The 92739-nt window shown below is 68.7% G+C and carries 82 protein-coding genes; 50 read left to right on the top strand and 32 right to left on the bottom strand.

The window, feature by feature from the left end; translation table 11 throughout:
* The 5 genes from QZ709_RS20585 to QZ709_RS20565 all read right to left on the bottom strand — a co-directional run.
* Nucleotides 1–1882: filamentous hemagglutinin N-terminal domain-containing protein (locus QZ709_RS20585; protein WP_294639409.1), on the bottom strand; the 1882-nt coding region annotated here is incomplete at its 3' end.
* 88 nt (nucleotides 1883–1970) lie between these two features.
* Nucleotides 1971–2714, bottom strand: coding sequence for a PEP-CTERM sorting domain-containing protein (locus tag QZ709_RS20580; protein WP_294639408.1), 744 nt, complete (start codon nucleotides 2712–2714; stop codon nucleotides 1971–1973).
* Between the two features lie 173 nt (nucleotides 2715–2887).
* Complete coding sequence (gene mreD, locus QZ709_RS20575) at nucleotides 2888–3403, bottom strand: rod shape-determining protein MreD (RefSeq protein ID WP_294639407.1); 516 nt, start codon at nucleotides 3401–3403, stop codon at nucleotides 2888–2890.
* Complete coding sequence (mreC, locus tag QZ709_RS20570; RefSeq protein WP_294639406.1) at nucleotides 3400–4359, bottom strand: rod shape-determining protein MreC; 960 nt, start codon at nucleotides 4357–4359, stop codon at nucleotides 3400–3402. The genes mreD and mreC overlap by 4 nt, the downstream gene beginning before the upstream one ends.
* An 81-nt stretch (nucleotides 4360–4440) precedes the next feature.
* Entirely contained in the window at nucleotides 4441–5484 is a 1044-nt protein-coding gene (locus QZ709_RS20565) for a rod shape-determining protein (protein WP_137839556.1), read from the bottom strand.
* Nucleotides 5485–5897: 413 nt separating this feature from the next.
* Here QZ709_RS20565 and gatC point away from each other — a divergent pair, with 413 nt between their 5' ends.
* The 3 genes from gatC to gatB are packed head-to-tail and all read left to right on the top strand — an operon-like array spanning nucleotide 5898 to nucleotide 9252.
* Nucleotides 5898–6197, top strand: a complete 300-nt coding sequence (gatC, locus tag QZ709_RS20560) for an Asp-tRNA(Asn)/Glu-tRNA(Gln) amidotransferase subunit GatC (RefSeq protein WP_294639416.1) — start codon at nucleotides 5898–5900, stop codon at nucleotides 6195–6197.
* Complete coding sequence (locus QZ709_RS20555) at nucleotides 6194–7747, top strand: amidase (protein WP_294639405.1); 1554 nt, start codon at nucleotides 6194–6196, stop codon at nucleotides 7745–7747. Before gatC ends, QZ709_RS20555 begins: the two co-directional genes overlap by 4 nt.
* 26 nt (nucleotides 7748–7773) lie before the next feature.
* The gene (gatB, locus tag QZ709_RS20550; RefSeq protein WP_294639404.1) at nucleotides 7774–9252 is read left to right on the top strand and encodes an Asp-tRNA(Asn)/Glu-tRNA(Gln) amidotransferase subunit GatB; all 1479 of its coding nucleotides are present in this window, start codon (nucleotides 7774–7776) and stop codon (nucleotides 9250–9252) included.
* Nucleotides 9253–9502: 250 nt separating this feature from the next.
* Here the strand turns inward: gatB and QZ709_RS20545 are convergent, their stop codons facing one another.
* Both QZ709_RS20545 and QZ709_RS20540 read right to left on the bottom strand, forming a co-directional pair.
* Nucleotides 9503–9886, bottom strand: a complete 384-nt coding sequence (locus tag QZ709_RS20545) for a PEP-CTERM sorting domain-containing protein (RefSeq protein WP_294639403.1) — start codon at nucleotides 9884–9886, stop codon at nucleotides 9503–9505.
* Nucleotides 9887–10017: 131 nt separating this feature from the next.
* Nucleotides 10018–10191, bottom strand: coding sequence for a hypothetical protein (locus QZ709_RS20540; RefSeq protein ID WP_294639402.1), 174 nt, complete (start codon nucleotides 10189–10191; stop codon nucleotides 10018–10020).
* Between the two features lie 261 nt (nucleotides 10192–10452).
* On the opposite strand from QZ709_RS20540, the gene QZ709_RS20535 reads away from it, so the two are divergent.
* On the top strand, nucleotides 10453–10938 hold the full coding sequence (locus QZ709_RS20535; RefSeq protein WP_294639401.1) for a hypothetical protein: 486 nt from the start codon (nucleotides 10453–10455) through the stop codon (nucleotides 10936–10938).
* Nucleotides 10935–12305 (top strand): GAF domain-containing protein, encoded by a 1371-nt coding sequence (locus QZ709_RS20530; protein WP_294639400.1) that lies wholly within the window; start codon nucleotides 10935–10937, stop codon nucleotides 12303–12305. Before QZ709_RS20535 ends, QZ709_RS20530 begins: the two co-directional genes overlap by 4 nt.
* A gap of 29 nt (nucleotides 12306–12334) precedes the next feature.
* On the opposite strand, the gene QZ709_RS20525 is transcribed toward QZ709_RS20530, so the two are convergent.
* The 3 genes from QZ709_RS20525 to pyrE all read right to left on the bottom strand — a co-directional run bounded on the left by QZ709_RS20525 (nucleotide 12335) and on the right by pyrE (nucleotide 14666).
* Nucleotides 12335–13066, bottom strand: coding sequence for a hypothetical protein (locus tag QZ709_RS20525; protein WP_294639399.1), 732 nt, complete (start codon nucleotides 13064–13066; stop codon nucleotides 12335–12337).
* 117 nt (nucleotides 13067–13183) lie between these two features.
* Nucleotides 13184–13939, bottom strand: a complete 756-nt coding sequence (locus tag QZ709_RS20520) for a DUF4124 domain-containing protein (RefSeq protein ID WP_294639398.1) — start codon at nucleotides 13937–13939, stop codon at nucleotides 13184–13186.
* A gap of 49 nt (nucleotides 13940–13988) precedes the next feature.
* Nucleotides 13989–14666, bottom strand: coding sequence for an orotate phosphoribosyltransferase (gene pyrE / locus QZ709_RS20515; RefSeq protein ID WP_294639397.1), 678 nt, complete (start codon nucleotides 14664–14666; stop codon nucleotides 13989–13991).
* A gap of 15 nt (nucleotides 14667–14681) precedes the next feature.
* Here pyrE and QZ709_RS20510 point away from each other — a divergent pair, with 15 nt between their 5' ends.
* Nucleotides 14682–15494: an exodeoxyribonuclease III gene (locus tag QZ709_RS20510; RefSeq protein WP_294639396.1), complete on the top strand. Its 813-nt coding sequence runs from the start codon at nucleotides 14682–14684 to the stop codon at nucleotides 15492–15494.
* Nucleotides 15495–15505: 11 nt separating this feature from the next.
* On the opposite strand, the gene QZ709_RS20505 is transcribed toward QZ709_RS20510, so the two are convergent.
* The 4 genes from QZ709_RS20505 to QZ709_RS20490 all read right to left on the bottom strand — a co-directional run bounded on the left by QZ709_RS20505 (nucleotide 15506) and on the right by QZ709_RS20490 (nucleotide 21358).
* Nucleotides 15506–17464, bottom strand: a complete 1959-nt coding sequence (locus QZ709_RS20505; protein WP_294639415.1) for a methyl-accepting chemotaxis protein — start codon at nucleotides 17462–17464, stop codon at nucleotides 15506–15508.
* A gap of 79 nt (nucleotides 17465–17543) precedes the next feature.
* Complete coding sequence (locus tag QZ709_RS20500) at nucleotides 17544–18995, bottom strand: SulP family inorganic anion transporter (RefSeq protein ID WP_294639395.1); 1452 nt, start codon at nucleotides 18993–18995, stop codon at nucleotides 17544–17546.
* A gap of 85 nt (nucleotides 18996–19080) precedes the next feature.
* Nucleotides 19081–20277 carry an alkane 1-monooxygenase gene (locus QZ709_RS20495; protein ID WP_294639394.1) on the bottom strand — a complete coding sequence of 399 codons (1197 nt, stop codon included), beginning with the start codon at nucleotides 20275–20277 and terminating at the stop codon, nucleotides 19081–19083.
* Nucleotides 20278–20314: 37 nt separating this feature from the next.
* The gene (locus tag QZ709_RS20490) at nucleotides 20315–21358 is read right to left on the bottom strand and encodes a 2Fe-2S iron-sulfur cluster binding domain-containing protein (RefSeq protein WP_294639393.1); all 1044 of its coding nucleotides are present in this window, start codon (nucleotides 21356–21358) and stop codon (nucleotides 20315–20317) included.
* A 108-nt stretch (nucleotides 21359–21466) separates the two neighbouring features.
* Here QZ709_RS20490 and QZ709_RS20485 point away from each other — a divergent pair, with 108 nt between their 5' ends.
* The 4 genes from QZ709_RS20485 (at nucleotide 21467) to QZ709_RS20470 (ending at nucleotide 24767) form a co-directional block, all read left to right on the top strand.
* The gene (locus tag QZ709_RS20485) at nucleotides 21467–22477 is read left to right on the top strand and encodes an AraC family transcriptional regulator (RefSeq protein ID WP_294639392.1); all 1011 of its coding nucleotides are present in this window, start codon (nucleotides 21467–21469) and stop codon (nucleotides 22475–22477) included.
* A gap of 133 nt (nucleotides 22478–22610) precedes the next feature.
* Entirely contained in the window at nucleotides 22611–23381 is a 771-nt protein-coding gene (locus tag QZ709_RS20480) for an EAL domain-containing protein (RefSeq protein WP_294639391.1), read from the top strand.
* A 40-nt stretch (nucleotides 23382–23421) separates the two neighbouring features.
* Nucleotides 23422–23868 (top strand): thioesterase family protein, encoded by a 447-nt coding sequence (locus QZ709_RS20475; protein WP_294639390.1) that lies wholly within the window; start codon nucleotides 23422–23424, stop codon nucleotides 23866–23868.
* Nucleotides 23869–23942: 74 nt separating this feature from the next.
* Nucleotides 23943–24767 carry an OBAP family protein gene (locus tag QZ709_RS20470; RefSeq protein WP_294639389.1) on the top strand — a complete coding sequence of 275 codons (825 nt, stop codon included), beginning with the start codon at nucleotides 23943–23945 and terminating at the stop codon, nucleotides 24765–24767.
* A 34-nt stretch (nucleotides 24768–24801) separates the two neighbouring features.
* Here the strand turns inward: QZ709_RS20470 and QZ709_RS20465 are convergent, their stop codons facing one another.
* The 4 genes from QZ709_RS20465 to selD form a co-directional block, all read right to left on the bottom strand.
* The gene (locus QZ709_RS20465; RefSeq protein WP_294639388.1) at nucleotides 24802–25893 is read right to left on the bottom strand and encodes a phospholipase A; all 1092 of its coding nucleotides are present in this window, start codon (nucleotides 25891–25893) and stop codon (nucleotides 24802–24804) included.
* Nucleotides 25894–26110: 217 nt separating this feature from the next.
* On the bottom strand, nucleotides 26111–27010 hold the full coding sequence (locus tag QZ709_RS20460; protein ID WP_294639387.1) for an NAD(P)/FAD-dependent oxidoreductase: 900 nt from the start codon (nucleotides 27008–27010) through the stop codon (nucleotides 26111–26113).
* Between the two features lie 51 nt (nucleotides 27011–27061).
* Entirely contained in the window at nucleotides 27062–27712 is a 651-nt protein-coding gene (locus tag QZ709_RS20455) for a type 1 glutamine amidotransferase family protein (RefSeq protein WP_294639386.1), read from the bottom strand.
* Between the two features lie 39 nt (nucleotides 27713–27751).
* Nucleotides 27752–28801: a selenide, water dikinase SelD gene (selD, locus tag QZ709_RS20450; RefSeq protein WP_294639385.1), complete on the bottom strand. Its 1050-nt coding sequence runs from the start codon at nucleotides 28799–28801 to the stop codon at nucleotides 27752–27754.
* Between the two features lie 48 nt (nucleotides 28802–28849).
* Between selD and mnmH the strand changes: the two genes are divergently transcribed.
* The 13 genes from mnmH (at nucleotide 28850) to QZ709_RS20385 (ending at nucleotide 43729) form a co-directional block, all read left to right on the top strand.
* The gene (mnmH, locus tag QZ709_RS20445) at nucleotides 28850–29938 is read left to right on the top strand and encodes a tRNA 2-selenouridine(34) synthase MnmH (RefSeq protein WP_294639384.1); all 1089 of its coding nucleotides are present in this window, start codon (nucleotides 28850–28852) and stop codon (nucleotides 29936–29938) included.
* Nucleotides 29928–30683, top strand: a complete 756-nt coding sequence (locus tag QZ709_RS20440; protein ID WP_294639383.1) for an ATP-binding cassette domain-containing protein — start codon at nucleotides 29928–29930, stop codon at nucleotides 30681–30683. The genes mnmH and QZ709_RS20440 overlap by 11 nt, the downstream gene beginning before the upstream one ends.
* Before the next feature lie 7 nt (nucleotides 30684–30690).
* On the top strand, nucleotides 30691–32451 hold the full coding sequence (locus tag QZ709_RS20435; RefSeq protein WP_294639382.1) for an ABC transporter permease: 1761 nt from the start codon (nucleotides 30691–30693) through the stop codon (nucleotides 32449–32451).
* The gene (locus tag QZ709_RS20430; RefSeq protein ID WP_294639381.1) at nucleotides 32448–33365 is read left to right on the top strand and encodes a putative selenate ABC transporter substrate-binding protein; all 918 of its coding nucleotides are present in this window, start codon (nucleotides 32448–32450) and stop codon (nucleotides 33363–33365) included. Before QZ709_RS20435 ends, QZ709_RS20430 begins: the two co-directional genes overlap by 4 nt.
* A gap of 259 nt (nucleotides 33366–33624) precedes the next feature.
* Nucleotides 33625–36150: a nitrite reductase large subunit NirB gene (gene nirB, locus QZ709_RS20425; protein WP_294639380.1), complete on the top strand. Its 2526-nt coding sequence runs from the start codon at nucleotides 33625–33627 to the stop codon at nucleotides 36148–36150.
* Nucleotides 36151–36178: 28 nt separating this feature from the next.
* Nucleotides 36179–36526 (top strand): nitrite reductase small subunit NirD, encoded by a 348-nt coding sequence (nirD, locus tag QZ709_RS20420; protein WP_294639379.1) that lies wholly within the window; start codon nucleotides 36179–36181, stop codon nucleotides 36524–36526.
* A 46-nt stretch (nucleotides 36527–36572) separates the two neighbouring features.
* Nucleotides 36573–36698 (top strand): hypothetical protein, encoded by a 126-nt coding sequence (locus QZ709_RS20415; protein ID WP_294639378.1) that lies wholly within the window; start codon nucleotides 36573–36575, stop codon nucleotides 36696–36698.
* Between the two features lie 75 nt (nucleotides 36699–36773).
* Nucleotides 36774–37181, top strand: a complete 408-nt coding sequence (locus QZ709_RS20410) for a GreA/GreB family elongation factor (protein WP_294639377.1) — start codon at nucleotides 36774–36776, stop codon at nucleotides 37179–37181.
* Nucleotides 37182–37256: 75 nt separating this feature from the next.
* The gene (locus QZ709_RS20405; protein WP_294639376.1) at nucleotides 37257–38570 is read left to right on the top strand and encodes a nitrate- and nitrite sensing domain-containing protein; all 1314 of its coding nucleotides are present in this window, start codon (nucleotides 37257–37259) and stop codon (nucleotides 38568–38570) included.
* A 290-nt stretch (nucleotides 38571–38860) separates the two neighbouring features.
* Complete coding sequence (locus QZ709_RS20400; protein WP_294639375.1) at nucleotides 38861–39673, top strand: formate/nitrite transporter family protein; 813 nt, start codon at nucleotides 38861–38863, stop codon at nucleotides 39671–39673.
* A 28-nt stretch (nucleotides 39674–39701) separates the two neighbouring features.
* Nucleotides 39702–41435, top strand: coding sequence for a bifunctional protein-serine/threonine kinase/phosphatase (locus QZ709_RS20395; protein ID WP_294639374.1), 1734 nt, complete (start codon nucleotides 39702–39704; stop codon nucleotides 41433–41435).
* Between the two features lie 175 nt (nucleotides 41436–41610).
* Complete coding sequence (locus tag QZ709_RS20390) at nucleotides 41611–43581, top strand: PAS domain S-box protein (protein ID WP_294639373.1); 1971 nt, start codon at nucleotides 41611–41613, stop codon at nucleotides 43579–43581.
* A gap of 7 nt (nucleotides 43582–43588) precedes the next feature.
* The gene (locus QZ709_RS20385; protein WP_294639372.1) at nucleotides 43589–43729 is read left to right on the top strand and encodes a diguanylate cyclase; all 141 of its coding nucleotides are present in this window, start codon (nucleotides 43589–43591) and stop codon (nucleotides 43727–43729) included.
* 18 nt (nucleotides 43730–43747) lie between these two features.
* Here the strand turns inward: QZ709_RS20385 and QZ709_RS20380 are convergent, their stop codons facing one another.
* A complete protein-coding gene (locus QZ709_RS20380) occupies nucleotides 43748–44590 on the bottom strand; it encodes a PEP-CTERM sorting domain-containing protein (protein ID WP_294639371.1) in 843 nt (280 codons plus the stop codon).
* 18 nt (nucleotides 44591–44608) lie between these two features.
* A complete protein-coding gene (locus QZ709_RS20375) occupies nucleotides 44609–46510 on the bottom strand; it encodes a bifunctional metallophosphatase/5'-nucleotidase (RefSeq protein ID WP_294639370.1) in 1902 nt (633 codons plus the stop codon).
* A gap of 200 nt (nucleotides 46511–46710) precedes the next feature.
* On the opposite strand from QZ709_RS20375, the gene QZ709_RS20370 reads away from it, so the two are divergent.
* The 10 genes from QZ709_RS20370 to QZ709_RS20325 all read left to right on the top strand — a co-directional run bounded on the left by QZ709_RS20370 (nucleotide 46711) and on the right by QZ709_RS20325 (nucleotide 55339).
* A complete protein-coding gene (locus tag QZ709_RS20370) occupies nucleotides 46711–47796 on the top strand; it encodes a calcium/sodium antiporter (protein ID WP_294639369.1) in 1086 nt (361 codons plus the stop codon).
* A gap of 2 nt (nucleotides 47797–47798) precedes the next feature.
* Complete coding sequence (gene mbhE / locus QZ709_RS20365) at nucleotides 47799–50117, top strand: hydrogen gas-evolving membrane-bound hydrogenase subunit E (RefSeq protein ID WP_294639368.1); 2319 nt, start codon at nucleotides 47799–47801, stop codon at nucleotides 50115–50117.
* Nucleotides 50114–50554: an MnhB domain-containing protein gene (locus tag QZ709_RS20360; RefSeq protein ID WP_294639367.1), complete on the top strand. Its 441-nt coding sequence runs from the start codon at nucleotides 50114–50116 to the stop codon at nucleotides 50552–50554. The genes mbhE and QZ709_RS20360 overlap by 4 nt, the downstream gene beginning before the upstream one ends.
* Nucleotides 50551–50949: an NADH-quinone oxidoreductase subunit K gene (locus QZ709_RS20355; RefSeq protein ID WP_294639366.1), complete on the top strand. Its 399-nt coding sequence runs from the start codon at nucleotides 50551–50553 to the stop codon at nucleotides 50947–50949. Before QZ709_RS20360 ends, QZ709_RS20355 begins: the two co-directional genes overlap by 4 nt.
* Nucleotides 50946–52412 (top strand): proton-conducting transporter membrane subunit, encoded by a 1467-nt coding sequence (locus tag QZ709_RS20350; protein ID WP_294639365.1) that lies wholly within the window; start codon nucleotides 50946–50948, stop codon nucleotides 52410–52412. Before QZ709_RS20355 ends, QZ709_RS20350 begins: the two co-directional genes overlap by 4 nt.
* Before the next feature lie 30 nt (nucleotides 52413–52442).
* Complete coding sequence (locus QZ709_RS20345) at nucleotides 52443–52790, top strand: Na+/H+ antiporter subunit E (RefSeq protein WP_294639364.1); 348 nt, start codon at nucleotides 52443–52445, stop codon at nucleotides 52788–52790.
* Nucleotides 52787–53098 carry a monovalent cation/H+ antiporter complex subunit F gene (locus QZ709_RS20340; RefSeq protein ID WP_294639363.1) on the top strand — a complete coding sequence of 104 codons (312 nt, stop codon included), beginning with the start codon at nucleotides 52787–52789 and terminating at the stop codon, nucleotides 53096–53098. The genes QZ709_RS20345 and QZ709_RS20340 overlap by 4 nt, the downstream gene beginning before the upstream one ends.
* On the top strand, nucleotides 53095–53439 hold the full coding sequence (locus tag QZ709_RS20335) for a monovalent cation/H(+) antiporter subunit G (protein ID WP_294639362.1): 345 nt from the start codon (nucleotides 53095–53097) through the stop codon (nucleotides 53437–53439). The genes QZ709_RS20340 and QZ709_RS20335 overlap by 4 nt, the downstream gene beginning before the upstream one ends.
* A gap of 33 nt (nucleotides 53440–53472) precedes the next feature.
* Entirely contained in the window at nucleotides 53473–54792 is a 1320-nt protein-coding gene (locus QZ709_RS20330) for a cation:proton antiporter (RefSeq protein WP_294639361.1), read from the top strand.
* A 184-nt stretch (nucleotides 54793–54976) separates the two neighbouring features.
* Complete coding sequence (locus QZ709_RS20325; RefSeq protein ID WP_294639360.1) at nucleotides 54977–55339, top strand: DUF1428 domain-containing protein; 363 nt, start codon at nucleotides 54977–54979, stop codon at nucleotides 55337–55339.
* Between the two features lie 7 nt (nucleotides 55340–55346).
* Here QZ709_RS20325 and QZ709_RS20320 read toward each other — a convergent pair whose 3' ends face one another.
* Complete coding sequence (locus QZ709_RS20320) at nucleotides 55347–57701, bottom strand: response regulator (protein WP_294639359.1); 2355 nt, start codon at nucleotides 57699–57701, stop codon at nucleotides 55347–55349.
* Between the two features lie 387 nt (nucleotides 57702–58088).
* Between QZ709_RS20320 and QZ709_RS20315 the strand changes: the two genes are divergently transcribed.
* The 3 genes from QZ709_RS20315 (at nucleotide 58089) to QZ709_RS20305 (ending at nucleotide 61829) form a co-directional block, all read left to right on the top strand.
* Nucleotides 58089–58931: a helix-turn-helix domain-containing protein gene (locus QZ709_RS20315; protein WP_294639358.1), complete on the top strand. Its 843-nt coding sequence runs from the start codon at nucleotides 58089–58091 to the stop codon at nucleotides 58929–58931.
* Nucleotides 58932–59071: 140 nt separating this feature from the next.
* Nucleotides 59072–60745 carry an NAD(P)/FAD-dependent oxidoreductase gene (locus QZ709_RS20310; RefSeq protein WP_294639357.1) on the top strand — a complete coding sequence of 558 codons (1674 nt, stop codon included), beginning with the start codon at nucleotides 59072–59074 and terminating at the stop codon, nucleotides 60743–60745.
* Nucleotides 60746–60770: 25 nt separating this feature from the next.
* Nucleotides 60771–61829 carry an alpha/beta fold hydrolase gene (locus QZ709_RS20305; RefSeq protein WP_294639356.1) on the top strand — a complete coding sequence of 353 codons (1059 nt, stop codon included), beginning with the start codon at nucleotides 60771–60773 and terminating at the stop codon, nucleotides 61827–61829.
* 369 nt (nucleotides 61830–62198) lie between these two features.
* Here the strand turns inward: QZ709_RS20305 and QZ709_RS20300 are convergent, their stop codons facing one another.
* The gene (locus QZ709_RS20300; RefSeq protein WP_294639355.1) at nucleotides 62199–62918 is read right to left on the bottom strand and encodes a hypothetical protein; all 720 of its coding nucleotides are present in this window, start codon (nucleotides 62916–62918) and stop codon (nucleotides 62199–62201) included.
* Nucleotides 62919–63232: 314 nt separating this feature from the next.
* On the opposite strand from QZ709_RS20300, the gene QZ709_RS20295 reads away from it, so the two are divergent.
* The 3 genes from QZ709_RS20295 (at nucleotide 63233) to QZ709_RS20285 (ending at nucleotide 65628) form a co-directional block, all read left to right on the top strand.
* A complete protein-coding gene (locus QZ709_RS20295; protein ID WP_294639354.1) occupies nucleotides 63233–63760 on the top strand; it encodes a hypothetical protein in 528 nt (175 codons plus the stop codon).
* Nucleotides 63760–64434, top strand: coding sequence for a hypothetical protein (locus QZ709_RS20290; RefSeq protein WP_294639353.1), 675 nt, complete (start codon nucleotides 63760–63762; stop codon nucleotides 64432–64434). Before QZ709_RS20295 ends, QZ709_RS20290 begins: the two co-directional genes overlap by 1 nt.
* Before the next feature lie 564 nt (nucleotides 64435–64998).
* Complete coding sequence (locus QZ709_RS20285; RefSeq protein WP_294639352.1) at nucleotides 64999–65628, top strand: MBL fold metallo-hydrolase; 630 nt, start codon at nucleotides 64999–65001, stop codon at nucleotides 65626–65628.
* Between the two features lie 18 nt (nucleotides 65629–65646).
* Here the strand turns inward: QZ709_RS20285 and QZ709_RS20280 are convergent, their stop codons facing one another.
* Nucleotides 65647–66084 carry a DUF2846 domain-containing protein gene (locus QZ709_RS20280; protein WP_109037870.1) on the bottom strand — a complete coding sequence of 146 codons (438 nt, stop codon included), beginning with the start codon at nucleotides 66082–66084 and terminating at the stop codon, nucleotides 65647–65649.
* Between the two features lie 385 nt (nucleotides 66085–66469).
* On the opposite strand from QZ709_RS20280, the gene QZ709_RS20275 reads away from it, so the two are divergent.
* Entirely contained in the window at nucleotides 66470–68014 is a 1545-nt protein-coding gene (locus QZ709_RS20275) for a methyl-accepting chemotaxis protein (RefSeq protein WP_294639351.1), read from the top strand.
* 3 nt (nucleotides 68015–68017) lie between these two features.
* Here the strand turns inward: QZ709_RS20275 and QZ709_RS20270 are convergent, their stop codons facing one another.
* Nucleotides 68018–68335 carry a DUF2917 domain-containing protein gene (locus QZ709_RS20270; protein ID WP_294639350.1) on the bottom strand — a complete coding sequence of 106 codons (318 nt, stop codon included), beginning with the start codon at nucleotides 68333–68335 and terminating at the stop codon, nucleotides 68018–68020.
* A gap of 237 nt (nucleotides 68336–68572) precedes the next feature.
* On the opposite strand from QZ709_RS20270, the gene QZ709_RS20265 reads away from it, so the two are divergent.
* Entirely contained in the window at nucleotides 68573–70015 is a 1443-nt protein-coding gene (locus tag QZ709_RS20265) for a PLP-dependent aminotransferase family protein (protein ID WP_294639349.1), read from the top strand.
* 15 nt (nucleotides 70016–70030) lie between these two features.
* Here the strand turns inward: QZ709_RS20265 and QZ709_RS20260 are convergent, their stop codons facing one another.
* Nucleotides 70031–71020, bottom strand: coding sequence for a M48 family metallopeptidase (locus QZ709_RS20260; protein WP_294639348.1), 990 nt, complete (start codon nucleotides 71018–71020; stop codon nucleotides 70031–70033).
* Between the two features lie 104 nt (nucleotides 71021–71124).
* Complete coding sequence (locus QZ709_RS20255) at nucleotides 71125–72657, bottom strand: MFS transporter (protein ID WP_294639347.1); 1533 nt, start codon at nucleotides 72655–72657, stop codon at nucleotides 71125–71127.
* A 179-nt stretch (nucleotides 72658–72836) separates the two neighbouring features.
* Between QZ709_RS20255 and QZ709_RS20250 the strand changes: the two genes are divergently transcribed.
* The 3 genes from QZ709_RS20250 (at nucleotide 72837) to QZ709_RS20240 (ending at nucleotide 76305) form a co-directional block, all read left to right on the top strand.
* The gene (locus tag QZ709_RS20250) at nucleotides 72837–74642 is read left to right on the top strand and encodes a methyl-accepting chemotaxis protein (protein WP_294639346.1); all 1806 of its coding nucleotides are present in this window, start codon (nucleotides 72837–72839) and stop codon (nucleotides 74640–74642) included.
* Between the two features lie 192 nt (nucleotides 74643–74834).
* Nucleotides 74835–75710: an alpha/beta hydrolase gene (locus tag QZ709_RS20245; RefSeq protein WP_294639345.1), complete on the top strand. Its 876-nt coding sequence runs from the start codon at nucleotides 74835–74837 to the stop codon at nucleotides 75708–75710.
* A gap of 37 nt (nucleotides 75711–75747) precedes the next feature.
* A complete protein-coding gene (locus tag QZ709_RS20240) occupies nucleotides 75748–76305 on the top strand; it encodes a YaeQ family protein (protein WP_294639344.1) in 558 nt (185 codons plus the stop codon).
* 2 nt (nucleotides 76306–76307) lie between these two features.
* Here QZ709_RS20240 and QZ709_RS20235 read toward each other — a convergent pair whose 3' ends face one another.
* Complete coding sequence (locus QZ709_RS20235) at nucleotides 76308–77993, bottom strand: long-chain-fatty-acid--CoA ligase (RefSeq protein ID WP_294639343.1); 1686 nt, start codon at nucleotides 77991–77993, stop codon at nucleotides 76308–76310.
* 330 nt (nucleotides 77994–78323) lie between these two features.
* Here QZ709_RS20235 and QZ709_RS20230 point away from each other — a divergent pair, with 330 nt between their 5' ends.
* On the top strand, nucleotides 78324–79898 hold the full coding sequence (locus QZ709_RS20230) for a methyl-accepting chemotaxis protein (protein WP_294639342.1): 1575 nt from the start codon (nucleotides 78324–78326) through the stop codon (nucleotides 79896–79898).
* 60 nt (nucleotides 79899–79958) lie between these two features.
* Here the strand turns inward: QZ709_RS20230 and QZ709_RS20225 are convergent, their stop codons facing one another.
* The 3 genes from QZ709_RS20225 to QZ709_RS20215 all read right to left on the bottom strand — a co-directional run bounded on the left by QZ709_RS20225 (nucleotide 79959) and on the right by QZ709_RS20215 (nucleotide 83239).
* Nucleotides 79959–81152 (bottom strand): amino acid aminotransferase, encoded by a 1194-nt coding sequence (locus tag QZ709_RS20225; protein WP_294639341.1) that lies wholly within the window; start codon nucleotides 81150–81152, stop codon nucleotides 79959–79961.
* An 85-nt stretch (nucleotides 81153–81237) separates the two neighbouring features.
* Nucleotides 81238–81909 carry a TrkA family potassium uptake protein gene (locus tag QZ709_RS20220; RefSeq protein ID WP_294639340.1) on the bottom strand — a complete coding sequence of 224 codons (672 nt, stop codon included), beginning with the start codon at nucleotides 81907–81909 and terminating at the stop codon, nucleotides 81238–81240.
* Nucleotides 81902–83239, bottom strand: coding sequence for a potassium transporter TrkG (locus QZ709_RS20215; protein ID WP_294639339.1), 1338 nt, complete (start codon nucleotides 83237–83239; stop codon nucleotides 81902–81904). The genes QZ709_RS20220 and QZ709_RS20215 overlap by 8 nt, the downstream gene beginning before the upstream one ends.
* A gap of 279 nt (nucleotides 83240–83518) precedes the next feature.
* Here QZ709_RS20215 and QZ709_RS20210 point away from each other — a divergent pair, with 279 nt between their 5' ends.
* From QZ709_RS20210 to QZ709_RS20190, 5 genes are all read left to right on the top strand, one after another.
* The gene (locus QZ709_RS20210) at nucleotides 83519–84637 is read left to right on the top strand and encodes an S-(hydroxymethyl)glutathione dehydrogenase/class III alcohol dehydrogenase (RefSeq protein WP_294639338.1); all 1119 of its coding nucleotides are present in this window, start codon (nucleotides 83519–83521) and stop codon (nucleotides 84635–84637) included.
* A 12-nt stretch (nucleotides 84638–84649) separates the two neighbouring features.
* Nucleotides 84650–85531: an S-formylglutathione hydrolase gene (gene fghA, locus QZ709_RS20205; RefSeq protein ID WP_294639337.1), complete on the top strand. Its 882-nt coding sequence runs from the start codon at nucleotides 84650–84652 to the stop codon at nucleotides 85529–85531.
* Nucleotides 85532–85574: 43 nt separating this feature from the next.
* Complete coding sequence (locus QZ709_RS20200; RefSeq protein ID WP_294639336.1) at nucleotides 85575–86792, top strand: PQQ-dependent sugar dehydrogenase; 1218 nt, start codon at nucleotides 85575–85577, stop codon at nucleotides 86790–86792.
* A gap of 114 nt (nucleotides 86793–86906) precedes the next feature.
* A complete protein-coding gene (locus QZ709_RS20195; RefSeq protein WP_294639335.1) occupies nucleotides 86907–89027 on the top strand; it encodes a TonB-dependent receptor in 2121 nt (706 codons plus the stop codon).
* Between the two features lie 18 nt (nucleotides 89028–89045).
* Nucleotides 89046–89669, top strand: a complete 624-nt coding sequence (locus tag QZ709_RS20190; RefSeq protein ID WP_294639334.1) for a flavin reductase family protein — start codon at nucleotides 89046–89048, stop codon at nucleotides 89667–89669.
* Nucleotides 89670–89675: 6 nt separating this feature from the next.
* On the opposite strand, the gene mgtA is transcribed toward QZ709_RS20190, so the two are convergent.
* Together mgtA and QZ709_RS20180 are read right to left on the bottom strand one after the other, a co-directional pair.
* Complete coding sequence (gene mgtA / locus QZ709_RS20185; RefSeq protein WP_294639333.1) at nucleotides 89676–92267, bottom strand: magnesium-translocating P-type ATPase; 2592 nt, start codon at nucleotides 92265–92267, stop codon at nucleotides 89676–89678.
* Nucleotides 92268–92319: 52 nt separating this feature from the next.
* On the bottom strand, nucleotides 92320–92736 hold the full coding sequence (locus QZ709_RS20180; protein WP_294639332.1) for an Hsp20/alpha crystallin family protein: 417 nt from the start codon (nucleotides 92734–92736) through the stop codon (nucleotides 92320–92322).
* Nucleotides 92737–92739: the final 3 nt, after the last annotated feature.

Genomic DNA, 92739 nt, shown 5'->3' with positions numbered 1-92739 from the left:
CCACCGTGCCGCCGAGCACGGCCGCGGTTTCGCCATTGACGAAGCCGCTGTAGCTCACGCCGTTGCCACCCTCGAAGGCCAGGCCGTTGTAGGTGCGGCTGGCGTCCTGGGCGGTCACCGTCAGCGCGGCCTTGCCGATCGTCAGCGTGCCGTCAACGTAGCTCAGGTCGTAGTTCTTCGCGGTCAGGCCGCTGGCGCTGATGCCGTAGGTGCCTGCGTCCTTGGCGCCCTGGGCGCTGCCGCCGTAGGTCAGCGTGCCGCCCAGCACAGCCGTGGTCTCGCCATTGACGAAGCCGCTGTACGTGACACCGTTGCCGCCGGTGAAGGCCAGGCCGTCATAGGTCTTGCCGGCGTTGGCGGCCGTGACGGTCAGCGTTGCGGGCGTGATCGTGCCGTAGGCCCTGCCCAGCGTGTAGTTAAGCGCAGCCAAGCCCCCAGACAGTTCTTTTGCGTAGCCCACCGCGATGCGGTCGGCGACGTTGGCATCCACGAAGCGGCCATCCGCCACGTAAACGTACAACGCACCCTTATCTGCATCGAGGATGTCGGACGCGTCGTAGCGGACCGTCGCGGTCTGCTGGCCGTCATAGGTCTTGGTGTCCACCAGGACCGAGATTTCCTTGCGCGCGATCTGGGCGGACAGGCTTAATGGCTTGGCATAGCGCCACGACGAAGAGGACTCGCCGAAGACGGCGGCGGTGATGGCCCGGGTGCCGGCGTTGGGCGAGCTGAACTGGGCGGTCTCGACCTGCCAGTAGTGATTCTGGCCCTGTTGCAGCTTGCTCAGATTGAGCGCGACGGCCGCGTTCTTGGTGCCGTCGTAGGTCTTGTCCACACCCGACAACCAGCCCGTCACGGGAGGCTCGGCATACGCGTTGTCGATCGTGCCGTCGCGGCTGAACAGGACCGCAGCCTTCAGCGTGCCGCCTTCGTTCAGTTCGGCGCGGCGCGTTCCAGCCACGCCGCTGTCGACCACCCCGTCGATCTCGATCTCGCCGCCCGCCCCACCGGCAACCAGGCGCACCGTTCCAGAGGTCGACGTTGCCACGGTCCCGGCTTCGATGATGCCCGTGGTGTTCACCACGGCGCTCATGGCCGAGCGGGCCTCGAGCACCACCTGTCCGCCGAGCGCGATCAATTCACCGGCGTTGGACACGCGGACGGGCTGCCCAGCCGACGTGACCTGGTAGCTCAGGGGGCTGCCCTCGACGCGCTTGAACTCGACGCGGTCGCCTGCCAGCAGGAAGATGCCTGCCTGCGCGCCGCCGGCCGTTTCGATGCGGCCCGTGGCTTCATTGCGGACCTCGGCGCCAACCAGCACGACCTGTCCGTTGGCACCGACCTTCAGCGTGCCGGCGTTGACCACGGCGGCCTCGCTGCCCTGGCGGCTCAGTACGACCTCACCGGTGGCCAGGTTGAACGAGTCCACCTTGAAGGTGCCTGCAACCAGCGAACCGACCGACACCTCGGAGCCCACACCGAACAGCACGCCGTTCGGGTTCAGCAGAAACACCTGGCCGTTGGCCTGGATCTGCCCGAAAACCTGCGTGGCCGAACTGCCCGTCACCAGGTTCAGCGCCACGGCCTGCGCCGAGGGCTGCACGAACTTCAGCACCTCGCCAGCGGCCACACCCAGGCTGTCCCAGTGGATGCGCACGGCGCTGGTGGTCTGGTTCACGGTGGTGGTGGCACCCGCCACGTCCACCGTGGCTCGCCCCTCAACCACCTGCGGGTTGACGCCCGCTGCGTGCGCAGAGGTGATGACCGCCGCGGCGGCACACACCAGCGACGCGCCCGCCTTGCCCCGCCCGCGGGCGAACTCGGCCACAGCCACGAAAGCGCCACAAGCGTCGCGCCACACCAACCTGTACATCTGGTTCATGAAAGCACCTGACGACGAAAAGACAAAAGGAATCCTCGCCCCCGCGGGGGCCCAGGAAACAAAAACGGAGAAGAGGGCCTTGCCGGACTCAGCTGCGCGCAGCGCGCCGACGCGAAGCCGACACGCCGGCGACGACACCCAGACCGGCCAGGGCCAGGGCCACCGAAGACGCTTCGGGCACCGGCGCTGCCAGGGTGTTGAGAACGACCTGGCCACCCGGCTGCACGCTGGCGAACCCAATGCTGGCCCCCTGCAACACAAAGGGGCCGGTTACAGAACCCTGCTCCACATACGCAACAGTGGTGAAGCCAAAGGAATCTTCGGGGAGGCCCTCAATCTCAAGGGTGAACTTGGCGGTCGTACCGCTGACCGGATCATCCTCGAATGCGAGCACAACACGCCCCGATAACACCGCCCCGGCTGGAGCGACAAACCCGGAGTAGCCCGTTCCCGGGCATGTGCCAAGCAACGTGCCCATGCTGCCGCTGCCGCATGCCGCCCCCGTGGCGGGGTTGTACGCCAGCACCACCCCGTTGAACGCCGAACCAATGGCCTGGCTGCCCGAACCGAACAGCCCGGTGCCGCCGCCATACGACATGGCGAAGATCAGCTGATCCGTGGTGGCGCCCGTCGGCTCGAACTTGAAGCTGATCTCGTACGAGCCCGAGCCAGTCAGGTCAACGTCCCACTGCGCGGGCGTCTGGCCGGGCTTGTAGGGAACGAGCGAGGTGGTCAGGCCACCGACAAAGGGAATCTGCAGGTCCGAGACAGTGGTGGCGTGGGCAGCAACACCTGCGAGTGCCAGCGCAGCGGCGATCAGCGATTTTTTCATGCTCGTTACCTCCAGTACTTTGCTCACGATACAAAGCGTAACGAAACACACCGTCTGACGCCATCCCGAAGGCAGAGGGGGCGCCCCCTAAAAGGGCCCGCAAGTGATCCCCGGAGTGCCAAATACAACACACAGAGACCGAAAAAACCAACCCAGCGCCCCCCCCCCCTCGTTCAGAGGGGTCGGTTTTTATCCCTGTCAGGTGCGCGACGCTGCGGGGCCAGCAGCAGCCACGAGGCGACCGGCCACAGCATGGACTCGAACATCGGTGCGAGCACCAGCGACCACCCCGGCAGGCCAGCCCCGGCCACGAGGCGCACCAGCAGCGACACCGCATGCGCCGCGACAAACAGCGGCCCGATCTGCACCGCCTGGGACGGCACGGTGAACCACAGCAAGCGCCGGTGCACCGTGATGGCGAAGAAGCTCAACAGCGTGTAGGCCAGGGCGTGCTGGCCCAGAAGCGCCCCCTGGTGAACGTCCATGATCAGGCCGAACACGAAGGCTGCACCAACGCCCACCCGCCGCGGCTGATGCACGTTCCAGAACACGAGCGCCACCGCCAGCAGGTCCGGTGTGCCGGCCCACCGCCCCCAGGGCAGCAGGTTGATCAGCAAGGCCACGATCAGCGAGAACCAGATGAAGACCGGGTTGACCGGCAGCAGCAACTGACTGCCGCGCGGCATCATGGCTGCACCCCCGATGGCGTGACGGTCACGGAGGAGGCCGGCTTGTGGTGGCGCCCCGCGGCCGACGCACCGGATGCCGCCGCATCGACCGGCCGGGCAGGAAGACGAGACGACACGGGCTCCAGCAGCAGCACGTGGCGGGCGCTGTCCGGACGCGCCAGCGGTGCGAGTGCAATTCGCGCGAAGGCCGAATCTGCCCGGCGATCCACCCGCAGCACCTTGGCCACAGGCAGCCCCGAGGGGTACACGCCGTCCAGCCCGGACGTCTGCAGCACGTCACCCACCTGCACGTCGGCGTTGCCCGCCATGAAGCGCAACTCCATCCCGCGGGTTTCCGGCTGGCCGTAGGCAACGCCCCGCTGCTGGGTGCGCACATTGATCACGGGCACGGCGGCCTCCTTGTCGGTCACCATGGTCACCTCGGAGGTCAGCGGGTAGACGCGGGTCACCTGGCCCAGCACGCCCGCCTCGTCGATCACCGGTGAGCCCAGCACGGCACCGTGGCGCCCCCCCTGGTCGATGACGACCTTGCGGGTGTACGGATCGGGCGCGTCGTAGAGCACCTCCGCGGCGCGGGTGCCGACTTCGATGCGGGGGCGCAGCGCCAGCAGCGCGCGCAGGTGGTCGTTCTCGCGCTCGAGCTGGCTCATGCGCGTGATCCGCTCGGACTGCTCCGCCAGGAGGCGTTCGGCACGGGCCTGGGTGCGGCGGGCTTCGTCCACTCCGGCCAGGTACTGACTCAGGTCCTCCCACCAGCGCGACGGCGCCATCACCACCTCCTGCACCGGGTGCAGCACGGTCGCGATCACGGCACGCAGGGGCTCGGTCATCTTCCAGCGCGCGTCGGCCACCATGAGAAAGACGGCCAGGGCGGCGAAAAACATCAGACGCGTGAACGCCGACGGCCCTTGCTTGAAGAAGGGCGGTGGCGTTCGGTCCAGCGTGGCCAGGGGCATGTCGGCGACTCAACCCAGACAGGGTGTCGGCGGGCAGCAAGGCAGCAGGCTGGCCGCCCTCGCCACACGCGCCGGACGGGCTTACTCCGAGGTGAAGATGCTGCCCAGGCGCTCCATGCGCTCCAGGGCCATGCCGCAGCCGCGCACCACGCAGGTCAGCGGGTCTTCGGCCACCAGCACTGGCAGGCCGGTTTCTTCGGCCAGCAGGCGGTCGAGGTCGCGCAGCAGGGCGCCACCGCCGGTCAGCATCATGCCGCGCTCGGCGATGTCGGCGCCCAGCTCGGGCGGGGTCTGCTCCAGCGCGTTCTTGACGGCCGAGACGATCTGGTTGAGCGGGTCGGTCAGGGCTTCCAGGATCTCGTTGGACGAGATGGTGAAGCTGCGCGGCACGCCTTCCGACAGGTTGCGGCCCTTGACTTCCATCTCCTTGACCTCGGAGCCCGGGAAGGCGCTGCCGATTTCCTTCTTGATGGCTTCGGCCGTGGGCTCGCCGATCAGCATGCCGTAGTTGCGGCGGATGTAGTTGATGATGCTTTCATCGAACTTGTCGCCGCCGACGCGCACGCTGCCCTTGTAGACCATGCCACCCAGCGAGATCACGCCGACCTCGGTGGTTCCACCGCCGATGTCGACCACCATCGAGCCGGAGGCTTCCGACACGGGGAGACCGGCGCCGATGGCCGCGGCCATGGGTTCTTCGATCAGGTAGACCTCGGAGGCGCCGGCGCCCAGAGCGGATTCGCGGATGGCGCGGCGCTCGACCTGGGTGGAGCCGCAGGGCACGCAGATGATGATGCGGGGCGACGGCTTCAGAACCGAGCGCGGATGCACCATCTTGATGAACTGCTTGAGCATCTGCTCGGTCACGGTGAAGTCGGCGATCACGCCGTCCTTCATCGGGCGGATGGCCTCGATGTTGCCCGGGACCTTGCCGAGCATGGCCTTGGCTTCGGAGCCGACGGCCTGGATGGTCTTCTTGCCGTTGGGGCCGCCCTCGTGGCGGATGGACACCACGGAGGGCTCGTCCAGCACGATGCCCTTGTCACGCACATAGATCAGCGTGTTGGCGGTACCCAGGTCGATGGCCAGATCGGTCGAGAAGTACTTGCGGAACATGGAATACATGAATCAAGGCTCCAGCGCGGGCGGCGCGCCCCTGTTGGCGGCACGGCGGACTCACGCGCGGCGACAGGCGGGCAGCGCTGCCCTCGGAAAACGACACGCGCAGCCCATGTCCGAGGACACCGGCTGCGCGTCATGAAAACTTCCCCCAGGCCTCGTTTCGCGTGTCTCCGGGCCCGTCCTTTTCCAGATTTTCCAGAAGTTCTTTCGAACTTCTTCCGAAGGACATTCAGCCCACTCCCCCAGCAGAAACGCGGCTTGTGGATAACCTAGGATAATACCCCAAGGCCCCGCCTCTGGCTCCCTTGAACGGGTGCGGAAACGCGTGCTTGCACCTGCACACAGGCATGAACCGCGTACAGGACAGCACGTCGGCGGCGGCAGGCAACCTTACGAGAACCCTGGACATCTACCCCATGGCCCTGACCCCGACCGACGTCAGCCGCATCGCCCAGCTCGCGCGCCTCGAACTGCGCGACGACGAGCAGGCCGCGATGCTCACGCAGCTCAATGACTTCTTCGCCATCGTCGAAAAGATGCGCGCCGTCGACACCTCCGGTGTCGAGCCACTGTACACGCCGCTGTCGGCCATCCAGGACGTCACCCTGCGGCTGCGCGAGGACGCCGTCACCGAAGGCGACGCCCGCGAGGCCAACATGGCCAACGCCCCGGCCCGTGATGGCGGCCTGTTCCTGGTTCCGAAGGTGATCGAATGACGGCCTCCACCGCACTGCACGACCTCAGCCTGACGCAGCAGGCCGACGCCCTGGCGGCGGGCCAGACCACCTCCGTGGCCCTGACCCGGCACGCCCTCGACCGCATTGCCGCGCACACCCAGTTGGGCGCCTTCCTGCATGTCGACGCCGAAGGCGCCCTGGCCGCTGCGGCCGCCGCCGATGCCCGGCGTGCCGCGGGCCAGCCGCTGAGCCGGCTGGATGGCGTGCCCATCGCCCACAAGGACATCTTCGTGACCGAAGGGCAGCCGACCACCGCCGCCTCGAAGATGCTGCAGGGCTACCAGAGCCCGTTCGACGCCACCGTGGTGGCCCGGCTCAAGGCCGCCGGCGTGGTGAACCTGGGCAAGCTCAACTGCGACGAGTTCGCGATGGGCGGCGCCAACGAGAACTCGGCCTATGGCGTGGCCCGCAACCCGTGGGACACCAGCCGCATCCCCGGCGGCTCGTCGGGCGCCTCGGCCGTGGCCGTGGCCGCGCGCCTCGTGGCGGCCACCACCGGCACCGACACCGGCGGTTCGATCCGCCAGCCCGCGGCGCTGACCGGCATCACCGGCATCAAGCCGACCTACGGCCGCTGCTCGCGCTACGGCATGATTGCCTTTGCCTCGTCGCTCGACCAGGCCGGCCCGATGGCCCGTACCGCCGAAGACTGCGCGCTGATGCTGGACGCCATGAGCGGCTTCGATCCGCGCGACGCCACCAGCGCCGAACAGGTGCGGCTGCATGACGGCAGCCTGGCGGACAACCAGCCCGGCGTGATCGGCAAGGACCTGGCCGCGCTGACCCTGGCGGCCGAACTCGCGGACAAGGCCCGCCCGCTGGCCGGCCTGCGCGTGGGCGTGCCCAAGGAATTCTTCGGCGAGGGCGTGGAAGCCGGCGTGCTGGCCGCCACGCGCGCCGCACTGGCCCAGCTCGAAGCCATGGGCGCCACGCTGGTCGACATCAGCCTGCCACGCACCGAGCTGTCGATTCCGGTGTACTACATCATTGCGCCGGCCGAGGCATCGTCCAACCTGAGCCGCTACGACGGCGTCAAGTTCGGCCACCGTGCGGCCAAGTACAGCGACCTGAACGACATGTACCGCAAGACCCGCGCCGAAGGCTTCGGTGCCGAGGTCAAGCGCCGCATCATGATCGGCACCTATGTGCTGAGCCACGGCTATTACGACGCCTACTACCTGCAGGCCCAGAAGCTGCGCCGCATGATTGCCGACGACTTCCAGGCGGCCTTCCAGCAGTGCGACGTGATCGCCGGCCCGGTGGCGCCCACGGTGGCCCGCCCGATCGCAACCACGTCTGGCTCACAGACTGATCCAGTGGCCGAGTACCTGGCCGACATCTTCACGCTGCCCGCCTCGCTGGCCGGCCTGCCGGGCATGAGCGTGCCCTGCGGCTTTGGTGAGCACGGCATGCCCGTGGGCCTGCAGCTGATCGGCAACTACTGGCAGGAGGCCCGCCTGCTGCACGCGGCCCACGCCTTCCAGCAGGTGACCCACTGGCACCAGCGCGTGCCCGCCGCCCTGGCCTGACCCGAACGCCCAGCGAGACACACACCATGAGTTCCCTTCTTGTCCGTGGCTACGAGGTCGTGATCGGCATCGAAACCCACGTCCAGCTCTCGACCCAATCGAAGATCTTCTCGGGCGCCTCGACCCGCTTCGGCGCCGAGCCCAACACCCAGGCCTGTCCGGTGGACATGGCCCTGCCCGGCACGCTGCCCGTGATGAACCACGGCGCCGTCGAGCGCGCGATCGCGTTCGGCCTGTCGGTCGGCTCGCACATCGCGCCGCGCTCGATCTTCGCGCGCAAGAACTACTTCTACCCCGACCTGCCCAAGGGGTATCAGATCAGCCAGTACGAGATCCCCGTCGTGCAGGGTGGCACGGTCAGCTTCTTCGTGGGCGACAAGCCCCACACGGTGCGCCTGGTGCGCGCCCACCTGGAAGAAGACGCGGGCAAGTCGCTGCACGAGGACTTCGCCGGCTTCAACGGCGAGAAGTCGTCGGGCATCGACCTGAACCGCGCCGGCACGCCGCTGCTGGAGATCGTGACCGAACCCGAGATGCGCAGCAGCGCCGAGGCCGCCGAGTACGCGCGCGCGCTGCACGCGCTGGTGGTGTGGCTGGGCATCTGCGACGGCAACATGCAGGAAGGCTCGTTCCGCTGCGACGTGAACGTGTCGGTGCGCAAGCCGGGCGGCCCGCTGGGCACGCGCCGCGAGATCAAGAACCTCAACAGCTTCAAGTTCCTGCAGCAGGCCACCGACTTCGAAATCAACTGGCAGATCGACCAGATCGAGGACGGCTACGCCATCCAGCAGGCCACCGTGCTGTTCAACCCGGACACGGGCGAGACGCTGGCCATGCGCACCAAGGAAGACGCGCACGACTACCGCTACTTCCCGGACCCCGACCTGCCCCCGCTGGTGATCGCCCCCGAGTGGGTGGAACGCGTGAAGGCGACGATGCCCGAGCTGCCGCGCGTGATGGCCGAGCGCTTCGTGAAGGACTACGGCCTGCCCGAGTACGACGCGACGATGATGACGCAGTCCAAGGCCTTCGGCGCCTTCTTCGAAACGGCGGCCAAGGCCTGCGGTCAGCCGAAGCTGGTGTCGAACTGGCTGATGGGCGAGGTCTCGCGCCGGCTGAATGCGGCCGAGCAGACGCTGGATGCGTCGCCCGTGTCGCCCGAACTGCTGGCCGCGATGATCGGCCGCATCAGCGACGGCACGATCTCGAACGCCGGCGCCAAGCAGGTGTTCGACGCGCTGTGGAATGGCGAAGGCGCGGGCGACGGCCTGGCCCGGGTCGATGCGTTGATCGAGGCCAAGGGCCTCAAGCAGATGAGCGACACCGGCGAGCTCGAGCGCATCCTCGACGAGGTGCTGGCGGCCAACGCCAAGTCGGTGGAGGAGTTCCGCGCCGGCAAGGAAAAGGCCTTCAACGCGCTGGTGGGCCAGGCCATGAAGGCCACCAAGGGCAAGGCCAACCCGGCGGCCGTCAACGAGCTGCTGAAGAAGAAGCTGGCGGGCTAAGCCATCGCGGCAGCCCCATGTCCCGGCGGGCGCATCCTGCCTACCGGGACTCAGACTCCACCGAGCCCATTGGGGTCCATGGGGTCACCAGGCGATCAGGCAGTACGAGCTCGTGCGTGGTGTCGCTCTGCCCTGTTCCCCGATTGAGATCCCCGCCAACGGCCGTGCCCAAGGCCTCACGCCACGGAGAGCGCGCAGCGTGGCGGACCGAAGCGCAGCCGCAGGGGCCGGCCTCGCAACATCGACGTCGTCATGCCAAAGGCTTCGTCCGGCATGCGCTGCGGCGCCTCATGAGCCCAGCCACCAAGAGCCCCGTCGTACCGAGCGCCAGGGAAGAGGGCTCGGGGACCGCCGCGGCGGTGACGCTGCTGTAGCTCAGCTCATCGAAAGCCGAAGAGTTGCTCCCCCAGAGCACCACCTTGTGGATGTGGGACGCCGAGAGGGTCAGGACCGCATTCCCCTTGTCGGCCTGTGCGTCCTCAGCCAGCAGGCGTCCGAAGATGTCGTAGGCCTGCATGCGCACGGTCTGACCGTCGCCCCAGCGATCGGTATGGATGCTGACCCGGTCCGTGACACCGGCGGCCTGCGTCAGGGGGTCGAGGAAGGTCAGGGTGATCGGGTCAGAGAACGACACGCCACCGGCCTGACCAGTGCCCGACAAGCCGCCTGCACCCGATACGGCGTGGCCTGCGCCCAGGTTCACCACACCGGCAAATCCCGCGCTCGAGCTGAAAGCGACGCCGTGGCTTCGAACCAGCTGGTTTGTCAGGCGGCCTCACCGGTCACGAGCGTACCGGGCCAGTAGTACGCGGCAGGCAGGTCGTCGAAGGACACCGTCACGGTGGCGGCCTGGGCGGCGGTGGCCGTGCAGAGATACAGCCCGGCCAGGGCTGACAGGGCCACGCAGGCAGAAGGAAGGATGCGGCGAGAGATGGACATCGCGATGACTGGGTTGAGGTTTCGAAAGAAGCCGCTCGCACGGGCGGCACGCGACCGACAGCGTAGGCAGACGGCGCTGGGCCCGCTGCTAACTCTTGGCTAAGCGATCGCTAAAAAATCACTAAGGCTGCCGGGGCCGGTCGCCTGTCGAGATGGGTGGCCCCCTGAATCTGGTGCCCATCCCTGAGCGAAGGGCCCCGACCATCGCAGTGGGGCAGGCTTTTCACGGAGAATGAGCAGTCCCCATCATCACGTTCGCCCGTGAACCGCCCCCTGCATCCAGATCTGCTGGACTACCTGCGCATCGGCCTGTCAATTCACCTCGGCGGTCGTACGGCGCAAGGCTTGCCATTGCTGAATCGGGCGCTTGCCATCCGCGTGGAGCCGGACCATCGCCTGTCGGTGCTGCTGTCCTCGCCCGCCGCGGACGCCCTGCTGGACGCCATCCGCGACGTGCCACACGTGGCCGCGGTGCTGTGCCAGCCCACCACGCACAAGGCGGTGCAGGTCAAGGGGCGCGACGCCGTGGTGGCGCCCGCCCGGACCGAAGACTGGTTGCATCGGAGCGAACACAAGATGCGCTTCGTGACGGAGATCCGCCCCTTCGGATTTGACGAGGTGTTTGCCTCGGCCCGGCTCGATGTCGACAGCCCGGACCAGCTGCATGCCGTGACCTTCACGCCTTATGGCGCCTGGAATCAGAGCCCGGGGCCGGGTGCGGGGCGCCCGATCGAGGTCCACGCATGAGCACGCCGGCGATGACCCTCAGCGGGCTGCGACGCATGTTCGAAGGCGTGATCCCGGCCACCATGTGCACGGTTTCGGCCGAGGGCGTGCCGCACCTGTGCTACCTGTCGCAGGTAGAGTACGTGGACGACGCCCACGTGGCCCTGTCCTTCCAGTTCTTCAACCGCAGCCGCGAGAACATCCTCGCCACGCGGCGTTGCGCCGTCACCGTCGACGATCCCTACACCGCGGCTGGCGTGCGTCTGCAGTTGCGTTATCTGCGCACCGAGCACAGCGGCCCGGTCTTCGAGCGAATGAAGGCCAAGCTGGCCGGCATTGCCGCGCACTGTGGCATGGAAAAGGTCTACCACCTGCAGGGGGCCGACCTGTACCACGTCGAATCCGTGGACATGGTCCCTGGCCGCAAGACGCTGCAGGCACCCGCACCGCGTTGCGACATCCGTGCCGGCACGCGCGCCGTGATCGACCGGCTGAGCGCCTGCCAGGACATGGCGGCGCTGCTGGACGAAACCCTTGCCGCTTTGCGCGACCACCTGCACATCGAGCACAGCCTGATCCTGCTGATCGACCCTCAGCAGATGAGCCTGTACACCGTGGCGAGCCAGGGCTACGCGACGTCAGGCATCGGCGCGGAAGTGCCGCTGGGTCAGGGTGTGGCCGGGATCGCGGCGCGCGAGGGCGTGCCCATCCGCATCGGCCACATGGCCATGTCCCAGACTTACGCGCGGGCCATCCGGCAACGCACCCGGGACCTGGGCCTGGATGGCGGGCTGCGTGAGGAGATCCCCCTGCCCGGGCTGACAGACCCGCGCAGCCAGCTGGCCGTGCCGCTCAAGCTCATGGGACGGGTGGTGGGGGTGCTCATGGTCGAGAGCACGCAGGACCAGCATTTCAGCCACGACGACGAAGACGCGCTCGTGTCGATCGCAGCGCCCCTGGCCCTGGCGCTGTCCCTGCTGCAGCCGCTGGAGACGCCCTCGGACGATGCCGTCCTCGCCGCCAGGCCGCCCACGCCCCCTGAGCCCCTGCCGGCCGGCCCCACGGCGCAGGTGACGGTGCACCACCACCCGCCCACCCACAGCGTGTTCATCGACCAGGATTACCTGATCAAGGGCGTGGCCGGCGCCATCCTGTGGCGCCTGTTGCGCTGCTGGCAGCAGGAAGGGCGCCAGGACTTCAGCAACCGCGAACTGCGACTGGATGCCAGCCTGGGTCTGCCCGACGTCGCCGACAACCTGGAGGCCCGCCTGATCCTGCTGCAGCGGCGCCTGGCCGAACGGGCCAGCCCGATGCAGATCGTGAAGACCGGGCGGGGGCGCTTCAGGCTGGAGGTGCGCGCCGCACTGAACCTGGTCGAGCACACCTGAGCCCCGGGCCACGGGCTCGCGGCCGCATGTCAGAGCGCTGGGGCCGGCGACATCGGCAGAGGAGGCTGGACCCCCAGGCCGTGCAGCAGCGCGGCAGCATCGTGCACAGGCAGCACCTCGTGGGCCAGCGCCAGCACGCCCTCGAACGCGCCCGGGGGCATCTTCGCGCGCATGTCACTCAGCATGCCGATTCGCTCACAGGGCGACAAGGCCGGCAGCATGTGGCGCAGTGTTTCAGCCATTTCCTGCGCACCGATGCTCTGGACCAGCGCGTCGTGGGTCTGCATCAGCTGCGCGTCGGTGTAGCTGGCCCACAGGGTTTCGTTGTGCACGGTCTCCTCCCAGTGCATGTGGGTGAGGTTCTCGGCCGTGAACAGGGCCAGCTCGCGGTACAGCGTCATCAGGGCGCCCCCGCGCATGTCGGCGCCCGCTTCCCGCACCTGCCAGACGCGATCCCGGAGCCGCGCGATCTCGCGTGCGTGATCGAGATGGGCCTGGTCGGCCTCGCGGGCCGCGTGATGCCGCGCCTGCTCCAGCAGGGGGTGCAGAAAGACCTGCTCGTGGTGGATGTGGGCTTCGCAGATGAGCAGCAGGGACTCGACCCGCGACAGCGTCTGCTGCAGGACGGCCGCGTCGACGCCATCGGTGCGGCCGACCCGGAGCACGGTGTCGAACATCCACGCGCGCAGGGCCTTGTGAATGGGGGCATACAGATCCAGGCGGGGCATTGCCTGGGGCGCAGCGTGGGACGGGTGGGACATGTCGGCTCTCCTGTGTGATGGTGGAGAGCACAGCTTAGGAAAGCCCGTCCGGGAGCGCTGCTAAGTCTCTGCTAGAGAAACCTTAAGAAAACACTAAGACGGCCGGACTCGGGGCGGTCACCGCCCGGCCGACGCCGCCATGCCGGGGGGATCGGCCTCGATGGAGCCCGGGGCCGCCCCCGCCCAGAGCTTGCGCAGGCGCGTCAGCTCGGTGTCATAGAAGGCGTTGATGCGCCCCATCTCGGCCTGCTGATTGAGGATGATGTCGCGCTGGGCCTGCTGCTGGGCCTCGTTGGCATCGAGCTGGGACTTCAGCTTGGGCGGCAGGCGCTTGCCCTTGTAGAACTCGGTCTCGGCCTGCAACCCCTTGCGTTCGTCCTGCAGTTGCGCCACCTGGCGCTCGGACGAGGCGATGGCCTTGCGCAGGTCGTCCAGCGCCGCCTCGCGGGCGCGCTGGTGCGCGGCCTCGTTCGGATAGCGCAGCATGAGGTTGCGGTCGCGCCGGATGGCGTCCTTGCGCGCGGCTTCGGCCTGGGCGCGCTGACGCTGCCGCTCTTCCTCGGCGGCACGCTCCTCGGCATTCATCCGCGGGGGCAGCACCTGCCGCTGTGAGCCATCGCGGTTGAGCACGCGCTGCTCGCGGTCCAGGCATTCCGGGATCGGGCGGTCCGAGGTATGGCGCTTGCCCGACGCATCGACACAGGAATAGATGCCCCCGCCTGGCCCGCCCGCCGCCAAGGCGGACACCATGCCCAGCCCGGCGACCAGCGCCGCCCACCACGGACGCAGCGTGGCGGCCGCCCCCGCGCGCCGATCGCAAGCGACAAGGACAGGGGAACGGGAGGCGTACTGGCTCATCTTGGATTCCATCATGGCGCGAACCGCCGCAGGCGGCCATGCCAGTCTGCCATTTTTGGCAGGGTCAGACACCGTATCGTTGACGATAGGCCTCGACGGCCGGGTGAAAGGCAGACAGGGCCGGATCGGACTGGGCAGACAGGTACTGCAGCAGGTCGCGCAACGTGGCAATGGCCACGACCGGCAGGCCGTAGTACTGCTCGACCTGCTGAACCGCGCTCTCGGCGGCGTCCTGGCCGTTGGCCGTGGCCTTTTCCTGGCGGTCCAGCGCAATGGTCACGCCGCAGGGGGTGGCGCCTGCGGCCTTGATCATCTCGATGGACTCGCGCACCGACGTGCCGGCCGAGATCACGTCATCGATGATGAGCACGCGGCCCCGCACGGGCGCGCCCACCAGGGTGCCGCCTTCGCCATGGTCCTTGGCTTCCTTGCGGTTGTAGGCAAAGGGCTTGTTGTGGCCCAGGCGGGCCAGCTCGATCGACACGGCAGCCGCCAGCGTGATGCCCTTGTAGGCCGGGCCGAAGAGCATGTCGAACTGCAGGCCGGACGCGATCAGCCGGCGTGCATAGAATTCAGCCAGACGGCCGAGCTTGGCGCCGTCGTCGAACAGGCCGGCGTTGAAGAAATAGGGTGACAGGCGCCCTGCCTTGGTCTTGAATTCCCCGAACCGCAGCACCTGCGATTGCACCGCGAAGGCCACGAAGTCCTGGGCCAGAGAGTCGTTCGAAAGGGTGGTGCTCATGATGGATGGTGTCTCGTGTTTCGTCTGGTCTCTCTGAACGTCAATGGCATCCGCTCTGCGGCCACGAAGGGCCTGGTGCCCTGGGCAGAATCGGTGTCGGCCGATTGTATGGGCGTGCAGGAACTGAAGGTGCACGCCGACGACATGCCGCCGGCACTCCGCACGATTGCGGGGATGCAGGGCCATTTCCACCACGCCGAGAAGAAAGGCTATTCGGGCGTGGGCATCTACACGCGCCATGAGCCGTCGGACGTGCTGATCGGCCTGGGCACACACGACGTGACCACGCAGTTCGACGCCGAGGGGCGCTGGGTGGAACTGCGCTTCGACAAGCCGGGGCGCAAGCTTTCGCTGATCAGCTGCTATTTCCCGAGCGGCTCGAGCGGCGACGAACGCCAGGCGGCGAAATACCGCTTTCTGGACATGATCGCGCCGCACCTGGCGCGGCTGCGCGCCGAGCGCGAGTTCATCCTGGTGGGCGACGTCAACATCGCGCACAAGGAAGCCGACCTGAAGAACTGGAAGGGCAACCTGAAGAACTCGGGTTTTCTGCCGGAAGAGCGCGCCTGGATGACGGCGCTGCTGGACCCGGCCGGGGGCGCGGGGCTGATCGACGTGTACCGCCGGCTGCACCCGGACACGACGGACGCCTGTTACACGTGGTGGAGCAACCGCGGCCAGGCCCGAGCGAAGAACGTGGGGTGGCGCATCGACTACCACCTGGCCACCCCGGCCCTGGCGGAAACCGCCCGCGCCGCCAGCATCTACAAGGACACGTGGTTCAGCGACCACGCGCCGCTGACGGTGGATTACGACTTCAGCATCTGACGCGACCTCGCTCAGATGAACGCGGCGAGGGTGCCGCTGAGTTGGCGAGCCTGCTGGCGCATGGCGGCCGCGGCCGCGGCCGACTCTTCCACCAGCGCCGCGTTCTGCTGCGTCATGGCGTCGAGCTCGGTGAGGGCGGTCTCGACGTGGGCGATGCCGGTGGACTGCTCATGGCTGGCGTGGCTGATGGTGGCGATCAGCTCGCCGGTCTCGCTGACGGCCGACACCAGTTCGGCCACCGTCCGGCCGGACTCGCGGATGCGTTCGCTGCCGAGCTCGACACGCTGCACGGACTCGTCGATCAGGCCCTTGATGTCGCGGGCCGCCAGCGCAGCGCGCTGGGCCAGGGTGCGCACCTCGCCCGCCACGACCGAGAACCCGCGCCCCTGCTCGCCGGCCCGTGCCGCTTCCACCGCGGCATTGAGCGCGAGGATGTTGGTCTGGAAGGCAATGCCGTCGATGACGGCCGTGATCTCGGCGATGCGGCGGCTGGATGCCCCCACCTCTTCCATTGCCGACACGGCCTCGTGCATGACCTGCTGGCTGCGCTGCGCCGTCTGGCTCGCGCCACGGGCGATGGCATCGGCCTGCTGGGCCGTCTGCGCGGTCTGGTGCACCCCTTGCGTCAGCTGGGTCATGGCACCGGCCATGTCCACCAACTGGCTGGTCTGCTGGTCTGTGCGCACCGACAGGTCGGCATTGCCCGCGGCGATCTCGTCGGCCGCCCCGTCGATGGCCCGTCCGGCATCCTGCACCGATTCGAACGCCGTCCGCAGCTTGGCCACGAACTGGTTGAACGAGCCGGCAATCCGCGCAAGCTCGTCATCACCCTGGACCGGCAGGGACACCCGCAAATTGCTCTGTCCGCCAGCCAGATCGGCCATCGTGTCGGCCAACGCGTGCAGCGGCGCGGTCACCCGGCGCAGCACCAGCCACAGGGCCAGCAGCCCGAGCACGGCACACACGCCGGCGGTCAGAGCGGTCAGCCACATGGTGGCGTGGGCCGGCGCCTTGGCCACGGCCACGGCGTAACGCACGCACACAGCCCAGGGCGGCACACCCGGCGCGGCCTGGACCGGCGTCAGCACACGCACGATGCCCTGCGCATCGGTGTATTCATGCGGCCGCCCCGCTGCCACTGCGGCCAGCGCCTCAGGCGAGAGGTCGTCGGCCGGCTGCGCGATGCGCTGACCATCGGGATGGCTGACATAGCGCCCTCCGGCAGACACCAGCTGCACTTGGGCGCCGGGCAAAGTGGGGATGCGGGCCAGACGGGCCTGGATGCCGTCCAGCAACAGGTCGATGCCGACAATGCCGGCGAACCGATCCCCGGGCCGGATCGGTGTGACCAGCGAGGTGATCAGCATGTCCTTGCCGCCGACCTTGTAGACGTAAGGCTCGATCAGGGCCGGCTTGCCGGTGCGCCGGGGGATGTCGTACCAGTCGTTGGCCCCGGCTTTTTCATAGTCGATCAGCGGCTCGACGGTGATGCCGCCGCCGCCACGGTTCCAGTACGACACGAAGCGGCCGGTGTCGTCGTGCTGCGGCCCCTTGCCGACGAACTCGGCGTCGTGCCCGTCCAGGGCGTTCGGCTCCCACAGCGAGTAGACCCCGAGGCGGCTGCTGTCGTGCTCCAGCATGCGCTTGAGCATGATGTCGAGCTGCGCGCGGCTCGGCGGGGCCCCCTCTGCCTTGGCAACCTCCAGCATGGCGGCCGCCGCTTCGATGGCCTTGAAGCCCCCGCTCAGATCCGCCTGCACCCCTTGGGCCGCGTAGGCGGCGGTGGAACGCACGTGCTCACGGGCCGCCGTCTCGGCGTCCTGACTGCTGCGCCACCCCACCACCGAACCGGTGACCGCCAGGCTCAGCACCGAGCACACGCCCGCTGCCACCACCAATTTACGGGTGAAGGACCACGTCGACGACCTGACGACCCGTGCCGACGCGGGCATGGCAGGGAAGGACAACACGGCGCTCAAGCTGGACTCCTCGCAGAACCGAACATCTGTTTGGTTGTCGTCCGAAGCCCATGGAACTTGAGGGGTGATTTCATGTGGCGGCAGGCGCCTCGCCGGCTCGCTTGAGCAATTGCTTGCACCGTGCCGACAGGTGCACCACGCGCAGGTGCTTGCCCGCGCGCTGGTAGCGAGCCCGCAACGTGCGCAAGGCCTCGATCGCCGAGTAATCGACAAAACTCAGGTGCGCGCAATCGAGCGTGACCACCGGCGGGTCGCCGACCGGATCGAACTGCTGCAAAAAGGGCGTGACCGACGCGAAGAACAGGGTGCCGTGCACGCGGTAGCGCTTGCTGCCGTCCGGCTCCAGGTGGCTGTCGGCGTAGAGCGCGCGGGCATGCTGCCAGGCGAAGTTCAGCGCGGCCAGCACGATACCGCACAGCACCGCCGCAGCCAGGTCCGTGAGCACGGTGATCACGGTGACCGCAACAATCATCAGCGCGTCGTTGAGCGGCACCTTGCGGATCACTCGCAGCGAGGCCCAGGCGAAGGTCTGCTGAGCCACCACGAACATCACGCCGACCAGCGCGGCCAGGGGAATGCGTTCGATCCAGGGCGACAGAACGAGCACGAACAGCAGGATCATCACACCGGCCACCGTGCCCGACAGGCGCCCGCGGCCACCCGAGCGCAGGTTGATCACGGTCTGACCGATCATCGCGCAGCCCCCCATGCCCCCGAACAGACCCGACACGATGTTGGCACCGCCCAGGGCCACGCACTCGCGATCCGGGTCGCCCCGGCTTTCGGTGAGCTCGTCGGTGAGGTTGAGCGTCAGCAGGGTTTCCAGCAGGCCGACCATGGCCATCAGCGCCGCGTACGGGGCGACGGTGCGCAGCGTGTCGAGGCTCCAGGCCACATCGGGCCATGCAAACACCGGCAGCCCCCCCGCGATGTGGGCCATGTCGCCCAGGGTGCGGGTGGGCAGGCCCAGCGCAGCCACCGCCACCCCGACGCTGACGATGCCCACCAGCGCCGGCGGCACCGCGCGGGTCAGCCGGGGCAGCAGGTAGACGATGGCCATGGTGGTCGCCACCAGCCCCGCCATGGTCCACAGCGGCAAGCCGGTGAGCCAGACGCCATCGCGCTTGAAGTGTTCGAGCTGGGCCGTGGCGATGACGATGGCCAGCCCGTTGACGAAGCCCAACATGACGGGGTGCGGCACCATGCGCACCAGCTTGCCGAGCTTCAACAGCCCGAACGCCAGCATGATGAGCCCGGACAACAGCACCGTGGCCAGCAGGTACTGCGCGCCGTGCTGCACCACGAGCGCCACGATGACCACCGCCATCGAGCCCGCAGCCCCCGACACCATCCCCGGGCGACCGCCGAACAGCGCCGTGATCGTGCACAGGATGAAGGCGCCATACAAGCCCATCAAGGGGTGCAGATGGGCCACCAGCGCGAAGGCAATGCACTCCGGAGCCAGCGCAAACGCGGTGGTGATGCCCGCGAGCACATCGGCCCGCATTCGAGAAGCGTTCATGTCGGAGACCAACAGTCGGTGCTCCGCAGCCGGCCGGCCGCGGGACCGCGATGGTACAGCCCGCGTCGGTGTGTCTGGGCCGGGCTCAGGCGGCGCGGGCCTGCGGGGCGGCTGGCGGCGAGGCCTGGGCCATCAGGGCCGGGATGCCGCTGCGGGCGTTGGCTTCGGCGGCCAGGCGGCGCTCGTCGGGCGTGGCGTAGCGGCGGTCCCACTCCAGCACCTTGGGCGTCATCAGCCGGTGCCACAGCGGCGGGATCATGGCGACCACGATGGTGGTGAGGTAGCCGCTGATCATCATGGGCGCGTCGGGGAAAGGCTTCAGATCCTGGTAGGGCACCTCGCCCTGCGCGTGGTGGTGCGAGTGGCGCGTCAGGTTGAACATCGACCACGAGCTGATGCGCTTGTTGGTGTTCCAGGAGTGGCGCGGCTGGACCGGCGTCTTCGGGTCGCGCACCATGCCGTAGTGCTCCATGTAGTTGACGATCTCGAGCAGCGCCTTGCCCCACAGCGCGCAGGCCACGAAGAAGCCGGCCGCCACCCAGCCGCCCAAAGCCCACGCGCCCGCCACCAGCAGCACGCTCATCAGGTGCCCGCGGATCACGGCGTTGTGCGGACCGAACACGGCCTGGCCGGCGCGTTGCAGGCGGCGGCGCTCGATGCGCCACGCGCTCACATTGCCCTTGATCGTGGAGGCCACCACGTGGAAGTACACGTTGCGGCCGCGCGGCGCCGTGGCCGGGTCGTCGATGGTGGACACGTAGCGATGGTGGCCGTAGACGTGCTCGATCGAGAAGATGGTGTCGAAGCTGAAGGCCAGCAGCCAGCGGCCGATCAGCATCGAGACCGGATCCCAGGTGCGGTGCGTCAGTTCGTGCGCGGTGATGGTCCCGACCATGCCAATCATCAGGCCCGTGAGCAGGATGGTCGAGAGGTGGTGTCCCCAGAACGTGGCGTCCCGTGCGGCGAGCACGTCGTAGCCCGTGAGCGCGGCCACCCACGCCCCGAACCCCAGGGGATCGCCCGGGCTGACCGACCACACGGCCGCGAACACGATCAGCGCCAGCAGCGGCAAGGCCATCCACAGCTGGAAGGTCAGGATGCCGGGGTGGCGGAAAACGGGGGTGGAGGTGTCGTCGCCGCACACCGCGTCACCCACCATGTAGATGACGAGCACGGTCAGCAGCCCGCCCGTCACCCATGCGCCGCCGGCCAGGATGAACGCGAGCGACATCAGGCCGATGGCGTGGAACAGAAAGTACTTGAGGTAGTGAAAGAGGGCCATGTCTGTCTCCTTGTTGTGATGAGGCCGTGGCGCGGCCTCAGGCGGCCAGCGGCTTGTCGTGCAGGGTCGTGAACCGGTCTGCGTGGATGTCGGCGGCGGCCAGGCCGTGGCGCTGCAGCAGCGCGCGCGCGGCGTCCACCATGGGCGGGGGGCCGCACAGGTAGGCATGCGCGTTCGGGGCGACGAGGTTGTCCATCACGTCGGTGACCAGGCCGCGCTCACCGGCCCAGGTGCTGCGCGGTGGCTCATCCGACAGCACGGGCAGGAAGCGGAAGTCGGCGGGCCAGTCCCGGGCCAGCGCTTCGATGGCCTGCATGGCGTACAGATCACGCTGCTGGCGCGCGCCGAACAACAGGGTCACGGGGCGGCTCACACCCTGGCCGCGTGCGTCGGTCAGCATCGCGAGGATGGGGGCCAACCCGCTGCCACCGGCTGCCATCAGCAGCGGTGCCGTGCCAGGTCGCAGCCAGAAGTCGCCGGCAGGCCCTTGCACCGAGATGCGCTGCCCCGCCAGCGCGTGCGTGTGCACCCACGTCGAGAACCGCCCGCCGGGCACCATGCGCACGAAGAAGCTCACCTGCGCGTCCGGCTGCACCGGTGTCGCGAAGGAATAGCTGCGCGTCACACCAGGCAGGCCCTCGAGCGTCAGATCCGCGAACTGCCCGGCCTTGTAGGCCATCGCCTCGTCAAGCTGCACGCGCAGCTGCACGATGTCGTGCGTGAGGTGCTCCTGCCCCAGGATGCGCCCGCCCACCTGCCGGCGGGCGGGTTGGGCCGACAGGTCCACCTCGATGCGCACGTCGGTCTGCGGGACGGCCTGGCAAGCCAGGATGTAGCCCTGATCGAGCTCGTCGTCGGACAGGATGTAGCCGCTCTGCGTGAGCTCACGCACCTTGCCGGACACGAGCTTGCACTTGCAGGTGGCGCAGCCTCCGACCCGGCAGCTGTGCGGAAAGGCGATGCCCTCGCGCAGCGCGGCCTGCAGCAGGGTTTCCTTCGGAGCCAGGGCCACGGGGCGGCCGTTGATGTGGGCCGTCACCGGCCCCTGGGACGCAAACAGACGGGAGACGAGGGACAGCATGGTGGGTCTCGGGCTGGCTGGGGGGATGACGGCATCGTAGAAATCCGACGGCCGGCTGCACAGGGCGCCAATTGACATCGACAGGTCATTTTTTGACAATCGCGCGCCATGGCCGATTTCGCCCTGCCCGTTCAGTACCTGCGCCTCATTGCCGATCTGCTGGCGGGCATGCGCATGGACGTGCCTGCCTGGCTGCGCCGCAACGGGCTGGATGAGGGCTGGCTGTCCCAGGCCGACGCCGGGGTGCCTTACACGGTTTTTCAGGCGCTGATGCGCGATGCGCTCGCCAGCACCCAGGAGCCGGCCCTCGGCCTGCTGGTGGGCGAGCGGTTGCGCATCAACACGCACGGCATGCTGGGCTACGCCGCGATGAACAGCAGCTCACTGCGGCAGGCACTCGTGCTGTTCGAGCGCTTCGTGCCGGTGCGCACAACGCTGGTCACCGTGCGCCACGAGGTCGACGGCGAGCACGTGCGGGTGCACTTCGAACCGGCCCGTCCGCTCGACGAGCTCGAAGACCTCGTCTGTGAAGCCGTGATGCTGACGGTGAAGAACCTGGTGGACCACATCACCATGGGCGCCTGCCCGGTGCGACAGGCCTGCTTTCGGGGGCCTGAACCGGCCTATGCGGCCCTGGCCGCGTCGATGTTCCGCTGCGACGTCGCTTACGGCGCAGGCTGGTCCGGCCTCGTGCTGCCGCTGGCCGGCATCGACCAGCCGCTGAGTACCGCCGACCCGGCCAGCGCCGAGGAAGCGGTGCGCCTGTGCCAGCGCGAGCTCGATCGGCGACACGCCGACGACGGCCTGGCCAGCCGGGTGCGGCGACTGCTGCTGGACAAGCCGACAGGCTTTCCCTCGCTGGTGGTGACGGCGCGGCTGTTCAACATGACGCCGCGCACGCTGCACCGCCGGCTGCAGGAGGAAGGCACATCGTTTGCTGCCCTGCTGGACGAGGTCCGCCATCAGCTGGCGGTGCAACACCTGAAGGCGGGGCAACTGACGCTGCAGGAAATCGCCTTTCACCTGGGCTACACCGACCCGGCGAACTTCCGACGGGCGTTCAAGCGATGGGAAGGCGTCGCACCGTCGACCTACCCGCGCGGTCCGGCCCGCCCCTGAGCCGCCATCCGGCACCCCCGGGGTTGTCTGGATCCCACGGCATGCTGGCCCCTGTGATTCTGTGACATATTGGTGTCGACTGGTCGTCGAACGCCCGTCGACCCAGCACCGATCCTGACTGCCCCCGTTCACGATGTCCCACGCCTGCCGAGCCTGCCACGACGACGAGACCACCCGGCTGCCCATCTCGATGGCCTTCCAGCCCCTGGTCGACGTGCGCGCACGGGCCGTGGTCGGTCATGAAGCCCTGGTGCGCGGCCCGGCCCAGGAGTCCGCGGCGCATGTGCTGGCCCAGGTCAACGACACCAACCGCTACGCATTCGACCAGAGCTGTCGCGTGCGCGCCATCGAGTTGGCTGCGCAGCTCGGGCTGCAGGGCATGCTGAGCATCAACTTCCTGCCCAATGCGGTCTACCGACCTGAGACCTGCATCCGCGCCACGCTGCAGGCAGCACGCACCCACGGCTTTCCGACCGAGCGGCTGATGTTCGAAGTCAACGAAAGCGAGCGCGTGGTCGATCACGCCCACCTCAAGGCCATCTTCGCGGAATACCACCGACAGGGCTTCACCACCGCCATTGACGACTTCGGCGCCGGCCATTCCGGGCTGAACCTGCTGGCCGAGTTCCAGCCCGACATCGTCAAGCTCGACATGGCGCTCACCCGCCACATCGACCGTGACCGCGTGCGCCGCAGCATCGTGCAGGCCACGATGGGGATGTGCGCCGACCTCGGCATCCGCGTGATCGCCGAAGGGATCGAGACGGCGGAAGAGTGCCTGGCCTTGCAGGACCTCGGGGTGCACCTGTTCCAGGGCTACCTCTTTGCCCGCCCGGGCTTCGAGCACCTGCCGACGGTCGCCCCCGACGCCTGGCACGCCGTCACGCGCACGACCGGGGTGTGATGGCATCATCGGGCGATGCCCGCTCGCCCTGATGCCATCCATGTCTGACGCCCCTGCCTGGGATCACCCCGAGCCGTTCACCCTGCCCGTGCGCGTCGATGCGAGCTGCATCGACCTCATGGGTCACACCAACAACGTCGTCTACCTCAAGTGGCTGGAAGACGTCGCCTGGGCGCACTCGGTCGCCCTGGGCCTGGGCCCCGCGCAATACGAAGCGCTGGGCCATGGGGTGGTCGTGCGCCAGCACGAGCTGACCTACCTGCAGGCCACACGCCTGGACGAGCCCCTGCTGCTGGCCACCTGGATCACCGCCGTCGACAAGCTCTCGCTGCACCGCGCTTTCCAGTTCGTGCGCGAGACCGACGGCGCGACCGTCTTCCGCGGGCGCACGCACTACGTGTGCGTTGACATCGCACAAGGCCGGGTGCGACGCATGCCGGAGCGCTTTCTGCAGACCTACGGCCCCGCGGCCCTGCCGTCGAGCTGATCCCTCAGGGCGGCGCCCACGCGGGCACGCGGCTTGCCGCCGGCGGGCACCGTGTTGCTGCCCGAGGCCCCCTGATGACAAGCTGCAAGCGTGCTGCCCGCCTGGCCGTGATCGCCACCGTGCTGGGCTCGTCCGGCTCCCTGCCCCTGGCGCAGATTGCGCCCGACGCCCACCCGCCCGGCGCAGACAAGAGCCGCCGCACACGCGCGCTCGAGCTGGGCGCGCGCGCCCTGCAGACCCATGCGCCCGTCGGGACGCTGAACATCTACCTGAACGGCTTTCATCCGATGAAGGACGACCCCGGCCATCAGGTCGAGGCCCATCACTTCTGCCACCAGGTCAACGAAGACTTCGCCCAGTGCGTGCTGTTCGACAGTGCCGAGCGCACCGCCAACCTGACCGGCATCGAGTACATCATCTCGGAAAAGCTGTTTCTGCGCCTGCCCGAAGGCGAGCGCCGCTACTGGCACCCGCACAACGGGGAGATCCTGTCAGGGCAGCTGATCGCCCCCGGCATCCCCCGCGCGGCCGAAAAGGCTCTGATGCGGGACAAGGTCAACAGCTACGGGAAGACCTGGCATGTCTGGCACACCGGCGCCTTCGGCGTGCCCGGGGATGCGCTGCCCCTGGGCGAGCCCCGTCTGGCGTGGTCGTTCAACCGCGACGGGGAGATCGTCCCGGGCCTGCTGCTGCAGCGGGATCAGCGGCTGCGCCTGCAGAGCACCGAGCGTCGCCGCGAACGGGCCGACCTGCAGCAGATTGCCCGCCCGCAGGAAGGCGTGGACGCCCTGCTGGGCGCCTTCCCTCGCGAGACTGGGCCCATCCCGGGCGTGGTCGATGCACGCGCCGTCGCCCCTTCGGGGCAGCCCGCGCCGGCCGCGGCCAGCGCCCCGCAGTGAGCGGCCCTCGGCGCCACGACGCGCCCCAACGGCCTCAGAACTGAAAGAGCGACAACCCCACACCCAGGCTGTCGTGGCGGTGGTTGTAGTCGAGCAGCGTCTCCCCGTGGCCCGAGAACAGCTGCACGTACCAGCGCAGCCCCGCCGGGCGGTCGCGGTGCACGGGGTAGGTCCAGTCGAGCTGCCACGCGCCCCGCCGGGGTTCGGGCAAGCGGGTGCGCCATGTCAGCGACACCGTCGACGGCCCCCCCACCCAGGCCGCGCCGAACTCGGCGTTGCCCAGGTAGTGCTGGATGTCGGGGTTGTCGTCGTTGCGGGTGCTTTCGCGCAGCCGCCGATGCAGCCGCAGCGACACCGCCAAAGGGCCGCTGTCCAGCGCCGCGTGCGCGTACACCCGGTTCCAGCTGCGCGACAGCGCGTCGCTCTGCCCGTTGGACTGGTGCTGCAGCCCGAGTTGCAGCATGCGCCAGCGCCAGCCGCCCGGCAAGGTGGGCGTGTGGCGCGCCATCGGCACGACGTAAATCATCTCGGGCTCGTGGTCGGTGTTGCGGAACGGGGCCGATTCCCGCGTGTTCCACAGCTGCCACATGGATCGCTGGGTGTAGGCGAACCACAGGTCGGCATCCCGCAGCAGCAGCCCCTCGGCCACCTTGGCACGCAAGGACACCTGCACCTTGACCTCCAGCGGCTTGTAGGTGATGCGGGACGGCGCGGGGCCCCGCGTGGGCGAGGATGGGGTCCGGTTGATCTCGGTGCTGACGTGGGCCGGCAGCACGAAGTTCGGCAGGTAGGTCTTGACCGCGAAGGTGCCCCGCTTTTCTTCGGGCGTCAGCTCCCAGGCCTTGTCGAGCAGGGTCGCCGCGGGCGGGGCCTGGGCCGGGTCCAGGGGCTGACGCTCGGGGGGCAATCCCGGCAAGGCCTCGGCACGCTCCGGTTCAGCCCCCGAGCGCGCGCCCTCAGCCGGGCCATCCGGGGCGGGAGGGACCACACCGGGCGGCAACACCGGGCCGGGTCGGAACAAGCCGTCATAGCACGCCAGACGCGCGGCATCGTCCGGCAGGCGCGCGCAGCGGCTGGCCTCACCGGGCTCCCGCGCCCAGACCGCGCAAGCCTGCAAGGCCAGCATGACCCCCCACGTGACCGGCGCCCGGTGGAACGCCCCATGCTTTGCGCGTCGACAGCGCCTGCCCGGCGCGCCCGCCGTGCCCGTGGCCGGTATCTGCATCCCTGGTCTTTCTGATGGTGAACCTGCCCTCAGTGTGAAACAAGCCCGTACCGCGCGTGTGACAGCCTGTGTCCAGCGCCCCCCCTGGGTCGCGTGGGCACCACGCACCCCAAGCGGGTCACAGGCTGTTGTGGATGGCGGTGGCTGCCACTGCGCCCTGCGCCATGGCCACGACGATCTGGTCCAAGCCACTCGTCACGTCGCCTGCGGCAAACAGCCCTGGACAGGTGGTCTGGCAATGGCCGTCGATCACGAGGTTGCCCCCGGCCTCGCAGCGGGCCTGCACCGCCCGCCCCAGGTCGGCGGCGGGCTGGCATCCCAGGGCGGCGTACAGCACGTCCACCTCCACCGGATCGCCCACCACACGGTGCACCCTCAGGACGCTGCCCCTGTGTTCGACCCCCGCCAGCCCGCCCGGTCGCCAGCCGATGCCCCGGGCCTGCAGGGCCTCATGGCCCTCGCGGCCGAGCACGTCGTCGGGCCGAACCGGCAAGAGCTGCAGGTGTTCACTGAAATGCCGCAGAAACAGCGCTTCGCGCACGGCGTGCGGGCTGCTGCCGATCACGCCGATGCGGCGCCCCCGGTGCTCGTGCCCGTCGCAGATCGGGCACTCTCGCAACAGGCCGATGGCCCGCACGGCGCGCAGGCCAGGCAGGTCGATCTCGCGGTCCCGGGCCCCGGTGGCCAGCAAGACCCGGCGCGCCGGCCAGCGCAGTCCGCCCACGTGCACCAGAAAGCCGCGCTCGTCCCGACTGAGCCCGGTGGCGCGGGCTGCCGTCACGGCGCCGCCATGGCGCAGCAGCTGCGCCCGCAGGCGCGCCAGCAACTCGGGGCCCGCAATGCCGTCGGGAAAACCGGGCACGTTGTGCGACCGCGGGATGCGCAGCGCACGGGCGTCGCCGCTGTCGAGCACGCGGATGCGGCGGTGGAACCGCGCCAGGTACAGCGCGGCCGCCAAACCGGCGGGGCCGGCGCCGACGATCACGCAGTCCATCAAGGGCGCATCGGAGGGGGTCATGGCCGATCGGGGCAAACGCCATTCCCCAAGGCCTCGCGGGGGCAGCCGGGCTCAGTCGCCCGCCGCGTTCACGTCATCCGACACGTCGGCCGCCTGCTGCATCCGCGCGAAGTGCTCCGAACGCCCCGTGCGGTAGAGGTCGTACCACGCGGCCAGCACCGGCTCGTCGTACACGTCGAGGCAGCGGAAGATCTCCCGCGCGAATTCGAGCGGCGCCATGCCACCGGCCGTGATCAGCGGGCCATCGCGCCAGGCCGGCTGGTCTTCGTAGCGGTCGCTGCCTTCGTAGGCCGCCACCCCCTTGAGGTAGGCCAGCGCGTTGCTGGTGTGGCGGCGGCCGTTGAGCAGGCCGAGCCGGGCCAGCCCGGCCGTGGCGCCGCAGATGGCCGCCACCGGCACGTTGCCCGCGAGGAAGGCCCGAGCCATCTCGGCCGCGGCGCTGTGCTGGCCCTCTTCCCAGCCCAGCCCCCCGGGAAGGATGAGCATGGCGCTCTCGGCCGGTGTGAGGGTGTCCAGCAGGCGATCGGGCAGCACCGCCACACCGCCCATGGACCGCACCGGCGCCTGGCTCAAGGCCACCGTGCACACGGTGTAGCGCCCCGGCACCCGCTGAAAGGCCGGCTGCTGGATGCCGGCAATGGCAAACGCCGCTTCCCAGTCGGCAAAGCCGTCGTAGACGAAGAGGTGGACAGGATGGGCCATGCCGCTGACCGGCAAGGCGCGTTCCTGCCGGGCGACGACTCAGGCGAAATGCAGCCGGGGCGCGCCCGGTGTGGCGGGCTCGCGCAGCGTGCCGATCACCGCGGCTTCACCACAGCCTTCGGCGGCCATGGCGGCCAGCACGGCGTCCACCGCCTCGGGGGCGCAGCTCACCAGCAGGCCACCGCTGGTCTGCGGATCCGACACCAGCGCCTGCTGCCAGGCCTCGGCCTGCTCGGGCCACGTCACCTCGGCACCGTAGGCCGCCCAGTTGCGGCCCGATGCGCCGGTGACGATGCCTTCGCGCGCAAAACCGGCCGCCACCTCGATCAGCGGCAGCCGGGTCAGCGCCACCTCGGCATCCAGGCCGGAACCGCGGCACACCTCCAGCAGGTGGCCCGCCAGACCGAAGCCGGTCACGTCGGTCATGGCGCGCACGCCCGGCATGGCGCCCAGGGAGGCCCCCACACGGTTGAGTTGCGTGGTGTGACGCAGCATCTGCGCGTAACCGGCCTCGTCCAGCCGGCCCTTCTTGAGTGCGGCCGACAGGATGCCCACGCCCAGCGGCTTGCCCAGCACGAGCACGTCACCGGCGCGGCCATCGGCATTGCGGTGCACGCGGTCGGGGTGGACCAGACCCAGCGCCACCAGGCCATAGATGGGTTCGAGCAGGTCGATGGAGTGGCCGCCGGCGATCGGGATGCCCGCGGCCCGGCACACCTCGGCGCCACCGCCCAGGATCTGGCCGATGACCTCGGGCGGCAGCTTGGCGATGGGCATGCCGACCAGCGCCAGCGCCATGATGGGCGTGCCGCCCATGGCGTAGATGTCCGACAGCGCGTTGGTGGCGGCGATGCGGCCGAAGTCACGCGGGTCGTCGACGATGGGGGTGAAGAAATCGGTGGTGGCGACCAGCGCCTGCTGGTCGTTGAGGCGGTAGACGGCCGCGTCGTCGCTGGTCTCCAGGCCGACCATCAGCTCGGGCGGCACCAGCCCCTGAGGGGCCCGTGACAAAATCTCGGACAGGAGGCCCGGGGCAATCTTGCAGCCGCAGCCGCCACCGTGAGAGAACTGGGTCAGCGCAATGGACATCATCGGTCAACAGAAGTACGCGGCAATTGTGCCAGCGGGGGCTGCGGCATGAGTGCACGCGCCCCGGTCCGCATCGAAGACCGCCACCAGTTCGACTGCCTGATCGACGCGCGCTCGCCTGCCGAGTTTGCGCTCGACCACGTCCCCGGCGCCATCAACCTGCCGGTGCTGGACGACGAAGAACGCCACATCGTCGGCACGATCTACAAACAGCAGGGCGCGTTCGAGGCCCGGCGTGTGGGCGGCGCCATGGTGGCCGCCAACCTGGCCCGGCACCTGCGCGAGCACCTCGCCGACAAGCCCGCGAACTGGAAGCCGCTGGTGTACTGCTGGCGTGGTGGCATGCGCAGCGGCTCGATGGTGAACTGGTTCCGCCTGGTGGGCTGGGATGCCCAGCAGCTGCCCGGGGGCTACAAGCGCTGGCGCCATCACGTGCTGGCGGTGCTGGAAGCGCAATGCCCGCAACTGCCGCTGCGTGTGGTGTGCGGCGCCACCGGCAGTGCCAAGACGCGGGTGCTGCACGCCCTGGCGGCGCGGGGCGCCCAGGTCATCGACCTGGAAGGCCTGGCCTGCCACAAGGGCTCGCTGCTGGGCGCGCTGCCCGGCGTGCCCCAGCCTTCTCAGAAGGCCTTCGAAACCCGGCTGGCCGAACAGATCGAGCAGTTGGACCTGAGCCGGCCGGTGTACGTCGAGGCCGAGAGCCGCAAGATCGGCCGCATCGCGCTGCCCACGCCCCTGCTGGAGCGGCTGCGCGCCAGCCCCTGCATCGAGCTGGACGTGCCCTTCGATGCCCGGCTGGCCTTCCTGCTGCGCGACTACGCCTACCTGGGCGACGACGCGGACGCGCTGGTGCGCAAGCTCGAGCCCCTGCGCCCGCTGCTGGGCGCCGAGACGATCGAGCGCTGGCAAGGCTGGGCGCAGACACGGCAGCTTGCGCCCTTGTTCGAGGAACTGGCCCGCCTGCACTACGACCCGCAGTACGCGCGCTCGCAGGCCACGCACTTCCACCGCTGGGCCGAGCGGCAGACGGTGCCGGGCGCATCGCTGGACGAGGCCGGGATCGATGCGCTGGCGGCCGCGCTGCTCGCGCGGGATGCCGTCGATCAGCCTGAAACACCCCGCGCCCATGTCGGTTGAGCTGCAACTGAAGGGCGTCAGCCGCCACTGGGGCGGCACACCGGTGTTGCGCGACCTGTCGCTGCGCGTGCAGCCGGGCGAGCGCATCGCCCTGATCGGCCCCAGCGGGGCGGGCAAGTCCACGCTGATCCGCCTGATGGCCGGCGCGTTGCGCGCCACCGCCGGCACGATCGACGTGGACGGCACACCGCTGGACCGCATGGGCTGGCGTGCGCTGCAACGCCACCGGGCACGTTGCCGCATCGTCGAGCAACAGAACCTGCTGGTGCCGCAGGCCACGGTGCACCGCAATGTGCTGGCCGGGCTGCTGCCGCATTGGCCGTGGTGGCGCACGCTGGCCGCGGCGCTGTGGCCGGTGCAAGCCGAGCGGGTGGCCGCGCTGCTGCAATCCCTCGACATGGGCGCCCACCAGTGGGCCCTGGCCGGCGCGCTGAGCGGCGGGCAGATGCAGCGGGTGGCCATCGCCCGCGCGCTGGTGTCCGAGCCCGACATCCTGCTGGCCGACGAGCCGACCGCCTCGCTCGACCCGCACACCGCCAAGGCCGTGACGCGCCTGATCACCGAACAGGCCCGCCTGCGCGGGATGACGCTGGTGTTCTGCACCCACTGGTTCGACATCGCCCGACAGGACTGCACCCGCGTGATCGGCCTGCGCCGCGGCGAGATCCTGTTCGACTGTGCCCCGCAGGACGCCACCGAGGCGCGCCTGGACCAGCTCTATGCCGGCAGCAACGAGCGGCTCTGAGCCCCGCGTGACCACCGCCGGGCCCGACGCCGGGCCCTTGTGGCGTGACACGACCGGCCCGGGCTCGCTGCACGCGGCGCGGCGCCAGGCCCTGTCGCGCTTCGTGCTGTGGCTGGGTCTGGCGCTCAGCGGCCTGCTCTGCCTGGCCTGGACGGGCGCCGACCCGCTGCGCCTGTTCGACGCCGACGGCCTGCGCAACGCCGGCGACATCCTGAGCGGCTTCCGGCAACCGGACCTGTCCGCCGAGTTCCTGCAGCGCGTGCTCGACCTGTCGATCGAGAGCCTGCTGATCGGCCTGCTGGGCACGGCACTGGCTGCAGGCCTGGGCACCCTGCTGGCGTTCTTCGCCACCCGCGTGCCGGATCTGGTCGACCCGCCCCGGCCGCCGCCCAGGGCCGTTCGCGCGGCGCTGGCCGCCAGCCGCAGCACCGCACGCGGCCTGCTGGGCGTCTGCCGCGCCGTGCCCGAAATCGTCTGGGCCTACCTGTTCGTGCAGTGGCTGGGGCTGGGACCGGGTGCGGCGGTGCTGGCCATCGGGCTCACGGTGGGCGGCAACATCGGCAAGCTGTTCGCCGAGTTGGCCGAGGCGGTCGATCCCCGCCCGGTGCAGGCCCTGCGTGCCGCCGGAGCCTCGCGCTGGGCGCTGTTCCTGCATGCGGTGCTGCCCCAGGTCGGCCGACAGTGGACGGGCTACGCGCTGTTCTGCCTCGAGTGCAACATCCGCATCGGCTCCATCCTGGGTGTGGTGGGCGCCGGCGGACTGGGCAGCGAGATCGCGCTCAGCCTGCGCTACTTCCAGTACGACAAACTGGCCACCACGCTGATCGCCGTGCTGGGCTTTGTCGTGGCGCTGGAATGGCTGAGCAACCGGCTGCGGCGCGCGCCCACCCGCTGGACGCTGGGCCTCGGCGCCGTGGGCACCGTGTGGGCCCTGATGCGGCTCGACATCCCGTGGCGCGACCTGTTCAGCGGCGCCCAGACCGCCCTGCTGCCCCGGCTCGACACCCTGGCCATCGACACGGCCTTCCTGAAACTTGCAGCCGGCCAGATCACCGACACGCTGTGGATGGCCTGGGTGGCCACGCTGCTGTCGGCGCTCGTGGCCTTCGTGCTGGCGCCGCTGGGCGCAGCCCGCCTGAGCGTGGGCAGCTACCTGGTCGACCCGCCCCGCCCACGCGGCGCCGGGCGGTGGCTGCGCCCGGTCGGCGCCCTGGTCAGCCGCGTGGTGCTGCAGTTCACCCGCGTGATGCCCGAGCTCACGCTGGCCCTGGTCTTCGTCGTGTGGGTCGGTGGCGGGCCGCTGGCCGGCATCCTGGCGATCGCCGTGCACAACATCGGCGTGATGGGGCGGCTGTATGCCGACGTGCTGGAAGAGGCCGAGCCCGGCCCGCCCGCCGCGCTGCAAAGCCTGGGCGCCGGCACGCTGGCCACCTTTCTGTTCGGCGTGCTGCCCCAGGTGCAGGCCCGGCTGGCGGCGCTGACGCTCTACCGCTTCGAAGTGAACGTGCGCGCCACGGCCATGGTGGGCTTCGTCGGCGCCGGCGGCATCGGCGATGCGCTCAACACGGCCATCAGCCTGTTCCACCTGCACGACCTGGGCGTGCTGCTGTTGACCATGCTGCTGCTGGTGACGGCCGTGGACGCGCTGGGCGACCGGCTGCGGTCCCGCCTGCTGCAGGGCCGCGTGGCCCGCCTGCCGCTGCCGGCGTGCGATCCGGCGGCCCACCTCTCCAACCCGAATCCCCCCTCAAGGAGCCTTGACCCATGAAACGCCTGTCCACCCGCCCGTCGACCGTGTCCCGCGCGCGCCGCACCGCGCTGGCCGCCACCGCCACGCTGCTCGGCCTGAGCGCGCTGAGCCCGCTGGGGCTGGGCGCCGCCCATGCCCAGGCTCAGGATGTGATCCGCGTCTCGGGCATCCCCGACGAAAACCCGACCGAGCTGGCACGCAAGTACCAGCCGCTGATCGACCACCTGCAGAAGCACCTGGGCGTCAAGGTGGTGTACGTGCCGGTGATCGACTACGGCGCGGCCGTCTCGGCCCTGGCGGCCGGCAAGGTCGATTTCGCGTGGCTGGGCGGCTTCACCTTCGTGCAGGCCAAGGTGCTGGCCGGCGCGCGCCCCGTGGTGATGCGCGACATCGACCGCGAGTTCCACAGCGTGTTCATCGTCAACACGGCCTCGGGCATCAGCAAGCCGGAGGAGCTGCGCGGCAAGAGCTTCGCCTTCGGCGCCAAGAGCTCGACCTCCGGGCACCTGTTCCCGCGGCACTTCCTGAGCTCGCGCTTCCAGATCGATCCGGACAAGGACTTCGCCGGCGCCCCGATCTACAGCGGCGCCCACGATGCAACGGTGAAGATGGTCGAGTCGGGCAAGGTGCAGGCCGGCGCGCTCAACATGGAGGTGTGGAACCGCCTGGTGGCGGGCGACAAGTTCGACAAGAACAAGGTCAAGGTGATCTGGACCACGCCGCCCTTCGTGGACTACGTGTGGGCAGCGCGCAAGGACCTGCCGCCGGCCACGGTGCAGAAGTTCGCCAACGCCTTCATGCAACTGGAAGCCAGCGACCCGGCGGACCAGGCCGTGATGGCGCTGCAGGGTGCCAAGCGCTTCGTGCCGGCCAAGGTGGAAGACTTCGACGTGATCGAGCAGGTGGGCCGCTCGACCGGCCTGCTGAAGTAAACGCGGGCGCCAGTGCACCAGAGGGGTGCACCTCCGCACCAAAGCGGAGGTGCCGATGCCCTCGCAGGCGGTCTTCCCTGCCCCTTGCCCCACGAAACCAGATCGGCACACATATTGCGTAAACCTTGGCGTGTGCCCAAGGTAGTGACGCCCCGGCGCACACATGTGATCTCCGCTAACGACGGCGGACGAGAGCCGGCCCCGCGCCCCGGGTGCCCGCTGCTTATCCCCCCATCTGGTTTCCGTCGCAGGAGCACACATGAAGATCGTCCTCGTTGGCCACGGCATGGTCGGCCACAAATTCCTTGAAAGCCTCGCAGAAGCGGGCGTGCGCGATGCGCAGGTCACCGTGCTGTGCGAGGAAGTGCGCCCCGCCTACGACCGCGTCCACCTCTCCGAATACTTCTCGGGCAAGACCGCCCAGGACCTGTCCCTGGTCGAGCCCGGCTTCTTCGACCGCACCGGCTTCGACCTGCGCCTGGCCTGCCGCGCCGCCAGCATCGACCGCCGCAACCACACCGTCACCACCCTCGACGGCGAGGTGCTGCCCTACGACAAGCTGGTGATCGCCACGGGCTCCAACCCCTTCGTGCCGCCCATCCCGGGCCGCGACCGCCCGCACTGCTTTGTCTACCGCACGATCGACGACCTCGACAAGATGAAGGCCTCGGGCGCGAAGTCCAAGGTCGGCGTCGTGGTCGGCGGCGGCCTGCTGGGCCTGGAATGCGCCAAGGCGCTGCGCGACATGGGCCTCGAAACCCACGTGGTCGAGTTCGCCCCGCGCCTGATGGCCGTGCAGGTGGACGACCAGGGCGGCCGCGTGCTGCGCGCCAAGATCGAGGAGCTTGGCGTGCGCGTGCACACCAGCCACAGCACCGTGCGCATCGAAGACGGCGCCGAGCACCGCCACCGCATGGTATTCGAGGACGGCAGCCACCTCGACACCGACATGATCGTGTTCTCCGCCGGCATCCGCCCGCGCGATGAACTGGCCCGCCAGTGCGTGCTGGCCATCGGCGCACGGGGCGGCGTCGTCATCGACGACCACTGCCGCACCAGCGACCGCAACGTCTACGCCATCGGCGAATGCGCCTCCTGGCAGGACCAAACCTTCGGCCTGGTCGCCCCCGGCTACGACATGGCCCGCGTGGCCGCCCGCCACATCGCCGGCGAGGCCGAGGCCGCCTTCACCGGCGCCGACATGAGCACCAAGCTCAAGCTGATGGGCGTGGACGTGGCCTCGATCGGCGACGCGCACGCCCGCACGCCGGGCTGCCGCTCGTTCCAGTACGTGGACGAGGTCAAGCAGGTCTACAAGAAGATCGTGGTGAGTGCCGATGGCAAGAAGCTGCTGGGCGCCGTGCTGGTGGGCAATGCCGATGAATACGGCACGCTGCTGCAGATGGCGCTCAACGGCATCACCCTGCCCGCCGAGCCCGAGTTCCTCATCCTGCCCAGCAGCGACGGCAAGGCCAAGCCCGGCCTGGGCCCGGACGCCCTGCCCGACAGCGCCCAGATCTGCTCGTGCAACAGCGTGAGCAAGGGCCAGATCTGTGCGGCCGTGGCCGACGGCGCCACCACCATTGCGCAGCTGAAGTCGTGCACCAAGGCCGGCGCCACCTGCGGCGGCTGTGTGCCCCTGGTCACCCAGGTGATGAAGGCCGAGATGGCCAAGCGCGGCATGGCGGTCAACAACCACCTGTGCGAGCACTTCCCCTATTCGCGCCAGGAGCTCTATCACCTGGTCCGCGTCGGCCAGATCAAGACCTTTGCCGACCTGCTGGCCAAGCATGGCAAGGGCCTGGGCTGCGACATCTGCAAGCCCACGGCCGCGTCCATCTTCGCCTCGGTGTGGAACGAGTTCGTCCTCAAGAAGGACCTGGCCAGCCTGCAGGACAGCAACGACTACTACCTGGGCAACATCCAGAAGGACGGCACCTACAGCGTCGTGCCCCGCATGCCGGGCGGCGAGGTCACGCCAGACGGGCTGATCGCCGTGGGCCAGGTGGCCAAGAAGTACGGCCTGTACACCAAGGTCACGGGCGGGCAGCGTGTCGACCTGTTCGGCGCCCGCGTGGAACAGCTGCCGCTGATCTGGGAAGAGCTGATTGCCGCCGGCTTCGAATCGGGCCACGCCTATGGCAAGAGCCTGCGCACCGTGAAGAGCTGTGTGGGCTCGACCTGGTGCCGCTATGGCGTGGGCGACTCGGTGGGCCTGGCGGTCGAGCTGGAGAACCGCTACAAGGGCCTGCGTGCGCCGCACAAGATCAAGTTCGGCGTCTCGGGCTGCACCCGCGAATGCGCCGAGGCCCAGGGCAAGGACATCGGCATCATCGCAACCGAAAAGGGCTGGAACCTGTACGTGTGCGGCAACGGCGGCATGAAGCCCCGCCATGCCGAGCTGATCGCGTCCGACCTGAACAAGGAAGAACTGGTCCGGCTGATCGACCGCTTCCTGATGTTCTACGTGAAGACGGCCGACCGACTGCAGCGCACCAGCACCTGGCGCGAGAACCTGGAAGGCGGGCTGGACTACCTGAAGGACGTGCTGATCAAGGACACGCTGGGCCTGGGTGCCGAACTCGAAGCCCAGATGCAGCATGTGGTCGACACCTACCAGTGCGAATGGAAGACCGCGGTGACCAACCCCGACGTGCGCAAGCGCTTCCGGTCTTTCGTCAACAGCGACGTGCCGGACGAACGCATCGTGTTCGTCCCGGAGCGCGGGCAGATCCGCCCGGCCACCGCCGAAGAGCGCGATGGCACCACCACGACCACCGCCTGAGCCGCACGAGCCCACCATGCAGACCGACATGATCCAAGACCGCCCCGACACCACCACCTGGACCCCGGTGTGTGCCATCGATGACATCCTGCCCGACACCGGGGTGTGCGCCCGCATCGGCGCCCGCCACATCGCCGTCTTCCGCATCGGCACGGACCGCTTCCTCGCGATCGACAACGTCGACCCGAAGAACGGCGCCAGCGTGCTGTCGCGCGGACTGATCGGCAGCCTGGGTGGCCGGGTGGTGGTGGCCTCGCCGCTGTACAAGCACCACTTCGACCTCGAAACCGGCGCCTGCCTGGAAGACCCGGCGCTGTCGGTGCAGGCCCACGCCGTGCAGGTCGAAGGGGGACGGGTGCACGTGCGCTGCGCCTGATTGACCCTGTTTGCGGGGCGGTGCCTTTCCTCCCTACAATCCATTCATGTTCGCCTTGCACCACGCTCCTGTCAGCGCCCACGGCCTGCTTGCCGTGACGCGTGTGCGTGCGTGCATGCGCGGCGTGCCGACCTTCCGGTCGGTGCCCCGGGTCACGGCCGCACATCACTGAGCCCGGCGACCGCCCTTTCCCCCATCCTGCGCACTCTGGTCTCCGGGCATTCCGCGCGATACCCGGAGCACCTGTATGCCAACCCCTGCTTCCCGCGTGGTCACTGAAGTCGACCACAGCCGCCTGTCCGCCCTGCTCGAACGCGGGGCCCCCTGCCCGCCCGCAACCTGGTCTCAACTGAACGAGGTGCTGGACTTCGCCGACCTGGTCCCGCCCGAGGCCGTGCCCGAGCAGATCGTCACCATGCGATCGAGCGTGGTGCTGCTGGCCCACGAAGACGGCCGCACGCTGAAGGTCACGCTGAGCTACCCGCACGACACCCCGTCCGATGGCCTCTCGGTGCTGACCCCGCTGGGTGCGGCCCTGATCGGCCAGCGCGTGGGCGAAGCGGTGCAGTGGACCGGACTCGACGGCGTGCCGCGCCGGGCCGTGCTGGCAGCCATCCCGTTCCAGCCCGAGGCCGCGGGCCAATTCCACCTCTGAGGCAAAGGCCCGGCCCCGCAACCGGCCCAAATTGACGACAATCAGGGCCTGCTCTTCGCACCATGCTGGCCCCCAATGTCCCTGTCCGTCTCCCAACTCGTTCTGCGTGCCCGGCAACTCGACATCGAGGCCTTGCGGCAGCTCGCCCGGCGCGTCGACCTCGCCGATGTCATCGGGCGGCTCGTGCACGCCCTGCAGCGCGAGCGGGGTGCGGCCAGCCTCTTCCTGGCGTCGGGCGGACAGCGTTTTGCCACCGAGCGGCAGACCGCCGTGGACAAGGCCCAACCGATCGAGACCGCCCTGCGCGAGCTCTTCGCCGAACAACTGGCGCCCGAACACGGCGCCACCTCGCGCACGCTGTCGCTGATGGCCTGGGTGATGCTGGACCTGGACGCGCTGCGTGCCCTGCGTGCGGCCATCGAGCAGCGCGGCCCCACGGCACACGACGCGGTCGCCGCCTACAGCCGGGTCATCGCCGGCCTGGTGGAGCTGGTGTTTCACCTCGCCGATGCCGCGGCCGACCCGGGCATCTCACGGCTGCTGGTGGCCTATGTGCATCTGGTGCAGGGCAAGGAGGCGGCTGGCCAGGAGCGGGCCGTGGGCGCGCAGCTGTTTGCCTCGGGCACCTGCGACGACACCGAGCAGCAGCGCATCGTGCACCTCATCGACGCCCAGGAGCGCTGCCTGCGTGTGTTCGAAGAGTTTGCCGATGACGCGCAACGTGCCCGCTGGCAGCAACACCACCTGACCCCGGTGGTGGCCCAGCTCGAACGCCTGCGTCGCACCCTGTGCACGGCGCGCCCCGGTGCCGCGCTCGACAGCGCGCTCAGCGAAAGCTGGTTCGAGGTCAGCAGCGCCCGCATCACCGAGATGGGGCAGCTGCAGAACGACCTGGTACATGGCCTGCGCCAGGCCTGCGCCGACCAGATCCAGCGTGCCGAGCAGGCCTTGCAGGACTCGGAAGGCCTGCTGCGCCAGCTGCGCGACAACCCGCCGCCGCACACCCATGCGGTCGAGCGCTTCTTCAACTCGGCCGCGCAACCCGAGGCCGCGCCGGTGCTGTCGGCTGTGGCAGACGGCACCAAGGCCGCACCCGGTGGCGCCGCCGTGAGCTCACTGGTTGAGCTCCTGCAGACCCAGTCGGCCCGCCTGGCCAGCATGGAAGCCGAGCTCGACACCGCACGCCGCGCGCTGCACGAGCGCAAGATCATCGAGCGAGCCAAGGGCGCCCTGATGTCGCGCCTGGGCCTGACGGAAGAAGCGGCCTTCCGCGCGCTGCAGAAGTCCGCCATGGACCACAACCGTCGCCTGCTCGATGTGGCAGAGGCGACGCTGGCCTTGCCCGACATCGCGTTCGCGGCCCGCCACGGCTCGACGCACCAGAAGTGATCACACACGGCGTGCGCGCACCATCTCCGCGCAACGCGTGACGCATCACGCACCGCCGCGTGGCGCTTGGCGCGCCCAATTCCGGCACAGAACCTGCATGCTCTCGGTGCACACCAGGCCAACGACGGCCTGATGCCTGGCCCGATGCACCCGCACGGGCCGCACCACACACGCGGATGACGGCGTCCCGTCCTGCCCGGCCTTACAGCCGGCGCCAGGAAGGGGCGCCGTTTTCTTTTGCCCGCGTGCCGCTCAGCCTCTGATTGCATCCCCTGCTGGAAGGAAGCCCCATGGCCTACCTCGCCCCCACCGAGTTCGTCACCAAGATGGTCGACGCCGGCGAATCGAAACTCCTGATGTCCACCCGCGACACGCTGATCCGCGCCTACATGGCCGGCGCCATCCTGGCTCTGGCGGCGGCTTTTGCCGTCTCGGTGTCGGTCAACACCGGCAACCCGCTGGTGGGCGCCCTGCTCTTCCCGGTCGGTTTCTGCATGCTCTACCTGCTGGGCTTCGACCTGCTGACCGGCGTGTTCACGCTGGCCCCGCTCGCCGTGCTGGACCGCCGCCCGGGTGCCACCTGGGGTGGCGTGATGCGCAACTGGGGGCTGGTGTTTGCCGGCAACTTCGCCGGGGCCCTGACGGTGGCCGTGTTCATGGCCATCATCTTCACCAACGGTTTCACCGAAGCGCCCAACGCCATCGGCCAGAAGATCGGCCACATCGGCGAAGGCCGCACAGTGGGCTACGCAGCTCATGGTGCCGCCGGCATGCTGACGCTGTTCGTGCGCGCCGTGATGTGCAACTGGATGGTCTCGACCGGTGTGGTCGCGGCCATGATGTCCACCAGCGTATCCGGCAAGGTCATCGCGATGTGGATGCCCATTCTGGTGTTCTTCTACATGGGCTTCGAGCACAGCATCGTCAACATGTACCTCTTCCCCTCGGGCCTGATGCTGGGCGGCAACTTCACCTTCATGGACTACATGATCTGGAACGAGATCCCGACGGTGCTGGGCAACCTCGTGGGCGGCCTGACCTTCGTGGGCGCCACGCTGTACTCCACGCATTACAAGACCGCGCCGAAGCGCGTCGCTGTCTGAACACCGCGAAGCGTCTCTGGCTCGTCACATGAGCGACCTGAAACTGCTGGTCGGCCAGCACAGTCGGGCTGGCCGCAAGGCACTGAACCAGGATTTCCATGGCGCGAGCGTGCCGGAAGGGCCGCTGCTGCACACCAAGGGTGTGGCCGTGGCGCTGGCCGACGGCATCGGCAGCAGCGCGGTCAGCCAGGTGGCCAGTGCCGCCGCCGTGCGGGGCTTTCTGGACGACTACTACGACACCTCCGAGGCGTGGTCGGTGCGGCGGTCGGGACAACGCGTGCTCGAGGCCACGAACTCGTGGCTGCACGCGCAGAACCAGCGCAGCGATGCGCGCTTTGACCGCGACCGGGGCCACGTTTGCACCTTCAGTGCGCTGGTCTTCAAGGGGCGTGAGGCCCATCTGCTGCATGTGGGGGACACGCGCGTCTACCGCGTGCATCCCCAGGCGCTGGAACAACTCAGCGAAGACCATCGGGTGCGGGTGTCGTCCACCGAGACCTACCTGGGCCGGGCACTGGGCGCCGGGCCCGCAGTCGAGATCGACTACCGCTGCTGGGACACCGAGCCCGGCGAGGTCTACCTGCTGGCCACCGACGGCGTGTGGGAGCACCTGGATGCCGCCGCCGTGCAGGCGGCGCTGTCCGCGCACCCGGATGACCTGGACGCCGCCGCCTGCATGCTGGCCGACACAGCCCTGGCTCGCGGCAGCGACGACAACCTCACGGTACAGATCGTGCGGGTGCGGGCGTTGCCCCAGGCGCACGCGCACCCCTTGGGCGCCCAGCGCGCCGCCCTGCAATGGCCTCCGCCGCTGCACGCCCGGAGCACGTTCGAGGGCTACACCCTGGTGCGCGAACTGCACACCAGCGCCCGCAGCCAGGTGTGGCTGGCCGTCGACGAGTCCACCGGGCGCCAGGTGGCCTTGAAGACCCCGGCGGCCGAGCTGCGCGAGCAGCCAGCGCTGCTCGACCGCTTTCTGCTCGAAGAGTGGATTGCGCGGCGCATCGACAGCGCGCACGTGCTCAAGCCCTGCACGCACAACCGCCCCCGTGCACACCTGCACGTGGCCATGGAGTATGTGGAAGGTCAGACACTGAGCCAGTGGATGACCGACCACCCGACGCCCGACCTCGACACCGTGCGTGATCTGCTGGGCCAGATCGCCAAGGGCCTGCAGGCCTTTCACCGCAAGGAGATGCTGCATCAGGACCTGCGCCCCGAAAACATCCTGATCGACCGCACAGGCACGGTGCGGCTGATCGACTTCGGCTCGGTGCACGTGGCCGGGCTGACCGAAGGCGCGGCGGCCACCCGCCCCGACGCCATCGCCGGTTCGCTGCAGTACACCGCCCCGGAGTACTTCACGGGCGGCGTCGGCACCCCCCGCTCCGAGCTGTTCTCGCTGGCCGTGCTGGGCTACCAGATGCTGACCGGCCACCTGCCCTATGGCCTGCAGGTGCCACGCGTGCGCACCCCGGCCGACGTGCGGCGCCTGCGCTATGTGCCGCTGCGTGAGCGGCGTCCCGACCTGCCGGCCTGGCTGGACGCCGTGCTGCGCCGAGCCCTGCACCCCGATCCGGCTCGGCGCCAGGAGGCGCTGTCCGAGTTCGTGCACGACCTGCATGTGCCCGGAGCCGCCTACCTGGGCCACCGCCCCCCCCCGCTGGTGGAACGCAACCCGGTGGTGTTCTGGCAAACCCTGAGTGCGGTGCTGGGGGCGGGTTGCCTGCTGCTGCTCGGTCTGCGCCTGAGCGGCCACTGAGCCCTCGCCCCACCGCACGGGCCGTTGTGTTGGCAGATTCGGCCACACCACACAACTCGGCCCGGTTCCTGCGGGATATCGGCGTTTCACGGCGGCCTGAACGCAGCACAATGGATGCCTCACGTTTTGCAGTACCCCGACCGGACAGCGGGCGCTTCCGCCGTCCGGGCCCACCATGGCCCCACTCCTCACCAGCCCGGCATGCAGTACGCCGGCCGGACCCTCCACCGTGCTCGACGGCTTTGCCCGTCTCGTCTGCCGACAGCTGAAGCTGCCGCTCGCAGCGGTGTCGCTGGTGCGGGATGACGCTCAGGTCGTGGTGTGTCTGGCCTCTGCCGAGGCGGGCACCGGCGCCCGGCCACCGACGGTGGCGCTGCCGGCGCTCACGGAAACGTGGGCCGTCACCGACCTGCGCACCGAGCCCGCGCTGTCTGCCGCCTGGCTGGCAGCGGTCGGGCGCAGCGTGCAAGCTTGCGTTGCAGTCCCCTTGCGCGGCGACACGGGTGCCCTGATTGGCGCCCTGTGGGCACTGGCAGACCGTCCGCGGTCGTTCACGGACGTCGAACTGGGGCTGCTCACGGACCTCGCTCCCCTGGTCGCGGCCGCGGTGCAGGAGCCGGGGCCTTCCGAGCAGGCCCAGCTGCACGAGCTGCACGCCGAGTTGCGCGCCTTGCTCGCCAACTCCTATGACGCCTACATCTGCATGGACGCCGCAGGCACCATCGTGGAGTGGAACCGCCAAGCCGAGCTGACCTTTGGCTGGACACGCGAGGAGGCCCTCGGCCGCCCGCTCGACGAGCTGGTGGTGCCGCCGGCCTACCGCGGCCGACACCGCACCGGCATGGCGCAGATGCACGACCCCAGCATCGCCCGTGTGGTGGACCGCCGCCGCGAGCTGCCGGCCGTCCGCCGTGATGGCACCGTGTTTCCGTGCGAGGTCACGGTCACCGCGCTGCAGTCGACCACGCGGGGCACGCTGTACGCGGCCTTTCTGCACGACATCTCCGAGCGACAGGACGCCCAGAAGCGCCTGGCTGAATCCAAGCGGCATCTCGAAGACCTGTACGAAAACGCGCCCTGTGGCTACTACTCGCTCGACGCCTCGGGCACCTTCGTCGACATCAACCGCAAGGCCGCCGAGCTCTACGGCGCCCCGCGGGAGTCGCTGCTGGGTCGCCGCAGCCCGCGCGAGTTCTTCACCGACGCCGGCCGCGCCCGCTTCGCCGAGGTCTACCCCCGTTTCATGCGCGAAGGCCATTTCGGGCCGGAAGAGTTCGACCTGCTCGCCGCCGACGGTCAGGCCCGCCACGTCAGCGTGATGGCCACCGCCCTGTACGACGACGAGGGCCGTTTCCTGCGCAGCCGCACGGTCATCATCGACGTGACCGAACTGCACCGCACCCGCCTGGCGCTGCAGGCCGCCAACCGGCAGCAGCACCTGATGCTGGACAACGAGATGGTGGGCATCGTCAAGATCGCCTCGTTGCGCGTGACCTGGGCCAACCGCGCCTTCGAAAAGCTCTCGGGCTACGACCTCTCCGAGCTGCTCGGCAAGAACAGTGCCATGCTCTATGCCGATCCGACGGCGTTCGAACGGGTGTCCGCCGAGGCCTACCCGGTCGTGCATGCCGGCGGCATCTACCGGACGCAGGAGCAGATGCTGGCCCGTGACGGGCGGCGCCTGTGGGTGGACATGAGCGGCACGATGCTCACGCCCGAGCACAACGAGTCGGTGTGGATGATGCAGGACATCACCGCGATGAAGGCCTACCAGCAGAAGGTCGAGGAAATGGCCTTCCAGGATGCCCTGACGGGCCTGCCCAACCGCGCTCTGCTGCTGGACCGCCTGAAGCAGGCGATTGCCGGCACGGCACGCAATGGCAAGCATGTGGCGGTGTGCTTCGGTGACCTCGACGGTTTCAAGGCGGTCAACGACCGTCACGGGCACGACGCAGGCGACCGCCTGCTGTGCGAGGTGGCCCGCCGGCTTCAGGGCGTGATCCGCGCCAACGACACCGCGGCCCGCCTGGGTGGCGACGAGTTCGTGCTGGTGCTCACCCAGCTGACCGCCCCGGACGAGGTCGAGCTGATTCTGGCGCGCGCGCCAGGCCGTGGCCCAGCCAGTCCGCCTGCCGGACGGCCATGAGGTCGCCGTGACCATCAGCTTCGGGGTCGCCTTGGCGCCGGATGTGGACACCGACGCCCACCGCCTGCTCGACACCGCCGACCGGGCGATGTACGTGGCCAAGCGGGCCTTCAAGGCCCGCCTGGCCCTGCAGCAGGCTGGCGGCTGACGCGCCCGCTCAGCGCCCTCAGCGCGGGCGGCGACGCGTCAGCGTGGCCACGACGGCCAGCCCGGCCAGCACCAGCGCGACAGAGGCCGGCTCGGGCACCGCGCTGGTCACCGAGAAGGTGCCCTGCAGCCCGGCTGCGGCGCCATAACCCTGCCCCGCCAGCAGCGTGTCGCCTACCGCGGAATCCATCTGTGCGCGGCTGAAGGCCGACACGGTCAGCAGGTCGCCCACCCGCGCCTGAAAGCGCAGGCTCACAGCCTGGGTGACATCGAACCACGCACCCAGCACGTCCACGCCATCGATCGACACTTGCAGCCCGCTGGCGCCCCCCCAACCCGGCGTCACCTGGGCGATGTCCGAGGTGGCAAAGGTGTGGGCCAGGCCTGCGAAATGCACATCGACCAGCGCCCCTGCCGCCTCGCCCGCATCGCCGACGACGCGCCACTGCAGGCCAATCACCCCCACCTCGGCCGAGACCCCGGCACCGTCCGCCGCCAACGGGGCCGGGCCTTGGGCCGTCAGGCTGGCCGAGGTGTACGTCGTCACATGGGCCACGCCGTCCGGGCGGTTGCCCGCGAAGAGGCCACCATCCCAGCCCACCTCGGCACCGCCTTCGCCCACACCAGCCGGCAGGGTCGTCCATCCGGCCCCGGCGCGGCCCAGCTCCTGCGCCGACGACAGGTCGGTGAGGCTGTCACCCAGCACCAGGTCATGCATCTGGCCCCCCACGGTCGCCGAGGCGAGCACCAGGTCGAAGCCCTCGCCCAGTCCCACGAGCTGCAGGCGGGCGGCATGGGCTCCGGGCAGGCCCGCAGCGGTCAGCAGGCCTGCGGCCATCACGGTCATCACATTGCGCTTCATGTCGGTCTCCAGGAACGTTCAGGGCAGGCGCTTGATGCGGTTCTGGGCGCCCGGGGCCACACCGGCCGGGTTGGCCTGCAGGTAGGCCTCGAAGGCGTCGGTGTCCACCGCGCCGCCGAGGCGCGCCTCGCCCTGCTGCAGCACGGCAAAGCCGTCGCCGCCGTCGGCCAGGAAGCTGTTGACCGTGACGCGGTAGCGCGAGGCCGGCTGCACCGGCGTGCCGTTCAGCGTGATGGCGCTGATGCGCGCGCCGCAGCTGCCGCTGGCAGACCAGCTGTAGCTGAAGCCGCGCGAGACCTGCAGGATGCGGTCCTGCGTCTGGCCATTGCAGCCGGCGAACTGGGTCTCGAGCAGCGTGCGGATCTGCGCGCCGTCCAGTGTCATCGTCACCAGCGAATTGCCAAAGGGCTGCACGGTGAAGGCATCGCCATAGGTCACGACGCCACCGGCGTTGTACGGCAGGTCGGCGCGGATGCCGCCCGGGTTCATGAAGGCCACCACCGCCTCGCCGAAACCGGCGTCGTCGGTTGCGTCCAGCTGCGCATCGGCGATCACATCACCCAGGGCCGACTCGCCCGCATCGTTGGCCGTGCGGCTGATGGCCGCGGTGATCACGCCGATCGGGCGCGCCTTGGGCACGGCGGCCAGCGCGTCGTAGTGCGCCACCAGGTCGGTCAGGTAGGCCGCCTCGGCCGTGGTCGTGCCGGTGGCGATGTTGGTGGCCGTGGTGGACACGACGTCGCGGGTGCGGGTGTCGATCACCAGGTCGATGTCGGTGAGGTTGCGACCATACTGACCCGACGAGGTCACGCGCACAGGCTTGCCCGCGCTGTTGGGCAGCAGGCAGTTGTAGGCCGCATGCGTGTGGCCGGACACGACCAGGTCGATGGCCGGGTCCAGGCGCTTGACGATGTCGACGATGGGCCCCGACACGCCGCTGCAGCCGTTGATACCGCCCGAGGCGAAGCCGCCTTCGTGGATCAGCACGACGATGGCCTCGATGCCTTCGGCCTTCAGCTTGGGCACGAGCGCGTTGACGGTGTCGGCCTCGTCGTCGAAGCGCAGCCCGGCCACGCCCGCGGGCGACACGATGGTGGGCGTGGCCTCCAGCGTCATGCCGACAAAGGCCACCTTGTGACCCAGGAAGCGCTTGACGCCATAGCCGGGGAACACGGTCTTGCCCGTGGTGGTGTCGACCACGTTGGCCGACAGGAAGTCGAAGCGGGCCCCGGCGAACTCGCCATCGGCACTCAGATCCTGCGGCAGGCCCTTGCCGGAGTACGGGTCGGTCGGGTGGTTGCCGCCCTGCTTGAGGCGCAGCAGCTCGGCCTTGCCTTCGTCGAACTCGTGGTTGCCCGTGGCATTGAAGTCGATGCCGATGCGGTTCATGGCCTCGATGGTGGGCTCGTCCTTGAACAACGCCGAGGTCAGCGGGCTGGCGCCCACCATGTCGCCGGCCGACACCACCGCGTTCAGCGGGTTCTTCGCGCGCAGTTCGTCGATGCGCGTGGCCATGCGGGCAACGCCCGGGTTGCTCGACGAGCCTTCACCGCCCTTGATGTAGCCGTGGAAGTCGTTGAAGCCGATCACCTTGACCGTGATCGTCGTGCCGATCTTCGAAGTCTGGGCGGCCTGCAGCAGGCGCGCACGCTCGGCGACGCTGAGACGGCCATCCCGCATCAGCCCGAAGGTCACGTTCGAGACATGCGTGAGGAAGCCGGCCTGGCTGCCCCATTGCACTTCGTCCTGGATGAGGTCGTCGATGCTGCAGCCGGAGGGTAGCAAACGGTTGGGCACGCCCGAGTCGGTGCTGCCGAGCACCACGGTGGGCGAGGGATCCGCAGGCGAGCAGGTCTGGGCGAACGCAGCAGGCGCGAGCAGGGCTGCGGCCGCCGCAGCGGCGATCAGGGTGGTGCGCATGAAGGGCTTCCTTGGCAAAGCGGGAACAGCGAGAACGGGATCGGATCGGCTGCACAGCCTAGAGAGCGGGCATGACGCGCCTGCATGCCCCCTGACCGCATGGCATGGTCTGAAAGAACCATGCACCTGTCGGCAACGGACTCGGTGCAGAATGGGTCGGAACGCACGTTGTCCCAACACGCCAGGAGGACCCACGGACGATGACGCTCATCCTCTTCATTGCAGGGCTGGTGGCCCTGGTGGTCGGTGCGACCCTGCTGGTGAGAGGGGCTTCGTTGCTGGCCTTGCGACTGGGCCTGTCGCCGCTGGTCGTCGGCCTGACGGTGGTGGCCTTCGGCACCAGCGCGCCCGAGATGGCGGTGTCCACCGGCGCGGTGCTGTCGGGCCAGGGCGGGCTGGCGGTCGGCAACGCGGTGGGCAGCAACATCTTCAACGTGCTGTTCATCCTGGGCCTGGCCGCCCTGATCACGCCGCTGGCCGTGCACCGGCAGGTCATCCGCCAGGAGGCGCCCATCATGATCGGCGGCGCGGTGCTGCTCATCGTGCTGGGGCTTGACGGCGTGCTGGGTCTGTTCGACGGCGCCCTGCTGCTGGGCCTGCTGCTCGCGTACACCGTGTTCCTCGTGCGCCAGTCGCGTGCAGAGTCCGCCACGACCGGCCCGGGCGAGTTCGCCGACAACCTGCCTCCCGTGCAGCCCGGCCGCTGGGATGCCCGCCTGCCGGCCCAGCTCGTCCTCATCGTTGCCGGGCTGACGCTGCTCGTGCTCGGGTCCGACTGGCTGGTCCAGGCCGCCGTCGCCGTGGCGCGCGCGCTCGGCCTGTCCGAGGTGGTCATCGGCCTGACGATCGTTGCCGCCGGCACCTCCCTGCCCGAAGTGGCCGCCTCGGTCATGGCCAGCATCAAGGGCGAGCGGGACATCGCGGTGGGCAACGTGGTCGGCAGCTGCGTCTTCAACCTGTTCGGGGTGATCGGCCTGGGCGCCGTGGTGGCCGGCATCGGCTCGCCGCAGGGGCTGTCGCTGCCGCCAAACGTCGCCCAGTTCGACCTGTGGGTGATGCTCGCCACGCTGGTGGCCTGCGTGCCGGTGTTCGTCACCGGACGCGAGATCGCGCGCTGGGAGGGGGTCCTGTTCCTGGCCTATTACGTCGCCTACGTGGCCTACCTCGTGATGGCGGCACAGCGCCACGCCGGGCTGGACGCCTTCGGTGACGCCATGCTGGGCTTTGTCGTGCCCTTGACCATCGTCACCCTCGGTGTGACGCTGCTGCGCCGGGAGGCCACCTGAGCATGGGACAGGCCTCCCACCACCCCGACGCCCCCACCCTGGGCCTGATGGCCCGGGCCGCCTTCACCGCCTTGCCGCTGGCGGCGCTGCTCGCAGTGCTCTCGTTGCTGCTGCACACAGCGTTGCCCCTGGCCGGCAGCCTGGACTGGGTGCCGGCGCTCGGCATCCGGCTGGCCTGGCGCATCGACGGCCTCGCGGCCCTGATGCTGCTGATGGTCACGGGCGTGGGCACGGCGGTGTTCGTGTACGCCGGCGGCTACATGGCCGGCCATCCGGGGCAGCGGCGGCTGTACGTGCTGCTGACGCTGTTCATGCTGGCCATGATCGGCTGCGTGACGGCCGACGACCTGTTCAGCCTCTTCCTGTTCTGGGAGGCCACCAGTGTGCTGTCCTTCCTGCTGGTGGGCTTCGACCACACGCAGACCGGCAGCCGCAAGTCGGCGCAGCAGGCCCTGCTCGTGACGGGCACGGGCGGCCTGGCCCTGCTGGCTGGCCTGATCCTGCTGAGCCAGGCCGTGGGCACCACCTCGATCGGCACGCTGGTGGAGCGCCTGCCGGCCACGCCGGCCTCGCCCGTGCTGACGGCGGGGGTGCTGCTCGTGCTGGCCGGGGCCTTCACCAAGAGCGCGCAGTTCCCCTTCCACTTCTGGCTGCCCAACGCCATGGCCGCGCCCACGCCGGTGTCGGCCTACCTGCACTCGGCCACCATGGTGAAGCTGGGTGTCTACCTGATGGCACGGCTGGACGCGGGGCTCGACACCTGGCCGATGTGGCAGGTTCTGCTGCAGGGGGCGGGTTCCATCACGGCAGCGTGGGCCATGGTCCTGGCGCTGCGCGAACGCGACCTCAAACGCATCCTCGCGTGGTCCACGGTGGCCACGCTGGGCACGCTGGTCGCGCTGGTCGGCATGCCCGGCGAAGGCGCTGCGGTGGCCGTGGGCGCCCTGTTGCTGGCGCATGCGCTGTACAAGGCACCGCTGTTCTTCGTGGCGGGCAACATCGACCACGCGACCGGCACGCGCCTGATCGACCGGCTCGGCCACCTGCGCCGCGCCATGCCGTGGACCGCCCTCTGTGCCGCGCTGGCCGGCATGTCGATGGCAGGCATCCCGCTGTCCTTCGGCTACGTGGTCAAGGCGCTGATCGCGAACGCCAAGGCCACCGGTGACGTGCTGCCCTTCGTGCCGCTGGCCAACACCGTGTTCTCGGCGATTGCGGTCGCCGTGGCCGGCGTCGCGGCCGTGCGGGTGTTCTGGCACGAGGTCAGCGAGAGACCTCCCGACACCGGCCTCGACACATCGCCCGACGCGCCAGGGAGGCTGGACGGCGGCCCGGCGCTGGTCCTCCCGCCCCTGGCACTGGCCCTGTGCGGCGTCGTGCTGGGCCTGTTCCCGATGTGGGCCCAGCCCATGCTCCAGGCCGCCGGCGTGGCGATGACGCCAGGCGACGAGCCGGTGCTGGCCCAGCTCGCCGAGGTCCTCGGGCCCGAGTTGTCGTCTTTTGCGGTCACCTTCGGCCTGGGCGCCACGGTGTTCCTGCTGTGGGAACCCCTGCACCGCGTGGTGGCCGCCGGTTCGGCGCGGCTGGCGGTGTTCGGTTTCGCGGCGCACTACGAGCGCTCGCTGGGCTGGATTCCCCGCATCGCCGCCGTGACCACGCGCACGCTGCAGCACGGGCGCTCGCCCGGCTACATGTTCCTGGCGGCGGCCGCGGCCGTGGTGGCGGTGGGGCTGCCGCTCCTGGCCAGCCTGCCCGACCTGTCCTGGCCCGCATGGTCGGCGCCTTCGGTGGGCGTGTCCGGCGCCGTGCTGCTGATGACCCTCGGTTGTCTGGCTGCGGCCTCGCTGCGGCAGCGCATGGTGCTGCTGCTGGGCACGGGCCTCGTCGGCTATGGCAGTGCCGTGCTCTTCCTGTTTGCCGGCGCCCCGGACGTGGCTTTCACCCAGGTGGTGGTGGAAACCGTGTTCGTCATCGTCGTGGCCGCCGTGCTGCTGGCCCTGCAGCGTCAGGGCAAGGCCGACAGCGTGGCCGAACCGGCATGGCGCCCGCTGGCCCTGGTGCTGTCGCTGACGTTTGCCACCGTGCTCACCGCGTTGATGCTGCTCACGGTGGCCACACCGTTCGACGACACGGTGTCGCGCTGGTTCGGCGCCGAGAGCGTGCCGGCCGCACATGGCCGCAACGTGGTCAACGTCATCCTGGTGGACTTCCGCGCGCTCGACACGCTGGGCGAGATCACGGTGGTCATGCTGTCCTTGCTCGCCGCCATCCCGCTGCTGCGGGCCAGCCGCTCATCACGTGAGCCAGGAGACACGCCATGAAGCGCCAACCGCTCATCCTCGAGGTCGTGGCCCGGCCGCTGTATGCCGTCATCCTCGCCGCATCGGTGTTCGTGCTGCTGCGCGGCCACAACGAGCCCGGCGGCGGCTTCATCGGTGGCCTGCTGGCCGTGACCGCGACGGTGCTGTGGGCCCTGGCCCATGGGCCCGACGCGGCCACGCAGCGGCTGCCCCTGCGTTCGCCCGTGCGCCTGGCGGCGCTGGGCGTGCTGACGGGCCTCGTGTCGGGCCTGCCGGCATGGGCGCTGGGCCAGCCCTACCTCACGCACCAGTGGGGCGCCTTGCCGCTGGGTTTCACCGACGTGCCGGTGTCCACCGTGCTGGTCTTCGACCTGGGGGTGTACCTGGCCGTCTGGGGCGCGCTCGGAGGCTATGCCGTGGCGCTGCTCAATCAGGATGCGAAGGAGGAGGCACCATGATCTGGGCCGTGGCGTTCGGACTGTGGATCACCCTGGCGACCGGGCTCTACCTGGCCCTGTCGCGCGACGTGCTGCGCTGCGTGGTCGGCCTGGCCCTGCTGGGCAGCGCCATCAACCTGCTGTTGCTCGCTGCGGGCCGGCTCGGGCCCGAGCGGCCCGCCATCATCGAAGTCGGTCAGCAGGCCCTGCAGGAGGCCGCCAACCCCCTGCCGCAGGCGCTCGTGCTCACGGCCATCGTCATCGGCTTTGCGCTGATGTGCTTCGCCCTGGTGCTGGTCATGCAGATGGTCCGACGTGTGGGCACCGACGACGCCCTGGCGCTGCGGCTGGCAGAGCCGCCGGCCACCGACCCGGTCAAGCCCCCGCTGTCCACCGACGGGGGGACCCGCGCATGAGCGTGCTGGTGACCGCCCCGGTGCTGATCCCGCTGGCGACCGCGGCCCTGACGGCCTTCACGGGCGAGCGCCCCAGGTTGCAGCAGGGCCTGAGTGCAGCCGGTGCCCTCGCCTTCCTGGCGGCCGCGCTCTGGCTGGTGGCGCAGGTGGCCGAGACCGGCTCGGTCGGCGTGCACTTCGGCAACTGGCCCGTCCCGTACGGCATCGCCTTCGAGCTCGACAGGCTGTCGGGCGCGCTGGTGCTGGTGACGGCGCTGATGGGGGGAGCCGTGCTGCTGTTCATGGCGAGTGAAGCCGCCCCCACGCCGACGCACCCGCTGCTGCTGCCCCTGGTGCCCGGCACGCTGGCCGGCGTGGCCGGGGCCTTCAGCACCGCCGACCTGTTCAACCTGTACGTGTGGTTCGAGGTGATGCTGATCTGCGCGCTGGGCCTGATCGCGCTGGGCGGGCGACGCGACCAGCTCGACGCGGCCTTCAAGTACCTGGGGCTGAACCTGTTCGGCACGCTGCTGCTGCTGGCCGCCGTGGGCCTGCTGTATGCCGCGACCGGCCACCTCAACTACCAGGCGCTCGCCGCGGCCGCACGGGCCGTGGACCCTGCGCTGCTGCACGCCCTGTTGGCCGCGCTCGCTGTGGCGCTGCTGCTCAAGTCGGCGGCCTTCCCGCTGTACGCGTGGTTGCCGGCGTCCTACCCGACCCTGCCCACGCCGGTGCTGGCCCTGTTCGCCGGGCTGCTGACCAAGGTGGGCGTCTATGCGGTGCTGCGCACGCTGGGCGATGTGTTCATGCCGGCCGGCGCCAACTGGTCGGAAGCCCTGGGCTGGGTCGCAGCGGCCACCATGGTCGCCGGCGTGCTGGGCGCGGCGTACCACTGGGACATCCGCCGCATCCTCGCCTTCCACATCATCAGCCAGATCGGCTACATCCTGCTGGCCGTGGCGCTCGACGGGCCAGATGGCCACGCCGCTGCGCTGTTCTACACGGTGCACCACATCATCGTGAAGGCCAACCTCTTCCTGATCGCCGGCATGATCGCGGCGCTGGCGGGCAGCCACGATCTGCGGCTCATCGGGGGGCTGGCGCAGGCGCGACCGGCACTGGCGCTGCTGTTTGCCGTGCCGGCACTGTCGCTGGTGGGCGTGCCGCCCTTGTCCGGCTTCTGGGCCAAGCTGCTGGTGCTGCAGGCGGCTTTCGAGCAAGGACGGTATCTCTGGGGTGCCCTGGCGCTGCTGGTGAGCGTGTTGACGCTGTACTCGATGATGAAGATCTGGCTCGAAGCCTTCTGGAAGCCCCATCCCCAGGCCGGCGTCGACGGTGCGGCGTGGCAGCCCCGTCAGGCCGCCCTGGGCCCGGCCTGGATGGCCACAGTCGGGCTGGCCGCCATCACGCTGGCCATCGGCCTGGCGCCGCACCCCCTCATCGCGTTCGCCCAGGAGGCGGCCGCCACCCTGGGCCGGCGATGACGGGGCCCACGCGAGAAGGAGGTTGACTGCATGAACAGGCTCACCGCCGCCATCGTCCTGCCCTGGCGCTTCACCGTGGCCATGGTCACCTCCGGCTTACAGACGGTCGGCACCATCGCGCGCCACGGGCTGGCCATCGGCGCCCCGCCGCCGGCAGCCTTTGTGCGCATCGACTTCGCGCCCATGAACGCCCAGGGCGCGGCGCTGCTCGGCTGCATGATTTCGCTCACGCCGGGCACGACCGTGGTGGACATCGACCTGCCCCGGCGGCAGATGGTGCTGCACATGCTCGACACGCGCGACGCGGGCGCGGCCGTGGAGACCATCCGACGCCGCTTCGAGCCCCCGCTGCTGGCCTGGTTCGGGGTGGCGGCATGAACGCGCTGTCCTCCGGCACGATGCTGACGGTCGCCATCGCGCTGCTGACGGCCCTGGCCCTGCTCGCCACGCTGATTGCCTCGGTGCGCATCGTGCGCGGGCCCTGCCATGCCGACCGCGTGGTCGCGCTGGACATCTTCCTGGCCGCCGCCGTGGCGCTGTGCGTGGCCGCCTCGCTGGCCACGGCGCGCACGGTGTTCCTCGACGTGGGCATGGGCCTGGCCCTGGTCGGCTTCGTGGGCACGGCAGGCTGGGCCCGGCTCATCGAGCGGTCGGCACCCCACGACACACAGGAGCCACGGCCATGATGCTCGTGCTTCTGGGCTGTGTGCTGCTGGCCGCCGGCGCCGTGCTGCTGGTGATCGCCGCATGGGGCGTGATCGTGTTGCCCGATGCGCTGGCGCGGCAGCACGCCGCGACCAAAGCCGGCACCCTGGCCCTGGCCCTGGTGTGCACGGGCGCCATGCTGATCGCCCAGGATGGCGCCTGGACCTGGCGCCTGCTGCTCACCGTCGGCTTCCTGCTCGCGACGCTGCCCGTGTCATCGCACCTGCTGGCCCGGGCGGCCGTGCGCGAGGCCAGTCTGGACGAGGCGGTGGACAGCGCCGCGACCGCCGCGCCGATCGCCACGCGGGACCCGGCCCCCTGATCGCCGCGGGCATGCGGGTTGCCCGGGTCCCGCATGTTCATGCAATGGTGCCTGGTCATCGGTGTGCTGCTGGTGGTCATCGGGCTCACCGACACGCTGAGGCGCAAACTGCCCGTCGGCACCTCGGCCATCTACCTGCTGTGCGGCTACCTGCTCGGTCCACAGGCCTTTGCCTTCATCGATCTGGAACTGGTTCGCGACGCCGGGTTGCTGGAGGTGCTGACCGAGATCGCCGTGCTCATCTCGCTCTTTGCGGTGGGCCTGCGCCTGCGCGCGCCCTTGAAGGATGGCCTGTGGCGTGCCCCGGTGCGCATGGCCACCCTGGCGATGCTGGTGACAGTCGGGCTGGTCACCGCGCTCGGCATGGGCTTGGGCCTGTCGCTGGGCAGCGCCGTGCTGATGGCCGCCGTGCTGGCCCCCACCGATCCGGTGCTGGCCTCCGACGTGCAAGTGGCGCACCCCCGAGACCGTGACGGGCTGCGCTTCAGCCTGACCGGCGAAGGCGGGCTCAACGACGGCGCGGCGTTTCCGATGGTGATGCTGGCGCTGGGCCTGATGGGCTTGCATGACCTGGGGGCCTGGGGCTTGCGCTGGGTTGCGGTGGACCTCGTGTGGGCGACGACCGGGGGCCTGGGCCTGGGCTGGCTCACCGGCCTGCTCTTCAGTCGCGTCGTTGTCCACCTGCGGCGCGAGCAATCCCAGGCTTTCGGCATGGAGAGCTTCTTCACGCTCGGCCTGATCGCCCTGACCTACGGCCTGGCACTGCTGTTGCACACCTACGGCTTTCTTGCGGTGTTCGCGGCCGGCCTGGCCGTGCGTCAGTTCGAACGGACCGACAGCGACGACCGCCAGCCTGGCACAGCAGGCGACCGGGCCAGGGCGCCCGACGACGGCGTCGAGGACCTGGGGCCCTCGGCCGAGGCCAGCCCGACGATGGCCTCGGCCTACATGGCCAAGGAGGTGCTCGATTTCACGCTCGACCTGGAAAAAATTGCCGAGCTGACGGTGATGCTGATCATCGGCAGCCTGCTGTCCCTCGCCACATTCAATGCCTTCAGCCTGGCGGTGGCCTTCGGGCTGGTCTTCGTGATCAGGCCGGTGGCCATCTACCTGACCACCGTGCGCTCTTCGCTCACCACAGCGCAACGGCGCTTTGCGGCCTGGTTCGGCGTGCGGGGCGTGGGCTCGATGTACTACCTGATGTTCGCGGTGACGCACGGTGCCATCACGGGGGAACTGACCGCCGTGGCCCACGCCGTGCTGGCCACCATCGCCCTGTCGGTGCTGCTGCACGGGTCGACAGCGACGCCGGCCATGCGCGCGTACCAGAAGGCACTGGCGCGACGCCGATGACGCGACGCCCGGACACGACGCCCTCAGCGTTGACAGGGTCGGCATCGCCCTGGACACTGGGCGTCGCGTTCGGGCTGGCGTTCACCGCCCGTGGGGCGGGGTGCGACGCTGCGGGCCATGGCCACACAGGCTCACTCCATGAGCCTTAACCCCATTTACCACCACCTCGGCAGGAGCAAGCACCATGAGCTACATCGACGGCTTCGTCATCCCCGTGCCCTCCGGCGGTCGCGAGCGTTACCGCGCCGCCGCGCAGCAGTTCCACGAGAAGTTCAAGCACCTGGGCGCAATTCGCCAGGTGGAGTGCTGGGGCGACGATGTCCCCGACGGCAAGGTCACCGACTTCAAGCGCGCGGTGGACGCCAAACCGGACGAGACGGTGGTGTTCGCGTGGATCGAGTGGCCGTCGAAAGAGGTGCGCGACGCCGCCAACAAGAAGATGATGGAAGACCCCGAGATGGAAAAGATGGACATGCCTTTTGACGGCAAGCGCATGATCTTCGGCGGCTTCATGTCGATCTTCGACACCGCCGAGCACAAGGGCTGAAGAACGCTCAGCCGGGGCGCGGTCGGATCCACTGCCGCAGCGTGTCCAGCAGACGCGCCGGATGGATCGGCTTGGTCACGTGGTCGTTCATGCCGGCCTGCAAGCAGGCTTCGCGGTCGGCGTCCAAGGCGTTGGCCGTCATCGCGATGATCGGCAGACCGGCTCGCTGACCACTCGCGCGGATGCGGCGCGTCGCCTCCAGCCCGTCCATGCCGGGCATCTGCATGTCCATCAGGACCAGGTCGTAGTCGCGGGCCAGCACCTTCTCCACGGCCTGCTGACCGTCGCAGGCCAGATCGACCGTCACGCCAGCCCCCTCCAGCAAGGCTCTGGCGACTTCCTGGTTCAGTTCGCTGTCTTCTACCAGCAAGACCGACGCGCCGACCAGAGAGGGTGCCTCCTCGGCCACCCCGGCCTCCTCGACTTCAGCCGGCGCCTGTCGTGGCTGGGTCGTGGCGTTGTGCAGGTCGGCGCGCAGCGCTTGCGCCACCGGGTCCGCTTGCTCACCCTTGCCCAGCCGGACGGTGAACCAGAACGTGCTGCCCACACCCGGCGTGCTCTCAACCCCCACCTCGCCGCCCATGCGCGTGGCCAGTTGTCGGGTGATGGCCAGGCCCAGCCCGGTTCCCCCGTACTGGCGCGTGGTGGAGCTGTCGGCCTGCTGGAAACGCTCGAACAGGCGGGCCGACTGGGCCGGCGTCAGCCCGATGCCCGTGTCCCGGACGGAGAAGTACAGCACCACCTCGCGGTCGGTCTCTTCGCGCATCTGCGCCCGGATCTCGACCTCGCCGCGGGCGGTGAACTTCACCGCATTGTTCGCATAGTTGAGCAGCATCTGGCCCAACCGCAACGGATCGCCCACGAGCCGTTCAGGGATGCGGGGGTCGATGTGGGTGATGAGTTCCAGCCCCTTGTCGGACGCCTTGTCGGCGATCAGCGCAGTGGCGTCGTCCAGCACCTGTCGGAAGCCGAACTCGATGTGCTCGACCGCCAACTCGCCGGCCTCGATCTTCGAATAGTCGAGGATGTCGTTGAGCAGCCCCAGCAGATGCTGGCTCGCCGTCTGGATCTTCTGCACGTACGCGCGCTGATGCGCCCCGATGTCCGTCCTGAGCAGCAGGTGGGACATGCCCATGATGGCGTTCATGGGCGTGCGGATCTCGTGGCTCATGTTGGCCAGAAAGGTGCTCTTCGCCTGGCTCGCGTTCTCGGCGGTGCGCGTGGCCCGGGCCAGTTCGGCGGTGCGCTGCTCGACCAGGGTTTCCAACTGCTGCTGGTGTCGTCGCAGCGCGTGCTCGGCCCGCTTGCGGCGCTGGTTCTGGTAGACCAGCGCGAGCAGCAGCGCAGTCAGCAACACGATGATCGCCGTGGACGCCATGACGAAGGGGCGGTACTCGCTCCACAGCGTGTGCGGGCGATTCAGGAACACCGTGTCCGGCGGCAAGCGGGCGGGATCGCCTCGCCAGCGCTGCACCTGAGCCCAGTCGAACACGGGCCGGGGCGGCACGGACAGCACCGGTGCGCCGGGCTCAGGCAGCGGCGCACCACGCAGCAGGTCGGCCCCGATTTCACCCACCCGCCGCCCCACGGCCTCCGTGACCCGCACCGAGCCGCCGACCAGTCCGGTCGCGATGTGGGCGTCGTACAGCGCGAGCACCGGCGCGTTGCTCCGCTTGGCCACCTCTGCGGCCACCGCCACCGGCACGAAGGAACGTCCGCTCCGATCCTGAAAGTAGGCTGCCAGCACGACCAGGGTGTCGGGCGGCAGCGTGGCCACCCGCTCCAGCATGGCCTCATGGGTGAGTGACGCGGTGTCCTCGACCTCGGCGCGATGGCCCTGTGCCGCCACCGCCTGCGCCACCTCGGTGGGCAGCGCAGCCTGAGGGCGCCCCACGCCCGCCACCACGACCACCCGGCGTGTGCGCGGGAACAGCGTCAGACCCAGGCGCACCGTGCCGGCCACGTCATACTGGTCGCTCACCTGCACGATCCGATGCGGCGCCCCACGCCACCGCGCGGGCGGCGCCCCCACAAACGTGACCAGCACAGGCAAACCGGGGGGCAGCAACCCGTAACCGGCGTCAGCCAGAAAGTCCAGTGCGGCCTGGTTCTGCGCGACGATCAGCCCGATGTGCTTGCCCGCGTACTTCTGCTGCAGCAGCGCGGCCACCGCCGGCGACGGATCCGGGGCGCTGAAGCGTCCCAGGTCGAGGTGCTCGATGTAGATGTCGGTCTGACTGACACCCCGCTCTCGCAGCACCGCCACGGCGCCGCGAATCAGCGCCTCGGGAACCGGCAAGCCGTATTGCAGGCCCGAAAGGATGAGCACCGCGGGCGAAGACCGGGTTGACGCGTCCCCCATCGAGGATGCGGCCACAGGCTGCCCCCATGCGCACCCGCTGACCAGCAAGAGCAGGACGGCGCAGCGCCGAAGCCAGCAAGCGCCGAACGAGAAACCTCTGAGGATGGGGAGAGCCGGCATCTGGAACCATGTCGATCGATGGAACCCCGCCGGGACGCGTGGCGATCGTCAGGGCGGGTCGTGCGCTACATCCGCGTGCTCAACCATGCCTTGTAACAGAAATCGGGGGCCCGCCGCAGCGGGTTTGCAGGGAAGCACGCCGGGGCGTCAAGCGCACCGCCCTCGTGGCTAACCCTATTGAGGATTCCACTGGTATGTTTGCACGCCGCATTCTTGAACCATATCAAGATGCCGGTCCTGATCTCGCCCCCCGACCTGCCCAAGTGGGTGCCCGGCCGCATCCTGTCTGCGAGCGATGGACTCGGGTGGAAGGACGTTTCGCACCGTTCCTACCGGTACACCGGCCTTGACGTGCCGATTCCTCCGATCGACCACGTCATGATCGTCCGCTACCGGTCGGGTCAGACGCCAATGGAGCGCTGCCTGGACGGCAAATGGAGCAAGGCCGCTTGTGAACCGGGCGTCTTCTCATTGTTGACACACTGCGAGCCGTCACATTGGCATTGGACGCAGTGCATCGACGTGTCCCACACGTATCTGTCTGAAGCGCTCATGTGCAGGGTGGCCTCTGATGTGATGGATCGGCCGGTCGCCGCGGTCCGGCTCCTTGACCTGCTCAGCGCACAGGACCCGATCGTCACGAGCATCGCCGATGCAATCACGCTCGAGGCCCAACAGCAGCGATTGGGGGGCGCGCTGTACGCAGAATCTCTGGCCATGCAGCTCACCGTGCACCTGCTGCGTCGCTATGCCGCCGTCACCTACAAGGACAGCCTCGGGTCAGGTGCGCTCTCGCCCGGCCGCTTGCGCCGGCTCGACGAGTACATCGAAACGCATCTGCAGGAGAACATCACCATCGAGCAACTGGCCAGGGTGGCAGAGCTCGGTGTGTGGACCTTCACCAAGCACTTCAAGTCGACCACCGGGCGCTCGGCCCATGCGTATGTGATGGACCGACGCGTCGAACGCGCCCGCCGCCTGCTGTCTCAAGGGCAGATGGCGATCAAGGAAATTGCGTTTGTTTGCGGCTTTGCGGATCAGGCGCACATGACGCGCGTCTTCCGTACCCGGCTGGGCGTCACCCCCGCACGACTGAAGAAGTGCGACTAGCCGGTTCACCGTCCGGTACAAGAAATCGCCTGAAATCGACAAGACCCGCACAGCGGGCGTCTCCAAGATTCGTTCACGGTAGCGCACGACCTCCATTGGGGCGGCGATACCGGATTCGCCGGCCAGCCAGGCCGGTCCACATGAACGTCAAAGGAGACAAGATGGGCACCCTCACTTCGGAAAAGGCCGGGCAAGGCCAGTCGGAATCCGCCGTTGCAAGCTACGACGCGGTCGTCATCGGAGCCGGCGTGGCCGGCCTGTATCAACTGCACCGCCTTCGCGAAATGGGCCTGTCGGTGCGGGCGTATGACACCGCTTCCGGCGTGGGGGGCACGTGGTACTGGAACCGTTACCCCGGCGCGCGCTTCGACTCCCAGGCCGAGATCTACCAGTACTGGTTCTCGGAGGAGCTGTACAAGTCGTGGCAACCGTCGGAGCGGTTTCCGGCACAACCGGAAACGGAGCGCTGGCTCAACCATGTCGCCGACAAGCTCGACTTGAGGAAGGACATCCAGTTCAACACCCGCATCGCTTCGGCCCACTACGATGAAGCAAGCCAACGCTGGCACATCACCACCGACCAGGGCGAGAAGATCGATGCACAGTTCCTGATCGCCTGTTGCGGCATGTTGTCCGCGCCCCTGACGAACCGCTTTCAGGGACAGGCCGACTTCAAAGGGGAGATCTACCACACGGGCCTGTGGCCCAAGACGCCCGTCGACTTCAAGGGCAAGCGTGTGGCGGTGGTGGGCACGGGCGCGACGGGCATCCAGGTCATCCAGACCATCGCGCCCGAGGTGGGTTCGATGAAGGTCTTCGTGCGCACGCCGCAGTACGTGCTCCCGATGAAGAACCCCAAGTACAGCGCCGACGACTGGGCCAAGTGGGGCGCACAGTTCCACCAGCTCAAGAAGCGGGTGCGCGAAACCTTTGCCGGTTTCGATTACGACTTCGAAGCCGGTCCGTGGGCCGACAAGACCCCTGAAGAGCGCACGGCCATTCTGGAGAAGTTCTGGAACGACGGCTCTCTGGCGCTGTGGCTGGCGTCCTTCTCCGAGATGTTCTTCGACGAACAGGTGAGCGAACAAGTGTCGGAATTCGTTCGTGCCAAGTTGCGCGCCCGCCTCCAGCACCGCCCGGATCTGTGCAAGCTGCTGATCCCGACCGACTACGGGTTCGGCACCCACCGCGTGCCGCTGGAAAACAAGTACCTGGAGGTGTACCTCCAGCCCAACGTCGAGGCGGTGGACTGCCGGGAGACCCCGATCGAACGCATCGTGCCCGAAGGCATCCAGACGGCCGACGGCAAGGTGCACGAGGTCGACATCATCGTGCTGGCCGTGGGCTTTGACGCGGGCTCCGGTGCACTCAGCCGCATCGACATCCGCGGCCGCGGTGGCCGCTCGCTGAAGGAGCAGTGGTCACAGGAAATCCGCACCGCCATGGGCCTTCAGGTGCATGGCTACCCCAACCTGTTCACCACGGGCGCGCCGCTCGCCCCCTCTGCCGCGCTGTGCAACATGCCAACCTGCCTGCAGCAGCAGGTGGACTGGATCAGCGACTTCATTGCCCACGTGCGCAGGCAAGGCAAGACCGTCGTCGAAGCGACCAAGGAATTCGAGGATGCCTGGGTACAGCACCACGATGAGACTGCGGCCAAAACGCTCGTGGTCAAGACCGACTCCTGGTACATGGGCTCGAACGTCGAGGGCAAGCCACGTCGCCTGGTGTCGTACATCGGTGGGGCAGGCACCTACCACGCGAAGTGCGATGAACTGGCACGCACGGGCTATCCCGGCTTCGACATTCGCTGAAGCGCCCCCGCACACGGAGACAAGCATGAACACCTACTACACGCAAGAAAACCACGGCCCCTTTCAGCTGATCGACATCGGGCGACTGGAACTCGAAGAGGGCGGCGTGCTGTCGCACTGCGAGTTGGCCGTGGCCACCCATGGCCAGCTCAACGCGGCCAAGGACAACGCCATCCTGGTCCCCACGTGGTACTCGGGCACCAGCAAGATCATGGAGCAGGTCTACATCGGGCCCGGGCGCGCGCTGGACCCAAGCCGGTACTTCATCGTCGTGGTCAACCAGATTGGCAACGGCTTGTCTGTCTCACCGCACAACACCACCGGTGACCAGGGCGGGCCGAACTTTCCGAAGGTGCGCATCGGCGACGATGTGCGTGCCCAGCACCGCCTGTTGACGGAGCACTTCGGCATACGGCGCCTGGCGCTGGTTGTCGGCGGCTCCATGGGCGCCCAGCAGACCTACGAATGGGCCGTGCGCTACCCCGACATGGTGGAACGCGCCGCCCCCATCGCCGGCACGGCCTGCAACACCGAGCACGACTTTCTCTTCGCAGAAACACTGATCGAGGCCATCACCACCGACCCGGGCTTCCAGGAAGGCCGCTATCAATCGCCGGCCGATGTCGCAGCCGGCCTCAAGCGCCATGCCAAGCTCTGGACCGTGATGGGGTGGAGCACCGAGTTCTTTCGGTGTGGACGCCATCGGGTGCTGGGCTTCGAGTCCGTGCAGGCCTTCGTGGACGGCTTCATGACCGGCTACTTCGGCCCCATGGACCCGAACAACCTGCTGTGCATGGCGTGGAAGTGGCAGCGCGGCGACATCAGCCGGCACACCGACGGGTACAAGGCCGCGGCGCTGGGACGCATCCGCGCAAGAACCTGTGTCATGCCCATCGCGACCGACATGTTCTTCCCTCCGTCCGACTGCCAGGCCGAGCAGAAGTTGATCCCGAACAGCGAGTTCAGGCCGATCGACAGCCTGGATGGGCATCTCGCCCTGTTCGGAACGGACGCGCATGCGATCGGCCAGATCGACCTTCATCTGAAGGCGTTGCTGGCGGAGCCGGCTCCTGAACTGGGCTGACACGTTTGCCGCAAACCGCGCGGCTCCTGATTGGCGCGGAGTTGGGCCCCTCTCTGCTGATCACTTAGGGTCCGCAACAGCGGAGGTTGCAGTCGGCCGCGGCTTGGCGCCGAATGACCGCTCACAACCCAGCCCCGTCCTTGCCTGATGAGCTGCCGCTCTGCAGCGGGTGCTTTCGTTGGCCGCCCCCGGGCGTACTCACGCTGTCTGGCACCAAGCAGCCGTAGGGGCTGGCGACTCTCGAATGACGGCCCTACGAGGTACTTCGGCAGTAGAGCTCCCATGAGGCGGATCGCGCCGCGGCGTGGGGAGGGAACTTCTTACGCCGTACGTCTACGAGGTATTGCATCAGCGCTCCATGACTTCTTGCTATGGCTGCTCATCTTCCGTGAGAAGAAGGTCTATCTGCGCCTTGAGTCGTTGCTTGTCTGCTTCGTGAAATACATGAGGAATGAGTAGCCAAGCCCTCCTGCCCCTTGAGAGCCTGACGGGAATACGGTCATGCCCAATCATTTCATCTGGACCGAGGCTTTCCTCCCGTTGGACGGTTGCTGATCGCTGCTGGACTGGGATTGCCGGAGCTGATCGAGCAATTTCGACTGGTTGGACCAGTTCTGGGGCAGGCTCAAACTCTTCTCCTTCAGGTGCACCCGTGGAGGCGCCCTGCAGAGGCTCCTGTTCATAGATCTTCGCGAAGTCGGCAGAGCGGCGAAGAATGCCGACGAGACTCTCTGCCGTCGCAGGCAAGAAATCTCGTTGAATGAGTTCGTACCTCAGATTTCCATCCGATGGCAGTCCCGAGGAATACCTCTCTAGCAGTTCTGCAAACAGCACCGGAGCCGTCAAAAATCGGCGCAAGTATGCGCGGCGCATCTCGTCGCTCGGCGCGTACCTGTAGCTCTCTACGTCCTTCGTGACGCTCAGAAGCCCATTGCTGTTCCGCTCCACCAGACCATAGTAGCGAAGGGATGCCAGCGCCCCTAGCGCCCTCCCATTGTTGGCATCCTTGTACCCCATGTGCTGCGCAACCACATCCGTCGGCGCGGGGTGCAGGCGTTCCTTGTCGTAAACCTTCAGGGCCTTGTCCAAGGCATCGTCTAGGGGGATAGACGGCGCACGCGGACTCTTCTTGCGAACAGCGTCTGGGGCGGGCATACTCTCTCCTATCGTCGAGACTGGAGTATAGTGCAGCTTCTACTCAGCAAGCAACCCACCTTCACAGCTACTCCGGGAGTGTCAACGCGGGACAAGATGCTTCTTGCAAACTTTTTGCCCGGTACAGACCCAAAACCTATAAGAGTTTTCTGATTTCGCGAAAATCGAAAAATTGCGCAGCAGAGTAGCTTTCATGCTTTTTTCTGATTTCGCGAAACGCGAAAAGGCACAACGCCACGGGAACTTTCATGCTCAGGGACACGCAGCTCACACTTAAGCCTTTTGACTTCGTCTTGGCGATAAAAATTGCCGTGAACAAGGACAAAGACTTCCTGATCGCCCAGCTTGCCGAGGAGTTCGGCGTGTCGCTCTCCACTGTTCACGGTGCGTTGAAGCGCGGAGTAGCTGCGCGGCTACTGAGTCGCTCCTCTGGGCCGCTTAGGGCCGTACCGTCCGCTCTTCAGGAATTTGCCATTTCTGGGTTGAAGTACGCATTCCCTGCTGCCGTGGGACGCTCCACTAGAGGCGTCCCCACCGCGATAGGCGCTCCGATTCTGGCCAGGCACTTTGAAGCCACTGACGCTCCAGTGCCTGTTTGGCCCCACCCAGAGGGAAAGGTTTTCGGTTTTGAGCTAGTGCCGCTACATCCGTCAGTGCCGAAGGTCGCGTTGAAGGATGCCGCTCTGTACGAAGTGCTGGCGCTCGTCGATGCCATTCGCGTGGGTACAGCCCGAGAACGAGAGATCGCTGTCAACGAACTTCAAGCGAAGCTCTGATGAATAAAGATCCGAATTTGTCTGTTGTGAGCCTTGTCGCGCATGCACTAGGCGATCTCCGAGAGGAGTTCATGCTCGTTGGAGGGTGCGCAGTGGGTCTCCTGATAACGGACCAAGCAAGACCGCCAGTCCGACCAACCGTCGATGTTGACATGGTGGCCGAGGTGACCTCGATTGCGGACTACTACTCGCTTCGCCCAAAGCTGAACAAGACCGGATTCAAAGAGGACCCGTCCCAAGACCACATGTGCCGTTGGCGGAAGGGTGAACTCATAGTAGACGTGATGCCTACCACTGAGATTCTCGGCCACTCAGTGAACCGCTGGTACGCTGAGGCGGTGAAGGCAGCCCAGGTGCACACGCTGCCCAGCGGTGAAGCAATCAGCGTCATCACTGCGCCCTTCTTCATCGCAACCAAGCTGGAATCCTTCAACAATCGGGGTGGAGGGGACTACATGCACCACGACATGGAGGACATCCTGAATGTTGTGGATGGGCGGGAAGAACTGCTGGCCGAGTGCGCCTCCGCCCCCGCTGAAGTACGCGAGTTCATCCAAAATGAACTCGATGAGTACTTGGCCGACCAGACCTTCGCTGATCAACTGGAGTGGGTATTTCCGGACGGGCGGTCCGAGCTAGTCATTCAGCGTCTTCGGCACCTCGCGGGTCTCTGAGACCTTAAGCTTTTCCTGGATTGCGTTGGGCGTCATTTCCAGGTAAGAGCTGAGGCAGTTCTCTCAACAGTTGAACACAGCCGAGACCCTGGGCTGTACCTGCGTCGAGAGTAGTTGCTGATTCGCTTTGGCTACTCAGGGGCACACCGCTGATCCAAATTCAGCAACACCGCTTGCTGGCATTGACTTGGTGCGACGACCTGGAACATGAACAGGATAGCTGGCGGCCTTCAATGGCAACCGATACTGGTAGCGGCTCTTATGACCGATGGATGACCGGGTTGGGGTGAAGACCAGCCGGCCAGGGGCCAATACGCCCAATGACCGCTTGCTGAGGTCGCCGACACTCATCATTCACCGGCGAATGACTCTGTTCAGCCTTTCGCAATCATTGACGTCAACCGCCCAAGCAGCTGTGAAGGAGTACAGCCCGCGCAAAACAGTCATCCGCGGGCGCCGCGCACACGCCTTCACAATCTGCATTGAACGAGCTCGATAATTGCCCGCACGCTGCTCTTGGCCGTCACGACGAAGTTCCACACTTTGTTATCAGCCCCCTCGCCCATGCTCCACCGCCTCACCCTCCCCGTCACCGCCTTCCAGCAGAACTGCTCCCTGATCTGGTGCAGCGACACGAACGAAGCCGCCCTCATCGACCCGGGTGGCGACATCCCGGTGCTGATGCAGGCCGTTGAATCGCGCGGGCTCAAGCTGGTGGCGCTGTGGCTCACGCACGCCCACATCGACCACGCCGGGGCCACGGGCACGCTGGCGCGCGAACACGATCTCCCGATCGTCGGCCCGCATCCGGGCGACCAGTTCTGGATCGACGGGCTGCCGCAGCAGAGCAGCATGTTCGGCTTTCCGAAGGCCGAGCCCTTTGCGCCCACGCGCTGGCTGCACGAGGGCGACACGGTGCAACTGGGCGGGCACACGCTGCAGGTGCTGCATTGCCCCGGCCACACGCCGGGCCACGTGGTGTTCTACTCGCCGGAACTGAAGCACGCCTTCGTGGGCGACGTGCTGTTTGCCGGCAGCATCGGCCGCACCGACTTTCCGGGCGGCAACCACGCCGAGTTGATCGCAGCCATCAAGGGCAAGCTGCTGCCGCTGGGCGACGACGTGACCTTCACGCCGGGCCATGGCCCCGAGAGCACGCTCGGGGAAGAACGGCGCCACAACCCCTATCTGTGAGCCGTGGCGCCCGCCTGATCACTTCGTGACGGCCAGCTGGCTTTCCATCACGCCGGCCTGGCCTTGCGCATCGCTCACCTGCTGCAGCTTGTTGCGGGCGTACATGACGCCCATCTTCACTTCCTGCCAGATGTAGTACAGCATGCCGGGCTTGGTCTCGAGCTCGAGCACCGAGGTGTTCTCGGCCTCTGACACGATGGTGTGCTTGCCTGGCTCGACCTGCTTGAACAGGTAGGTCTTGGCCTTGGTGGCGCCCACGGGCTGGCCGTCGATGGACACGTCCATCTTCACGGCACCGCCCAGCAGTTCATTGCGGTAGATGTAGATGCCGGACTTGGCCGCGTCGGCCTTGAACGTCTTGGCAGCCTGGTCCTGCGGCGCGTCGGCCATTGGCACCGACGAACAGCCCGCCAGGGCAGACACCACGGCGAGCGACAGGAACAACTTCTTCAACATGGGAGGCCTTTCCGATGAAGGTGAAGCGGCCGAAGGCGGCCCCTGCCCCCCTGACGGTCCGTTTCGTTTTGTAAAGAGATTCAGCGTAGCGATACAACCGGACCTCAGCAAGGGGGACCGCCCCGGTCGGGGGAGACCGCCGGACAGCCGCGTCGCGCCACGTCGACAGACCCTGCGCCTCGCTTTTTCGGTCACCTCTGCGCTCGATGTGACAGCCGGGTGTCGGCGCCGTGAAACCTGGCGCCCCCACCATGCAGCGGTGCACACATCCCGCCCAACTATTTCTGCGCGGGTGCCATTCAGCGTTCCGTGCGAACGCCGATACTACACGGGCGCCACCGCTCCCCGAGCGTCATCGTGGCGCCCCCCCCACGGAGCCCCTCTCATGCAGTACCCCCTCTCCATCCGCGCCCGCCTGATCGCCCTCGGCCTGCTGGCCGTCGGCGCCCTTGTCCTCGTCGGCGGCCTGGGCAGCCTCTCGGTGTCCCAGCTCCGCGACCAGTTCGGCGCCTTCGCCGAACACGAGTTCATCACCCAGGGCCGGCTCACCACGCTGCGCATGGGCATGGGCGACATCCGCCGCTATGAAAAGGACGTGCTGCTCAGCATCGACGAAGTCGACAAGGCGCAGCAGTACCAGGAGAAATGGGCCAAGTCCGTCCGCGCCACGCAGGCGGTGCTGCAGCAGCTGCAGGCCGGCGGCCAGTGCACCGACTGCCCGAAGATCGCCGCCCACCTCAAGGACTACGAGACCGCCGCAGCCGAGGTGATCCAGCGCACCATCAACGGCCAGATCGTCACGGCTCCCGACGCCAACCAACAGATGGCCACGGCCAAGAAGGCCATGTACCAGGCCGAGCCCTTGCTGGACCAGCTGGCCACCCGGGTGCAGAAGGCCGCCGAGGACCGCACCGCCGACGTGCGTGCGCTGGCCACCACCCAGCTGGCCCTGACCGGTGGCCTGGCCCTGCTTGTGCTGGGCGTGCTGGTGCCGGCCCTGTGGGTCACGGTTCGCTCCATCCTTCAGCCGCTCGAGCAGGCCATCGCCATCGCCCACCGCGTGGCAGACGGCGACCTCTCTCAGCGCATTGCGGTGCAGGGCAGCCGCGAGGTGGCGGCCCTGCTGGGGGCACTGTCCAGCATGCAGGCCAGCCTGCGCGCCCTCGTGACCGACGTGCAGCAGGCCGCCGAGGCGATCGACACGGCCAGCGCCGAGGTCGCCCAGGGCAGCCAGGATCTGTCACAGCGCTCCGAACAGGCCGCAGCCGACCTTCAACAGACGGCCTCCGCCGTGGCCCAACTCACCGAAGCCGTCAACGACTCCGAGCGCGCCGCCAGCGAAGTCGCCGGCCTGGCGCGGCAGTCGGCCCAGGCTGCGCACAAGGGCGGCGAGATCGTGTTCAGCGTGGTGACGAGCATGTCGCACATTGCGAAGGGCTCGGACCAGATCGCACAGATCACCGGCGTCATCGATGCCATCGCCTTCCAGACCAACCTGCTGGCCCTCAACGCGGCCGTGGAGGCGGCACGGGCCGGCGAGCAGGGCCGCGGCTTTGCGGTGGTGGCCGCCGAGGTGCGCCAGCTGGCTCAGCGCTCGGCCGAGGCCGCCCGCGAGATCAACAGCCTCGTGCGCAGCGCCACCGAACAGGTGGGCTCCGGCGGGCAGCTGGCCCGCGACGCGGGCGCCGAGATGAAGGCCATCATCGCCACGATCGACCGCGTCTCGACCATGATGAGCGACATGAACCAGCGACTGACGGAGCAGGCTCAAGGGCTGAGCCTGCTCAACCGTTCTGTGGGCGACCTGGACGCCCTGACCCAGCAGAATGCGGCCCTCGTCGAAGAATCGGCTGCCTCGGCCGCTTCGCTGCGCGATCAGGCCAACGGCCTGCTGCGCACCGCCGGGCACTTCCGGGTTCAGTCCGTCTGACGCTCACTCGGCGCGGCCGATGCGAAAGCGCACCGGCCGGGCATCCAGCCCTTCGAGCACGTACGCCGTCCGCGCCCCGGCCACATGCTGCTGCCCGGTGACGAGGACGTGGTCTCGCGGGTCACCAGGGCGGGTCAGCCAGACCCGCCCCGCCAGCACCTGCAGCGCCTGCCCCCGGCTCAGCACCACCGTGCGCGCCTGGCCCGGCTGCAGCGTCCACACAGGGGCGGCCTTCCGTGAAACAGACGGCGCGGCCGTCACGGCGCGCCGCGACAGGGCGGCCAGCAGGCGGGGCAGAACGGGGTGCAGCAAGGCAATCATGGCGGGCTCCACAGCGTGATGTCGGGATGGCTTCATCGTGCGCCGCCACTGCACGGCGGTGCAGATGCAGAGCACGTCCTCCAGAGGCCATACAGCCCGCCGCCGCCCCCGGCTGTGCTGGTCGGCCCACCCGACATCTGTACTGGTTTCTCACCACTTGCTCGGCACTGTGCTGGTTGTCCTGATCGCCATCTGTACTGGTCATGCGGCTGCAAATCCGTACAGAATGGTTTCACCATGCAGCCGCAAGCCGACACCCTGTACCTCAAGATCGCCGACGCGATGGCGCGGCAGATTCGCACCGGCACCCTCCCGCGCGGGGAACGCATCCCTTCGGTGCGCCTGCTCGCCGCGCAGCACGGTGTGTCGCAGTCCACCGTCGTGCAGGCCTATCGCACGCTCGAAGACGCCCGCCTGATCGAGGCCCGGCCGCGCTCGGGCTACTTCGTGGCCGCACGGCCTCCGCAGTTGCCCGAACCGGACACCTCGCGGCCACCGAGGCGCTCGGTGCCGGTGGGCATCAGTGCGCTGGCGGCCAAGATCATGAGCCTGGCCCATGACCCTGACTTTGTCTCCTTCGGCGCCGCCTGCCCCGATGCCTCGCTGTTCGCACAGGAACGGGTGCGCCGGGCCGTGAGCCGCGCCACCCAGCGCCACCGCGCCACGCTGTGCCAGTACCCCATCGGCCCGGGCGACGAGTCCCTGCGTCGGGCCATCGCCCGGCATGCGCTACGCATGGGCTGCCACATCGATGCGTCCGATGTCATCGTGACAGGCAGTTGTCTCGAGGCCATCAGCCTGTGCCTGCGCACCGTCACGAAGCCGGGCGATGTGGTCGCGCTCGAGTCCCCCACCTACTACGGCTTCCTCGAGATCCTTGAGCACCTGGGCCTGCGCGCCCTCGAGATCCCGACCCATCCCCGCACCGGGCTGTCGCTGGACGCGCTGCAGCTGGCGCTCGACACCCAGCCCGTGAAGGCCTTGCTTGCCGTGCCCACGCTGTCCAACCCGATCGGCGCCAGCATGCCGGTGTCCGAACGCAAGCGGCTCGCGCAGATGCTCGCCAAGCACAAGGTGCCCCTGATCGAGGACGTGCTGTACAACGACCTGTGCGAGGACGACGAACGCCGCCGTGCCGTGCAGTCGTTCGACGCCGCCGGCCAGGTGATGCTGTGCGGCTCGTTCAGCAAGACCGTGGCCCCCGGGCTGCGCCTGGGCTGGATCGCCGCGCCCGCATGGACCGACCGCCTGCAGCGCCTGAAGGCCGCCACCAGCGGCAGCGAGACCGTGGTGCTGCAGCGGGCGCTGGCCGACCTGCTGACCCAGCCGGGCATCGAAGCCAGCTACCGGCAGCTGCGCGGCGTGGTCGCCTCCCGCATGGACGAGGCCCGCCGTCTGATCTCGAAGCACTTTCCCCGGGGCACCCGCATGACGGCTCCAGCAGGCGGCTTCATCCTGTGGCTGGAACTGCCGGACAAGATCGACACACTGGCGTTGTTCCAGTCGTGCCTGGACGAGCGCATCTGCATCGCGCCGGGCAGCCTGTTTTCCGCCACCGGGCGCTTCCAGCACTGCCTGCGGCTGGGCTTGGGCGGGCACTGGGGCGAGCCGGAGCGGCGCGCACTGGCCCGCGTCGGGCAGCTGGCCCAGGAACTGGCCAGCGCGCGCGCCGAGGCCTGAACCCGGGCGGCCCGCTCAGTGGGCGTGGTGCGCGTCCGGGTGGGCGTGGCCGGACCAGGCGACCGCCCCGAGGCGCACGTCGCCCCGCCCCCAGAAAGCGAACTGCATGTCGTCCGTGCCCGAGCCCATGCGCAGCGGGGCATCAAACCGGCGCGGCGGGCGCTCGGCCCGGTCGAACAGCGGCATCACCCGAGGCAGGTTGGCCTGGATGTCCTGAATGCGCGACGTGCCCGAGGGGTGCGTCGACAGCCACTGCGGCGGGGCCCCCTTGGATGCGGCCCCCATCTTCTGCCACAGGCTGACCCCGGCACGCGGGTCGTAGCCGGCGCGGGCCGCCAGCTCCATGCCGATCAGGTCGGCCTCGGACTCGTCCTCGCGGCTGAAACGCAAGGTCAGCAGCTGCCCGCCCATGTTGAGCAACGCGTCACCGGCGCTGCCCAGACCGAGCAGGCTGGAGATCAGGTTGGCGCCCATCTTGGTGGCCGCCGTCTTGCCCATGCGCTCACGGGCGTGCTCGCGCAGCGCGTGGGCGATTTCGTGCCCCATGATCATCGCCACCTCGTCGTCCGTCAGCTTCAGCTGCTCGAGGATGCCGGTGTAGAACGCGATCTTGCCCCCCGGCATGCAGAAAGCATTGAGCTCCTTGGACTGCAGCGCGATCACCTGCCACTTCCACTCGCGGGCGCGCTTGTTCCAGTCCAGGCTGTACGGCACCAGCCGCTGCGCGATCGCCCGCAGACGGACCACCTGGGGATGGTCGTCCGGCAGCAGCGCATTCTGCTGCCGGGCCTGGGCCACCATCTGGCCGTACTGTTGCGCCGCGGCGGCCTCGATGTCCTCGGCAGGCACGAAACGGGCGAACGCCGACTGCTTGCCCACGGCCGACCGCACCCCTTCCTGTGGCTGCCCCTGCGCCCATGCCGGAGCGCTGAAGCCCAGGGCGGCGGCCAGGCCGAGCGCGGCCAGCGCGGAGGGGCGGACACGGGAGCGAACAGAGTGGGTCATGGCTGGATGCAGATCGCTGGAAAACATCGCGGAAGAACGGCGGCCCCCATCAGATGGAGGCGCGTCCGGTATTGTCAAGCAGGTGTGCGACCGCGCGCACGACCTTAACGCACGCCGGCCTTTTCCAGCATACGCCGCACCGCCGGCAGCAGCCCATACGCCGGGAAGGACAGCCAGAACGTCAGGAAGAAGAAGGCCGCATAGCCCATCTGCTCCACACCCAGGCCGCCCGCCCAGCCCGCCACCGCGCGCGAGAACGCGAAGATCGAAGACAGGATGGCGTACTCGGTCGTGGCGCGGGCCTTGCTGGTGATGCCCATCAGAAAGGCCATGAAGGCACCGGTGCCCAGGCCGCCGGTGAAGCTCTCCAGCGCGCTGGCCCCGTACACCGCGGCCTGGTGCGCCAGCGGGATCGCCTGCCCGGGCTCGGCATGCGGCACGAACCAGGCGGCCGCGGCATAGCCCAGGTTGGACAGCGCCTGCGCCAGCCCCAGCACCCACAGCCCCTTGAAGATGCCGGCGCGGTCGACATACCAGCCGCCCACCAGCCCCCCGGCGATCGACAGCCCGAGCCCCACGTTGACGCTGACCAGGCCGATCTGTGCGGGCGTGAACCCGGCATCCACCCAGAAGGGCTTGACCATGAAGCCCATGGCCGCGTCACCGAGCTTGAACAACAGGATGAACAGCAGCACGGCCAGCATGCCCGGGCGCGCCAGCAATTCCACCCAGGCGCCGAACACCGGGCCATCGGCCAGTGCCTGGGCCCGTTCACCCCGGGCCGCCGTCACCATCAGGCCCGCCCCGGCGAACATCAGGCCCACCGGCACGGCGCCCTTGAACCACCAGGTGCCGCTGACGGCCTGCACGGCCGACCACTCCAGCGCCTTGGCCACCGGCCCGAGCACCGGCCACAACAGGCCGATGAGAACCAGCGCCAGCGCGGCCAGCCACAGCGGTTGCTCCCGCAACGTGGCCCATTCCCGCGCCGAAGCGCCGGCCTCGCGGGGTGGGCGGGGTGGCTGCGGCGGCGCCATCAGGAGGAGGGCGGCGTTGCCCATCATCAGCACCGCCCCCAGCAGGTAGGCCGCCGACCAGTTGGGCTGCCCCGCCGTGCCGGCCCAGCCCGCCACCACCAGCAGACCGCCCGCGGCCAGCATGCCGACCCGGTAGAAGCCGATGCGCAGGCCGTTGGCCACCCCGAGCTGGTCCTTGCGCAGCAACTCGATGGTGTAGCCGTCGGTGGCGATGTCGTTGGTGGCCGACAGAAAAGTGAAGGCGGCCAGGAGCACCCAGGGCCAGGTCGCCCCCTGCCCGAGCGCGTCGGGCGACGCGGCCAGCGTGCCCAGCACCGCGGCCATCCCCAGGTTGGCGCCGGCAATCCAGACGCGGTGCCCGCGCCAGGCGTCCACCAGCGGGGCCCACAGGAATTTGACGGTCCACGCCAGGCCGAGCAGGCTCAACAACCCGATCTCGGCCGGGCCCACGCCGGCCTGCCTCATGTTGACCGGAAACAGGTCGTAAAAGACACCGAGCGGCAGACCTTCGGAGAAGTACAGCAGCGCCACCCAGAACATCAGGCGGCGGTGAACGGGCGGGGGGGCCGACACGGCCGGCGTGGAAGAGGGGGCTGACATGCGTGGATTGTAGGAACAGGGGCGATCGGACGCGCCCGGGCCGCCCGACGTAGCGGATTACCCGACGTTCGGGGGACTTTTCCTCAATTCGGGTTTCAGTTCGCGCTGGATCATGCCGATAGACCGAACGGGTGAAGCGCCTGCCTTCATGGACAGCTATCGCCCGAGCAGGAGGCACAATGAACTTTCGCACCAAGATCTGGATGCTGCCGGTGAGCGCCGCGGCGGTGTTCCTCGTGGGCGTCGCCGTGAGCGTCGTGGTGGGTGACCGCACTTCGGCGGTCCTGGATCACCTTCACCAGGTGGACAACCCCCACATGAACCACATGGTCACCGTCGACAGGTCGACCGAACAGCTGCGCCTGACGCTGCAGACCGCGGCCGCAGAGGGCGACGCCGAGAAGCTCAAGGAAGCAGAAGCCCTGGTGGGATCCGCCCGCACGGCACTGAGCGCCATGGGACAGCTGCCCGACAAGTCCGGGGTGGCCAAGGAACTGGGCAGCGCCTTCGACGCCTACCAGGCGGCCGCCATCGGGGCCACCCGCGCCCTGTTGACCAACCAGCCGCCGGGCGACATGGTCGGCCAGATGCAGTCCAGCCTGCTGGCCCTGCAGAAGGCCCTGGACAACCGCAAGACCGAAGCCCGTACCGCCATCGATGTGGCCCAGGCCAGCGCCACCAGCGGCGTGAAGACCGCACTGTGGGTGTCGGTGGGCACCGGCATCATCGTCCTGGGTGTGCTGGGCTTCATGTCGGCGGCCATCGTCAATTCCGTGTGGCGTGACCTGGGCGCCGAGCCCAGCGCGCTGCGCGACGCGGTATCCCGCATTGCAGAGGGCGACCTGGATCTGAATCTGCATCAGACCCCGGGCGACAAGGATTCCCTCAACGCCTCGGTCGTCACGATGACGCACCGGCTGCGCGAGACCATCAGCGTGATCCGCCAGGCCACGGACTCGATCACCACCGCGTCGACCGAAATCGCCACAGGCAACCAGGACCTGTCGATGCGCACCGAGCAGACGGCGTCCAACCTGCAGCAGACCGCCAGCTCGATGGAGCAGCTGACCGGCACCGTGCGCCAGAGCGCCGACTCCGCCCGTCAGGCCAACCAGCTGGCATCCGGCGCTGCCACCGCAGCGCAGCAGGGCGAGCACATCGTGTCCCAGGTGGTGGCCAACATGGCCGAGATCGACGGCGCCAGCCGCAAGATCAACGACATCATCACCGTGATCGACGGCATCGCCTTCCAGACCAACATCCTGGCGCTGAATGCCGCGGTGGAGGCAGCCCGTGCAGGTGAACAGGGCCGCGGCTTTGCCGTGGTGGCGGGCGAGGTTCGCACCCTGGCCCAGCGCAGCGCGCAGGCCGCCAAGGAAATCAAGACACTGATCAACGCCTCGAGCGAAAAGGTCGAGTCCGGCTCCCGTCTGGTGAAGGACGCCGGCAGCTCGATGAACGAGATCCTGACCAGCGTGCAACGCGTGTCGGACATCATCGGGGAGATCAGCGCCGCATCCAGCGAGCAGAGCGAAGGCATCGGCCAGGTCAACCAGGCTGTCACGCAGCTTGACCAGATGACGCAGCAGAACGCCGCGCTGGTGGAAGAGTCGGCGGCCGCGGCGGAAAGCCTGAGAGACCAGGCCGGACGACTGGCCCAGGCGGTGGCGGCCTTCAAGCTGAGCGGCGGTGCACGGGGCTTCGGCTCGGCCACCCCGGGCACCACGGCCGCCAGCGTGACGCACACGGTGATCGCCAAAGCCCAGGCTGCGGCGCGCGAACCGGCGGCCGTCAAGCCGGCTCCCACCGAGCCGACGCTGAAGCCGACCGCCACGGCGCCGACCCCAGCCACCCCGGTCAGCAGCCCGGCCCCACTGACGGCTGCCACGCCCCCCGCGCCCAAGCGCAGCGCCCCGCCGCCCGCTGCCGAGCCCGTGGCCGTCGCCGCCCGCCCCCCGGCAGACGACGACTGGGAAACCTTCTGAACACACGGGCCACGACGGCCCGGCCCTCCCCCTTGCAAGCCGACCGAGCCCCCCCGCCGGTCGGCTTGTCTGTTTGCAGGGTGCGCACCACGCCAACACTGACGGCGTCGGTCAAGCCCCGCGCGGCTCCATGCGTTACGCTCGGCTCACCGCGCCTGCGCCCCGACGGGCGCCCCTCGTCGCCACCACACCATGAGCCTTTCTCCACGCTTTCCCGACTCCGTGACGACCCGCGACGGCCTGTCCCTGGCAGCGAGGTCCTGGCCGCTGGCCACCGACCAGCCTGCACGGGGTGTGGCCGTGCTGGTGCACGGCCTGGGTGAGCACGTGGGCCGCTACGCCCATGTGGCCACGGCCCTGAACGCCCAGGGCTGGCATGTCTTCGGCTGCGACCACCGCGGCCATGGTCGCTCGCCCGGCCCGCGTGGCGCCCTGCAGGCCGACGACGACTTCCTGCACGACACCGCCGCCGTGGTGGACGCCGCGCGGGCGGCCTGCCCCGGGCTGCCGCTGCTGATGGTCGGACACAGCCTGGGCGGGGCGATCGCAGCGCGTTTCGTGGCTGCGCAGGTCTCGCCGCCCGAAGGGGCCCGCTGGGCGCGTCCGGTGGAGGCCCTGGTGCTGTCTTCCCCGGCGCTGCAAATCCCGATCAGCGCCGTGCAGAAGGGGCTGCTGGCCACCGTGGGCAAGCTGACGCCCGATGTGGCCGTGGGCAACGGCCTCAAGCCCGAGTGGATCTGCCACAACCCGGCCACCGTGGCCGCCTATCAGGCCGACCCGCTGGTGCACGACCGCGTCACCGGTCGCCTGACCCGCTTCCTGCTCGACGCAGGCGAGACCGTGCTGGCCCGCGCCCCGCAGTGGTCCGTGCCCACGCTCATCACCTGGGGCGGCGAGGACCGCTGCGTCCGCCCCGAAGGCTCGGCGGCCTTTGCCGCAGCGGCCCCCGCTGCGCAGGTCACGGCCGTGCCCTGGCCCCGCCTGTCGCACGAGGTGTTCAACGAGCGCGAGCAGGATCAGGTGCTGGCCGCCGTCACCGGCTGGCTGGACGGCGTTTTTAAGGGATGATGGCGGGTTTCCTCACCGCGACCCAGCCCGAACCGCCATGGCGCTCAAAGCCACCATCTACAAAGCCCAGATCAACCTGGCCGACATGGACCGCCACGTCTACGCCGACATCGGCGTGACGATCGCGCGCCACCCGTCCGAAACCGACGAACGCATGATGGTGCGCGTGCTGGCCCTGGCCCTGGGCTGGCCGGCCGACACGTCCGAAGGCACGATCGAGCTTGCCAAGGACATGTGGGAACCGGACGAACCGGCGCTGTGGCAGAAGAACTTCTCCGACGAGATCCTGCACTGGGTCGAGGTGGGCCAGCCCGACGACAAGCGCCTGATGAAGGCCGCCGGCCGGGCCCGTCGCGTGAGCGTGTGGGCCTTCCAGAACAGCACGCCGATCTGGTGGGACGGCATCGCCAGCAAGCTAACCCGGGCCCAGAACCTGACGGTGTGGCAGTTGCCCGCCGAGCAGAGCCAGGCCCTGGCCGCGCTGGCCCAGCGCAGCATGCAGCTGCAGGTCAGCGTGCAGGACGGCGCGATGTGGGTGAGCGACGGCACCACCTCTGTCGAGGTGACGCCGCAGCGCCTGATGGGGCAGGACTGAGCTCAGCCCATCCGGGGCGGGTCGTCGCGCAGCGCCCGACGCAGGATCTTGCCCACCGGGGTCTTGGGCAGCTCGGCGCGGAACTCGATGAGTTTGGGCCGCTTGTAGCCTGTCAGGTGCTGGGCGCAGTGGGCACGCACCTGCTCCTCGGTCAATGACGGATCGGCCTTGACCACCACCAGGCGCACGGCCTCGCCCGACTGGGCATCCGGCATGCCGACGGCCGCGCACTCGAGCACGCCCTCGAGCGAAGCCACCACGTCCTCTACCTCGTTGGGGTAGACGTTGAAGCCGGACACCAGAATCATGTCCTTCTTGCGGTCGACGATCTTGACGTAGCCGCGCTCGTCCATGGTGGCGATGTCGCCCGTGCGGAAAAAGCCGTCGGCCGTCATCACCTTGGCCGTCTCCTCGGGGCGGTTCCAGTACCCCGCCATCACCTGCGGACCCCGCACGGCCAGCTCGCCGGGGGTGCCCAGCGGCATTTCGCGGCCATCGTCGTCCAGGATCGTGACCTCGGTGGAGGGCAGGGGCAGGCCGATGGTGCCGCTGAACGCGGTGCTCTGGACCGGGTTGCACGTGACCGACGGCGAGGTCTCGGACAGGCCGTAGCCCTCGGCCACCGGGCAGCCGGTCTTGTCCTTCCAGAGCTTGGCCGTGGCGTGCTGCACGGCCATGCCGCCCCCCACGCTCAGCTTCAGGCCGCTCCAGTCCACCTTGCCGAAATCGGGATGGTGGGCCAAGGCGTTGAACAGCGTGTTGACCGCCGGAAAGCTGTGAAAGCGCCACTTCTGCAGCTCCTTCAACGTCGCAGGCAGGTCGCGCGGATTGGGGATCAGGATGTTGAGCGTGCCCATGCGCATGCCCAGCATCATGCAGACCGTGAAGCCGAAGATGTGATACAGCGGCAGGGCACACACCGTGGCCACCTGTTCGCCCGGCGGGATCTGTTTGAGCATGGGGCCATTCCACGCCTCGGACTGCAGCAGGTTGGCGATGATGTTCCGGTGCAGGAGGGTGGCCCCCTTGCTGACCCCCGTGGTCCCGCCGGTGTACTGCAGCACGGCCACATCATCGGGGCCCGGGTCGGCCTGACGGAAGGGCAGGCTGCGCCCCCGCTTGAGGGCCGCCTTGAACGACACCGCCGAAGGCAGGCTGTAGGCCGGCACCAGCTTCTTGACCTTGCGCACCACGTGGTTCACCAGGGCGCCCTTGAACCAGCCCAGCATGTCGCCCATGCTGGCCAGCACGATGTGCTGCACCGGCGTGTCCTTGAGCACCTGCTGCAGCGTGGTGGCGAAGTTCTCGAGGATGACGATGGCCTTGCTGCCCGAATCGCGCAACTGGTGCTGCAGTTCGCGCGGCGTGTACAGCGGGTTGACGTTGACCACCACATAGCCCGCGCGCAGGATGGCCGCCACAGCCACCGGGTACTGGGGAATGTTGGGCAGCATCACCGCCACACGGTCGCCCGGCTGCAAGCCCAGGCTTTGCAGATAGCCCGCCATGGCCCGAGACGCCGTGTCGATGTCCGCGAACTGCCATCGCTGGCCCATGAAGCCGAACGCCGACAGGCGCACATGGCGCTGGAACCCCTCGTCCATCAAGGCCACCAGCGAACGGTAGGCCGACGTGTCCACCTCGTGCGGCACGCCAGGGGGGTAGTGCCTGAGCCAGATCTTGTCCATCTCCGTGTCTCCTGCGGGCTCAGCGGGCCCGCGTTGGTCTGGGCAGATCATTCTTGCCAAGATTGCGCCCCCCATGTTCGGGGGATGGTCCCTATGGCGCAGCACGATCGTTCGGTCGCAGGAACGCCTTTGCGCGTGTCGCCAAAGCGCCCGCATGCCAAAAATTACCGCTTTGCACGCCGACTGTTCGCGGATTCGCCGCGGGAAGCGCCCCCTAGCATTCGACCCACTGCCGCACCTCAAGACGGCAGCAGCCGCCTCGGGCTTTCCCCGCCAGGCGGGCCGGTGAACCCCGGGGCGCCCCTCACCAGACCCTGATTGGTTCACAAGATGTTTTCGTGGTTCAGACAGATCAGCGTGGCCCATCGGCTGCGCGCCCTGGTGCTGGCTTCGGTGCTGAGCGTGCTCGGCGTGGCCTGCACCCTGCTGTGGGTGTCCTACCAGCACCAGCTCGCCGACCGCCAGCGTGCCGTGCAGCACGCCGTGGAAGTAGCCCGGGGCGTGCTGGACTGGGCGCATGAAGGCGAGCGCGTCGGCCGTCTCACGCGCGCCGAAGCCCAGCAACAGGCCCTCGCCGCCCTCGACCGGCTGCGCTACGGCGGAACGGAATACTTCTGGGTGAACGACATGCACCCGCGCGTGGTGCACCACCCGATCAAGCCCGAACTGAACGGGCGTGATGTCAGCGACATGAAGGACCCGAACGGCCTGGCGCTGTTCAAGGCCTTCGTGCAGGTGGTCCGCCAGCAAGGCAGCGGCTTTGTCCACTACCAATGGCCTCGGCCCGGCGAAGTCGACCCCGTGGACAAGGTGTCCTATGTGCAGGGGTTTGCGCCGTGGGGCTGGGTGGTCGGCTCGGGCCTGTACATCAACGACCTGCAACAGGCCTTCCGGCTGCAGATGGCCGAGACGCTGGGAGGCGTCCTCCTGCTGGCCCTCGTACTGGCCGTGCTCGGGGAACGCACCGCCCGGGACCTGGCCCGTGGCGTGCGCGAGGCCGTGGCACGCGCCGAGGCCATTGCCCAGGGTGACATCGTCCAAGGGCAGGCGCCCCATCCCCTGGCCGCGGGCCAGGACGAGATCGCCCACCTGCTGAAGGCCATGCAGACCATGAGCACGGGACTGGATCACACGGTGAGCCAGGTACAGCAGGCGGTCGAGCATGTGGCGCTGGCCAGCGCCCAGATTGCCGCGGGCAACACGGACCTCAGCACGCGCACCGAGCAGGCGGCCGCCCGCCTTCAGCACACGGCAGCATCGATGGAGGCCCTGACCAGCACGGTGCAGCACAACAGCAGCTCATCGGGCACGGCCCAGCATCAGGCTGCCGCGGCCACCGAGCAGGCCGAGCGCGGCGGCGAGGTCGTGGCCGAGGTCGTGACCACGATGGCCGCCATCCACACCAGCGCCCGCAAGGTCAGCGAGATCATCAGCGTGATCGACGGCATCGCCTTCCAGACGAACATCCTCGCCCTGAACGCCGCCGTCGAGGCCGCCCGCGCCGGCGAACAGGGTCGGGGGTTCGCCGTGGTGGCCGGTGAGGTGCGCACGCTGGCACAGCGCAGCGCCCAGGCTGCCCGCGAAATCAAGAGCCTGATCCAGGCCTCGACCGAGCAGGTCGAGAACGGCGCCCGGCTGGTGCACGACGCGGGCGAGCGCATGCACTCGATCGTCGGTTCCGTGGCGACGGTGAACCGGCTGATTCAGGAGATCGCGCAGGCCACCCAGGCGCAGAGCCAGGGCGTGGGCACGGTGCACGAGGCCGTGAGCGAGTTGGACCAGATGACGCAGCAGAACGCGGCACTGGTGGAGGAATCGGCCGCTGCGGCGGGCAGCCTGCACGAGCAGGCCCGCCACCTGGCCGAGGTGGTGGGACGCTTCAGACTCAGTGGTCGCCCTGGCTGAAGCGTTCCGTCATCTGCAGCGAAAGCCGGCCAGCCTGTGCGGTGGCCGGCTTTTTTTCGTTCAGCGCAGCACGGCGGCGAAGGCCTCGGCCACGCGGTCGACGTTGTTGGCGTTCAGGCCGGCAGCGCACATGCGACCCGAGCGCAGCACGTACACGCCGTGCTCGGTGCGCAGGGCATCGGCCTGCTCGGGGCTCACGCCGGTGTAGCTGAACATGCCGCGCTGGTCGATGAAGTAGCGCACGTCCCGGCCGGGCAACTGGGCCACCACGCCGTCATACAGCCGCTGGCGCATGACCTTGATGCGCTCGCGCATGGCGGTCAGCTCGTCGGCCCACAGCTGGCGCAACGCGGGCGTCTGCAGCACGCGTGCCACGATCTGCGCGCCGTGCGTGGGCGGGCTGGAGTAGTTGCGGCGCACGGCCGACATCAGCTGGCCCAGCACCAGCTGCGCCTGGGCCTTGTCGGGGCAGACGACGCTGAGGCCGCCCACGCGCTCGCCGTACAGCGAGAAGCTCTTCGAGAAGGAGTTGGCCACGAAGAAGCTCACGCCCGCGTCCGCCAGCGCACGCAGCGCGAACGCGTCTTCGTCGATGCCGTCACCGAAGCCCTGGTAGGCGATGTCGAGGTAGGGCAGCAGGTTGCGGCGCTTGAGCACCTCGATCAGCTGCGTCCACTGCGCCGGGTTCAGGTCGACGCCGGTGGGGTTGTGGCAGCAGGCGTGCAGCAGCACGATGCTCTTGGCCGGCAGCGCGTCGATCGCCGTCAGCATGGCATCGAACTTCAGGCCCTTGGTGGCCGGGTCATAGTACGGGTAGGTGTTGACCTGGAAACCCGCGCCTTCGAACATCGCGCGGTGGTTGTCCCAGGTCGGGTCGCTCACCCACACCTGCGAATCCGGGAAGTAGCGCTTGAGGAAGTCCCCGCCCACCTTCAGGCCGCCCGAGCCGCCCAGGGTCTGGATGGTGGCGATGCGGCCACTGCGCACCGCTTCATGGTCGGCACCGAACAGCAGGTGCTGCACGGCCTCACGGTAGGCGGGGTGGCCCGTCATGGGCAGATAGGGCTTGGGGCCGATGGCCGACAGCAGCGCCGACTCGGCCTCGCGCACGGCATTCATCACCGGCAGGCGGCCTTCGTTGTCGAAGTAGATGCCGATGCTCAGGTTGATCTTGCCCGCGCGCGGGTCCTTCTGGAAATCTTCGTTGAGCGTGAGGATGGGGTCGCCGGGATAGGCGTCGACGTGCTGAAACATGCGGAAGGCTCCTGGTACGCGGACGGGCGGCGCCTGATGCGCCGCAACCTGCCATTATCGGCCGCAGCGCACCAGGCGTCACAGCTCAGTACAGCGCCGCGAAGCGCTCGACCTTGGGCGTGGGGCCGGCCACGATCAGGTGGTCGCCCGGTTTGATCTCGGTCTCGGCCTTGGCGTAGATGAAGTCCTGGTGGCGCCGCTTGATGCCCACGATGGTCACGCCATGGCGTTGCCGCACGTTCGATTGCGCCAGCGTCTTGCCGTGCGTCTCCATCGGCGAACGGGTCTTGGCAATCGCAAAGCCGTCGTCGAACTCGATGAAATCGATCATCTTGCCGGTGACGAGGTGGGCCACGCGCTCGCCCATGTCGGCTTCGGGATAGACCACGTGATGGGCACCGACCCGCTCGGCGATGCGCCCGTGCCGCGGGTCGATGGCCTTGGCCCAGATGTCCTTCACCCCCAGCTGGCTGACGTTGAGGATGGTGAGCACGCTGGCTTCGAGGTTGCCGCCGATGGCCACCACCGCGTGCGAAAAATCCCCGACCGCCAGTTGCTTGAGGGTTTCGAGGTCGGTGGAGTCGGCCTGCACCACGTGCGGCAGCACACTCGACAACGATTGCACGGTGTCGGCGTCCTCCTCGATCGCCAGCACGTCATGGCCCAGCGTGACGAGCGACTGGGCCACGCCCGCACCGAACCGCCCCAGCCCGATCACCACGACGCTGCCTGAGCGGTGCTTTGCTTGCTTATCCAACAATGGGTTTCTCCTCCGGGTAACGATAGGGGCGACGCAGCTGGTTTGTGGCCAGCGCCATGGCCAGGGTGACGACGCCCACCCGGCCGACGAACATCAGCACAATCAGGATGAACTGGGCGCCAGGAACGAGCTCGGCCGTGATGCCCGTGGACAGGCCGACGGTGGCAAAGGCCGACACGACCTCGAACAGCACCTTCTCGAGCGGCAGGGGGGCGGCCAGCGGCAGGATGAGCAGCAGCGCCAGCGCCACGGTGGCCGCACTGAGCGCCATGATGGTGAACGCCTGGCGCAGGACGGAATCGGCCACCCGGCGCCGGCGGAACTCGACATCGCGGTGGCCGCGCACCTCGTTCCACACCACCAGCATCAGCACGAAGAAGGTCGTGACCTTGACGCCGCCGGCCGTGCCCGCGCTGCCCCCGCCGATGAACATCAGGGCGTAATGGGCCGCCAGCGATTCGGTGGTGAGCGCGCCGATGTCGACCGCGTTGAAGCCGGCCGTGCGGGCCGACACCGACGTGAACAAGGCCGCCAGGGCCTTGTCGGCCAGCGCCAGCGGCCCGAGCGTGCCCGGGTTGTCGAACTCGGCCCAGAAGAAGAGGACCGTGCCCAGCACGATGAGCGCCGCAGAGCCCCAGACCGTCAGCGTGGTGTGCATGGACCACATGGGGCGCCGGCTGCCGCGCTCGGCCAGCAGCTCGTGCAGCACCGGAAAGCCCAGCCCGCCGATGACGATGGCCAGCATCAGGGGCGTCAGCACCCAGGCATCGCCCACAAAGCGCATCACGCTGTCCGACCAGGTCGAGAACCCCGCGTTGTTGAAGGCCGACACCGCGTGGAACACCCCCTGCCAGGCTGCCTCGTCCCACGGCATGTCGTAGCCCAGGGCAAAGCGCAGCGTCAGCGCGACCGCCATGCCCGACTCGACCACGGCCGTGACGACCAGCACCAGCCGCGCCACGCTGCGCACATCGCCCAGGGCCAGCGAATGGGTCTCGGCCTGCAGCAGCAAGCGGGTGCGCAGACGCATCTGGGCGTTGATCAGCAGGCCCATCAGGGTGGCCGAGGTCATCATGCCGAAGCCGCCCACCTGGAACAGCCCGAGGATGACGACCTGCCCGGCGCCACTCCAGTGGGTGCCGGTGTCCACCACCGCCAGCCCCGTCACGCACACGGCCGAGGTCGCGGTGAACAAGGCCGTGAGCAGCGGTGTGGCCGTGCCCTGGGCCGACGCAAACGGCAGCATCAGCAGCACCGTTCCCAACGTGATGACGGCGAGGAACGACAACACCAGCACCGTGGAAGGATGAAGAAAGCGCGTGTTCACCAGGTCACCAGAAGGATGCGGAAGCCCGTACGCACCGTGCGGGCGCCCGATCGTAGCAGCCGCAACAGGCCCTGTCGCCCTCGCTCGGCAAGCGCCGGACCCGCGCGTACCAGCCAGGTGAGCGTCCCTGGGTGCACTGCATGCGACACATGCCGGCCACCTTCGCGATGGCAAGCACCGCCGGCTTCCGGGGTCATGGGTTTGACGCTATCGTGCAGTGTTGCGCCCGCGCTGGCGCCCCCATCCCCCATCCCATTCGGACACAGACAGGAGTCCCCCATGAAGACCCGTGCCGCCGTCGCCTGGAAAGCCGGTGCCCCACTGACCATCGAAACCGTCGACCTGGAGGGCCCGCGAGAGGGCGAGGTGCTGGTCGAGGTCAAGGCCACCGGCATCTGCCACACCGATTACTACACCCTGTCGGGCGCCGATCCGGAAGGCCTGTTCCCCGCCATCCTGGGCCATGAAGGCGCCGGCGTGGTGGTCGACGTGGGCCCGGGCGTCAAGAGCCTGCGCCCCGGCGACCACGTGATCCCGCTCTACACGCCCGAGTGCCGCGAGTGCAAGTTCTGCCTGAGCCGCAAGACCAACCTGTGCCAGAAGATCCGCGCCACGCAGGGCAAGGGCCTGATGCCCGATGGCACCTCGCGCTTCTCGCTCAACGGCCAGCCCATCCTGCACTACATGGGCACCAGCACCTTCGCCAACCACATCGTCGCGCCTGAAATTGCACTGGCCAAGATCCGCCCTGACGCACCCTTCGACAAGGTCTGCTACATCGGCTGCGGCGTGACGACCGGCGTGGGTGCCGTGCTGTTCACCGCCAAGGTGGAGGCCGGGGCCAACGTGGTCGTCTTCGGCCTGGGCGGCATCGGCCTGAACGTGATCCAGGGCGCCAAGATGGTGGGCGCCGACAAGATCATCGGCATCGACCTGAACCCCGAACGCGAGGCCATGGCGCGCCAGTTCGGCATGACGCACTTCCTGAACCCGAAGGACGTGGAAGCCGCTGGCGGCAACATCGTCGATGCCATCGTGCAGCTGACGGACGGCGGTGCCGACTACAGCTTCGAGTGCATCGGCAACGTCAAGACCATGCGCCAGTCGCTCGAGTGCTGCCACAAGGGCTGGGGCCGCTCCATCATCATCGGTGTGGCCGAGGCCGGTGCCGAGATCAGCACCCGCCCCTTCCAGCTGGTGACCGGCCGCAAGTGGGAGGGCTCGGCCTTCGGCGGCGCGCGCGGCCGCACCGACGTCCCGAAGATCGTCGACTGGTACATGGAAGGCAAGCTCAACATCGACGACCTGATCACGCACACGCTCAAGCTCGAACAGATCAACGAGGGCTTCGACCTCATGAAGCGCGGCGAGTCGATCCGTTCGGTCGTCGTGTACTGACGAAAGGCCACCATGAGCACGCTCGAACTGCTCAGCGAGCACGCCTGCTTCGGCGGCGTGCAGCGCTTCTACCGCCACGCCTCGATGGCCACGGGCACGCCGATGCAGTTCGGCGTGTTCCTGCCGCCGCAGGCGCTCGAAGCCGGCGCGAAGGTGCCGGTGCTGTTCTACCTCGCGGGCCTGACCTGCACCGAAGAGACGTTCGCCATCAAGGCCGGCGCGCAACAGCATGCAGCCCGCCTGGGTCTGGCCCTCGTCACGCCGGACACCAGCCCGCGCGGCACGGACATCCCCGGTCAGGCCGACAGCTGGGACTTCGGCGTGGCAGCAGGCTTCTACCTCGACGCCACCGAGGCCCCCTGGTCGACGAACTGGCGCATGGAAACCTATGTGACCGAGGAACTGCACCAGCTGGTGGGTCACCACCTGCCCGTCGACCTGACCCATGCCGGGATCTTCGGCCACTCGATGGGCGGCCACGGTGCGCTGACGCTGGCCCTGCGCCATCCGGGGCAATACCGGTCGGTGTCGGCGCTGGCACCGATCTGCCACCCGGTGGACTGCCCCTGGGGCGAAAAGGCCTTCACGGGCTACCTGGGCCCGGACCGCACGGCCTGGCGCACCCATGACGCCACCGAACTGATGAAGCAGCAGCAACAGGCCCCCTTCCCGCTCGGCATCCTGGTCGACCAGGGCCTGGCAGACAAGTTCCTGCAGACGCAGCTGCGCCCGGAGGCCCTGGAAGCGGCCTGCGCGCAGGTGGGGCAACCCTTGACCCTGCGTCGGCATGCGGGCTATGACCACGGCTATTACTTCATCCAGAGCGTGATCGGCGACCATCTGGATCACCACGGCCGCACCCTGCTGGCCGACCGCTCCCCGCTGGCCGACTGAGCCAGCCGACGACGCCGTGCCGAAGGACGGAAGGAAGGGACTCATGCAACGTTCTCCTCTGCCATGCCCGAGCCGGCCCACACGGGCCGGTGCCTTGCTGCTGAGCCTGGCGCTCGTGGCGTGCGCACCCAGCCTGAGCCCCGAAGCCCAGGCGGCCCTGCCCGGCGCGGCAGGGCCCAGCGGCGCCAAGCTGGCCGTGCAGACCCGAACGGTGGCCCAAGGCCTGAGCCACCCGTGGGGCCTGGCCTTTCTGCCTGATGGCACGATGCTCGTGACCGAACGCGGGGGGACCCTGAAACGCGTGACCGCCGAGGGAAAGGTGTCGCCCATCAGCGGGGTGCCCGCCGTGCAGGCGCGCAGCCAGGGAGGCCTGCTGGACGTCGCCGTCGATCCGGAGTTCGGCAAGACGCCCTGGGTGTACCTGAGCTACAGCGAACCGGGCAGCGGCGCGGAAAGCGGCCTGGCCGGCACCGCGGTGGCGCGGGCTCGTTTGCAGGGCCAGCAGCTGGTGGACATGCAGGTCATCTTCCGCCAGACGCCCAAGGTGCGCGGCGCTGGGCACTTCGGCTCGCGCCTGGTGTTCGCCCGGGATGGCACGCTCTTCGTCACGCTGGGTGAGCGCATGCAGGACTCGCCGAGTTCGCCCGGGACAGATTTCGCGCAGAACCTGCAGACCACGCTCGGCAAGGTGGTGCGCCTCCACCGGGACGGCCGCATCCCCTCGGACAACCCGACCTGGTCCACGCCGGCCCTGCCCGCCATCTGGAGTACCGGCCACCGCAATCCGCAGGGAGCCGCGCTGCACCCTGACACAGGCGAGCTGTGGGTGGTCGAACACGGTCCACAGGGCGGCGACGAACTCAACCGCGCGCTGGCCGGACGCAACTTCGGCTGGCCCCTGCGCAGCTACGGTTGCCCGTATGGCAGCGTCGGGGGCAACGAAGGCTGCCGCGTTCGCGGCGGCACCCATGCGCCTGCCTTCACCGAGCCTGTCAGCACGTGGGTGCCCTCGGTCTCACCCAGTGGCCTGGCGTTCTACACCGGCGACCGCTACCCCGGCTGGAAAGGCAGCCTGTTCACCGGGGCCCTGAGCGGCCGCGCCCTGTGGCGGCTGGTCCTGCGCGACGGCCAGGTGGTGTCGCGCGAGCCGCTGTTGCAGGACCTGGGGGAACGCATCCGGGATGTGCGCCAGGGGCCCGATGGCTGGCTCTATCTGCTGACCGACAGCGACGAGGGCCGCCTGTTGCGCGTGGTGCGCTGACCTCGCGTCAGGCACGAACTCGCTGGCACACTGCGGACTCTGTTTCTGCCTTGCTCGCATCCGGTTGTGTCCGGCGCGCGTACAGGCCGCCATGCCGGACGTCCCACCCTTGCCATGCCTCTGCCTGCCCCGTCGCCCTTTCTGTTGATTGCCCGCACATGCCGGCAGATGCTGCTGCCCGCGTTGCTCGGCTGGCCCTGCCTGGGCGCCCACGCCGCGGCAGCCGGCGAGCCCCCCGTGCCGGGCGAGGCACCGGACGTGTCCGTCAAGGCCCACTACCTCAATGCCGTGGGCAGCACCGATGCCGCCAGCGAAGGCACCGTCACCCGTGCGCTGCTGCAACGCCGGCCCACGCTGCGGCCCGCCGAGGTGCTGGAGTTCGTGCCCGGTGTGATCGTGTCGCAGCACAGCGGCGGCGGCAAGGCCAACCAGTACTACCTGCGCGGCTTCAACCTGGACCACGGCACCGACTTCGCCACCTGGGTCGACGGCATGCCGGCCAACATGCCTAGCCACGCGCACGGCCAGGGCTACACCGACCTGAACTGGCTCATCCCCGAACTGATCGACCGCATCCACTACCGCAAGGGCCCGTATGCGGCCGAAGACGGCGACTTTGCCTCGGCCGGCTCGGCCCGCCTGAAGCTGGTGGACCGGCTGCCGCGCGGGCTCGCCAGCCTCACCCTGGGCAGCTACGACCACGCGCGCGTGCTGCTGGCCGACTCCGTCGACCGGCCACAAGGCGGCACCTGGCTGTATGCGCTGGAGGCCAGCCACCACCACGGCCCCTGGGACCAGGGCGAGGGCCTCAAGCGCCTCAACGGCGTGCTGCGCTACACGCAGGCCGAGGGCGACACACGGCAATCGTGGACGGCCATGGCCTACCGGGCACGCTGGCGGGCCACCGACCAGATTCCGCAGCGTGCGGTGGCGAATGGCCTGATCGGCCGGTTCGGGGCCATCGATCCGACGGACAAGGGCACGACCGACCGCTACAGCCTGTCATGGCAACGCCTGACGGTGGTCAGCGATGGCGAGTGGCAGGTCAACGCCTGGGCACTGGCCTCCAGCCTGAGCCTGTACTCGAACTTCACCTACGCGCTGGACAACCCCGATGCGGGCGATCAATTCCAGCAGGCTGAAACACGGCGCGCCCTCGGCCTGCAGGCCAGTCGCCTGTGGCGCACCACGCTGGCCGGCCGCGAAAGCGAGCACACGCTGGGACTGCAGCTGCGCCACGACCACCTTGCGCCGGTGGGCCTGTACACCGCCGCGGGCGGCCGGCGCGTCGACGTGACCCAGGAAAGCCGGGTGAACGACACGCTGGTCGGCCTGTACGCGCAGAACAGCACCCGTTGGACGCCGTGGCTGCGCAGCGTGGCCGGCGTCCGCCATGACACCGTGGCTGCCCGCGTGCACAGCTCCATCTCCGACAACAGCGGCAGCCGGCAGGCTCATCTGGTGAGCCCCAAGCTGTCGTTGATCTTCGGCCCCTGGGCCCAGACGGAGTTTTTCGCCCATGCCGGCCAGGGCTACCACCGCAACGATGCGCGCGGCATGACCGCCCGCGTGGCAGCCCGTGGCGGCGAGGCGGTGGACGCCGCGGTGCCGCTGGCGCGCACGCGCGGCACCGAGCTGGGTGTGCGTGGCGAATGGCTGCCCGGCCTGCAGACGTCGCTGTCGGTGTGGCGCCTGGACCTCGCCTCGGAGCTGGTCTTCGTGGGCGACGTCGGCGAAACCGAGGCCAGTGGCGCCAGCCGCCGGCATGGCATCGAGTTCAACAACCACTGGCAGGCCCGTCCGTGGCTGCTGCTCGATGCGGACCTTGCGTTCTCGCAGGCGCGCTTCCGCACCGAGCAAGGCGAGCCTCCCCATGCCGGCCGCCACGTGCCGGGCGCCGTGCGCACCGTGGCCGCGCTGGGCATGACGCTGACCGACCTCGGCCCGTGGTCGGCCCAGTTCCAGCTGCGCTACTTCGGGCCGCGACCGCTGATCGAAGACAACAGCGTGCGCTCGAAAGGCACCACTCTCGCCTACCTGCGCGTGGGCCACCAGCTCACGCGCGACGTCAAGCTCGCGCTCGACGTGTTCAACCTGTTCAACCGCCGCGCCAGCGACATCGATTACTTCTACACCTCGCGCCTGCCCGGCGAGCCGGCCGAGGGCGTCGCCGACCGCCACAGCCACCCGGCCGAGCCGCGCAGCTTCCGCCTCACGGTGGCGATGTCATTCTGATCGGCCTACGATGACGGCATGAACGACATCGATCGCCATTACTACGAACCCGCCCAAGGCCACGGCCTGGCGCACGACCCGTTCAACGCCATCGTCGCCCCGCGCCCGATCGGCTGGATCGGCACGCTCAGCGCCGAGGGCGTGGCCAACCTCGCGCCCTACAGCTTCTTCAACGCGTTCAACTACGTGCCGCCCATCGTCGGCTTTGCCAGCCTGGGCGAGAAGGACACCCTGCGCAACGCACGCGAGACCGGCGTGTTCACCTGGAACCTGGCCACCCGGCCGCTGGCGGAGGCCATGAACGCGAGTTGCGCAGCCGTGCCGCCCGAGGTCGACGAGTTCGCGCTGGCCGGCCTGACGGCGCTGCCCGGCCGACGGGTGAGCGCCCCGCGCGTGGCCGAAAGCCCCGTGTCCTTCGAGTGCCGCGTCAGCCAGATCGTGCCATTGCAGACGGCCGACGGCGCACCCATCCCGACGTGGCTGGTGATGGGTGAGGTGGTGGCCGTGCACATCGCCCACCACCTGATCCGGGACGGCGTCTACGACACGGCCGCGGCCGAACCCATCACCCGCGGCGGCGGTCCGGCCGATTACTTCGTCATCACCGAGACCCAGCGCTTCCGCATGCCCCGGCCGCGCTGAGCGGGCTCACAACCCCGCCCACCGGCGAGCCCAGCGCGACACCAGGTGCGTGGCCGCCAGGTAGCAGGCCAGCACGCCCGCCAGCAGCGGCCACCAGGCGGCGGGCATGGGCACCATGCCGAGCGCCGGCGCCAACGGAGACCAGGGCAGCGCCACGCCGATCAGGCACACCGCCAGCGTCGTCGCCATCAGGGCGGGGCTGGCCCGGCTGCCGACGAAAGGCAGCCTGCGCGTGCGGATGAGGTGGATGACCAGCGTCTGCGACAGCAGGGATTCGATGAACCAGCCGGTCTGGAACACGCTGGCCTGGGCCACGGTCTGCACCTGCAGCCCCCAGTACAGCACGGCAAAGGTGGCGTAATCGAACAGCGAACTCAAGGGGCCCATGGTCAGCATGTAGCGGGCCAGGTGGCCGGTCTCCCAGCGGCGCGGCGAGGCCAGTTCCTCGTCGTCCACCCGGTCCGTGGGGATGGCGCTTTGCGACAGGTCGTACAGCAGGTTGTTGGTCAGCACCTGGACGGGGGCCATGGGCAGGAATGGCAGCCAGGCACTGGCCCCCAGCACGCTCAGCGCATTGCCGAAGTTCGAGCTCGCCCCCATGCGGATGTACTTCAACAGGTTGGCGAACACCCGCCGCCCCTCCATCACCCCGTCGTCCAGCACCAGCAGGCTCTTCTCGAGCAGGATGATGTCGGCCGATTCCTTCGCGATGTCGACCGCCGAATCCACCGACAGTCCCACATCGGCCGCCTTCAGTGCCGGGCCATCGTTGATGCCGTCGCCCAGGTAGCCCACGACATGCCCCCGTGCGCGCAGGGCGGCGATCACGCGGGCCTTCTGCCCCGGCGTGAGCTTGGCGAAGACCTGCACGGCCTCGACGCGCTCGCGCAGCTGCACGTCGTTGAGCGCAGCCACCTCCGGCCCCTGCATGACCTGGTGCACCTCGAGCCCCACCTCGTGGCACACCTTGCGCGTCACCAGGTCGTTGTCGCCGGTCAGCACCTTCACGGTCACCCCATGGCGCGCCAGCGCGGCCAGTGCGGGCCGGGCGCTGTCCTTCGGCGGGTCGAGGAACGCGATGTAGCCCTGCAGCACCAGATCGCGTTCATCGGCCACGCTCAGGGGATGAGCCCGCTCTTCGGCCGAGAGCGCGCGACTGGCGATGGCGATGACGCGAAAGCCGTCGGCATTCAGTGACGCCGCCGCCGCCCGCATCCGCGCCCCGTGCTCGGCGTCCAGCTCGAAGCGCTGGCCGGCCGCCTCGCCGTAGCGGCAGGCCTGGAAGACCTCCTCGACCGCGCCCTTGCAGATCAGCAGGCACTCGTCCCCACGCGATACCACCACCGACATGCGCCGCCGCTCGAAATCGAATGGCAACTCGTCGACCTTCTCGTACAGGCCTTCGGCATGCACCTTGGCGTGCACTTCGGCGTACTGCAGCACCGCGACATCGAGCAGGTTCTTCAACCCCGTCTGGTAGTGGCTGTTCAGGTAGGCCAGCTCCAGCACCCGGGGGCTGGCCTGCCCGTCCAGGTCGACGTACTTCTCCAGCAGGATGTGGTCCTGCGTCAGCGTGCCGGTCTTGTCGGTGCAGAGCACATCCATCGCGCCCAGGTCCTGAATGGCCGGCAGGCGCTTGACGATGACCTGCCGCCGCGACATCGCCAGCGCCCCCCGCGACAGGTTCACGGTCACCAGCATCGGCAGCATTTCGGGCGTGAGGCCCACGGCCACCGCGGTGGCGAACAGCAGCGCCTCGACCCAGTCGCCCTTGCCCACGCCGTTGATCACCAGCACCAGCGGCACCATCACGGCAATGAAGCGCAGCATGAGCCGCGTGAAGCGCTCGATGCCCTGGTCGAAGGCCGTCTGCACGCGCTCGCCCGACACAGCCTGCGCCAGCCCCCCGAAGACCGCGCGGGCACCGGTGTGCACCACGACGGCCGAGGCCGTGCCACTGGCCACGTGCGTGCCCATGAACACCGTGTTGTGCAGCGCCAGCGCGTCCGCCTCCTCGGGAGCGGGCGCGGGGCTCTTCTCGACGGGCAGGGCCTCGCCTGTGAGGGCCGCCTCGTTGACGAAGCAATCCCGGGCCGACAGCAGGCGGGCATCGGCGGGCACCAGGTCTCCGGCCGAAAGGTGCAGCACGTCGCCGGGCACCAGGGACTCGATCGGCCGCTCCTGCAGGCGGCCGTCGCGCCACACCGTGGCGGCCGTGTGGACCATGGCCCGCAAGGCCGCTGCAGCGCGGCCCGAGCGGCGCTCCTGCCAGGTGCCGAGCCCGATGCTGAGCACCACCATCGCGAGGATCAGGGCCCCGGATTGCGGATTGGCCGTCGCGAACGACACCCCCGACAGCACGAGCAACAGCACATTGAGCGGGTTGACCAGCCGCGCCAGGAGCACGCGCCACCAGGGTGGCGCATGGCTGCGCCCCACTTCGTTCGGCCCCACCTGCCGCAGACGGCGCTGTGCCTCGTCCTCGGACAGCCCCATCGGGCCGGAGTGCAATGCACTCAGCGCCGCTTCTGCAGGCTGGGCGGCATGGGCCCGCAACGCGGCGCGGGCGGCCAGTTCGGTGTCGGCAAGGTCGGCCATGGTCCTCATTCTGGCCGGCCCGCGTGACACCGCCATGCAGGCCGAGCCGGTATCAGGCGATGTCGAGCCGCTTGCTGGCCGGCTGGGCCAGTTTCTTCGCGAGCTTCAGCTCCAGCACACCGTCCTTGAAGCTGGCCGAGGACTGCCCCTCGTCCAGTTCGTACGGCAACTGAAAGGCGCGCGAGACCTGACCGAAGTAGCGCTCCGAACGCAGCAGGCGTTCGCCCTCCTTCACGTCCCTTTCCTGCTTGACCTCGCTGCGGATCGAGACCTGGTTGCCCTCGATCTCGACGTGGATGTCCTCCTTCTTCGCTCCTGGCAACTCGGCATGCACCAGGTAAGCGTCCGGCTGCTCCTTCACATCGACCTTGATCTGCTGGGCCGGCATCCCTGACGGAAAATCCATCGGCTTGACGAAGAAACCGCGGAACAGGTCGTCCAGCGGGCTGTAGCGGGTGACTTGGTTCATGGT

Source organism: uncultured Aquabacterium sp., assembly GCF_913773725.1.
GTDB lineage: Bacteria > Pseudomonadota > Gammaproteobacteria > Burkholderiales > Burkholderiaceae_C > Aquabacterium.
The sequence above is the reverse complement of the archived record's forward strand: the minus strand, read 5'-3'. Positions and strand labels throughout refer to the sequence as shown.

Bases quoted from the DNA above. Each gene is read 5' to 3' on its own strand.
- mreD (WP_294639407.1), bottom strand. From the start codon at position 3,403: ATGATGCCGCGCGGCAGTCAGTTGCTGCTGCCGGTCAACCCGGTCTTC.
- QZ709_RS20285 (WP_294639352.1), top strand. From the start codon at position 64,999: ATGCTCCACCGCCTCACCCTCCCCGTCACCGCCTTCCAGCAGAACTGC.
- nirB (WP_294639380.1), top strand. From the start codon at position 33,625: ATGAAGATCGTCCTCGTTGGCCACGGCATGGTCGGCCACAAATTCCTT.
- QZ709_RS20310 (WP_294639357.1), top strand. From the start codon at position 59,072: ATGAACGTCAAAGGAGACAAGATGGGCACCCTCACTTCGGAAAAGGCC.
- QZ709_RS20440 (WP_294639383.1), top strand. From the start codon at position 29,928: ATGTCGGTTGAGCTGCAACTGAAGGGCGTCAGCCGCCACTGGGGCGGC.
- QZ709_RS20460 (WP_294639387.1), bottom strand. From the start codon at position 27,010: ATGACCCCCTCCGATGCGCCCTTGATGGACTGCGTGATCGTCGGCGCC.
- QZ709_RS20340 (WP_294639363.1), top strand. From the start codon at position 52,787: ATGAACGCGCTGTCCTCCGGCACGATGCTGACGGTCGCCATCGCGCTG.
- QZ709_RS20555 (WP_294639405.1), top strand. From the start codon at position 6,194: ATGACGGCCTCCACCGCACTGCACGACCTCAGCCTGACGCAGCAGGCC.
- QZ709_RS20455 (WP_294639386.1), bottom strand. From the start codon at position 27,712: ATGGCCCATCCTGTCCACCTCTTCGTCTACGACGGCTTTGCCGACTGG.
- QZ709_RS20295 (WP_294639354.1), top strand. From the start codon at position 63,233: ATGCTCAGGGACACGCAGCTCACACTTAAGCCTTTTGACTTCGTCTTG.
- QZ709_RS20475 (WP_294639390.1), top strand. From the start codon at position 23,422: ATGTCTGACGCCCCTGCCTGGGATCACCCCGAGCCGTTCACCCTGCCC.
- QZ709_RS20270 (WP_294639350.1), bottom strand. From the start codon at position 68,335: ATGATTGCCTTGCTGCACCCCGTTCTGCCCCGCCTGCTGGCCGCCCTG.
- QZ709_RS20375 (WP_294639370.1), bottom strand. From the start codon at position 46,510: ATGCGCACCACCCTGATCGCCGCTGCGGCGGCCGCAGCCCTGCTCGCG.
- QZ709_RS20335 (WP_294639362.1), top strand. From the start codon at position 53,095: ATGATGCTCGTGCTTCTGGGCTGTGTGCTGCTGGCCGCCGGCGCCGTG.
- QZ709_RS20410 (WP_294639377.1), top strand. From the start codon at position 36,774: ATGCCAACCCCTGCTTCCCGCGTGGTCACTGAAGTCGACCACAGCCGC.
- QZ709_RS20540 (WP_294639402.1), bottom strand. From the start codon at position 10,191: ATGTCCATCTCTCGCCGCATCCTTCCTTCTGCCTGCGTGGCCCTGTCA.
- QZ709_RS20495 (WP_294639394.1), bottom strand. From the start codon at position 20,277: ATGGCCCTCTTTCACTACCTCAAGTACTTTCTGTTCCACGCCATCGGC.
- mnmH (WP_294639384.1), top strand. From the start codon at position 28,850: ATGAGTGCACGCGCCCCGGTCCGCATCGAAGACCGCCACCAGTTCGAC.
- QZ709_RS20490 (WP_294639393.1), bottom strand. From the start codon at position 21,358: ATGCTGTCCCTCGTCTCCCGTCTGTTTGCGTCCCAGGGGCCGGTGACG.
- fghA (WP_294639337.1), top strand. From the start codon at position 84,650: ATGAGCACGCTCGAACTGCTCAGCGAGCACGCCTGCTTCGGCGGCGTG.
- QZ709_RS20390 (WP_294639373.1), top strand. From the start codon at position 41,611: ATGGCCCCACTCCTCACCAGCCCGGCATGCAGTACGCCGGCCGGACCC.
- QZ709_RS20320 (WP_294639359.1), bottom strand. From the start codon at position 57,701: ATGGGGGACGCGTCAACCCGGTCTTCGCCCGCGGTGCTCATCCTTTCG.
- QZ709_RS20265 (WP_294639349.1), top strand. From the start codon at position 68,573: ATGCAGCCGCAAGCCGACACCCTGTACCTCAAGATCGCCGACGCGATG.
- QZ709_RS20520 (WP_294639398.1), bottom strand. From the start codon at position 13,939: ATGATGGAATCCAAGATGAGCCAGTACGCCTCCCGTTCCCCTGTCCTT.
- selD (WP_294639385.1), bottom strand. From the start codon at position 28,801: ATGTCCATTGCGCTGACCCAGTTCTCTCACGGTGGCGGCTGCGGCTGC.
- QZ709_RS20230 (WP_294639342.1), top strand. From the start codon at position 78,324: ATGTTTTCGTGGTTCAGACAGATCAGCGTGGCCCATCGGCTGCGCGCC.
- mbhE (WP_294639368.1), top strand. From the start codon at position 47,799: ATGGGACAGGCCTCCCACCACCCCGACGCCCCCACCCTGGGCCTGATG.
- pyrE (WP_294639397.1), bottom strand. From the start codon at position 14,666: ATGAGCACCACCCTTTCGAACGACTCTCTGGCCCAGGACTTCGTGGCC.
- QZ709_RS20190 (WP_294639334.1), top strand. From the start codon at position 89,046: ATGAACGACATCGATCGCCATTACTACGAACCCGCCCAAGGCCACGGC.
- QZ709_RS20370 (WP_294639369.1), top strand. From the start codon at position 46,711: ATGACGCTCATCCTCTTCATTGCAGGGCTGGTGGCCCTGGTGGTCGGT.
- QZ709_RS20255 (WP_294639347.1), bottom strand. From the start codon at position 72,657: ATGTCAGCCCCCTCTTCCACGCCGGCCGTGTCGGCCCCCCCGCCCGTT.
- QZ709_RS20360 (WP_294639367.1), top strand. From the start codon at position 50,114: ATGAAGCGCCAACCGCTCATCCTCGAGGTCGTGGCCCGGCCGCTGTAT.
- QZ709_RS20530 (WP_294639400.1), top strand. From the start codon at position 10,935: ATGAGCACGCCGGCGATGACCCTCAGCGGGCTGCGACGCATGTTCGAA.
- gatC (WP_294639416.1), top strand. From the start codon at position 5,898: ATGGCCCTGACCCCGACCGACGTCAGCCGCATCGCCCAGCTCGCGCGC.
- QZ709_RS20415 (WP_294639378.1), top strand. From the start codon at position 36,573: ATGTTCGCCTTGCACCACGCTCCTGTCAGCGCCCACGGCCTGCTTGCC.
- QZ709_RS20180 (WP_294639332.1), bottom strand. From the start codon at position 92,736: ATGAACCAAGTCACCCGCTACAGCCCGCTGGACGACCTGTTCCGCGGT.
- QZ709_RS20350 (WP_294639365.1), top strand. From the start codon at position 50,946: ATGAGCGTGCTGGTGACCGCCCCGGTGCTGATCCCGCTGGCGACCGCG.
- QZ709_RS20525 (WP_294639399.1), bottom strand. From the start codon at position 13,066: ATGTCCCACCCGTCCCACGCTGCGCCCCAGGCAATGCCCCGCCTGGAT.
- QZ709_RS20325 (WP_294639360.1), top strand. From the start codon at position 54,977: ATGAGCTACATCGACGGCTTCGTCATCCCCGTGCCCTCCGGCGGTCGC.
- QZ709_RS20330 (WP_294639361.1), top strand. From the start codon at position 53,473: ATGTTCATGCAATGGTGCCTGGTCATCGGTGTGCTGCTGGTGGTCATC.
- QZ709_RS20235 (WP_294639343.1), bottom strand. From the start codon at position 77,993: ATGGACAAGATCTGGCTCAGGCACTACCCCCCTGGCGTGCCGCACGAG.
- QZ709_RS20485 (WP_294639392.1), top strand. From the start codon at position 21,467: ATGGCCGATTTCGCCCTGCCCGTTCAGTACCTGCGCCTCATTGCCGAT.
- QZ709_RS20500 (WP_294639395.1), bottom strand. From the start codon at position 18,995: ATGAACGCTTCTCGAATGCGGGCCGATGTGCTCGCGGGCATCACCACC.
- QZ709_RS20345 (WP_294639364.1), top strand. From the start codon at position 52,443: ATGAACAGGCTCACCGCCGCCATCGTCCTGCCCTGGCGCTTCACCGTG.
- QZ709_RS20240 (WP_294639344.1), top strand. From the start codon at position 75,748: ATGGCGCTCAAAGCCACCATCTACAAAGCCCAGATCAACCTGGCCGAC.
- QZ709_RS20290 (WP_294639353.1), top strand. From the start codon at position 63,760: ATGAATAAAGATCCGAATTTGTCTGTTGTGAGCCTTGTCGCGCATGCA.
- nirD (WP_294639379.1), top strand. From the start codon at position 36,179: ATGATCCAAGACCGCCCCGACACCACCACCTGGACCCCGGTGTGTGCC.
- QZ709_RS20380 (WP_294639371.1), bottom strand. From the start codon at position 44,590: ATGAAGCGCAATGTGATGACCGTGATGGCCGCAGGCCTGCTGACCGCT.
- QZ709_RS20280 (WP_109037870.1), bottom strand. From the start codon at position 66,084: ATGTTGAAGAAGTTGTTCCTGTCGCTCGCCGTGGTGTCTGCCCTGGCG.
- QZ709_RS20480 (WP_294639391.1), top strand. From the start codon at position 22,611: ATGTCCCACGCCTGCCGAGCCTGCCACGACGACGAGACCACCCGGCTG.
- QZ709_RS20275 (WP_294639351.1), top strand. From the start codon at position 66,470: ATGCAGTACCCCCTCTCCATCCGCGCCCGCCTGATCGCCCTCGGCCTG.
- QZ709_RS20395 (WP_294639374.1), top strand. From the start codon at position 39,702: ATGAGCGACCTGAAACTGCTGGTCGGCCAGCACAGTCGGGCTGGCCGC.
- QZ709_RS20580 (WP_294639408.1), bottom strand. From the start codon at position 2,714: ATGAAAAAATCGCTGATCGCCGCTGCGCTGGCACTCGCAGGTGTTGCT.
- QZ709_RS20470 (WP_294639389.1), top strand. From the start codon at position 23,943: ATGACAAGCTGCAAGCGTGCTGCCCGCCTGGCCGTGATCGCCACCGTG.
- QZ709_RS20565 (WP_137839556.1), bottom strand. From the start codon at position 5,484: ATGTATTCCATGTTCCGCAAGTACTTCTCGACCGATCTGGCCATCGAC.
- QZ709_RS20200 (WP_294639336.1), top strand. From the start codon at position 85,575: ATGCAACGTTCTCCTCTGCCATGCCCGAGCCGGCCCACACGGGCCGGT.
- QZ709_RS20260 (WP_294639348.1), bottom strand. From the start codon at position 71,020: ATGACCCACTCTGTTCGCTCCCGTGTCCGCCCCTCCGCGCTGGCCGCG.
- QZ709_RS20355 (WP_294639366.1), top strand. From the start codon at position 50,551: ATGATCTGGGCCGTGGCGTTCGGACTGTGGATCACCCTGGCGACCGGG.
- gatB (WP_294639404.1), top strand. From the start codon at position 7,774: ATGAGTTCCCTTCTTGTCCGTGGCTACGAGGTCGTGATCGGCATCGAA.
- QZ709_RS20225 (WP_294639341.1), bottom strand. From the start codon at position 81,152: ATGTTTCAGCACGTCGACGCCTATCCCGGCGACCCCATCCTCACGCTC.
- QZ709_RS20210 (WP_294639338.1), top strand. From the start codon at position 83,519: ATGAAGACCCGTGCCGCCGTCGCCTGGAAAGCCGGTGCCCCACTGACC.
- QZ709_RS20430 (WP_294639381.1), top strand. From the start codon at position 32,448: ATGAAACGCCTGTCCACCCGCCCGTCGACCGTGTCCCGCGCGCGCCGC.
- QZ709_RS20245 (WP_294639345.1), top strand. From the start codon at position 74,835: ATGAGCCTTTCTCCACGCTTTCCCGACTCCGTGACGACCCGCGACGGC.
- mreC (WP_294639406.1), bottom strand. From the start codon at position 4,359: ATGCCCCTGGCCACGCTGGACCGAACGCCACCGCCCTTCTTCAAGCAA.
- QZ709_RS20465 (WP_294639388.1), bottom strand. From the start codon at position 25,893: ATGCTGGCCTTGCAGGCTTGCGCGGTCTGGGCGCGGGAGCCCGGTGAG.
- QZ709_RS20250 (WP_294639346.1), top strand. From the start codon at position 72,837: ATGAACTTTCGCACCAAGATCTGGATGCTGCCGGTGAGCGCCGCGGCG.
- mgtA (WP_294639333.1), bottom strand. From the start codon at position 92,267: ATGGCCGACCTTGCCGACACCGAACTGGCCGCCCGCGCCGCGTTGCGG.
- QZ709_RS20305 (WP_294639356.1), top strand. From the start codon at position 60,771: ATGAACACCTACTACACGCAAGAAAACCACGGCCCCTTTCAGCTGATC.
- QZ709_RS20400 (WP_294639375.1), top strand. From the start codon at position 38,861: ATGGCCTACCTCGCCCCCACCGAGTTCGTCACCAAGATGGTCGACGCC.
- QZ709_RS20195 (WP_294639335.1), top strand. From the start codon at position 86,907: ATGCCTCTGCCTGCCCCGTCGCCCTTTCTGTTGATTGCCCGCACATGC.
- QZ709_RS20405 (WP_294639376.1), top strand. From the start codon at position 37,257: ATGTCCCTGTCCGTCTCCCAACTCGTTCTGCGTGCCCGGCAACTCGAC.